The 98,616-nt window shown below is 65.4% G+C and carries 99 protein-coding genes and 2 tRNA genes; 41 read left to right on the forward strand and 60 right to left on the reverse strand.

Annotated features, from left to right (window positions below; translation table 11 throughout):
- Nucleotides 1-212: 212 nt before the first annotated feature.
- Entirely contained in the window at nt 213-1,022 is an 810-nt protein-coding gene (locus L2A60_RS08885; RefSeq protein ID WP_235704024.1) for a hypothetical protein, read from the reverse strand.
- Nucleotides 1,023-1,617: 595 nt separating this feature from the next.
- Between L2A60_RS08885 and L2A60_RS08890 the strand changes: the two genes are divergently transcribed.
- Nucleotides 1,618-2,250: a hypothetical protein gene (locus L2A60_RS08890; protein ID WP_235704025.1), complete on the forward strand. Its 633-nt coding sequence runs from the start codon at nt 1,618-1,620 to the stop codon at nt 2,248-2,250.
- A gap of 76 nt (nt 2,251-2,326) precedes the next feature.
- Here the strand turns inward: L2A60_RS08890 and phoB are convergent, their stop codons facing one another.
- From phoB to L2A60_RS08970, 16 genes are all read right to left on the reverse strand, one after another.
- Complete coding sequence (gene phoB / locus L2A60_RS08895; protein ID WP_235704026.1) at nt 2,327-3,043, reverse strand: phosphate regulon transcriptional regulator PhoB; 717 nt, start codon at nt 3,041-3,043, stop codon at nt 2,327-2,329.
- Nucleotides 3,044-3,054: 11 nt separating this feature from the next.
- Nucleotides 3,055-3,774 carry a phosphate signaling complex protein PhoU gene (phoU, locus tag L2A60_RS08900; RefSeq protein ID WP_235704027.1) on the reverse strand — a complete coding sequence of 240 codons (720 nt, stop codon included), beginning with the start codon at nt 3,772-3,774 and terminating at the stop codon, nt 3,055-3,057.
- A gap of 11 nt (nt 3,775-3,785) precedes the next feature.
- Entirely contained in the window at nt 3,786-4,589 is an 804-nt protein-coding gene (pstB, locus tag L2A60_RS08905) for a phosphate ABC transporter ATP-binding protein PstB (RefSeq protein ID WP_235704116.1), read from the reverse strand.
- 139 nt (nt 4,590-4,728) lie between these two features.
- Nucleotides 4,729-5,376 carry a peroxiredoxin gene (locus L2A60_RS08910; protein ID WP_235704028.1) on the reverse strand — a complete coding sequence of 216 codons (648 nt, stop codon included), beginning with the start codon at nt 5,374-5,376 and terminating at the stop codon, nt 4,729-4,731.
- A 112-nt stretch (nt 5,377-5,488) separates the two neighbouring features.
- A tRNA-Val gene (locus L2A60_RS08915) sits at nt 5,489-5,563 on the reverse strand.
- A gap of 53 nt (nt 5,564-5,616) precedes the next feature.
- The gene (locus L2A60_RS08920) at nt 5,617-6,801 is read right to left on the reverse strand and encodes an acetyl-CoA C-acyltransferase (RefSeq protein WP_235704029.1); all 1,185 of its coding nucleotides are present in this window, start codon (nt 6,799-6,801) and stop codon (nt 5,617-5,619) included.
- Nucleotides 6,802-6,813: 12 nt separating this feature from the next.
- Complete coding sequence (locus tag L2A60_RS08925; RefSeq protein ID WP_235704030.1) at nt 6,814-7,581, reverse strand: SDR family NAD(P)-dependent oxidoreductase; 768 nt, start codon at nt 7,579-7,581, stop codon at nt 6,814-6,816.
- Nucleotides 7,578-9,302: an AMP-binding protein gene (locus L2A60_RS08930; protein WP_235704031.1), complete on the reverse strand. Its 1,725-nt coding sequence runs from the start codon at nt 9,300-9,302 to the stop codon at nt 7,578-7,580. Before L2A60_RS08930 ends, L2A60_RS08925 begins: the two co-directional genes overlap by 4 nt.
- A complete protein-coding gene (gene mmsB / locus L2A60_RS08935; protein WP_235704032.1) occupies nt 9,299-10,195 on the reverse strand; it encodes a 3-hydroxyisobutyrate dehydrogenase in 897 nt (298 codons plus the stop codon). Before mmsB ends, L2A60_RS08930 begins: the two co-directional genes overlap by 4 nt.
- An 11-nt stretch (nt 10,196-10,206) precedes the next feature.
- Nucleotides 10,207-11,271: an enoyl-CoA hydratase/isomerase family protein gene (locus tag L2A60_RS08940; RefSeq protein ID WP_235704033.1), complete on the reverse strand. Its 1,065-nt coding sequence runs from the start codon at nt 11,269-11,271 to the stop codon at nt 10,207-10,209.
- Complete coding sequence (locus L2A60_RS08945; RefSeq protein ID WP_235704034.1) at nt 11,268-12,443, reverse strand: isobutyryl-CoA dehydrogenase; 1,176 nt, start codon at nt 12,441-12,443, stop codon at nt 11,268-11,270. The genes L2A60_RS08940 and L2A60_RS08945 overlap by 4 nt, the downstream gene beginning before the upstream one ends.
- Before the next feature lie 10 nt (nt 12,444-12,453).
- Nucleotides 12,454-13,953: a CoA-acylating methylmalonate-semialdehyde dehydrogenase gene (locus L2A60_RS08950; protein ID WP_235704035.1), complete on the reverse strand. Its 1,500-nt coding sequence runs from the start codon at nt 13,951-13,953 to the stop codon at nt 12,454-12,456.
- Between the two features lie 44 nt (nt 13,954-13,997).
- The gene (gene prpB, locus L2A60_RS08955) at nt 13,998-14,918 is read right to left on the reverse strand and encodes a methylisocitrate lyase (RefSeq protein WP_235704036.1); all 921 of its coding nucleotides are present in this window, start codon (nt 14,916-14,918) and stop codon (nt 13,998-14,000) included.
- A 10-nt stretch (nt 14,919-14,928) separates the two neighbouring features.
- The gene (gene prpC / locus L2A60_RS08960) at nt 14,929-16,077 is read right to left on the reverse strand and encodes a bifunctional 2-methylcitrate synthase/citrate synthase (protein WP_235704037.1); all 1,149 of its coding nucleotides are present in this window, start codon (nt 16,075-16,077) and stop codon (nt 14,929-14,931) included.
- A gap of 27 nt (nt 16,078-16,104) precedes the next feature.
- Nucleotides 16,105-17,604 carry an MmgE/PrpD family protein gene (locus L2A60_RS08965; RefSeq protein ID WP_235704038.1) on the reverse strand — a complete coding sequence of 500 codons (1,500 nt, stop codon included), beginning with the start codon at nt 17,602-17,604 and terminating at the stop codon, nt 16,105-16,107.
- 205 nt (nt 17,605-17,809) lie between these two features.
- Nucleotides 17,810-19,456 (reverse strand): fatty acid--CoA ligase, encoded by a 1,647-nt coding sequence (locus L2A60_RS08970; RefSeq protein ID WP_235704039.1) that lies wholly within the window; start codon nt 19,454-19,456, stop codon nt 17,810-17,812.
- Between the two features lie 118 nt (nt 19,457-19,574).
- On the opposite strand from L2A60_RS08970, the gene L2A60_RS08975 reads away from it, so the two are divergent.
- The 5 genes from L2A60_RS08975 to L2A60_RS08995 are packed head-to-tail and all read left to right on the forward strand — an operon-like array spanning nt 19,575 to nt 23,133.
- Nucleotides 19,575-20,354: an SDR family oxidoreductase gene (locus tag L2A60_RS08975; protein WP_235704040.1), complete on the forward strand. Its 780-nt coding sequence runs from the start codon at nt 19,575-19,577 to the stop codon at nt 20,352-20,354.
- A gap of 6 nt (nt 20,355-20,360) precedes the next feature.
- Complete coding sequence (locus L2A60_RS08980) at nt 20,361-20,870, forward strand: AAA family ATPase (RefSeq protein ID WP_235704041.1); 510 nt, start codon at nt 20,361-20,363, stop codon at nt 20,868-20,870.
- 45 nt (nt 20,871-20,915) lie between these two features.
- Nucleotides 20,916-22,115, forward strand: a complete 1,200-nt coding sequence (locus L2A60_RS08985; protein ID WP_235704042.1) for a pyridoxal phosphate-dependent aminotransferase — start codon at nt 20,916-20,918, stop codon at nt 22,113-22,115.
- Nucleotides 22,112-22,654 (forward strand): GNAT family N-acetyltransferase, encoded by a 543-nt coding sequence (locus L2A60_RS08990; RefSeq protein WP_235704043.1) that lies wholly within the window; start codon nt 22,112-22,114, stop codon nt 22,652-22,654. Before L2A60_RS08985 ends, L2A60_RS08990 begins: the two co-directional genes overlap by 4 nt.
- Entirely contained in the window at nt 22,651-23,133 is a 483-nt protein-coding gene (locus L2A60_RS08995) for a nuclear transport factor 2 family protein (RefSeq protein WP_235704044.1), read from the forward strand. The genes L2A60_RS08990 and L2A60_RS08995 overlap by 4 nt, the downstream gene beginning before the upstream one ends.
- Here the strand turns inward: L2A60_RS08995 and L2A60_RS09000 are convergent.
- The gene (locus tag L2A60_RS09000) at nt 23,122-23,856 is read right to left on the reverse strand and encodes an LrgB family protein (RefSeq protein WP_235704045.1); all 735 of its coding nucleotides are present in this window, start codon (nt 23,854-23,856) and stop codon (nt 23,122-23,124) included. The two genes, L2A60_RS08995 and L2A60_RS09000, sit on opposite strands and share 12 nt — an antisense overlap.
- A complete protein-coding gene (locus L2A60_RS09005) occupies nt 23,856-24,197 on the reverse strand; it encodes a CidA/LrgA family protein (protein WP_235704046.1) in 342 nt (113 codons plus the stop codon). Before L2A60_RS09005 ends, L2A60_RS09000 begins: the two co-directional genes overlap by 1 nt.
- A 55-nt stretch (nt 24,198-24,252) precedes the next feature.
- Between L2A60_RS09005 and L2A60_RS09010 the strand changes: the two genes are divergently transcribed.
- Nucleotides 24,253-25,110 carry a PaaX family transcriptional regulator gene (locus L2A60_RS09010; RefSeq protein WP_235704047.1) on the forward strand — a complete coding sequence of 286 codons (858 nt, stop codon included), beginning with the start codon at nt 24,253-24,255 and terminating at the stop codon, nt 25,108-25,110.
- Here the strand turns inward: L2A60_RS09010 and L2A60_RS09015 are convergent.
- Nucleotides 25,084-25,722, reverse strand: a complete 639-nt coding sequence (locus L2A60_RS09015) for a TetR/AcrR family transcriptional regulator (protein ID WP_235704048.1) — start codon at nt 25,720-25,722, stop codon at nt 25,084-25,086. The two genes, L2A60_RS09010 and L2A60_RS09015, sit on opposite strands and share 27 nt — an antisense overlap.
- 91 nt (nt 25,723-25,813) lie before the next feature.
- Nucleotides 25,814-25,957 carry a hypothetical protein gene (locus tag L2A60_RS09020; RefSeq protein WP_235704049.1) on the reverse strand — a complete coding sequence of 48 codons (144 nt, stop codon included), beginning with the start codon at nt 25,955-25,957 and terminating at the stop codon, nt 25,814-25,816.
- A gap of 38 nt (nt 25,958-25,995) precedes the next feature.
- On the opposite strand from L2A60_RS09020, the gene L2A60_RS09025 reads away from it, so the two are divergent.
- Genes L2A60_RS09025 through L2A60_RS09035 form a run of 3 tightly spaced genes read left to right on the forward strand, consistent with a single transcriptional unit; the run spans nt 25,996 to nt 31,831 of the window.
- The gene (locus L2A60_RS09025; protein ID WP_235704050.1) at nt 25,996-27,537 is read left to right on the forward strand and encodes an efflux transporter outer membrane subunit; all 1,542 of its coding nucleotides are present in this window, start codon (nt 25,996-25,998) and stop codon (nt 27,535-27,537) included.
- Entirely contained in the window at nt 27,534-28,775 is a 1,242-nt protein-coding gene (locus tag L2A60_RS09030; RefSeq protein WP_235704051.1) for an efflux RND transporter periplasmic adaptor subunit, read from the forward strand. Before L2A60_RS09025 ends, L2A60_RS09030 begins: the two co-directional genes overlap by 4 nt.
- Nucleotides 28,776-28,783: 8 nt before the next feature.
- On the forward strand, nt 28,784-31,831 hold the full coding sequence (locus L2A60_RS09035) for an efflux RND transporter permease subunit (RefSeq protein WP_235704052.1): 3,048 nt from the start codon (nt 28,784-28,786) through the stop codon (nt 31,829-31,831).
- Between the two features lie 28 nt (nt 31,832-31,859).
- On the opposite strand, the gene L2A60_RS09040 is transcribed toward L2A60_RS09035, so the two are convergent.
- Complete coding sequence (locus L2A60_RS09040) at nt 31,860-32,069, reverse strand: heavy-metal-associated domain-containing protein (RefSeq protein WP_235704053.1); 210 nt, start codon at nt 32,067-32,069, stop codon at nt 31,860-31,862.
- Between the two features lie 121 nt (nt 32,070-32,190).
- Here L2A60_RS09040 and L2A60_RS09045 point away from each other — a divergent pair, with 121 nt between their 5' ends.
- Together L2A60_RS09045 and cueR are read left to right on the forward strand one after the other, a co-directional pair.
- Nucleotides 32,191-34,368, forward strand: a complete 2,178-nt coding sequence (locus L2A60_RS09045; RefSeq protein WP_235704054.1) for a heavy metal translocating P-type ATPase — start codon at nt 32,191-32,193, stop codon at nt 34,366-34,368.
- Entirely contained in the window at nt 34,365-34,790 is a 426-nt protein-coding gene (cueR, locus tag L2A60_RS09050; protein WP_235704055.1) for a Cu(I)-responsive transcriptional regulator, read from the forward strand. Before L2A60_RS09045 ends, cueR begins: the two co-directional genes overlap by 4 nt.
- Here the strand turns inward: cueR and L2A60_RS09055 are convergent.
- The 3 genes from L2A60_RS09055 to L2A60_RS09065 are packed head-to-tail and all read right to left on the reverse strand — an operon-like array spanning nt 34,763 to nt 39,311.
- On the reverse strand, nt 34,763-36,967 hold the full coding sequence (locus tag L2A60_RS09055) for an arginine/lysine/ornithine decarboxylase (RefSeq protein WP_235704056.1): 2,205 nt from the start codon (nt 36,965-36,967) through the stop codon (nt 34,763-34,765). The genes cueR and L2A60_RS09055 overlap by 28 nt on opposite strands.
- Before the next feature lie 14 nt (nt 36,968-36,981).
- The gene (locus L2A60_RS09060) at nt 36,982-38,364 is read right to left on the reverse strand and encodes a sensor histidine kinase (protein ID WP_235704057.1); all 1,383 of its coding nucleotides are present in this window, start codon (nt 38,362-38,364) and stop codon (nt 36,982-36,984) included.
- A 17-nt stretch (nt 38,365-38,381) separates the two neighbouring features.
- Entirely contained in the window at nt 38,382-39,311 is a 930-nt protein-coding gene (locus L2A60_RS09065) for a patatin-like phospholipase family protein (protein ID WP_235704058.1), read from the reverse strand.
- A gap of 198 nt (nt 39,312-39,509) precedes the next feature.
- Here L2A60_RS09065 and rpmH point away from each other — a divergent pair, with 198 nt between their 5' ends.
- The 7 genes from rpmH to L2A60_RS09100 all read left to right on the forward strand — a co-directional run bounded on the left by rpmH (nt 39,510) and on the right by L2A60_RS09100 (nt 44,695).
- Complete coding sequence (gene rpmH, locus L2A60_RS09070) at nt 39,510-39,644, forward strand: 50S ribosomal protein L34 (protein ID WP_076454639.1); 135 nt, start codon at nt 39,510-39,512, stop codon at nt 39,642-39,644.
- 47 nt (nt 39,645-39,691) lie between these two features.
- Complete coding sequence (gene rnpA / locus L2A60_RS09075; protein ID WP_235704059.1) at nt 39,692-40,075, forward strand: ribonuclease P protein component; 384 nt, start codon at nt 39,692-39,694, stop codon at nt 40,073-40,075.
- Nucleotides 40,072-40,332 (forward strand): membrane protein insertion efficiency factor YidD, encoded by a 261-nt coding sequence (gene yidD / locus L2A60_RS09080; protein WP_235704060.1) that lies wholly within the window; start codon nt 40,072-40,074, stop codon nt 40,330-40,332. Before rnpA ends, yidD begins: the two co-directional genes overlap by 4 nt.
- Nucleotides 40,325-42,082, forward strand: a complete 1,758-nt coding sequence (yidC, locus tag L2A60_RS09085) for a membrane protein insertase YidC (RefSeq protein ID WP_235704061.1) — start codon at nt 40,325-40,327, stop codon at nt 42,080-42,082. The genes yidD and yidC overlap by 8 nt, the downstream gene beginning before the upstream one ends.
- A 9-nt stretch (nt 42,083-42,091) precedes the next feature.
- On the forward strand, nt 42,092-42,721 hold the full coding sequence (yihA, locus tag L2A60_RS09090) for a ribosome biogenesis GTP-binding protein YihA/YsxC (RefSeq protein ID WP_235704062.1): 630 nt from the start codon (nt 42,092-42,094) through the stop codon (nt 42,719-42,721).
- Between the two features lie 62 nt (nt 42,722-42,783).
- Nucleotides 42,784-43,683 (forward strand): acetylglutamate kinase, encoded by a 900-nt coding sequence (argB, locus tag L2A60_RS09095; protein ID WP_235704063.1) that lies wholly within the window; start codon nt 42,784-42,786, stop codon nt 43,681-43,683.
- Nucleotides 43,684-44,089: 406 nt separating this feature from the next.
- Nucleotides 44,090-44,695 (forward strand): carbonic anhydrase, encoded by a 606-nt coding sequence (locus tag L2A60_RS09100; protein ID WP_235704064.1) that lies wholly within the window; start codon nt 44,090-44,092, stop codon nt 44,693-44,695.
- Between the two features lie 73 nt (nt 44,696-44,768).
- On the opposite strand, the gene L2A60_RS09105 is transcribed toward L2A60_RS09100, so the two are convergent.
- Together L2A60_RS09105 and radC are read right to left on the reverse strand one after the other, a co-directional pair.
- Complete coding sequence (locus L2A60_RS09105; protein WP_235704065.1) at nt 44,769-46,310, reverse strand: YifB family Mg chelatase-like AAA ATPase; 1,542 nt, start codon at nt 46,308-46,310, stop codon at nt 44,769-44,771.
- Nucleotides 46,307-47,125, reverse strand: coding sequence for a RadC family protein (gene radC, locus L2A60_RS09110; protein ID WP_235704066.1), 819 nt, complete (start codon nt 47,123-47,125; stop codon nt 46,307-46,309). Before radC ends, L2A60_RS09105 begins: the two co-directional genes overlap by 4 nt.
- Nucleotides 47,126-47,270: 145 nt before the next feature.
- Between radC and L2A60_RS09115 the strand changes: the two genes are divergently transcribed.
- Together L2A60_RS09115 and L2A60_RS09120 are read left to right on the forward strand one after the other, a co-directional pair.
- Complete coding sequence (locus L2A60_RS09115) at nt 47,271-47,621, forward strand: RidA family protein (protein ID WP_235704067.1); 351 nt, start codon at nt 47,271-47,273, stop codon at nt 47,619-47,621.
- A 308-nt stretch (nt 47,622-47,929) separates the two neighbouring features.
- Nucleotides 47,930-48,700: a CHAP domain-containing protein gene (locus L2A60_RS09120; RefSeq protein ID WP_235704068.1), complete on the forward strand. Its 771-nt coding sequence runs from the start codon at nt 47,930-47,932 to the stop codon at nt 48,698-48,700.
- Between the two features lie 6 nt (nt 48,701-48,706).
- Here L2A60_RS09120 and rsmA read toward each other — a convergent pair whose 3' ends face one another.
- From rsmA to L2A60_RS09165, 9 genes are all read right to left on the reverse strand, one after another.
- Nucleotides 48,707-49,519: a 16S rRNA (adenine(1518)-N(6)/adenine(1519)-N(6))-dimethyltransferase RsmA gene (rsmA, locus tag L2A60_RS09125; protein ID WP_235704069.1), complete on the reverse strand. Its 813-nt coding sequence runs from the start codon at nt 49,517-49,519 to the stop codon at nt 48,707-48,709.
- Between the two features lie 5 nt (nt 49,520-49,524).
- Nucleotides 49,525-50,808: a peptidylprolyl isomerase gene (locus L2A60_RS09130; RefSeq protein ID WP_235704070.1), complete on the reverse strand. Its 1,284-nt coding sequence runs from the start codon at nt 50,806-50,808 to the stop codon at nt 49,525-49,527.
- Entirely contained in the window at nt 50,805-53,036 is a 2,232-nt protein-coding gene (locus L2A60_RS09135; RefSeq protein ID WP_235704071.1) for an LPS-assembly protein LptD, read from the reverse strand. The genes L2A60_RS09130 and L2A60_RS09135 overlap by 4 nt, the downstream gene beginning before the upstream one ends.
- Nucleotides 53,037-53,039: 3 nt before the next feature.
- A complete protein-coding gene (lptG, locus tag L2A60_RS09140; RefSeq protein ID WP_235704072.1) occupies nt 53,040-54,170 on the reverse strand; it encodes an LPS export ABC transporter permease LptG in 1,131 nt (376 codons plus the stop codon).
- Nucleotides 54,167-55,312 (reverse strand): LPS export ABC transporter permease LptF, encoded by a 1,146-nt coding sequence (gene lptF, locus L2A60_RS09145; protein ID WP_235704073.1) that lies wholly within the window; start codon nt 55,310-55,312, stop codon nt 54,167-54,169. Before lptF ends, lptG begins: the two co-directional genes overlap by 4 nt.
- A 13-nt stretch (nt 55,313-55,325) precedes the next feature.
- Nucleotides 55,326-56,048, reverse strand: a complete 723-nt coding sequence (locus L2A60_RS09150; protein ID WP_235704074.1) for a pyridoxine 5'-phosphate synthase — start codon at nt 56,046-56,048, stop codon at nt 55,326-55,328.
- On the reverse strand, nt 56,045-57,076 hold the full coding sequence (gene pdxA / locus L2A60_RS09155) for a 4-hydroxythreonine-4-phosphate dehydrogenase PdxA (protein ID WP_407932534.1): 1,032 nt from the start codon (nt 57,074-57,076) through the stop codon (nt 56,045-56,047). The genes L2A60_RS09150 and pdxA overlap by 4 nt, the downstream gene beginning before the upstream one ends.
- Nucleotides 57,054-57,686 (reverse strand): flavin reductase family protein, encoded by a 633-nt coding sequence (locus L2A60_RS09160; RefSeq protein ID WP_235704075.1) that lies wholly within the window; start codon nt 57,684-57,686, stop codon nt 57,054-57,056. Before L2A60_RS09160 ends, pdxA begins: the two co-directional genes overlap by 23 nt.
- 64 nt (nt 57,687-57,750) lie before the next feature.
- Nucleotides 57,751-58,443, reverse strand: a complete 693-nt coding sequence (locus L2A60_RS09165; RefSeq protein WP_235704118.1) for a CarD family transcriptional regulator — start codon at nt 58,441-58,443, stop codon at nt 57,751-57,753.
- Here L2A60_RS09165 and L2A60_RS20590 point away from each other — a divergent pair.
- Nucleotides 58,442-58,822, forward strand: coding sequence for a hypothetical protein (locus tag L2A60_RS20590; RefSeq protein ID WP_268920198.1), 381 nt, complete (start codon nt 58,442-58,444; stop codon nt 58,820-58,822). The two genes, L2A60_RS09165 and L2A60_RS20590, sit on opposite strands and share 2 nt — an antisense overlap.
- A gap of 161 nt (nt 58,823-58,983) precedes the next feature.
- On the opposite strand, the gene fdxA is transcribed toward L2A60_RS20590, so the two are convergent.
- From fdxA to L2A60_RS09185, 3 genes are all read right to left on the reverse strand, one after another.
- Nucleotides 58,984-59,316 (reverse strand): ferredoxin FdxA, encoded by a 333-nt coding sequence (fdxA, locus tag L2A60_RS09175; RefSeq protein WP_235704076.1) that lies wholly within the window; start codon nt 59,314-59,316, stop codon nt 58,984-58,986.
- A gap of 343 nt (nt 59,317-59,659) precedes the next feature.
- On the reverse strand, nt 59,660-59,959 hold the full coding sequence (locus L2A60_RS09180; protein ID WP_235704077.1) for an RNA-binding S4 domain-containing protein: 300 nt from the start codon (nt 59,957-59,959) through the stop codon (nt 59,660-59,662).
- Nucleotides 59,946-62,450, reverse strand: coding sequence for a helicase-related protein (locus L2A60_RS09185; RefSeq protein ID WP_235704078.1), 2,505 nt, complete (start codon nt 62,448-62,450; stop codon nt 59,946-59,948). Before L2A60_RS09185 ends, L2A60_RS09180 begins: the two co-directional genes overlap by 14 nt.
- Before the next feature lie 91 nt (nt 62,451-62,541).
- On the opposite strand from L2A60_RS09185, the gene htpG reads away from it, so the two are divergent.
- Complete coding sequence (gene htpG / locus L2A60_RS09190) at nt 62,542-64,359, forward strand: molecular chaperone HtpG (RefSeq protein ID WP_235704079.1); 1,818 nt, start codon at nt 62,542-62,544, stop codon at nt 64,357-64,359.
- Between the two features lie 4 nt (nt 64,360-64,363).
- On the opposite strand, the gene L2A60_RS09195 is transcribed toward htpG, so the two are convergent.
- From L2A60_RS09195 to L2A60_RS09205, 3 genes are all read right to left on the reverse strand, one after another.
- Nucleotides 64,364-65,362 (reverse strand): dipeptidase, encoded by a 999-nt coding sequence (locus L2A60_RS09195; RefSeq protein ID WP_235704080.1) that lies wholly within the window; start codon nt 65,360-65,362, stop codon nt 64,364-64,366.
- Between the two features lie 19 nt (nt 65,363-65,381).
- A complete protein-coding gene (locus tag L2A60_RS09200; protein WP_235704081.1) occupies nt 65,382-65,867 on the reverse strand; it encodes a zinc-ribbon domain-containing protein in 486 nt (161 codons plus the stop codon).
- Between the two features lie 76 nt (nt 65,868-65,943).
- Nucleotides 65,944-66,672: an aspartate/glutamate racemase family protein gene (locus L2A60_RS09205; protein WP_235704082.1), complete on the reverse strand. Its 729-nt coding sequence runs from the start codon at nt 66,670-66,672 to the stop codon at nt 65,944-65,946.
- A 100-nt stretch (nt 66,673-66,772) separates the two neighbouring features.
- Between L2A60_RS09205 and ftsE the strand changes: the two genes are divergently transcribed.
- From ftsE to L2A60_RS09225, 4 genes are read left to right on the forward strand one after another with little or no spacing between them, the layout of a single operon-like run.
- A complete protein-coding gene (gene ftsE / locus L2A60_RS09210; RefSeq protein WP_235704083.1) occupies nt 66,773-67,468 on the forward strand; it encodes a cell division ATP-binding protein FtsE in 696 nt (231 codons plus the stop codon).
- Nucleotides 67,461-68,390, forward strand: coding sequence for a cell division protein FtsX (locus L2A60_RS09215; protein WP_235704084.1), 930 nt, complete (start codon nt 67,461-67,463; stop codon nt 68,388-68,390). The genes ftsE and L2A60_RS09215 overlap by 8 nt, the downstream gene beginning before the upstream one ends.
- Nucleotides 68,387-69,028 carry a YdcF family protein gene (locus L2A60_RS09220; protein WP_235704085.1) on the forward strand — a complete coding sequence of 214 codons (642 nt, stop codon included), beginning with the start codon at nt 68,387-68,389 and terminating at the stop codon, nt 69,026-69,028. Before L2A60_RS09215 ends, L2A60_RS09220 begins: the two co-directional genes overlap by 4 nt.
- Nucleotides 69,029-69,038: 10 nt before the next feature.
- The gene (locus L2A60_RS09225) at nt 69,039-69,737 is read left to right on the forward strand and encodes a lysophospholipid acyltransferase family protein (protein ID WP_235704086.1); all 699 of its coding nucleotides are present in this window, start codon (nt 69,039-69,041) and stop codon (nt 69,735-69,737) included.
- 125 nt (nt 69,738-69,862) lie between these two features.
- On the opposite strand, the gene L2A60_RS09230 is transcribed toward L2A60_RS09225, so the two are convergent.
- A complete protein-coding gene (locus L2A60_RS09230) occupies nt 69,863-71,119 on the reverse strand; it encodes an SLC13 family permease (RefSeq protein WP_235704087.1) in 1,257 nt (418 codons plus the stop codon).
- Between the two features lie 65 nt (nt 71,120-71,184).
- Between L2A60_RS09230 and L2A60_RS09235 the strand changes: the two genes are divergently transcribed.
- From L2A60_RS09235 to L2A60_RS09245, 3 genes are read left to right on the forward strand one after another with little or no spacing between them, the layout of a single operon-like run.
- On the forward strand, nt 71,185-71,778 hold the full coding sequence (locus L2A60_RS09235; protein WP_235704088.1) for a DedA family protein: 594 nt from the start codon (nt 71,185-71,187) through the stop codon (nt 71,776-71,778).
- On the forward strand, nt 71,775-72,887 hold the full coding sequence (locus L2A60_RS09240; RefSeq protein ID WP_235704089.1) for a D-alanine--D-alanine ligase: 1,113 nt from the start codon (nt 71,775-71,777) through the stop codon (nt 72,885-72,887). The genes L2A60_RS09235 and L2A60_RS09240 overlap by 4 nt, the downstream gene beginning before the upstream one ends.
- A 14-nt stretch (nt 72,888-72,901) precedes the next feature.
- Nucleotides 72,902-74,701 carry a tetratricopeptide repeat-containing sulfotransferase family protein gene (locus L2A60_RS09245; protein ID WP_235704119.1) on the forward strand — a complete coding sequence of 600 codons (1,800 nt, stop codon included), beginning with the start codon at nt 72,902-72,904 and terminating at the stop codon, nt 74,699-74,701.
- A 44-nt stretch (nt 74,702-74,745) separates the two neighbouring features.
- Here L2A60_RS09245 and L2A60_RS09250 read toward each other — a convergent pair whose 3' ends face one another.
- The 7 genes from L2A60_RS09250 to folK all read right to left on the reverse strand — a co-directional run bounded on the left by L2A60_RS09250 (nt 74,746) and on the right by folK (nt 80,545).
- Complete coding sequence (locus tag L2A60_RS09250) at nt 74,746-75,303, reverse strand: CGNR zinc finger domain-containing protein (RefSeq protein WP_235704090.1); 558 nt, start codon at nt 75,301-75,303, stop codon at nt 74,746-74,748.
- Nucleotides 75,300-75,590 (reverse strand): antibiotic biosynthesis monooxygenase family protein, encoded by a 291-nt coding sequence (locus L2A60_RS09255; RefSeq protein ID WP_235704091.1) that lies wholly within the window; start codon nt 75,588-75,590, stop codon nt 75,300-75,302. The genes L2A60_RS09250 and L2A60_RS09255 overlap by 4 nt, the downstream gene beginning before the upstream one ends.
- 125 nt (nt 75,591-75,715) lie before the next feature.
- Nucleotides 75,716-76,804: a class I SAM-dependent RNA methyltransferase gene (locus L2A60_RS09260; RefSeq protein WP_235704092.1), complete on the reverse strand. Its 1,089-nt coding sequence runs from the start codon at nt 76,802-76,804 to the stop codon at nt 75,716-75,718.
- 4 nt (nt 76,805-76,808) lie between these two features.
- Nucleotides 76,809-77,213 carry a holo-ACP synthase gene (acpS, locus tag L2A60_RS09265; protein WP_235704093.1) on the reverse strand — a complete coding sequence of 135 codons (405 nt, stop codon included), beginning with the start codon at nt 77,211-77,213 and terminating at the stop codon, nt 76,809-76,811.
- A gap of 10 nt (nt 77,214-77,223) precedes the next feature.
- A complete protein-coding gene (locus L2A60_RS09270) occupies nt 77,224-79,467 on the reverse strand; it encodes a RelA/SpoT family protein (RefSeq protein ID WP_235704120.1) in 2,244 nt (747 codons plus the stop codon).
- 36 nt (nt 79,468-79,503) lie between these two features.
- The gene (gene rpoZ / locus L2A60_RS09275) at nt 79,504-79,914 is read right to left on the reverse strand and encodes a DNA-directed RNA polymerase subunit omega (RefSeq protein ID WP_235704094.1); all 411 of its coding nucleotides are present in this window, start codon (nt 79,912-79,914) and stop codon (nt 79,504-79,506) included.
- 115 nt (nt 79,915-80,029) lie between these two features.
- The gene (gene folK / locus L2A60_RS09280) at nt 80,030-80,545 is read right to left on the reverse strand and encodes a 2-amino-4-hydroxy-6-hydroxymethyldihydropteridine diphosphokinase (RefSeq protein WP_235704095.1); all 516 of its coding nucleotides are present in this window, start codon (nt 80,543-80,545) and stop codon (nt 80,030-80,032) included.
- A 105-nt stretch (nt 80,546-80,650) separates the two neighbouring features.
- Between folK and L2A60_RS09285 the strand changes: the two genes are divergently transcribed.
- Both L2A60_RS09285 and L2A60_RS09290 read left to right on the forward strand, forming a co-directional pair.
- On the forward strand, nt 80,651-81,223 hold the full coding sequence (locus L2A60_RS09285; protein ID WP_235704096.1) for a LabA-like NYN domain-containing protein: 573 nt from the start codon (nt 80,651-80,653) through the stop codon (nt 81,221-81,223).
- A gap of 2 nt (nt 81,224-81,225) precedes the next feature.
- Nucleotides 81,226-81,900, forward strand: a complete 675-nt coding sequence (locus L2A60_RS09290; RefSeq protein ID WP_235704097.1) for a uracil-DNA glycosylase — start codon at nt 81,226-81,228, stop codon at nt 81,898-81,900.
- Here the strand turns inward: L2A60_RS09290 and L2A60_RS09295 are convergent.
- On the reverse strand, nt 81,872-82,222 hold the full coding sequence (locus L2A60_RS09295) for an MmcQ/YjbR family DNA-binding protein (protein ID WP_235704098.1): 351 nt from the start codon (nt 82,220-82,222) through the stop codon (nt 81,872-81,874). The genes L2A60_RS09290 and L2A60_RS09295 overlap by 29 nt on opposite strands.
- A gap of 71 nt (nt 82,223-82,293) precedes the next feature.
- Here L2A60_RS09295 and L2A60_RS09300 point away from each other — a divergent pair, with 71 nt between their 5' ends.
- Nucleotides 82,294-83,022 (forward strand): class I SAM-dependent methyltransferase, encoded by a 729-nt coding sequence (locus L2A60_RS09300; protein WP_235704099.1) that lies wholly within the window; start codon nt 82,294-82,296, stop codon nt 83,020-83,022.
- A gap of 58 nt (nt 83,023-83,080) precedes the next feature.
- On the opposite strand, the gene L2A60_RS09305 is transcribed toward L2A60_RS09300, so the two are convergent.
- From L2A60_RS09305 to dapA, 3 genes are read right to left on the reverse strand one after another with little or no spacing between them, the layout of a single operon-like run.
- The gene (locus L2A60_RS09305) at nt 83,081-83,755 is read right to left on the reverse strand and encodes a sulfite oxidase-like oxidoreductase (protein ID WP_235704100.1); all 675 of its coding nucleotides are present in this window, start codon (nt 83,753-83,755) and stop codon (nt 83,081-83,083) included.
- A gap of 13 nt (nt 83,756-83,768) precedes the next feature.
- Nucleotides 83,769-84,248: an SsrA-binding protein SmpB gene (smpB, locus tag L2A60_RS09310; RefSeq protein ID WP_235704101.1), complete on the reverse strand. Its 480-nt coding sequence runs from the start codon at nt 84,246-84,248 to the stop codon at nt 83,769-83,771.
- Nucleotides 84,248-85,126: a 4-hydroxy-tetrahydrodipicolinate synthase gene (gene dapA / locus L2A60_RS09315; RefSeq protein ID WP_235704102.1), complete on the reverse strand. Its 879-nt coding sequence runs from the start codon at nt 85,124-85,126 to the stop codon at nt 84,248-84,250. The genes smpB and dapA overlap by 1 nt, the downstream gene beginning before the upstream one ends.
- Nucleotides 85,127-85,216: 90 nt before the next feature.
- On the opposite strand from dapA, the gene L2A60_RS09320 reads away from it, so the two are divergent.
- The 3 genes from L2A60_RS09320 to L2A60_RS09330 are packed head-to-tail and all read left to right on the forward strand — an operon-like array spanning nt 85,217 to nt 88,127.
- Entirely contained in the window at nt 85,217-87,208 is a 1,992-nt protein-coding gene (locus tag L2A60_RS09320) for a lytic transglycosylase domain-containing protein (protein ID WP_235704103.1), read from the forward strand.
- Nucleotides 87,205-87,660: a phosphatidylglycerophosphatase A family protein gene (locus L2A60_RS09325; protein WP_235704104.1), complete on the forward strand. Its 456-nt coding sequence runs from the start codon at nt 87,205-87,207 to the stop codon at nt 87,658-87,660. Before L2A60_RS09320 ends, L2A60_RS09325 begins: the two co-directional genes overlap by 4 nt.
- On the forward strand, nt 87,657-88,127 hold the full coding sequence (locus L2A60_RS09330; RefSeq protein WP_235704105.1) for a CinA family protein: 471 nt from the start codon (nt 87,657-87,659) through the stop codon (nt 88,125-88,127). Before L2A60_RS09325 ends, L2A60_RS09330 begins: the two co-directional genes overlap by 4 nt.
- A gap of 163 nt (nt 88,128-88,290) precedes the next feature.
- Here the strand turns inward: L2A60_RS09330 and L2A60_RS09335 are convergent, their stop codons facing one another.
- Both L2A60_RS09335 and L2A60_RS09340 read right to left on the reverse strand, forming a co-directional pair.
- Complete coding sequence (locus tag L2A60_RS09335) at nt 88,291-88,806, reverse strand: chromate transporter (protein WP_235704106.1); 516 nt, start codon at nt 88,804-88,806, stop codon at nt 88,291-88,293.
- Nucleotides 88,803-89,348 carry a chromate transporter gene (locus tag L2A60_RS09340; RefSeq protein ID WP_235704107.1) on the reverse strand — a complete coding sequence of 182 codons (546 nt, stop codon included), beginning with the start codon at nt 89,346-89,348 and terminating at the stop codon, nt 88,803-88,805. The genes L2A60_RS09335 and L2A60_RS09340 overlap by 4 nt, the downstream gene beginning before the upstream one ends.
- A gap of 64 nt (nt 89,349-89,412) precedes the next feature.
- On the opposite strand from L2A60_RS09340, the gene L2A60_RS09345 reads away from it, so the two are divergent.
- The 4 genes from L2A60_RS09345 (at nt 89,413) to pstA (ending at nt 92,985) form a co-directional block, all read left to right on the forward strand.
- A complete protein-coding gene (locus L2A60_RS09345; RefSeq protein WP_235704108.1) occupies nt 89,413-89,904 on the forward strand; it encodes a hypothetical protein in 492 nt (163 codons plus the stop codon).
- Between the two features lie 127 nt (nt 89,905-90,031).
- Entirely contained in the window at nt 90,032-91,105 is a 1,074-nt protein-coding gene (pstS, locus tag L2A60_RS09350; RefSeq protein ID WP_235704109.1) for a phosphate ABC transporter substrate-binding protein PstS, read from the forward strand.
- Nucleotides 91,106-91,160: 55 nt separating this feature from the next.
- Nucleotides 91,161-92,135, forward strand: a complete 975-nt coding sequence (gene pstC, locus L2A60_RS09355; RefSeq protein WP_235704110.1) for a phosphate ABC transporter permease subunit PstC — start codon at nt 91,161-91,163, stop codon at nt 92,133-92,135.
- Nucleotides 92,119-92,985, forward strand: coding sequence for a phosphate ABC transporter permease PstA (pstA, locus tag L2A60_RS09360; protein WP_235704111.1), 867 nt, complete (start codon nt 92,119-92,121; stop codon nt 92,983-92,985). Before pstC ends, pstA begins: the two co-directional genes overlap by 17 nt.
- A 7-nt stretch (nt 92,986-92,992) precedes the next feature.
- Here pstA and L2A60_RS09365 read toward each other — a convergent pair whose 3' ends face one another.
- The 4 genes from L2A60_RS09365 to L2A60_RS09380 form a co-directional block, all read right to left on the reverse strand.
- Complete coding sequence (locus L2A60_RS09365; protein WP_235704112.1) at nt 92,993-93,469, reverse strand: YbaK/EbsC family protein; 477 nt, start codon at nt 93,467-93,469, stop codon at nt 92,993-92,995.
- A complete protein-coding gene (locus L2A60_RS09370) occupies nt 93,469-95,130 on the reverse strand; it encodes a M3 family oligoendopeptidase (protein WP_235704113.1) in 1,662 nt (553 codons plus the stop codon). The genes L2A60_RS09365 and L2A60_RS09370 overlap by 1 nt, the downstream gene beginning before the upstream one ends.
- An 11-nt stretch (nt 95,131-95,141) precedes the next feature.
- On the reverse strand, nt 95,142-96,908 hold the full coding sequence (locus tag L2A60_RS09375) for an ABC transporter ATP-binding protein (protein ID WP_235704114.1): 1,767 nt from the start codon (nt 96,906-96,908) through the stop codon (nt 95,142-95,144).
- Between the two features lie 309 nt (nt 96,909-97,217).
- Nucleotides 97,218-98,198, reverse strand: coding sequence for an aldo/keto reductase (locus tag L2A60_RS09380; protein ID WP_235704115.1), 981 nt, complete (start codon nt 98,196-98,198; stop codon nt 97,218-97,220).
- Nucleotides 98,199-98,283: 85 nt separating this feature from the next.
- Here L2A60_RS09380 and L2A60_RS09385 point away from each other — a divergent pair.
- A tRNA-Ser gene (locus tag L2A60_RS09385) sits at nt 98,284-98,373 on the forward strand.
- Nucleotides 98,374-98,616: the final 243 nt, after the last annotated feature.

Here is a 98,616-nt window from a genome sequence, read left to right on the forward strand (position 1 = left end):
CTCCCATTGGTCAGCCCTCAGCCCATAACGCCCCATCAATCAGCCTTTCGGAATGCTGATCTGCTATGAATCAGGAAAACGGTCGCGCCGGAATCCCCCCGGTCAAATGACGACACACCCTAGTTAGTTCAGCCCCACGTGAAGCCGAGGAAGGGCGAGGTCGTCATTATCGATGATCGCGTCGCAGCGGACCCCAGGCTCGCAGAGCGGGTTTATGGTGGCCACGTGTCGAAACGCATCAGTAACAGCCGCGTCGTCAGGAGGACAAGGTGCCGACGGAACGTGCTATCATCCTCGTCTGACAATCCTGGGTGGGGGCCCTGCGGATGCAAGCGCTTCCAAAGCCCGTTGATAAAATTCTTGCCCCCATTTCCCCACTCGTTCAATTGCTCGTCGAGAAATCCTTTGCTGGCGAGCATTTCTCGCCGATTCTCACTGCTCGCGAGATGCTCAGCTCCTGGGTCCAGCTTTATGGCAATCTCGTCAAGGAGGCTTTCAAAGAATACACGAAGCTGAGCATTAGCTGAAGCCCAATTGCCTCTGGCATGTGCGTCGAGAGCCTGGTCAAAATGTCCCTTAGACGTAGCGAAATTGTGGGCATCCAGCAGGCGGATGACTTGATCCTGAGCCTGTGGAAGTTTGAGCTCTTCAGGTAACGTCCGTTGGATATTCCTTTCCTTAACCTCGAAACCATCAAGTCGTAGCATCCGCAATAAAGTCTGCTGAACTTCGGAATATTCGGGCGTCTCAGAAGATTCGAATACCGGCAACAGCAAAACACCCTTTTCGACTATTGCATCCTGCAAAAAACCACCGTCATCAGTTTTGTGTTCAGGGTCGGCATCATAGAATGATATGAGGTGATTAAAACGACGTGACAGGGAGCCGGCATTGCAATTTTGGTTCAATGCAGATCCGAATTTCAAAAGGACGCGCGTTAGTTCTTCGTGCGTCTGGAAGGTGCCTTCCATGACCTCCACCGCCGCGATCACTGTTTGGCGTGAAAATCGAAGTGCCCACATGCCCAGCAGCCTCCTACTATTCGACTCACCCCCGTTTTATATCTGACAAAGGCGGATCAGGCAGCATGATCGTCTCTCCTAGAAGGCGCATTATGGAAAGCGGGGGGAGCGGGAAGTCGAAGCCAAGTCCCCAGCGCAGGGGCGTGCAGGCGGTAGAGTAGACACCGCGCAGGGACCGGTCAAAACCTTTCTGCAGGGCCGTGCCAAGCCAGCACGCATACTTGGAAGAGAGGATAGGAGCGGTGGGCGCGAAACCAGGTTTCACGCCGCGCTCGACATAGGATGTGCCGAATACGTTTGATCCCCGAGGCCGGCAAGGAGGCCCGCGATGGAGATATCCTCGTCGGGGCCATCCCAACGCAAGCCGCGCGGGCTGATCTTAGAGCAATATGGCTTTAAGTGGAATCGCGCAGCGATCCACAAAGCCATGAAATTGCTCGCCCAAACAAAGAGTAGAGCGCCATCTTCGGCCGATATCGCGGTTCGGGACAAATCGGAACCGTCATTGCGAGCGGAGCGAAGCAATCCACAAGCTTCATCCGCCCCCGCACAAGCCCCTTGCCCACCCCCCGCCATTTATGTTCTTGTTTCGTTCGTGAACCTGAACACCCCCTCGGCCCGCTTCGCCGGCATCATCGAGTATCTCTGCCAGGCCGTCGCCGCCAGGGGCGTCAAGGGTGCGTTCGCATCCCCGCTGCTGACCCTCCTGCTCTGGAACCGCCTGCGCTTCATCGCCGCCCGCTTCAAGGCCATCGCCAGCGCGCCCCGCTACGCGACCCCGCCCCGGCGCCGCGCGCGGACACGCCCTCCGGCACCGCCGCGCGAACCCGAACCTGCACCCGCACCGTCCGAGCCCGCATCGCCGGAACCCGAAGCGCTCCGCCTGCCGCGCCGCTTCGCCTGGCTTCTCGCTCCGTTGCCGGAATCCAGGACGGCCGCCTCGCAGCTTCGCTTTTTCCTCGGCGATCCCAAGGTCGCCGCCATGATCGAAGCCGATCCCCGCTTCGGCCGCCTGCTCCGTCCCCTGTGCCACAGCCTCGGCCTCCGCCCGCCGCCCTGCCTGCGGATCGTGAAATCATCCGAACCCGCGGCACCCGAGCCGCGGACAAACACCGCCCCCGAAACACCATCGATGCGGCACATCCCGTTCCATGTTCAGGTGCCGCCCCAGCCCGGCCGCGCCATCCAGCCCGTCCTTTGCCGCGCCATCGCGCGCGCGCCGCCCTGACCGCGCACCGGCTCATCCGCCCGCCCAACCTTGCCCGATCAGCGATCAGGCAGGGCGATCGGCGTTGCGGACATCCTCAGGCGGCCACGGCGGCGACATCCACATCCAGCGCATAGCCGGCGGCGCGCACCGTGCGCACCAGGTCGAGTTCGCCCGGCGCGTTGATCGCCTTGCGCAGCCGGCGGATATGCACATCGACCGTGCGCGGCTCGACATGAATATCCCTGCCCCATACCGCGTTCAGCACGTCCTCGCGCGAAAACACCCGGCGGGGATGGCGCATGAAAAATTCGAGCAGGCGAAACTCGGTCGGGCCCAGATGCAGCAGCTTCGACCCTCTCGTCACCCGGTGGGTCGCGGGGTCGAGCTCGATATCGTGGAAAATGAGCGGCGACTTGGCCGGCCCGGTGCCGGACCGGCGCAGCAGGGCGCGGATGCGCGCGATCAGCGCCTCCGGCGAAAACGGCTTGGTGATGTAGTCGTCGGCGCCGGTTTCCAGGCCGCGCACCGCGTCCTGATCCTCGGCGCGGGCGGTCAGCATGATCACCGGCAGGCCGCGCATCGCCGGCCGGCGGCGGATCTGGCGGCACAGCTCGATGCCGGACAAAGTGGGCAGCATCCAGTCGAGCAGCAAAAGATCGGGCGGCGATTCGGTGATCTTGGTCAGGGCTTCGGTGCCGTCGCCCGCCTCGTCCACCCGGAATCCCTGTTTTTCGAGGTTGTAGCGCAGCAGCGTGACCAGCGGGGCCTCGTCCTCGACGACCAGGATCAGGGGTTTCGCGCTCCCGCTCATCGGCACCTCCTTCATTGGTTCGACTGTCGTGCGTAGGCGGCGAGCAGATCGCCCTTGGGCCTTGTATCCGGCAGGGTTTCGCCGGTGGCGGCGTAATAGGTGAGTTCGGCGACGTTGGTGGCGTGATCGCCGATCCGCTCCAGGTTCTTCGCGATGAACAGAAGATGCGTGCAGGCCGAAATATTGCGCGCATCCTCCATCATGTAGGTGATCAGTTCGCGGAAGATGGTGGTGTAGAGATCGTCGATCATCTGATCGGCGCGCCAGACCGATACGGCTTTCTGGGGATCGGCCTCGGCGATCGCGTCGATCGTGGTCTTGAGGTTCTCCTGCACCAGCCGCGACATCTGGGCGAGGCTCGCGAGCGGATAGGAAGGTGCGGCCTCGTTCAGGATCAGCGTGCGCTTCGCGACATTCGCCGCGTAATCGCCGATGCGTTCGAGATCGGTGGTGACTTTCAGCGCCGCGACCACCTGGCGCAGATCGTCCGCCACCGGCTGGCGCAAGGCGAGCACGCGGATCGCGAACTGCTCGATCGCACGCTCCTCGGCATCGACCCTGGTATCGAACTCCACCACCCGCGCGGCGAGCGCCGCATCGCGGGTGAGCAAAGCCGTCACCGCATCGGCGAGTTCGGTCTCGACCAGACCGCCCATCGCCGCGATCATGTCGCGCAGCCGGCCGAGATCGGCCTCGAAGCTGCTCAAAATATGTTTGGAGTCTTCCGGCATCGTCGCGTTCCTCAGCCAAACCGGCCGGTGATGTATTCCTGGGTGCGCCGTTCGCGCGGTGCTGTGAACATCTGCATCGCGTCGGCAACCTCGACCAGCTCGCCGAGATAGAAGAACGCCACGCGGTCGGCGCAGCGGCCCGCCTGCTGCATGTTGTGGGTGACGATGAGGATGGTGAAGTCGCGCTTCAGCTCGTCGATCAGCTGCTCGATCTTGAGCGTGGAGATCGGGTCGAGCGCGCTGGTCGGCTCGTCGAGCAGGATCACCTGCGGCCGCACCGCGATGGTGCGCGCGATGCAGAGGCGCTGCTGCTGTCCGCCGGACAGCGCCAATGCCGAGGCGTGCAGCTTGTCCTTCACCTCGTCCCACAGCGCGGCGCGCGCGAGCGAGGATTCCACCCGCTCGTCCATCGCCGCGCGCGACAGCTTCTCGTGCAGCCGCACGCCGAAAGCGACGTTCTCGTAAATGCTCTTGGGGAAGGGCGTCGGTTTCTGGAACACCATGCCGACCCGGCGGCGCAGCCGGTTGATATCGGTCCCCGGATCGATGATGTTTTCATCATCCAGCAGCACCTCGCCCTCGGCGCGCTGGCCGGGATACAGGTCGTACATCCGGTTGAGCACGCGCAGCAGGGTGGATTTGCCGCAGCCGGAGGGGCCGATCATCGCCGTGGTCTGCCGGTCGGGGAAGTCGATCGACACCGATTTCAGCGCATGAGTCGCGCCATAATAGAAATCGAGGTCGCGGACCGCGATTCGCGGCGCGGCGGACGCGGTTCGTGATATCGGCTCCATCCGAGCCGCGGCATCCGGCATGATTACCTTCTGTCTTTCGGCAACATCGTTCATCGGCACAGGCTGCCTGGCGGGGTGGTCGTCACGACGCCGCTGCATAGACCTCTATCATGCCACGGTTATGACAGTTCGATGAAGCTTTTATGACAGATGACCGAAATCACGCCCGATGCGGCAGTTTCGGCTGCTTCACCATGCGCAGATAGGGTCTCAGCGTCTTGAACCCATCCGGGAAACGCTGCTTCGCCTCTTCATCGGACAAAGACGGGATGATGATCACGTCCCGCCCGTCGCGCCAGTTCACCGGGGTCGCGACCTTGTGCGCGTCGGTAAGCTGGAGCGCGTCGATCACCCGCAATATCTCGTCGAAATTGCGGCCGGTCGCCGGCGGATAGGTCAGGGTCAGGCGGATCTTCTTCTGCGGATCGATGACGAACACCGACCGGACCGTGACATTCGGGTCCGCCTCGGGATGGATCATCTCGTAGAGGTCGCTGACCTTGCGGTCATGATCGGCAAGCACCGGGAAATTGAGCTTCTGGCCCTGGGTTTCCTCGATATCGACCGCCCAGCCCTGGTGATTTTCCCCGGTATCGACCGAAAGCCCGATCGGCTTCACGCCGCGCCTGTCCCATTCCGGCTTGAGCCGGGCCACCTCGGCGAGTTCGGTGGTGCAGACCGGAGTGAAATCCTTCGGATGGCTGAACAGGATGCCCCAGGACTCCCCGAGATAGTCATGGAACCTGATCCGGCCTTCGGAACTGGCCTGCTCGAAATCCGGCGCGGTCTGGCCAAGCTGGAGTGACATTCTCAGCATCTTCCTCGTAGTGCGATGCGCCACCAATGGCGCTCAACATGCGGCCATGCAATAGGGCAACCCAGGTTTTGGGGAATCGGCCGGCCATGAATTGCGAAAATCGTGGTGGGCGCGACAGGGATTGAACCTGTGACCCCCGCCATGTCAAGGCGATGCTCTCCCGCTGAGCTACGCGCCCACGATCCGCGACACCGGGCTTCTAGCCGCGCCGAACCGTGCTGGCAAGCCAGTTCACGCCATCCGTTCCAGGGCCATCGCGGTCGCCTCGCCGCCGCCGATGCACAAAGCCGCGACGCCGCGTTTCAGCCCGCGCCGTTCCAGGGCGGCAAGGAGCGTGACGATGATGCGCGCGCCCGATGCGCCGATCGGGTGGCCCAGCGCGCAGGCCCCGCCATGGACGTTCACCTTCTCATGCGGCAGCGACAGATCGCGCATCGCCGCCATGGCGACCACGGCGAACGCCTCGTTGATCTCGAACAGATCGACCCGATCCGTGGTCCAGCCGGTGCGGTCCATCAGCCGGCGGATCGCGCCGATCGGTGCCGTGGTGAACAGGCTCGGCGCCTGCGCATGGGTGGCGTGGCCGACGATGATGGCGAGCGGCGTCACGCCGAGCCGTTCGGCCTCGGAGCGGCGCATCAGCACCAGAGCCGCTGCGCCATCGGAAATCGAGCTTGAATTCGCCGCCGTAACCGTGCCGCCGTCGCGGAAAGCCGGCTTGAGCGTGGGGATTTTTTCCGGCTTCGCTTTGGGCGGCTGCTCATCCTCGGTCACCGAAGCCGTCCCTTTGCCGGGCGGCTGGATCGCGACAATCTCGCCGGCAAACGCGCCATCGGCCATCGCGGCACGGGCACGCCGGAGCGATTCGAGGGCGAAATCGTCCTGCGCCGCGCGGGTGAACTGGTAAGCTTCGGCGCATTCCTCGGCGAAGCTGCCCATCAGGCGGCCTTTATCGTAGGCATCCTCCAGCCCGTCCAGGAACATATGGTCGAGGGTGCGGCCATGGCCCATCCGGTAGCCGCCGCGCGCGCGATCCAGCAGATAGGGCGCGTTGGACATGCTCTCCATGCCGCCGGCAACCACGATATTCGCACTCCTGGCGGCGATCGCGTCATGCGCGAGCATCGCCGCCTTCATGCCGGAGCCGCACATCTTGTTCACCGTGGTCGCCCCGGTTCCGAGCGGCAAGCCGGCCCCCAGAGCCGCCTGACGTGCCGGCGCCTGGCCCTGTCCGGCCGGCAGAACGCAGCCGAAAATCACCTCATCGACCGAATCGGGGGCAATTCCCACCCGCTCGATCGCGCTCCCGATCGCCGCAGTACCCAAGGCTGGAGCAGAACTATCCTTCAGGGCGCCGAGAAACCCGCCCATCGGCGTGCGGGCGGCGGAGGCGATGACAATCGGGTCTTGGTCCATGGTGGAATTCCTTCAGCGCGGCGCCATCCGTAAGGCGCCGTCGAGGCGGATGGTCTCGCCGTTGAGCATCACGTTTTCGCAGATGTGGCGCACCAGGGCCGCGAATTCATCGGGGCGGCCGAGGCGCGGCGGGAACGGCACCGACGCGCCCAGCGCATCCTGGACGGTCTGTGGCAGCCCATCCATCATCGGCGTGGCGAAAATTCCTGGCGCGATGGTCACGACGCGGATGCCCGAGCGGGCCAGTTCGCGTGCGATCGGCAAGGTCATGCCCGCGACGCCGGCCTTCGAGGCGGCATAGGCGGCCTGACCGATCTGACCGTCGAATGCGGCGATCGAGGCGGTGTTGACGATCACCCCGCGTTCGCCCGTATCGTTCGGCGTATTGCCCGCCATAGAAGCAGCGGCAAGCCTGATCATGTTGAACGTGCCGATCAGATTGACGGTAATCGCGCGGGTGAAACGGGCGAGATCGTGCGGACCGTCCCGCCCGAGAACCTTCTCGCCAGGCGCGATGCCCGCGCAATTGACCAGCCCATGCAGCGCACCGAAGGCACTAACGGCCTGCTCCACCGCCGCCTTGCCGTCCGCTTCCTGCGTGACATCGGTGCGGACGAAGCGCGCCCGTTCACCGAGCCGTGCGGCGCAGGCCGCGCCCTGCGCCTCGTTGATATCGGCGATCACCACGCGTCCACCCGCCCCGGCCAGGTTTTTAGCGGTCGCGGCGCCGAGACCGGAGCCGCCGCCGGCAACCAAAAAAACCGAATCTGCAATCTTCATGACAGGGCGGCTTTCTTTGTGATTTCATCCGCGACAAGCTCGGGAAACATGGCCTCGGTGAAGCGGACGTCTTCCGTTACGCCCTGTTCCGCCTCGGCGCGGCGCAACTGCACGCGGCGGATCTTGCCCGAGATTGTCTTCGGCAGATCCGTCACGAACACCAATTCACGGATGCGCTTGAATGGCGCCAGCCGTGCGCGCGTGTGGCGGAAGATCGACAATGCCGTCTCGCGATCGGGTATAACCCCGGCGACGAGTGCCACATGCGCGACCGGAACCGCAAGCCGCACCGCATCCGGCTTCGGCACCACGGCGGCCTCGGCGACCGAAGGATGCTCGATCAACACGCTTTCGAGCTCGAACGGGCTGATCCGGTAGTCGGACGATTTGAAAACATCGTCGGCACGGCCAATGAAAGTGAGATAGCCGTCGGCGTCGATCGCGGCAACGTCGCCGGTGCGATAGACATCGCCATCGGTGCCGCGCAACGCGCCGCTTTCGGCATCGACATAGCCGCGCATCAGCCCGGCAGGCGCATCGGCGCCGCAGGGCAACGCCACTTCGCCGTCGCCCGATGCGGAATCGGCGCGATCGAGCAGCAGAACCCGATAACCCGGCAAAGGCCGGCCCATCGCGCCCGGCTTCACCGTCTGGCCCGGCGTATTGCCGATCTGCGCGGTGGTTTCGGTCTGACCGTAACCGTCGCGAATGGTCAGCCCCCAGGCCGCTTGCACGTGCTCGATAATCTCGGGGTTCAGCGGTTCGCCCGCGCAGGCGATTTCGCGAAGCCCGGTTTTCCAGCGGGCGAGATCGTGCTGCACCAGATGCCGCCACACCGTTGGCGGCGCGCAAAGCGTGGTGACGCCGCAGCGGACAATGGTATCGAGCAGCGGAACCGGTTCGAAGCGCGGCTGATTGACGATGAACACGCAAGCTCCGGCATTCCACGGCGCGAACACGCTGCTCCAGGCGTGTTTCGCCCAGCCGGGCGAGGAAATGTTCAAATGGATGTCGCCCGGCTGCAGGCCGATCCAGTACATCGTCGAAAGACTGCCTGCCGGGTAGGATCGATGGCTGTGCAGCACGAGCTTGGGTTTCGCCGTAGTGCCAGAAGTAAAATACAATAACAGATCGTCATCTGCCTTGGTGACGCCGTCAGGCGAGAACTCGGTCGGCTCATCCTCCGGCGCATAGGCGTGCCATCCCGGTGGCGCCGCGCCGCCGACCGTGATTTTCGGGATGTTCGCTGCCAGTTCGGCAAATTTCGCCACCTGATCCGCCGAGGTCACGATGCAGCCAGCATGGCCACGTTCGATCCGGTCGGCCAATTCCGCTTCGGTCAGCAGCGTGGTCGCCGGCATCACCACGGCGCCGAGTTTCATCGCCGCGAGCATGATTTCCCAAAGCGGCACGACATTGCCGAGTGCGAGCAGGATGCGATTGCCGCGCCCGATGCCGAGGCCGCGCAGGAAATTCGCCGCCTGGTTGGAGCGCCGAGACAGCTCGGCGAAACTCAGTTTTGTCTCGCCTTCGCCGACGGCATCGACGATCCAGAGCGCCTGGGTGTCACGAAATTCCGGGCTGTGCGCAAGGAATTTATCGAACCAGTCGAACGCCCAGTTGAAGTCCGGCTCGTCCGGCCAGCGAAACCCGCCATAGGCGGCAGCGTAATCGGTGCGGTGCCGGAGCAGAAAATCCCGCGCTTCCGCAAAGCCGGTCATTGCACGCCTCCCGCCGCGATCGCCCGGAAAATCGCCGAGAAATCCTCGCCCTCATGGCCGGAGGCGGCGAATTTCTCGTAGAGTCGCGTCGCGTGTTCGCCAAGCTCGGTCGCAGCGCCGGTTTCCCGCGCCGCCTCCTGCGACAGGCGCAAATCCTTGAGCATCAGGGCGGCGGCAAATCCAGGTTTATAGCCGTTATTCGCGGGACTCACCGGCACCGGACCGGGCACCGGACAATAGGAGGTCAGCGACCAGCACTGGCCCGAAGCGGTCGATGCCACGTCGAACAAAGCCTGGCGCGACAGGCCGAGCCGGTCGGCGAGCGCGAAGGCTTCGCTCACCGCGATCATCGAAATGCCGAGGATCATATTGTTGCAGATTTTCGCCGCCTGCCCCGCGCCGGCATCACCGCAATGCACAATTTTCTTGCCCATCGCCGCAAGAATCGGCTGCGCGCGCGCGAATGCAGCCTGGCTTCCGCCGGCCATGAAGGTGAGGGTCGCCGCCACCGCCCCGCCGACACCGCCGGAGACCGGCGCGTCCACCGAGTCCATGCCTGCCGCATGCGCCAGTTCGTGCGCCGCCCGCGCGGAAGCGACATCGATGGTCGAGCATTCGACGAACAGCGTGCCAGGTGCTGTCGATTGCAGAATGCCCCCAGGCTCTTCGTAGATCGCGCGCACGATCTGCCCCGATGGCAGCATGGTGATCACCGCTTCGGTGCCGCGCGCGGCATCGGCGGCACTTACCGCGATTGCGACGCCTTTTGCCGCTGCCGCTTCCCGCGCCGCCGCGACCATATCGTAGCCGATCACTCGATGGCCGGCCTTCACCAGATTCGCGGCCATCGGGCCGCCCATATTGCCCAAGCCGACGAAGCCGATGCGTGCCATCCGATCCTCCGTTATGCGTTGACTGGCGTGAGCCCAAGTTCCATCTCGCCGAGCGACGCGAAATAGGCATCGATCGAAGCGTCGTCGACATCCGCCAGAGTCGCCGGCGACCAGCGCGGATTGCGGTCCTTATCGACAAGTTGCGCGCGCACGCCTTCAATGAAGTCGTTATCCCCAGCCCGTCTGACACCCACGCGATATTCGCGGTCGAGCGCCGGTTCAAGCCGGAAATCCTGCCGCGCCTTTCGCACAAGTTGCAGTGTGATCTTCACGGAACCCGGCGAGACACGGCCGATCGCGACGGCAGCTTCGCGCGCTGCCTCGGATTCGTGCGACGCCAGTGCCGCGACGATCTCTTCCGCGGTCGGTTTCGAATAACATTCGTCGATCCAGCTCTGCGCGGCGTCGAGTGCCGATACTGGCGGCGATGAGGCGAATGTCTTGATCCGGGCCGCGACCTTCTCATGCCCGTGAGCGCCGGCAAGCGCGTCGGCAAGTTCCGGCAGTCGCGTGCTCTCGACATAGTAATCGGCGACTCCGCCGAAAATCGCGTCGGCCCCGCTCATCCGATAGGCCGCGATCGCCACGTGCAACCCCGTCTCGCCCGGCATATGACCGAGCAGAAAGCTCCCGCCGATATCCGGGATGAAGCCGATGCCGACTTCCGGCATCGCGAGCATCGTCTGCTCGGTGACGATCCGGTGCGACCCGTGCGCGGAAATCCCGACACCGCCTCCCATCACGATGCCGTCCATGAAGGCGACATAGGGTTTGGGATAGTTGGCGATTCGCGCGTTCATCCGATATTCGTCGGCGAAATATGCGGCAGCGAGCGTCGTCTTCCCGACCCGCGCCGCCTCATACAGATCACGAATATCGCCGCCCGCGCAGAATCCCCGCTCGCCGCGACCATCGACCAGCACGAGCCCGACCTCGGGATCACTGGCCCAGCGCACGAGTGCCGCATCGATCTCGACTTCCATAGCATGAGTCAGCGCGTTCAGCGCGCGCGGCCGGTTCAGCGTGATCCGCCCGATCCCCCGCGTGACCCGGATCTCGACATCAGCCCCGTTCATGCATTCCGCCCGATCATGCCGCGCGCGACGATCAGGCGCATGATTTCGTTCGTGCCTTCGAGAATCTGATGCACCCTCAGATCCCGCACGATTTTTTCGATGCCGTATTCGGCGAGATAGCCATAGCCGCCGTGAAGCTGCAGCGCCTGATTGGCGACGTCGAACCCCGTATCGGTCGCGATCCGCTTGGCCATGGCGCAAAGGCGCGTCGCATCCGGCGCCGAGCGATCCAAGGCAGCAGCCGCGTGCCAGAGAAACACCCGCGCGGCTTCCAGTCCCGTCGCCATATCGGCAAGCCGGAACTGCAACGCCTGAAACTCGTTGAGCGGCTTGCCGAACGCCTGGCGCTCGCCGAGATAGGCAATGCTCGCTTCCAGCGCTTTCTGGGCACCGCCCAGCGAACAGGCGCCGATATTGAGTCGCCCGCCATCGAGCCCGCTCATCGCGATCCTGAACCCGTCGCCCTCGGCACCGAGACGATTCGCCGCCGGCACGCGCGCGCCCTCCAGGATCACCTGCCTTGTCGGCTGCGCGTTCCAGCCCATCTTGCGTTCGATGGTGCCGAACGAAACGCCCCCGGTATCCGCCGGCACGATGAAGGTGGAAATTCCTTTCGGCCCGGCGCCGCCGGTGCGCGCCATCACGATATAGATATCCGACGCACCGGCGCCCGAAATGAATTGCTTGGTGCCGTCGAGTACGTAGCCATCGCCATCGCGTGCGGCGCGGGTTTTCAGCGCCGCCGCGTCCGATCCTGAACCGGGCTCGGTCAGGCAATAGGCGCCAAGCCAGTCCATCGCGCAGAGTTTCGGCAGAAACCGCGCGCGCTGTGCAGCGTCGCCGAACCGGTCGATCATCCAGGCGACCATGTTATGGATCGAGATATACGCCGAAATCGAGGGGCAGCCGGTCGCCAGAGCCTCGAAAATCAGCGCCGCGTCGAGCCGCGACAATCCGCTGCCGCCGCTCGCCTCGCGCACGTAAATCCCGCCCATCCCGAGCGTCGCCGTCTCGCGGATGACATCGACGGGAAAGTGCTTGCGCTCGTCCCAATCCAGCGCGTGCGGGGCCAGACGTTCATCGGCGAAATTGCGCGCCATCTCGGAAATGGCGCGCTGCGCCTCGGTCAAGGCGAATTGCGTCGTCTCGGCGTCAGCAGGTTGCGCGTCCATGGCAGGTTCCTCAGCTCATCGTCGGAATGACGAAACTCGCTCCTTCCTTGATGCCGGAAGGCCAACGGGAGGTGACGGTCTTGGTCCGCGTGTAGAAGCGGATCGAATCCGGCCCGTGCTGATTGAGATCGCCGAAACCCGAGCGCTTCCAGCCGCCGAACGTGTGATAGGCGATCGGCACCGGGATCGGCACATTCACGCCGACCATACCGACCTTCACGCGCTGAGCGAAATCGCGTGCGGCGTCGCCGTCGCGGGTGAAGATCGCGACTCCATTGCCGTATTCATGCGCGCTCGGCAAATGGAGCGCCGCTTCATAATTCGGGGCACGCACGATCGACAGCACCGGGCCGAAAATTTCCTCCTTATAGATGCGCATGTTCGGCGTGACATGGTCGAACAGCGAGCCGCCCATGAAAAATCCGCTTTCATAGCCTTGCAGTTTGAAATCCCGGCCGTCGAGCACGAGCGATGCGCCCTCCTTTACCCCGAGGTCGATATAGTCGCGCACCCGCCCCGCCGCCGCGCTTGTGATCAGCGGCCCGAAATCCGCATCGGGATCGTTCGAAGGCCCGACCTTCAACTGACGGATGCGCGGGATCAGTTTGTCCAACAGCGCCTCGGTCGTGCCCTTACCCACCGGCACGGCGACCGAGATCGCCATGCAGCGTTCCCCCGCCGAGCCGTAGGCCGCGCCGGTCAGCGCATCAGCCGCCTGGTCCATATCCGCATCCGGCATGACGACCATGTGGTTCTTCGCGCCGCCGAAACACTGCACGCGCTTGCCGTGCGCCGCCGCCGTCGAATAGATGTATTCGGCGATGGTGCTGGACCCGACGAATCCGATCGCCATGACGCGGGGATCGGTCAGCAGCGCATCGACCGCTTCCTTGTCGCCGTTGACGACGTTGAAAATGCCCGCCGGCAATCCGGCTTCGAGGAAAAGTTCGGCGAGGCGCAGTGGCACCGAAGGGTCGCGCTCGGAGGGTTTGAGGATGAAGGCATTGCCGCAGGCGATCGCCGGTGCTGCTTTCCACAGCGGAATCATCGCCGGGAAGTTGAACGGCGTGATACCGGCGACCACGCCGAGTGGCTGGCGCATGGAATAGACATCGATGCCGCGCCCGGCCTGATCGGAATACTCGCCCTTGAGAAGATGCGGGATGCCGACAGCGAATTCGACGACTTCCAGGCCGCGCTGGATATCGCCCTTGGAATCCGCGACGGTCTTGCCGTGCTCGGACGAGAGCAGCCGCGCCAGCGGTTCCATGTCGCGCTGCACGAGGCGCAAAAACTCCATCATCACCCGCGCGCGGCGCTGTGGGTTCTGTGCAGCCCATTCGACTTGCGCAACCTCGGCGTTCGCGATCGCGGCTTCGACCTCGGCCTTCGATGCCAGCGGCACGCGCGACTGCACCGAACCCGTGTTCGGGTCGAACACGTCGGCAAACCGGCCGGACTGCCCGGCGATGTGCTTGCCGCCAACGTAATGGCTCAGTTCCTTGGTCATTGGTGCTTCCTCTCGAAATGGGTTGCCGGCCGATGCCGGCCCGTTCAGATTTGCGGCATACCTTTGGGAACGATGGTTTTCACGATCGTTGCATCCAGCGCCTCGAATCCCGCATAATCGATCGTGTCGTAAAGTTCGGCGCGCGTCTGCATCGCGTCGACGCAATTCTGCGCGCCACCGTCGCGCCTTATCGCCGCATAGAGCGTTTCCACCGCCTTGGCCGAGACGCGCAGGCTGGTGACCGGCCAGATCACCATGCGATAGCCCATAGCCTCGAATTCGCTCGCGGTGAAAAACGGCGTCCTGCCGAATTCGGTCATGTTGGCGAGCAGCGGAATGTCCGGCATCCGCGCCGCGAATTCACGAAACATTTCGGCATTGTGCAGGGCTTCTGGAAAAATCGCGTCCGCCCCAGCCTCGACATAGAGTTTCGCACGTGCCACGGCACCGTCGATCCCCTCGCTCGCAGCAGCATCGGTGCGGGCGATGACGAACAGATGCCGCCGCGCGTGGGAAGCCGCCGCGACCTTCGCCGCCATGTCGTGCGCATCGGCGAGTTTCTTGTCGTTCAGATGGCCGCATTTCTTGGGCAGCACCTGATCTTCGATATGCACGGCGGCAGCACCGGCATCCTCGAAGCTGCGCACCATGTGCATGACGTTGAGCGCCTCGCCATAGCCGGTATCGCCATCGACCAGCACCGGCAGGCCCGAAGCGCGCGCGACCTGACGGATGAAGAAACATACCTCGTCCACGGTGATGATGCCGAGGTCCGGCAGTCCCATCGATGCGGTCATCGCAGCACCCGACAAATAGCACGAATCGAATCCGGCGCGCTTCGCCTGCTGCGCGGCAAGCCCGTTATGCGCACCTGGAATTTGTAGAATTCTTGGTCGTTCCAACAGGCTTCGAAATCGCTCGCCGGCGGACCGCATCGGAATGTCCTGAGCGCGCAGATAGGTCATCGCTCTCTCCTCAGCTTCGCTGTCCGATCGGCACGAATTTCAGATCTTCCGGCCCCACGTAATTCGCCGACGGCCGAATGATCTTGTTGTCGATTCGCTGTTCGATCACATGGGCACTCCAGCCCGAGGTGCGCGCGATCACGAACAAAGGCGTGAACATCGCGGTCGGCACGCCCATCATGTGATAGGACACCGCGCTGAACCAATCGAGATTGGCGAACATCTTCTTGGTATCGTGCATCACGCTCTCGATCCGCTCGGCGATCGAAAACATCTTCGTCGCACCAGCCTTCTCGGACAATGCGCGCGCCACCCGCTTGATCACCACGTTGCGCGGATCGGCGATGGTATAAACCGGGTGGCCGAACCCGATGATCACTTCGCGCGCTTCGATGCGCCGACGGATATCCGCCTCGGCCTCGTCGGGCGTCGCGTAGCGTTTCTGCACCTCGAAGGCGAATTCGTTGGCTCCGCCATGCTTCGGCCCGCGCAAGGCGCCGATCCCGCCGGTGATCGCGGAATAGATGTCCGATCCGGTGCCGGCGATGACCCGAGCCGCAAAGGTCGATGCGTTGAATTCGTGCTCGGCATAGAGAATAAGCGAGGTGTGCATCGCGCGCACCCAATCGCCATCCGGTTCGCGCCCATGCAGAAGATGCAGGAAATGGCCGCCGATCGAGGCATCGTCGGTTTCGACATCGATGCGCTTGCCGTTAGCACTGAAATGATGCCAGTAGAGCAGCATCGAGCCGAACGAGGCCATCAGCCGGTCGGCGATGTCGCGCGCGCGCGCCGGATTGTGGTCGTGCTCCTCGGGCAGGACGCATCCGAGCGCTGAGGCAGCCGTGCGCATCACGTCCATCGGATGCGCCGCAGCGGGAATCGCTTCGAGCACCCGCTTCACCGCGGCGGGAATTCCTCGCAAGACGCGCAGTTTGGCCTGATACGCCGCGAGTTCCGCCGCGTTCGGCAGAAAGCCGTGAACCAGCAGATGGGCAATTTCCTCGAAGGTGCAGCTTTCGGCGACATCGAGAATGTCATAGCCGCGATAATGTAGATCGTTGCCGGTTCGTCCGACACTGCATAACGCGGTGTTGCCAGCCGCGACCCCCGAGAGGGCAACCGATTTCTTGGGTTTCGGAGCCGTCGTTTCGCTCATGCTGCGTTTCCTTCGATCGTGTTATTTCTAGAAAATTCCAGGCTTGCCTTCCAGCAGCGCGCCATTGGGCAGGGCGACGTTCAACCGGTCGAGCTCGCCGGCCGGCAAATGCGGCAATTCCTGCACCGCTTCGATGAATCGCGCCGATTCACGCGCGGAAATGATGCCGTCGGTCAGCGTCTCGAACTTGCGGATATAGTCCGCGCGTTCGAACGGCCGCGCCCCCAGGGAATGCGCGTTCGCGACGGCCAACTCGTCGGTCAGCGTCGAGCCGTCCTTGAACGTGATCTCGATGCGTCCGCCGAACGCCTTCTGGTTCGGATCGGTCGCGTGATAGCGCCGCGTCCATTCCGGGTCCTCGCGCGTCTCGATTTTGTGCCACAGCCGTACCGTGTCCGGCCGCTGTGCGCGCTTCGGCGCGTAGCTGCCGACGTGATGCCAGGCGCCGTCCTGCAGCGCGACCGCGACGATATACATGATCGAATGGTCGAGCGTTTCGCGTGACGCCTTGGGGTCCATTTTCTGCGGGTCGTTCGCCCCGGTTCCGATCACGTAATGGGTATGATGCGACGTGTGGATGACGATTTTTTCGATCGCCTCGAAATCCTCGATCTGCTGGCGCATGCGGAACGCAAGGTCGATCAGCGCCTGGCTCTGATATTCCGCCGAGTGCTCCTTGGTATAGCTGTCCAGAATCGCGCGCTTGGCCTCGCCCTTTTCGGGCAGCGGCACGTGATAGATAGCGTCCTTGCCGCCCAGCATCCAGGCGATCACGCTGTCCTCGCCCTCATAGATCGGGCTCGGCGCGCCCTCGCCGCGCATCGCGCGGTCCACCGCCTCGATCGCGAGCTTGCCGGCATGGGCAGGCGCGAACGCTTTCCACGAGCTGATCTCGCCTTTGCGCGACTGACGGGTCGTGAAACTGACATGCACCGCCTGCTGCACCGCCTGAAAGATCACATCCTGCTTGAGGCCGAGCAGGGCTCCGATTCCGGCGGTCTGCGCCGGGGCGAGATGGGCGATATGGTCCTTTTTCCATTCATGCAGGCAGATCGCGCGCACCAGGTCGATCTGGATTTCGTAGCCGGTGACGATACCACGGATCAGGTCGCGGCCGGTGCGTTCCAAGCTTTGCGCGACCGCCAGAATCGGCGGAATATTGTCGCCCGGATGGGAATAATCGGCGGCCAGAAACGTGTCGTGATAATCGAGCTCGCGCACCGCCGTGCCGTTGGCCCAGGCCGCCCATTCGGGGCTCACGGTCTTGCGGGCCGGCAGGCCGAACACGGTTGCTCCGCCGCGCCGCGCATGGCCCAGCGCCATGTCGCGCGCCGCCACCACCGGCTTGCGATTCACCGAGGCGATGGCCACTGCGGCATTGTCGATCATCCGATTGATGATCATCTCGGTCACATCGCGCGGCACGGCCACTTTGTCGGCGGCAACGCCGGCAATCTTCCAGGCAAGCTGATCCTCGCGCGCGAGCAGCGATTTCGACGGATGGACGCGGACCTCATGCAGCTTCATGGATATTGGACACTTTCGTTTCTATATCATTTTATGGAATCCGGCTGCGCTGGAGATTCGGCGCCTTGCGCACAAAACGCAACCCTCGCGGACGGATCGGAGGGTTGTGCTTGATGGAGCGGTTCTGAAATTCCCCAGCATTCGCGGTCGTGTTCGTGGAAATTCCAAAACCATGAACCACATTGGAATCATGTGCTTTCCGGCATCAGGCGACGGCGTGCGGTGAGGTTTCGGTCGCGCGGATGCGCATCGTCTTCTTGTCGAGCTTGCCGACCGAGGTCTTGTCCAGCGCCTCGACGATGACGATCCGGTCCGGTACCGCGTAGCGGGAGATTTCGCCGAGATCGGCACGGGCACGGACATGCGACCGGATGGCCTCTTCATCTTGCGCGGCATTCTGTTTGAGCACCACGAAGGCGACCGGGCGCTCGCCCCAGCGTTCGTCGGGCACGCCCACCACGGCGGCCTCGGCAACGCCAGGATGTGTCAGGATGATGTCTTCGATCCCGATCGAGGAAATCCATTCGCCGCCGGTCTTGATGACATCCTTCACCCGATCGACGATGCGCAGATAGCCGTCCGCGTCCAGCGTGCCGATATCGCCCGTGTGCAGCCAGCCGCCGCGCCAGAGCGCGTCCGACGCCTCCGGGTTGCCGGCATAACCGGGCGTGAGGAAGGGCGAGCGCGCCACCACCTCGCCCACCGATTTCCCGTCGCGCGGCACGTCGTTCATCGCGTCGTCCACCACGCGCAATTCGACCAGGGTTGCCGGCAGGCCGGCGGAGATGCGAATCGCGACCTCGGCCTCGTTCCGATTTTCCGCCGCATCCAGAATATCGCCGCGCAACTGCGTCATGGTCAGGATCGGGCAGGTTTCCGACATGCCGTAGGCGGCGTAGATGTCGAGCCCGCGCGCAAGACCCGCCTCGCACAGCGCGCGCGGCAGCGCCGAGCCGCCGATGATCACGCGCCAGCCGGTGAGATCGATATCCTTCGCCGCCGGCGCGGTCAGGATCATGTGCATGATGGTCGGCACGCAATGCGAGACGGTGACCCGCTCGGTGCGCAGCAACCGGCAAACCACGTCCGGCAGGAACCGCCCGACATAGACCTGCTGCATCCCCATCATCGTCGCCGCATAGGGAAATCCCCAGGCATGAACGTGAAACATCGGCGTCAGCGGCATATACACGTCTTCGCGGGAGATGCGCCCGTTCAGCCCGGCCATCGCCATCGTCGCCATGATCACCATGGTGTGCAGAACGAGCTGCCGGTGGCTGAACATCACCCCCTTGGGCAGGCCGGTGGTGCCCGTGGTGTAGAAGGTGGTCGCCTGGGTATTCTCATCGAAATCGGGGAAATCGTGTTCCGCCGGCACCTGCGCGAGCAGCGCCTCGTATTCGCCGGCAAAGCCTTCGGGAAGGTCCGGCGGCGATGCCTCGTCAGTCATCAGCACGATCGCCCGCAGTCGCGGCAACCGGTCGCGGATCGCGCTCAGCACCGGCAGGAAATCGCTGTTGACGAACAGGATTTCCGCCCCGGAATGGTCGATCGTATAAGCGATCTGGTCAGGGCTGAGGCGAATATTCACCATCATCAGCACCGCACCCGACATCGGCACCGCGAAATAGGCTTCGAGATAGCGGTGGCTGTCCCAGTCCATCACGGCAATCCTGCTGCCCATGGCGGCACCGAGCCCGGCCAGCACCCCGCCGAGCCGGTTCACCCGCTCGACGAATTGCGGATAGGTGAAGCGCCGGTCGCCGCGATAGACGATCTCGCGCCGGCTCGCCTGGGCGATCGGCATTTTCAGGATGTGCTTGATCAGCAACGAATAGGGCTGCGCGCTCATGGAAAATTCCTCCACCTCTGCGCCCCGTATCGGGCCGGGGCTTGTCCTCCATTGGATAGGAGCGTATCGCGCCCGTCAATCCCGCTCACCCAGGCGTGGCCCCCCAACAGGAGACGTCATGACCGCGTTGAAATCCCTGTTCGATCTCACCGGCAAGCGCGCCCTGATCACCGGCGGCTCGCGCGGGCTGGGGCTGCAGATCGCCGAAGCGCTGGGCGAATACGGCGCGAAAATCGCCATCTCCGCACGCAAGGCGGACGAGCTGGACGAGGCGGTGCGCCATCTCGCCGGGCTGGGTATCGCGGCGACCGCGCATGTCGCCGATCTCGGCAGGCCCGAGGGCCCGAAGGCGCTGGCCGATGCGGTGCTCACGCTGCACGGCGAGATCGATATTCTGGTGAACAACGCGGGTGCTACCTGGGGTGCCCCGGCAACCGATGTCACCGCCGAGGCCTGGGCGCGGGTGATGAACCTGAATGTTAACAATCTGTTCTTTCTGACCCAGGACATCGCCCGGCGTTCGATGCTCCCGCGCCGGGCCGGCAAGGTGCTGAACATCGCCTCGATCGCCGGGCTGCGCGGCCACCACCCGGACATCACCGGAACCATCCCCTACAATGCCTCGAAAGGCGCGGTAGTGAACCTGACCCGCGCGCTGGCCGCCGAATGGGGGCCGCATAACGTCACGGTGAATGCGATCGCACCGGGGTTTTTTCCGTCGAAAATGACCAAGGGCATTCTCGGCCAGTTCGACAAGCAGGTGCTGCATCACACGCCGCTTGGCAAGCTCGGCAATGACGATGACCTGAAGGGTGCGGCGCTGCTGTTCTGCTCCGCAGCCTCCGGTCATATCACCGGGCAGATCCTCGCGGTCGATGGCGGCACGATGGTCATCTGAGCCGTCATGCTCATCGTGGTTGCCGGACTGCCCGGCACCGGAAAAAGCACTCTCGCGAAGGCGATCGCGCGCGAGCGGGAAGCGGTCTATCTGCGGATCGACACGATCGAGCAGGCGATCCGCGACGCGAACGGCGTCATGGGCGATGTCGGACCGGCCGGCTATGTCGCGGCCTATGCGCTGGCTTTGGACAATCTGCGCCTTGGCCGCATCGTCGTTGCCGATTCGACCAACCGGCTGATGATAACCCGCAAGGCTTTCCGCGCGACCGCATTGGCGGCGGCGGCATCGTTGATCGAAATCGAATTGATCTGCTCCGATCAGGCGGAACACCGGCGCCGCGTCGAAACAAGGTCCATCGACATCCCCGGTCTGTCGGCACCCGACTGGGCAGGCGTAGGCAGGCAAGCCGCCGAAACCGAACCCTGGGACCGCCCGCCGATCAGGCTCGACACCGCCGGCCGCACGATTGCCGAGTCGATCGCCGAATTGTCGGCTCTCATCGACCGGCATTAGACTATCCGGCTTGATCGAGCGCGCCCGTTATGGTCCTGCTCGCGCATGACCCGCTTCACCGCCCGTATCGCCCGCACCAAGCCCGCCGCCACATTCGCCATGGCCGCCCGTGCCCGCGCCCTGCGTGCCGCCGGGCGGGACGTGATCTCGCTGTCGATCGGCGAGCCGGATCTGCCGACACCGCCGCATGTGATCGAGGCGGCGTATCGCGCGTCGCTGGACGGCCAGACCCGCTATCCGCCGATCGCCGGCACCGAGACCCTGCGCGAGGCGGTCGCCCGCAAATTCACCCGCGACCAGAAGCTGCCGGTCGGGCCGAAAAACGTGCTGATCACCAATGGCGGCAAGCAGGCGATTTTCGACGCGGTGATGGCGGTGGTCGAGCCGGACGACGAGGTGGTGATCCCCGCGCCGTGCTGGGCCGGCTATATCCAGGTGGTCGAATTCGCCGGCGGCGCGCCGGTGTTCGTGCCCTGCCCCGTCGCGTCCGGCTTCCGACTCGACGCGACGGCGCTGGAAGCGGTGATCACGCCGCGCACCAAACTGTTGCTGCTGAATTATCCAAACAATCCTTCCGGTGCGGTGGCCGATGCGGCGATGCTGGACGCCATCGCCGGCGTGCTGCGGCGGCATCCCGATATCGTGGTGATTTCCGACGATATCTACGAGCATCTGATCTTCGACGGCGATTACCGCACCCTCGCCGCCGCGGTACCCGACCTCGCGGACCGGGTGCTGACCATGAGCGGGGTGTCAAAATCCTACGCGATGACCGGCTGGCGGCTCGGCTTCTGCACCGGGCCGGCCGACTGGCTGGCCGCGATGACACTGGTGCAGGGCACCGCGACGGCCGGGGTTTCGACGATCAGCCAGGCCGCCGCCGTGGCGGCGCTCGACGGGAATCAGGATCTGCTGGCCGAGCGGCGCGACATTTATCGGCGCCGGCGCGATCTGGTGCTGGCGGCGCTGAGCGGGACACCCGGCCTCGACTGCCCGAAACCCGAAGGCGCGTTCTATGCGTTTCCCTCGATCGCCGGCCTGATCGGCCGGACCACGCCCACCGGCCGGCATCTCGCGACCGACGACGATGTCGCCGAGGCGCTGCTGGAAGAAGCCCTGGTCGCGACCGTGCCCGGCTCCGCCTTCGCGATGCCGGGCCATATCCGCCTGTCCACCGCCGCCGCCGACGCGGCGCTCGCCGAGGCCTGCGCGCGGATCGTAAAATTCTGCAGAGCCATTCGATGAACGCCCCGGCATTCCTTATCGAGCGGCTGACCGCGCCGGGCATCGCCGGCCGGCGGGAGGCTTTGGCGAATTTGTTGATCGCCTGCGTGGCGGATGGTGGCTCGCTCGGGTATCGCGCGCCGCTCGCACTGGCTCGCGCCCGCACCGTTTTCGACGAGCTTGCCGACGTGGAACGGAATGGACAGGCCCTGGTTTTCACCGCATCCGTCGAAGGCGAGATCGCCGGCTGTGTCGCGATCTTCGCGGAAAAGCGTGAGACGGAGCCGCATATCGCCGAACTCGGCAAGCTGATGGTGCATTCAAGGTTTCGTCGTCATGGTATCGGTGGCGCTTTGGTCGCCGCCGCCGAACGCGCCGCTTTCGAATGGGGCAAAACGCGGCTCTATCTGTTCACATCCGATGACGGCATAGCGCCGGCGTTCTACGATCGGGCAGATTACCAACGCGCCGGACGTATCCCGGAAGGCGGCGGCCTGCCCGATGGAACATTGGTCGATGCCTTGATCTTCACCAAGAAACTTGCAGGACACGCCGTATGACCGAAACACGACCGCCCGTCCCGCCCTTCGATCGCGAAGCGGCGCTGAAAAAAGTCCGCGCCGCGGAGGATGCCTGGAACAGCCGCGACCCGGTTCGCGTCGCCGGCGCCTATACCAAGGACAGCGCCTGGCGCAACCGGTGCGAATTCTTCACCGGTCGCGCGGCGATCGTCGAGTTCCTCGCCCGCAAATGGGCGCGCGAGCTGGATTATCGTTTGATCAAGAGCCTTTGGGCGTTCCACGAAAACCGTATCGCCGTGCGCTTTCAGTATGAATATCACGACGACAGCGGTACCTGGTTCCGCGCCTATGGCAACGAGCAATGGGAGTTCGACGCGAACGGACTGATGCGGCGGCGCGAGGCGAGCATCAACGACAAGCCGATCCGCGAGGCGGAGCGGCGGTTCCGCTGGCCGGCAGGGCCGCGTCCCGCCGATCATCCGGGGATCGAGGATATCGGCTTCGGCTCAGAACCCTAGAAATCTCACCAACAGAGGTGCGAGGATCGCGGTGATCAGCCCGTTGAGCCCGATCGCCAGCGCGCCGAACGCGCCCGCTGTTTCGCTCTCCAGCAGCAGCCGCGCGGTGGCCAGCCCATGCGCGCCGGTGCCGCCGGCAAGACCCTGAGCGCGACGATCTCCGATCCGAAGCAGCCGGAAAAACGGCAGACAGACCAGCCCGCCGAACACGCCGGTCAGCAGCACGAAAATCGCGGTCAGCGACGGAATCCCGCCCAGATCCTGGGAAATTCCCATCGCGATCGGTGTGGTCACGGATTTCGGCGCCATCGAGATCACCACCGCGCGCGGCGCGCCGAGCCAATGGGTGATGACCATGGCGGACACCGAGGCGGTGACCGATCCGGCGATCAGAGCGACCAGAATCGGCAGCAGGTTGCGCCGCATCGTCACGAAATTCGCATACATCGGCACCGCGAGCGCGACCGTGGCCGGACCGAGCAGGAACTGGACATACTGCCCGCCACGGAAATAGGCGCGATACGAGGTGCCGGTGATCAGCAGCAGCACCGCCAGCACCGCGATCGAAACCATGATCGGGTTGGACCACGCCGCATGGCCGGTGCGCCGGTCGAGCGAGGTCGCCCCCTGCCAGACCAGCAGCGTCGCGACCAGGCCGAGCTGCGGGCCGCTCTGCAGATAGACCCAGACATGATAGAGATCGCCTCCGGCGAACGCGTGCATCAGCGATCCCCGCGCGCCAGAAGTTGCATCACCGTGCCGGTGACGCCAAGCGCCAGCAAGGTGGACACCGGGATCGCGACGGCGATCGCCAGTGCGTCGGTGCGCAGCACGTGCAGCTCGTTGACGATGCCGACGCCGGCCGGAACGAAGAGCAACCCGAGCTGTTTCAGCAACCCCTGCGCGGTGTCGTGCACCGGCGGCGGCGGCCCGCCGCGCCGGATCAGCAGCCCGAGAAGCAGGACCAGCCCCAGCACCGGGCCCGGAATCGGCCAGCCCGCCGCATGGGCGACGATGGTGCCAATCAACTGGCAGACGAGCAGCAGGGACAGGGCTCCGATCATCTTCGGTCTCCGATGGCGGCTGGCGTGGGGCGATGGATTGCGCTGTTATCGGCGCATGAACGCTCATGTCGCCGCCATCCTCGCCCGATTGCAAGAGCAGCCCTCACATACCGGCTCGCTGATCGTCACTCTGTTCGGCGATGCCATCCTGCCGCGCGGCGGCGCGGTCGCTCTGTCGACCATCATCGAACTGTGCGCGGCGATCGGGATCGGCTCAGGTGTGGTGCGCACGGCGGTGTCGCGCCTCGCCGCCGATGGCTGGCTGGTCGCGACAAGACAGAGCCGCGCCAGTTTCTACCGGATCGGCCCCGCGCGCAGCGGCGAATTCATCCGGGCGGCACGGCATATTTTCGGCCCGGCGCGCCGACAGGGTGTTCACCGGCTTACCATCGTTCTGTCCGAGCCGGGCGAAGCGCGCGAGGCTGCGCGCGACCGCCTCGCGAAGCTCGGCTTCGTCGCATGGCAGGGCGTCATGCTCGCACCCGAACGGCCGCTTCCGCCGTCACTCGCGGCAGGCGTGACCGCGTTGACCGCGACCGCCACGCCCGAGGCTCTGCAACGTCTCGCCGCCAAGGCCTGGCGGCTCGAGGTGCTCGGCGAACGCTACCAATCGTTCATCGAAGCGTTCGAATCTCTCGCCCGGCAGACGAGGCGATTGGATGCGCGCGACGCACTGATCGCGCGCACGCTGCTGATTCACGACTATCGCCGCATCATTTTGCGCGATCCGCGCCTGCCCGGCGCATTCCTGCCGGAACAATGGCAAGGCCATGCGGCGCGCGGACTCTGCGGCGCGCTCTATGCTGACCTGCTCGCCCCGGCGGAGAACTGGCTCGATCGCAACGCGCGCACCGAGACCGGCGATCTCCCGCCGCCCGATCCCAGCCTATGGAAGCGTTTCGCGAATGGCTGAGCGGCCGCAACCTCCGGCGTGACGCGGCAAGGTTCCGCGCAGAAACAGGCAGATCGCGCGCCGGATTCGCGCTTCGAGCTCAACCCTGCTTGGCGTCTTGCCGATGCCGAGCAGCATCTGCATATGGATTTTACCGATCGCCATTCCGTAGAGCATCTGGGCCGCCTCTTCCGGGTCGCGGACATCGAGCGTGCCGGCCGCCGCACAACCGGCAAGAAAGCCCTGAAGAACATCCTTGCATGGCTTGGCGCTCTCGCGGTCGAGCAGGCGCGACAGGGTCCTGCCGTGGATGTATTCAGCCATGATCAGCCTGAGCAGCGAAACCGTCGACGGACTCAGCACGTGATGCGCCCAGCGGGCCAGCACATCGAACAGCACATCCTCGGGCGTCCGCCCTTCGGTATGGATCGAGAAGTCGAAGGGTTCGTTGTGCCGCGCGAGAAGCGCCGTGAAGAGCTCTTCCTTCGACTGCACGAGCTGATAGAGCGTGCGCTTCGACATCCCGGCGGCACCGGCGACATCGTCCATCGTCGCCGCATGGTAGCCATGCCTGAGAAAAACCCGCTCGGCAGCCTTGATCAAGACGCAGCGCCGCAGCTCGGCGTCGTTCATGCCCTCGCGGGAATTTCGACGCGACGCCGCCGGCTTGCATCGCAACCGGCCTGAAAGAACAATCGAATCAGAATCAGCCATATCCGAACAATCATATGCCAAAAATGAGATCGCAGAGAACCTGCCGGATTTCAAGAAGAAATCGCCTCTTGACGCGGATCACGAAAACTCGATAGTTTCCACCCGGCACATGAGGAGGCTTCAGCGCGCTGCTGCCGGCAGCATCGATCAGCATGCCGGGGTTCGTAGGCGCGAAAAGTATCAAGCGAGATGATGATCCATAACACGTCACGGCTGCTCCGGCCTTTCCGGCCGGTGGGGCTTGCCTGCGCCGCCTTGCTGAGCGGCTGTGCGGTCGGTCCCAACTATCATCCCCCCAAGGCGCCGCAGGTCTCCTCCTATACGGAGCAGCGCCTGCCCGCACGCACGGTATCCGCCCCCGGCGTCGGCGGTGCTTCGCAAACCCTGGTGCTCGGGAAAAAGATCGGCGGCGAATGGTGGTCTCTGTTCCACTCGCCTTCGCTCGACTTATTGATCAAGACGGCGCTTGCCAACAACCCGAGCCTGCTCGCGGCGCAGAACGCGCTGCTCGCGGCGCAGGATACGGTGCGCGCGCAGGAAGGCTCGTTCTTCCCGTCGCTCAGCGGCAGTTTCAATGCAACGCGGGAGCGCAGCCCGTTCGGGGTTTCGGGCAGTGGCGGGGCGGGAGCGGCCGGCGCGGCATCGTCGGGGGCTTCGCCGTTTTCCTTGCTGAATGCGAGCGTTTCGGTCTCCTATGCGCCGGATATTTTCGGCGGCGTGCGCCGGCAGGTCGAAAACCTGCGCGCTCAGGCCCAGAATCAGCGTTTCGCGCTGGAAGCGACCTATCTCGCGCTGACCGCGAATATCGTCACCGCCGCGGTGACCGATGCGTCGCTGAAGGCGCAGATCGAGGCGACCGATCAAATCATCGCCGCCGAGGAACGCGAATTGCGCATCTTGCGCCGTCAGGTGGCACTGGGCGGAATTCCGGCGGCGAATGCGCTGACCCAGGAAGCCCAGCTCGCCCAGACCCGCGCGACGCTGCCGCCGCTGCAAAGCCAGCTCGCCCAGGAGCGCAACCAGCTCGCCGCCTATGAAGGCGTGATGCCGGACCAGTTCCACCTGCCCGATCTCGATCTTGCCGACATCGTTTTGCCGCGGCACCTGCCGGTCAGCTTACCCTCCGACCTGGTCCGCCAGCGGCCGGATATCCGCGAAGCAGCGGCGACGCTGCATGAAGAAACCGCCCTGGTAGGGGTGGCGACCGCGAACATGCTGCCGCAGATCACGCTGTCGGCCGGGGTCGGGCACGAAGCGCTGTCGGCGGCGGCGCTGTTCACGCCGCAAACGCTCTTGTGGAACCTCGCGGCGGGGGTGACCCAGCCGCTTTTCGAAGGCGGCACGCTGCTTTATAAGCGTCGCGCGGCAATCGCGACGATGCGGGAAGCGGCGGCGAATTATCAGAACACCGTGGTACTGGCGTTCCAGAACGTGTCTGACACGCTGCTCGCCTTGCAATACGATGCGTCGACCCTCGCCGCCGACACCACGGCGGAAGCCTCGGCCAAGGCCAGCCTCGCGGTCATCGAACGTCAGTACCGCCTCGGCGGCGTTCCCTACACCGCGGTTCTGACCGCCGAGCAAACCTATCAGACCGCCGTGATCGCCCGGATCAAGGCGAGTGCGCAGCGCTACGCCGACACCGCCGCCCTGTTCCAGGCGCTCGGCGGCGGCTGGTGGAATCGCCAGGATATCGCGCACGATGTACGAACCTGCTGTGGAGTTTTGCCATGACGGCACAAGCGATGAATGACCCCGGCAACGGCGCCGGTCCCGACCGGATCAAGGTGAAGCGCCCCTCGACGGTGAGGCGAATGGTCGTCATGCTGATTCTCGTCGGCATCGTGCTGTTCCTGATCTTCGGCTTCGGCGCGTTCCGTACCATCATGATCGGCAAGTTCCTCGCCACGCTGAAGAACCCGCCGCAGACGGTCGCGACCATGGTGGCGGCGAAAACCTCGTTCCAGCCCGAAATGAAAGCGACCGGCAGCCTGATCGCCGAGCAGGGGGCCAATCTGTCCGCCGAGGTGAGCGGCATCGTCGACACGATCCGGTTCCGCTCCGGCCAGGACGTCAAGCAAGGCCAGGTGCTCCTCACGCTGCGGCCGAACAACGACAAGGCCCTGCTCGCCCAGTTGCAGGCGACGGCGGCGCTCGATCGCACCACCTATCAGCGCGATCTCGCTCAGTTCCACGCGCAGGCGGTGAGCATGCAGACCGTCGATATCGACCGGACCAACCTTGCCAGTGCCGAAGCGCAGGTGAAAAGCCAGTTGGCACTGATGGCGGAAAAACATGTCCGCGCGCCGTTCTCGGGACGCATCGGTATCCGTCAGGTCGATCTCGGGCAATATCTCGCCGCCGGAACCACCATCGCCTCGCTGCAGGAACTCAACCCGATCGATATCGATTTCTACCTGCCGCAATCCACCCTGCGGACAATTCGCCTTGGAATGCCGGTAAAGGTGACCGTCAACGCCTTCGGTGGCACCGGCTTTCCCGGCAAGATCATCGCGATCGATTCGGCGGTGAGCACGACGACGCGGATGATCCAGGTGCGCGCGAGCCTGACCAATCCGCATGAAGAGCTGCGGCCGGGCATGTTCGCCCGTGTCGCGATCGATGTCGGTGCGCCGGAGGAACTCGTCACCCTGCCGCAGACCGCGATCGCCTATAATCCTTATGGCGACACGGTGTTTCTGGCGGTTCCCGACAAGGGCAGCGCCGCCGACCCGGTCAAGCCCGGCGCCCAGGCCAAAAGTGGCAAGGCCCAGCCCTCGCTTCACGCACAGCAGGTTTTCGTGACCCTCGGGCAGACGCGCGGCGATCAGGTCGCGATCACCAAGGGCATCGCGGCCGGCGATCAGGTCGTCGTCGCCGGCCAGGTGAAATTGCGCAACGGCACGCCGGTCACGATCAACAACAAGACCCTGCCTCCGAACAATCCTGCCCCGACCGTTCCGAACCACTGAACCGCACCATGAAGAATTTCACCTCCCTGTTCATCAGGCGGCCGGTTCTGGCGATCGTCGTCAGCGCGGTCATCCTCGTGCTCGGATTGAAGGCCGTCGGCGCGCTGCCGGTTCTCGAATATCCGAAGACCGAGAACGCGACCATCACCATCACCACGACCTATCCGGGCGCCGATCCGAACACCATGGCCGGGTTCGTCACCACGCCGATCGAGCACGCCGTCGCCCAGGTCAACGGCATCGACTACATGACCTCGGCGAGCCAGGCCAGCACCAGCACGATCACCATCTATCTCGTGCTGAACTACAACCCGGACCAGGCGCTCACCGAAATTCAGGCACAAGTCCAGTCGGTGCTGAACCAGTTGCCGAGCGGCACCCAGCAGCCACAGCTCAAGCTGCAGGTCGGCCAGCAGCTCGATGCGATGTATATCGGTTTCAAGAGCAAGGTGCTGTCGCCCAACCAGATCACCGACTATCTGACCAGGGTGGTGCAGCCGCAACTGCAATCGGTGCAGGGCGTGCAGACCGCGGAAATTCTCGGCGCGCAGAACTTCGCGATGCGCGTCTGGATGGATCCGGCCAAGCTCGCCGCCTACGGACTGTCCGCGAGCGATGTCTATAACGCGCTCGCCGGCAACGACTTCATCAGCGCGCTCGGCAATTCCAAAGGCACGATGACGCAGACCTCGCTGACCGCCTCGACCAGCCTGCACAGCGCAGCCGCGTTCCGCAACCTGATTATCAAACAGTCGAATGGCGCGATCGTCCGCCTCGGCGACGTCGCGCATGTGACACTCGGCTCGGATACCTATGATGCCGAGGTCGCGTTCGACGGCAAGCCTGGCGTCTATATCGGCATCCAGGTTGCACCGGGGGCGAATCTGATCTCGGTCGTTCACGGCGTGGAGCAGCGGTTTCCGCAGATCCAGGCGCAATTGCCCTCCGGCCTGGACGGCTCGATCGTCTATAATTCGGCAAGCTTCGTGAATGCGTCGATCCATGACGTGATCGCGGCGCTAATCGAGGCCCTGCTCATCGTCGTCGTCGTCGTCTTCGCGTTTCTCGGCACGCCGCGCTCGGTGATCATTCCGGTGGTCGCGATTCCGCTATCGCTGATCGGCACCTTCGCGGCAATGCTGATGCTCGGCTTCACCATCAACCTGCTCACGCTGCTGGCCCTGGTACTCGCGATCGGGCTGGTGGTGGACGACGCCATCATCATCGTCGAAAACGTCAACCGGCATCTCGACAATGGCGAACCACGCATGCAGGCAGCGATGGCGGCGGCAGCCGAACTCGCCAACCCGATCATCGCGATGACGGTGGTGCTTGCCGCCGTCTATGTGCCGATCGGCTTCCAGGGCGGCCTCACCGGGGCGCTGTTCACCGAATTCGCCTTCACCCTGGTCTCGGCGGTGACGATTTCGGCGATCATCGCATTGACGTTGTCGCCGATGCTGTCCTCGCGGATGCTGCGCCATATTTCGCGCGAAGACCGATCCTGGGAAGGCAGGCTGGTGCATTTCATCGACCGGCGGTTCGACGAGGTTCACCGGCTCTATATGCGATTGCTGCGCGGCAGCCTTGCGACCATCCCGGTGACGCTGACTTTCGGTGCAATCATTCTGGCGAGTATCTACTTTCTCGCCTCGGGTGCGAAAAGCGAACTGGCGCCACAGGAAGATCAAGGCGTCGTCATCCTGTCCTCCACCTCCGCCCCGAACGCGACCCTGGCGCAGAAAGTGGTCTGGGGCCAGGAAGTCAACCAGATAATGATGAGCCACAAATCGGTGGCGCACACATTCCAGTTCGAAACCCCCACTTTGTCGATCGGTGGCGCGGTGCTCAAGCCATGGGACCAGCGCGCGAAATCCGCCACGGTGTTGCAGACGGCGATCCAGAATCAGGTGGCCTCTGGAATCTCCGGCCAGCAGGTGGTCGCGTTCCAGCCGCCATCGCTGCCCGGTTCGCAGGGCATGCCCGTGCAGTTCGTGCTGAAGACCACCAATTCGTTCGGTGTGCTGAACGGGGTCGCGCAGAAAGTCCTGGCCGCCGCATTGAAATCGGGAAAATTCATCTTCCTGCAGAGCGACCTCAAAATCGACCAGCCGCAATCAACGGTGGCGATCGACCGTGCAAAGGCCGCCAATCTCGGCCTGACCATGAGCCAGGTGGGCGCCGCCCTGTCGCAGGCGCTCGGCGGACTCTATGTGAATTACTTCAGCCTCGACGATCGTTCCTATAAGGTCATTCCCCAGGTTTCGCAGATCAACCGGCTGAACGTCGTGCAATTGCTCGACTATCCGATCACCTCGATCAACGGCGTGCCGATTCCTCTCGGCTCCGTCGCCAAGATCACCAACCAGGTGATCCCGGAATCGGTCAATCACTTTCAGCAGTTGAACTCGGCGACGATCGAAGGTGTCGCGGCACCGGGCGTGTCGACGGGCGAAGCGGTCAAGGTGCTCGACGCCATCGCGAAGCAAACTCTCCCCTCGGGCTACGAAATCGATTACGGCGGCCCGATGCGCCAGTTCATCCAGGAGCGCAGCGGGTTTCTCGCAACCTTCGGCTTCGCGGTAATCGTGATCTTCCTCGCTCTCGCGGCACTGTTCAACTCGTTCCGCGATCCGCTGATCATCCTGGTCTCGGTACCGATGTCGATCGCCGGCGCCTTGATCTTCATCTATCTCGGCTTCGGGCTGAGCCTGAACATCTATACCGAGGTCGGCCTGGTCACCCTGATGGGCTTGATCAGCAAACACGGCATCCTGATCGTCGAGGTGGCAAACGAGGCGCAGTTGGCCGGCATGACCAAGCGGCAGGCGATCGAACACGCGGTGGGCATCCGGCTGCGCCCGATCCTGATGACCACGGCAGCGATGGTGCTGGGCGTGGCGCCGCTGATCATCGCGACCGGGGCCGGCGCCGCCGCGCGCTACAATATGGGCATGGTGATCGCAAGCGGCCTCGCGATCGGCACGCTGTTCACCTTGTTCGTGCTGCCGGCGGTGTATCTCGTGGTCGCCCAGCAGCACCAGGCCACCGAGTAGATCGCGATCGGTACATGCCGATCACGATCTACTCATATTTTGGCGATCGACCGACGGTAAATCCCGCCGCCTCGATCGCGGCGCGTAGCATCTGCGGCGTCGCGGTCGAGGCGATGGCGACTTCGCGTCCCGCGAGATCGGCAGCGACATCGGCTTTCGCATCGATCTTCTGTACCGCCTTCGTAATGGACGCGACGCAGGCATTGCATTCCATATCCGGGACTTTGAAACGTGTCATGGCACACTCCTGATGGTGATTCCGGTTATGCCTGAACCATAAGGCTTCCCATTATCGGAAGGTCAAGCTTGACCTTCCCATGATTGGAAACTTATATAAGGGTGGGACAGGAGACCATCCCATGGCCGATATCGCCACCGACTATCATCCCCCAGCCACAAAAATGGTCCACGACCTCGCCATCGAGGGCATGACCTGTGCGAGTTGCGTCGCACGAGTCGAGAAATCGCTGAAACGGATCGAGGGCGTCGCCTCGGTCGCGGTCAATCTCGCGACCGAATCCGCGCGGATCGAGGCAGCCGCCGGCGTGACGGACGTTGCCCTGATCGCGGCGGTGGCCAAGGCCGGCTACGGCGCGCGGCCGCGCACCGCCGCCGAACCCCAGGCCGAGACAAAAGAGATTTCGCGCGACGCTGCCATGCTCGGCATCGCCGCCCTCGCCTCTGCTCCATTGTTGCTGCCGATGCTGAGCGGCGGCGCCATCGCCCTGCCCGGCGGCCTGATGCTGGCGCTCGCCAGCATCGTGCAGTTCGGCCCCGGCCTGCGCTTCTACGTCGCCGGCTGGAAAAGCCTGCGCGCCGGCACCGGCTCGATGGATGTGCTGGTGGCGATCGGCACGTCGGCGGCCTATGGGCTGTCGGTCTTCGATTTCGCGGCGCAGCGCGGTCCGCTCTATTTCGAAGCCTCCGCCGTGGTGATCACGCTGATCCGCCTCGGCAAATATCTGGAACATCGGGCAAAGCGCAGCGCCGCCCGCTCGGTTGGCGCCCTCGCCTCACTCCGGCCGGACATCGCGCATCGCGTCACCCGCGATGGCGTCGCGGACCTGGCCGTCGCCGCACTCTCTCCCGGCGATGTCATCGAAGTCCGGCCCGGCGAGCGGGTGCCGGCCGATGCGCGGATCAACGACGGTGCCGGGCTGTTCGACGAACAGCACATCACCGGCGAGGCGCTGCCGGTGCTGCGCGAAGCCGGCGCCACGGTCATGGCCGGCGCATTGGCACAGGATACCGCGCTGCGCCTGACCGTGGTGGCCGAGCCGGGGCAGTCGATGATCGACCGGATGGCCCGGCTGATCGAGGACGCGCAGGCGTCGAAACCGCCGATCCAGCGCCTGGCGGACACTATCGCCGCATGGTTCGTCCCGGTCATTCTGCTGATCGCGTTGGCCACGCTCGCGGGCTGGCTGCTGGCGGGTGCCGCGACCTCGACCGCGGTGATCGCCGCCGTGTCCGTGCTTGTGATCGCCTGCCCCTGTGCGCTGGGCCTCGCCACCCCGGCGGCGATCGTCACCGGCACCGGGGTCGCGGCTAGGCACGGCATCCTGATCCGCGACGCGGTGGTGCTGGAGGCGGCGCATCGCGTCGATACCGTGGTGTTCGACAAGACCGGTACGCTGACCGAAGGCAAGCCGGAACTCGTCGCGGTACAACCGATGCCAGGCATCGCCGAATCCTGGATCCGCGCGCTGGCATCGGCATTGTCGGCGACCGGAACCCATCCGCTCGCCCGCGCGTTGCGGGACGCGTTGCCCGATGCGGCACCAGCCGAACAGGTCTCGGTCATCGCCGGGCGCGGCGTCCGCGGCACGGTCGAGGGTGAGATTCTGCTCCTCGGCAATGCCCGACTCGCTACCGAAACCGGAGCGGACACCGCCGCGCTGGCGGCACTTACGGCAAAAATCGAGCGCGACGGCACAACGCTTTCGTTCCTGCTGCGCGAGAACGGCACCTTGCTCGGCGTCCTCGTCTTCGCGGACACGGCGCGGCTGCACGCGCGCGACGCTGTCGTCGCGGTGCGCGCGCTCGGCTGCACGGTGATGCTGCTGACCGGCGACAACCAGGGCGCCGCCCGCGCGCTCGCCCGCGATCTCGGCCTCGATGACGTGATCGCGGAGGCCGATCCGATCCGCAAGCGCGCCGAAATCAAGGCACTGCGCGATCGGGGGCGGGTGGTGGCCATGGTCGGCGACGGCATCAACGACGCGGCGGCCCTGGCCGAAGCCGATCTCGGCATCGCCATCGGCAGCGGCGTCGATACCGCGCTGGATGCCGCACCGATCGTTCTGCTGCGCGACGATCCGCGTTTGGTCGCCGATGCGCTGGCGCTCGCGCGGCGGGTACGGCGCACATTGTGGCAGGGGCTGTTCTGGGCGTTCATCTACAATGTGATCGGGATTCCGCTCGCCGCGTTCGGCCTGCTCAACCCGATGGTTTCGGGCGCCGCGATGGCCGCCTCCTCGGTCTCGGTGCTCGGCAACGCACTTCTGTTGCGGCGCTGGCGAGGGCAAGCGTCATGAAATCCGTCGTCACCATTCGCGAAGCCGCCGCGCGCAGCGGCGTTTCGGCGAAAATGATCCGCCATTACGAGTCGATCGGGCTGATCGCGCCGCCCATCAGGGCCGAGAACAATTACCGGTTTTACGATCCGCGGCTGATCCACGAGCTTGGCTTCATCCATCGCGCCCGCGAACTCGGCTTCTCGATCGCCGATATCGGCGCATTGCTCGCCCTCTGGCGCGACCGCAACCGTCCATCCGCCGAGGTGAAGGCGATCGCGCTGTCGCAGATCGCGGTGCTGGAGGCGAAGGCGGACGCCCTGCGCGCAATGAGCGCGACGCTGCGCCACCTCGCCGCGCATTGCCATGGCGACGACCGGCCGGACTGCCCGATCCTCGAAAATCTGGCGGGCGATCAATCCATTACACAATCGAGGAAATAGTCGCCGTTTTCGTCCTTGCGCACACCATGGATATCGGTCTCGAAGCCGGGAAACTGGCGATCCCAGGCGGCGGCGAAGCGCAGATACTCGACGATCAGCGGCGATGACACGCGCTCGCCCGGCACGATGAGCGGAATCCCCGGCGGATAGGGCACCACCATGCGCGCGAGCACCCTGCCTTCGAGCGCATCGAGCGGCACCTGCTCCACGCGCCCGCCGGCAAGCGCGGCGTGCGCCTGCTGCGGCGTCATCGCCGGTTCCGGGAGTTCGGCAAACATCGCGTTCTGGATCGCGAGCACCCTGCCCGCGCGATACACCACATGCTGGGCGGCGCAGAGATCGCGCAGCCCCATCCGCTCATAGGCGTGTGAGGAGCGCACCAGTTCGGGCATCACGTCGGCAAGCGGCGTGTTAGCCTCGTAATGGGCGCGGAAGGCGAGCAGCTCGGTGACCAGATTGCTCCATTTGCCACGCGAGACGCCGAGAGTGAACAGGATCAGGAAGTGGTAGGTGCCGATCTTTTCCACCACGATGCCGCGCGACCAGAGAAATTTTGCCACGATCGGCGCCGGAATCCCGGTCCCGGCGTCGATACCGGGACAAAGGATCGTCACCTTCATCGGATCGAGGAGCGTAAAACCGTCGGTAATATCCTCGAAGCCGTGCCACGACTCGCCCGGCTTCAGCGTCCAGCCATCCTGATCGAGCCCGGCACCGTCCGGTTCCCACAGCTTGAACCACCAGTCGCCGCGCGCCGCGAACGCTTCGCCGAGCGATGCAACGCTGCGGCGGAACGCGGCAGCCTCGCGCAGGGTTTCATCGACCAGGGTGCGGCCGGCGGCCCCGCGCATCATCCGGGCCGCGACATCGCACGAGGCGATGATGCCATACCAGGGGGAGGTGCTGGAATGCATCATGAAGGCTTCGTTGAACCGATCGGGGTCGAGCCGGAGCTTGGTGCCTTCCTTGAGATGCACCATCGACGCCTGGGAAAACGCGGCGAGCACCTTATGGGTCGACTGGGTGGAGAACACCAGCGGTTCCACCGGCCCCGCGCCGTCGCTCATCGCGAAGAAGTTCCGGTAGAATTCGTGGAACCGCGCCTGGGCAAGCCACGCTTCGTCGAAATGGATCGCATCGGTGATCGGCGCCAACGCGGTTTTCACCACATCGGCGTTGACGCACAGCCCGTCATAGGTCGAGTTGGTGACGGTGGCGAGCCGGATGCGCCCGCCGGCGCGCTCGCGCAGCGCCGCCACATCGAACTGCCGGCGCGGGATCGGGCCGATGATGCCGTACTCGTTGCGGCTAGGCAGCAGATAGATCGGCCGCGCCCCGGTCATGATCAGCGCATGGACGATCGATTTGTGGCAGTTGCGATCGACCAGGACGGTATCGCCCGCCCCCACCAGCCCGCTCCAGACGATCTTGTTCGCGCTCGACGTGCCGTTGGTCACGAAAAAGGTCGAATCCGCGCCGAAACTCTGCGCCGCCTCGCGCTCCGCCTCGCGCACCGGACCGGCATGATCGAGCAACGACCCAAGTTCCGGCACCGAAACGGACAAATCCGCGCGCAAGGCCGTCTCGCCGAAAAACCGATGGAACGCCTGGCCGACCGGCGAGCGCATGAACGCGACTCCGCCGCCATGGCCCGGCGTGTGCCAGGAATATTTCGCGGCATCGGTATAGCGCGCCAGCGCCTTGAAGAAGGGCGGCAGCATCGCGTCGAGATAGCGATGGATCGCGCTCGACACATAGCCCGCCATGAAACCGGGCGTGTCCTCGTGCAGATAGAGATAGCCGTCGATCCGCTCCATCAGCTCGACCGGCGGATCGTCCGGCATGCGGCGTTCGCCATACAGAAACACCGGCAGGTCCGGCGCCCGCGCCAAGGCCAGCGAAACGATCCGGTCCAACGCCTCGATCAGCGCATCGCGATCGGCAAAACCGTCGATCGAAACCAGCACGGCGGACAGGCCAGTATAGAGCACCCGTCCCGCCCGCGCGTCATCGACACCGAGGCCCGCGAGCACCCGGTGGCCGCGCGCCTCGAAGGCGGCAACCAAGGCGCGGATGACCCGCGCCCCGGCGGTGGAGGCGCCGTAATCGTCGTCGATCACGGCAATCGGATAATCGTCCAGTTCTCTCATCGCGCCGGCATAGACAAGAACAGGCAACCAAGCCAGAGGCCTCAGCTACCCTCGTTCGGCACGGTGATGCGAAACAGCGTGCCGGTCGCCCCCGTGCCGATCAGATCGAGTTCGCCGCCATGGGCGCGGATCAGGTCGCGCGCGATGGCAAGCCCGAGCCCGGTACCGCCGCGCCGCGCCGAGCCGGTGAACGGCCGGAACAGATTGGCGCGCGCCTGTTCCGGCAATCCGGGTCCATCATCCTCGATGTCGATGATCAGCAGAGCGGCCTCGCAGCGCGCCCGGACCGAAAGCCGCTGCGCCCCCGCCTCGGCGGCGTTGCGCATCAGATTGAACAGCGCCCGGTAGATTTGGGCGCGATCCAGCTTCGGCGCCAGATCGCCCGGAATAACGTTTTCCACCGCGAGCCCGCCGGCCAGCGGGCGGATCTGCTCCGCCAGTTCCTCCACCAGCGCGGCGAGCGGGAACGACGCGCGCAGCAGCGCCGGCGGTCCCTCCCGCGCGAAAGTCAGCGTCCTGGTGACCAGCTCGGTCGCACGCTCCACCGCGCCGAGCAGGGTCGCCGCCGCGCGCCGCGTCGCCGGATCGGTACTGCCGGAGAGCCGGTCGGCCACCAGCAGGGCAGAGGACAGGATGTTGCGCAGATCGTGGCTGATCTTGGCGACGGCGGTGCCGAGTGCCGCGAGCCGCGCATTGCGCCAGAGGGCGGCGCGCAGCTCGGTCTGCATCGCCGCGAGTTCCCGCGCCGCCAGCGCGATCTCATCATCGCCGTGCCGTCTCTCGGACGGCACGGCCAGGGGTGCGGCGTGCTCGGGATCGGCCCGGAAGGTCGCGATGCTGTCGGTCAGGCGGCGCATCGGCAAAACAAGCACCCGGTCGAGCATCAGATACACCATCAGCCCGGTCAGCAGCGCGATCGCCAGGGACAATGCCGCGATATGCGCGGCATAGCGGCGCAGATGGCGCGCGAGCATGGCGTTGCGGACCACGATCTGCACGATCACGCCTTTTTGCAGCGGGCTCGGCGCCGAAACCAGGATGTCGCGCGGCTCCAGCCCCAGAAGCACCCCGACCGCACGCATCATCGAACCGATCAGCGTCTCATCCGCGATGTCGATCGCGGCACCCGGCCGCACCGTGCCGCGCGGCGGCAGCACCATGATGCTCCGCCCGTCCTCGATCAGCCGGATCGCCTCGGTGCCCGACAGGCGCAGCAATTCGTTGCGGGTGGACAGATCGACCACGCCGTGCGGCGCGGTCGAGACGGTGAGCGCGGCAAGATGCGCCTCGGTGATACGGTTGGTCAGCCACTCGGTCCGTTCCCGTCCGAGGCTGGGCAACAGGATCATCACCTCGACGATCAGGGTCACCGCCACAGTCAGCCAGAGCAGCCGCGCCGAGAGGCCGTAGCGAAGCCGGCCCATCGTGCGGAGCGGGGCGATCAGACCGTCTCCACGGTCTGGCCGGCGGCGCGTCCCGCCGCGAACAGCCGGTCGAGAAAGGCACGGTCGGCATTGAACCGCGATTCCGGCGCCAGCCCGACAAGTGCCTGATCGGCCGTATATTCGACGAAATCGAGCCCCGGCGGCAGGCAGGCGCATTCCGCCTCGATCGCGGTCTGAAAGGCGATTTCCTGTATCCGATTGAGGATGTCCGCGGGCTGGCTCGGCACCCCGGCGCGCGTCCGGCTCTGCGCGCGGATCAGCACGAGCAGGTCGGGATCGAGCGCAAGCAGCGGCGCCAGCGGCGGATTTCCGGAATAGGCGCCATCCCAATAAGCCACACCGTCGATCGTCACCGCGGGAAAGACCGCCGGGAGGCAGGACGAGGCAAGCAGCGCCTCCACGGTGATCTCCCGGTTGGTGAAAATCCGCGCCCGTCCGGTTTCCACCGCCGTCGCGGCGACGAACAGGCGCGGTGCCGCCGGATCGGCCAAGGCTTCGCGGTCGAGCAGATCGGTCAGGATCGGCCGCAGCGGATTCTGCCCGAGCGGATTGAACGGCGCCGCGCCGAACAGGTTGAGCGCCGCCGCCATGCCCTGCATCGCCAGGGTATTGCCGAAGTCGCGGCCGATCCCGAAACCGGGCACCCAGCGGTCGAGCTGGTCGGAGAGCGGCGCGAACACGTTGGCCGCACCCACCCGCTCCCAGAATTGCGCCATCGCCGTGCGTGCCCCGTCCGCTCCGCCGCACACCAGCCCCTGCACCGCCATGGCCGCGAGAAGCGCGCCGGACGAGACGCCGCAGACCGCGTCGAAACGGAAACCGGCCTCGATCAGCGCATCCAGCACGCCCCAGGCGAAGGCGCCATGCGCGCCGCCGCCCTGCAGGGCAAGCACGGTGCGGTCCCGGTCGAAACGCTTTATCGCCATCACGGCAGTTTGCACGGCCGGCGGGCGTTTGAGCAAGCCGTGTTTGGTCCGCGCTTCATTGACGCGGCACGCGTCACTGCCTATGAGGGCGTCTCTTGATGAAGCCGCTCCTGCCGGATCGCGGCTTCGTCTTCGTTTGTCCATTCGCCTGCCCGCATTAACCGATCGACTATCTCGAGAATCCTTGGAGTAGAGACCGTGAAGCGCACCTATCAACCCTCCAAACTCGTCCGCAAGCGCCGCCATGGTTTTCGCTCGCGGATGGAAACCGTCGGCGGCCGCAAGGTTCTGGCCAACCGCCGCGCGAAGGGCCGCAAGCGCCTGTCGGCCTGACCGGCTGGCGGACGTGCCACGCCTCCGAACCGACCCGGCCCACGCCCATGCCGCGCGCGACGCATGACGCCCTGCCGAAACGCGCCGATTTCCTGCGCGCCGCCGCGCGTGGGCGCAAGATCGCCCGCCCCGGCTTCGTGATTCAGGTGCTGCGGACCGAACCGGACGCCACCCCGCGCATCGGCTTCACCGCGAGCCGCAAAGTGGGCAACGCGGTGCAGCGCAACCGTGCCCGGCGCCGCCTCCGCGCGATGGTCCGCCTCGAACTCGCCGAACGCGCGATGGCGGGCCGCGCGATTGCCGGCGCCGATCTCGTTCTGATCGCGCGCAAGGACACCGCCGGCATCGATTTCGCCGCGCTGTGCAGCGCATTCGGCGCGGTGCTGGACCAGTCCTTCGCCGGAGACCACGGCACGGGAGCATCCTCGTGACCCCCGCCGCCCGCACGCTTCGCGGCTTCGTGCGCGCCTATCAACTGGCTCTTTCGCCGGTTCTTGGCGGTCAGTGCCGGTTTTACCCGTCCTGCAGCGCCTACGCGATGGATGCGCTCGCCACCCATGGCGCCGTGCGCGGCGCGGCGCTCGCCGCGCGGCGGATTCTGCGCTGTCACCCCTGGAACGACGGCGGTCACGACCCGGTGCCGCCCGCGACCACCATGTCCCGAGACGAAATGACCCGCAATGGATAACCGACGCCTGCTCTACGCGATCTCGATCTCGCTTGCGATCCTGGTGATCTTCCAGGTCCTGGGCGGGTATTTCCTGCCCAAGCCGCCGCCGCGCCCGGCGGTTCACGCGATCACGAACCAGACTTCGGCACCGCCCAGCGCGGCACCGGGCGCTCCCGCCGAAGCCGGCGCGGCCGCCAGCGCCAAGACGGCGGCGGCACCGCGCCTTGTGATCGACGCGCCCTCGGTCAAGGGCTCGATGAGCCTGCTCGGCGCCCGGCTCGACGATCTGGTCCTCACGCATTACCACAAAACCGTCGCGAAAACCTCGCCCCTGGTGCGGCTGCTGTCGCGTTCGTCGGGCACGAAACCCTATTACGTGCAATTCGGCTGGGATGCGGCACCCGGCTCGAACCTCGCCGTGCCGGGGCCGAAAACCTTGTGGACTAGCTCGGGCGGCGTGCTGGCGCCCGGTCACGACGTCACCTTGTCCTGGGACAACGGCGCCGGCGTGACCTTCCAACTGCTGATGGCCATCGATTCGGACTACATGTTCACCGTGCAGCAGCGCGTGGTGAACCAGACCGGCGCCAAGATCGAGGTATTCCCCTGGTCGCGCATCCGCCGCGACTATCTGCCGTCCATCGAGGGCACCTACATCCTCCATAAAGGCCCGATCGGCACGTTCAAGGGCACGCTGCACGAGATGAGCTATGTGGATGTCCGCTCGAACGCGAAGCGGCGGGCGGGAACCGCGTTCCAGGACACTGATATCGGCGGCTGGGCCGGCATCACCGGCAAATACTGGCTGACCGCGCTGATCCCGAGCCAGGGTACCGAGATGACCGGCGCCTATCGCTATCTGCCGCGCCCCGGTCATCCGAAGGATGCCGCGTATCAGGTCGATTACATGACGGCGAAGCCGGTCGATGCCGCGCCGGGTGCGGCCGCGCAAACCACGCTGCACGTCTTCGCCGGCGCGAAAGTGCTGCATATCCTGAACGCGTATCAGCACAAATACCGGATACCGCTGTTCGAGAAGGCGATCGATTTCGGCTGGTTCTTTTTCCTGACCAAGCCGATCTTCCTCGCCCTCGATTATTTCGCCAAAGTGTTCGGCAATTTCGGCGTGTCCATCATCGTGTTCACCGTGCTGCTCAAGGTGGTGCTGTTCCCGCTGGTGCGCACCTCCTATCGCTCGATGGGCAAGATGCGCGCGGTGACGCCGAAGGTGCAGGCGCTGCGCGAACGGTTCAAGGACGATCAGGTCCAGCAGCAGAAGGAGATCATGGCGCTCTACAAGGCCGAGGGCGTCAATCCGGCGGCCGGCTGCCTGCCGATGCTGCTGCAGATCCCGATCTTCTTCTCGCTCTATAAGGTGATCTTCATTTCCATCGGCATGCGCCATGCCCCGTTCATCCTGTGGATTCACGACCTGTCGGCGGAAGATCCGACCAACATCTTCAACCTGTTCGGGCTGATTCCATTCCATCCGGGCACGATCTCGCCGTTCCTGCATCTCGGCGTGCTGCCGATCATCATGGGCCTGACCATGTGGGGTCAGCAGCGGCTCAACCCGCCGCCGCCCGATCCCACCCAGGCCAAGATGATGCAGTTCATGCCGGTGATCTTCACCTTCATGCTCGGCCGGTTCTCGGCGGGGCTGGTGCTGTACTACTGCGTCAACAACACGCTCACGCTGATCCAGCAATGGCTCATCATGCGCAATTTCCAGCATCATCCGCGCCACCCCGCCGACGCCAAGGTCTGAGACGCCGGGATGGACGAGGCGGAACTGCTCGAAGCCGGTCGGCTCCTGTTCGCGCGCGGCACTCGGTTCGTCCATGCGGCGCAGACGGTGGAGGGGCTGCTCGACGCGACCGGAATCGAGATCGCGCTTGCCGGACGGTCGAATGTCGGCAAATCGACCCTTATCAACGCCTTGACCGGGCAGGTTGCCCTCGCCCGCGTCGCCCAGGCGCCGGGGCGGACGCGGCAGCTCAATTTTTTCCAGGTGGGCGAAGGCCGGCTCTCGATCGTCGATATGCCCGGCTATGGCTATGCCGAAGCGCCCAAGGCGGTGAAGCGCGACTGGCAGGGGCTGATGTTCCGCTATCTGCGCGGCCGGCCCAATCTGCGCCGGGTGCTTCTGCTGATGGACGCGCGGATCGAGGACAAGCCCGCCGATCACGCGGTGATGGGCATTCTGGACAAGGCCGCCGTCGCCTTCCAGATCGTGCTGACCAAGTCCGACAAGATGAAACCCGAGGCTCTGGCGCGCAAGCTCGACACGATAAAGGCGATTGCCCGCAAGCATCCGGCCGCGCTCAACGACGTGATCGTGACATCGAGCGAAACCGGCGCCGGGATCGCGGAGCTGCGTGCCACGATCGCCGCACTGGTCGCTTGACCCCGGCGTAGCGGGGCCATAGACGGCGGCTCGAGGTTTTCACGGACGGAGTGCGCCGACCCATGACCGATCAGGACCGTCACGCCGACGCGGCGGAACAGGCGCGCATCGTCGCCCTCGCTCTGCCTTATCTGCGCCGCTACGCCGGAGCGACCATCGTGGTGAAATATGGCGGCCACGCCATGGGCGAGGATACCCTGGCCGACGAATTCGGCCGCGACATCGCGCTGCTCAAGCAGGTCGGCATCAACCCCGTGGTGGTCCATGGCGGCGGCCCGCAGATCAATTCGATGCTCCAGCGCCTCGCGATCCAGTCCACCTTCGTCGATGGCCTGCGCGTCACCGACGCCGCGATGGTCGAGGTCGTCGAAATGGTCCTGGCCGGCACGGTCAACAAAATGGTCGCCGGGCTGATCAACCGCGCCGGCGCGCTGGCGGTCGGCATCTGCGGCAAGGATGGCGGGCTGATCCGCGCGCGCAAGCTCACCCGCACAAGGCGCGACCCGCAAAGTGCCATCGAACAGGCGCTCGATCTCGGTTATGTCGGCGAGCCCGAGCATGTCGATGTCCGGGTGATCCATGCGCTGACCGGCGCCGGGCTGATCCCGGTGATCGCCCCGGTGGGCGTGGGGGCGGACGGTGCCACCTACAACATCAATGCCGATACCGTGGCCGGCGCGATCGCGGGGGCTTTGGGAGCGAACCGCCTGCTGATGCTGACCGACGTGCCGGGCGTGCTGGACCGCGACGGCCAGTTGATCCCCGAACTCACGGTTGCCGAGATCGACGCGATGCGCGCCGACGGCACGATCTCCGGCGGCATGATCCCGAAGGTCGAAACCTGCCTCGCCGCGGTGCGCCAGGGCGTGAAGGGTGCGACCATCGTTGATGGCCGGGTCCACCATGCCTGTCTGCTGGAATTGTTCACCGAAGGCGGCATCGGCACCCTGATCCACGCGTGACGGCTTGAAATGATTTTGATAACCGGCGGAGTAATACCCGGAAGTCCGAAGGGCTTCCGGGTATCGACTCGCCCAAGCAACGGCCGCGGCGCGGGCGGGCGGGCGGGCGGATGAAAATGCGTGGACCTTTACTCAAACTTAAGGCGTAGATTAGACTTCATTGATAGCAGGTCCAACGGAGGAATGATCCGTGACGACACCATCATTGAAGAAAAACCCCGAAACCGACCTTGATTCGGACAGGGCCGCATGGTTGCCGCTAACCCATGAACCGGCCTGTCGCTGCCGTGAGCGGTCCGAAATCGACGTAGAGAATGGACACCAGGTGTCGCGCCGGCGCCTTCTTGCGATGCCAATGGGAGCCGGCACCCTCGCCGCCCTCGGTGCGGCCGCAACGGAGGCTGCGATGATGCCATCGGCGTCCGCCGCGGAGCCTGTGCCTCAAACGCCCGAAGCCGCGCTTGCGGCGCTTATGGCCGGGAACCAGCGCTATGTCGGCGCTCGGCTCGGCGTCTGCTCGGAAAATCTGCCCAAGGCCCTGCGCGAGACGGAAACCAAGCAAGCGCCGTTTGCCGCGGTGCTTTCCTGTGCGGATTCGCGGGTGCCCGTCGAGCTTGTCTTCGATCAAGGCGTTGGTCAGGTTTTCGTCGCACGGGTCGCAGGCAACATCGCGGCGCCGGAGATGATCGCGAGCCTTGAATACGGCGTTGCAGTGCTGGGAACGCGGGTGATCGTGGTGCTCGGTCACGGCAATTGCGGGGCGGTGTCGGCGACGATGGCGCGGAAGGCCGCGCCGGGGCAGATTTCAAGCCTCTATGCCTTCATCCGGCCGGCGGCGGACCGCGCCGGCGGAGACGTCGACAAGGCGATCCGTATCAATGCCGAGTTGCAGGCGCATCTTCTTGCCCAATCCTCCCCGGTCCTTGCCGGGGCAATCGCGGCGAAGCGCCTGGCGATCGCGCCCGCATATTACGATGTCCGCTCGGGCAAAGTGACGCTGCTCGTGGCCTGATACCAGCGGCATCCGGCGCGGGCCACAAGCTACTGTACGCAACCACACAACGCGCGTTGTCAGCAAACTCAACCTACCCCGCCCCAACGCGCTGCAACGCCACCGGCGCCATCGGGTTGCGACCGGGAACCCGATGCCGATACGCCAGCGCCTCGGCGATATCGGCCCGGCGCACCGATGCCGTGCCCGCGAGGTCGGCGATGGTCCGCGCGACCCGCAGAATCCGGGTGAAGCCGCGCGCCGACAGCCGCAGTTTTTCCGCCGCCTGCTCGGCGAAAGCCTTGGCCTCCGCCATCAGGTCGATCGTGTCGCCCGGCGCCTCGGCATTGGTTGCGGGTCCGCCCTCGCCGGAGCGCAGCCGCTGTGTCTCGCGCGTCGTGCGTACCCGCGCCGCCACGTCGATGCTCGCCTCGCCGGGCGGGGCGCGCAACAGTTCGGCCGGCGTCACCGGGCTGATCTCGACCACGAGGTCGATCCGGTCCAGCAGCGGTCCGCTGATCTTGCCCTGATACTCCTCGCCACAGCGCGGTGCCCGGCCGCAGGCGCGCGCGGCATCGAACAGATGGCCGCATCGGCACGGATTCATCGCCGCGATCAACTGAAACCGCGCCGGATAGGTCACATGTGCCGCCGCCCGCGCCACCGTGGTGCGCCCGGTCTCCAGCGGCTGGCGCAGCGCCTCCAGCGCGGCACGCGGAAACTCGGGAAATTCATCGAGGAACAGCACGCCCCGATGGGCCAGCGATATCTCGCCCGGCCTGGCCCGATTGCCGCCGCCCGCGATCGCCGCCGGACTCGCGGAAAAATGCGGGTCGCGGAACGGCGGGCGCGTCACCAGCCTGCCATCGGCCAGCATCCCGGCGACGCTATGCACCATACTGACTTCCAGCGCCTCGCGCGGCGTCAGATCCGGCAGCAGGCCGGGTATCCGCGCCGCCAGCATCGATTTGCCGCCACCCGGCGGGCCAATCATCAGCAGATTGTGCCCGCCCGCCGCGGCGATTTCCACCGCGCGCCGCGCCGATGCCATGCCGCGCACATCCGCCAGATCCGGCTCCTCGCCCGCCGGCCCGATAACGCCCCGTGGCGGCGTGGGCAGCAACGCCTCTCCTTTGAAATGATTGATCAGCGACAGCAGATCCGGCGGCGCCAGCACGCCGATTTCACCGGCCCAGCCCGCCTCCGCCCCTTGCGCCTCGGGGCAGATCAACCCGAGATCGCGCGCACCCGCCGCGATCGCCGCGGGCAGCACGCCGGAAACCGATGCCAGCCGCCCGTCGAGCGACAATTCACCCAGCGCGGCGAACCGCGCCATCTCCTCGGCCGGGAGAATATCCATCGCGGTCAGCACCCCGAGCGCGATCGGCAGATCGAAATGGCTGCCCTCCTTCAGCACGTCGGCCGGCGCGAGATTGACCAGGATGCGCTTCGGGGGGAGCGACAACCCCATGGCGGTCAGCGCCGCGCGCACCCGCTCGCGCGCCTCGCCCACCGCCTTGTCGGCCAGCCCGACCACCAGAAACACCGGCAATCCCGGCGCGATCTGCACCTGCACCTCGACCGGCAGCGCCTCGATCCCCGAGAACGCGAAGGTCTGCACCCGCGCGATGCTCACGCCGAACCGCCCCGCAGCAGCCCCTCGCGCCGGAAACTCAGCCAGCGCCCCTTGCCGATGATCACGTGGTCGTGCAGCGTCACGTCCAGCAGGGCGATCGCCCGCTGCACCTCGCGCGTCATTTCGATATCGTCGTGCGACGGCGATGGATCGCCGCTCGGGTGGTTATGCACCAGGATCAAGGCGGTCGCGTGGGTCTGCATTGCCCGCGTCACCAATTCCCGCACATAGACCTGGGTATGGTTCACCGTCCCGCGCGAGGCGATTTCGTCGGCGATCAGCCGGTTGCGATTGTCGAGATACAGCACGCGGAACTGCTCCACGCTCTCGCGCGCCATCGCCATGGTCAGATAGTCGATCAGTCTGTCCCAGTTGTTCAGCACCGGCGCGTCGGCCAGCTCCGCCCGCGCGAGCCGGATCGCCGAAGCCTGCACCAGCTTGATCGCCGCAACGCTGTGAATGCCGACCCCCGGATACGCGAACAGCGTGTCCGGCGGCGCCGACAGCACCCCGGCATAGGAGCCGAACTGGTTGATCAGCGCCTTGGCGAGCGGCTTGGTGTCGCCCTTCTTGAACGCGAGGAACAGCAGCATTTCGAGCAATTCGTAATCCGCCAGCGCGTCCGGCCCACGATCGATGAGCTTTTCGCGCATCCGCCCGCGATGGCCTTGCGGACCCGTGCTGGAAAATGGCGCACTTGCCTGAGGATCGAAATTCGCCCGCTCGGCAAAGCCCTTCGCCGCAAGCCGCTCGGGCGCTTCCGGGAAATCCCCTTCCGGCACCTTGCGGATGCCGCGCAGCAATCTCTCCCACAATCGCGCCAGTTCCTTGCTGAAAATATCGCGTCAAAGTTGTAGATTATGGACGATATAGCATCCTGTCCAGTCCGCTTCGCAGTCGCGCCTTGCACACCGCCCGGCCCCGCCGATACAAGGCCCGAACCTGAAGGGGAGCCGCATCATGAGCCGCATCATCCGCACCGAACCCAACAAAATTCTCGCCAAGGTCGTCGAATATCACGGCTTCGTTTTCACCCAGGGCGTGGTCGCGGGCGATTCCGCCGGCGACATCAAGGCCCAGACCAGGGACGTGCTCGACCAGATCGACGCACTGCTCGAACAGCATGGTACCGACAAGACCCGCCTGCTCCAGGCCCAGATCTGGCTGAAATCGATCGGGGATCGCGCCGCGATGAACGAAATCTGGTCCGCCTGGCTGCCCGAGGACGGCGCGCCCGCCCGAGCCTGCGTCGAAGCGAAGCTCGCCGATCCACGTTATCTCGTCGAAATCATGGTCACCGCCTGCCGATAAGCGCGTCCTCCGAAAACGATCGGCCCGATTAATAAAAAGTTAGGAAATTCGTCTTAAATCGGCATGTCAAAGCGGGCTGGAAATAAAAATTTTCTGGCCCGTGACATTTTTGCCAGGTTTGAGGGTTGCAGAATCTGCAATGCGCCCGTAACAGCAACGCACACAGGGGGCAAAGCCAAAGTCGAGTCGCGTTGAACGCGATGCGGCATTGGCTGAATAAAAACCGGAACGTTCCGGTATAGTAGCTTGATTGATTTATGTTTTACTGCGTAAGCAGGCGGTCTTGAGCATCTGGGGACGAACAGGATATGCGACAGGGCAGGACGGGCATTCAGGCTGTTTTACAGGTGCTCGGCTGCATTACCGCTGTTTTAGGATTTTCGCAGACCAGCCACGCGGCTCCGACGCATAAGATCAGCCACCCGGTTCGACGCCGGATCATTCACAAGCCGATCATCCGCCACGTCGTCCTCCATCACCCGATCGCCCGCCGCAAAATCATCCGCCGCCCCGAGATCCGTCATGCCGTCTATCGGCGCCGCTTCGTCAGACGGCTGAATTACCGCCATCCCGCTCTCATTCATCGCTATATCCACCGCGCCGCCTATCTCTGGTGCGTGCCCTATGCGCGGGACGTGTCGCATATCGACCTCAAAGGCGATGCGTTCCTCTGGTGGGCCGAGGCCGCCGGGCGCTACGCGCGCGGCTCCCGCCCCATCGTGGGCTCGGTGCTCAATTTCCGCTCCAGTCCGCGCATCCCGCTCGGCCATGTCGCCGTGGTGGAAAAAGTCGTCAACAGCCGGGAAATCCTGGTCGATCAGGCGAACTGGGTGCCCGACACCGTGAGCCGCGACGTTCCGGTGATCGACGTTTCGCGCAACAACAACTGGTCCGCGGTCCAGGTTTCGATCGGAGGTGGCCGGTTCGGCATGACCTACCCGACCTATGGCTTCATCTACGACCAGACACCGGGTGGCATGGTCTACGCCGATAATAGGAATTCCGGCACAACCGAGGTCGCCGAGGCGCCGGCGCTCCACAAGATCCGCCTCGTCGCCCCGAACCGTACGCTGCGATAACCCCGCCTACAACGCTTCAGCCAGCCTGACATAATCCTCCGGCGCCAGCGTTTCGGCTCGAAGCACGGGGTCGATTCCAACCCGCTCGAGTAGCGCCGTGCCGCCGAGTCCGCGCAGCGATCCGCGAAGCATCTTGCGTCGCTGGCCGAACGCCGCCGCGGTCACCCGGCCGACGCGGTCCAGCAAATCGCCCGGCAATTGCCGCGCGTGGGGCACCAGCCCGACCACGGCGGATTCCACCTTGGGCGGTGGCGAGAAGGCGGAGGCCGGAACGATCATCACGATCGCCCGATCGACGGTCAAGGCGGCCAGCACGGCGAGCCGCCCGTAATGCGGCGAGCCCGGCATCGCCACGATGCGCTCGGCCACCTCGCGCTGGAACATCAGCGTCATCGACCGGAACTCCGCGGCCCGGTGCAGCCAGTTCACCAGCATCGGCGTGCCCGCGTTATAGGGCAGGTTCGCCACGATCGCGCGCGGTGCCGGCACCAAAGCGGCCAGATCCATATCCAGCGCATCGCCCTCGATCACCCGCAACCGCGCCGGGTGCGCCGCCAGAAGCTCCGATGTTGCGGCGATCGCGCGCCGGTCGATCTCGATCGCGGTCACGCTCGCCGCATCGCCGTCAAGCAAGGCGCGGGTCAGGCCGCCGGGTCCGGGCCCGACCTCGATCACGTTCACCCCCGCGAGCGGACCCGCCGCACGCACCAGCCGTGCCAGCAGATTGGGGTCGAGCAGAAAATGCTGGCCCAGCGACTTGCGCGCGGCGAGCCCGTGCCGGGCGATGACGGCACGCAGCGCCTCGCGCGCCTCGGCCATCGCCGCTACCCGGCCGGATAGCGCTGAATGATCGCCTGACGATGCAGCGCATCCATCAATTGCTGCGACTCGAGCGAAACCCGGCGCTGCACCAGCAGATTGGCGATTTCCGGCACGCTCGGCAGACCCATCTTGCTGGTCTCGCGGCTGCACACCATCACCAGCGCGACGCCGCGATGCGATACCAGCGGCTGGCTGATCTGGCCGATCGGCAAACCGCCGAGCAGGCTCTGGAACGCCGCCGGCTGCACGGTGGCGAGATTGATCGGGCCGGGATCGGCCTTGCGCACATTGCCCGCCGCCGCATTCGCCGCCGACACCGCGGAACAATCGTGCAGCGTGCCGCGCAGCGCATTGGCATGGCTCAGCACCGCAAGCTGTCCGGCAGTCGGCTGGCCGCCTTCGAATGGCGCCGGAAACGGCAGGAAAGCCTGCCGGATATGGAGCAGCGTCTCGCTCTGCTCGCCGAATTTGCGCGTGCCGAGCAGTTGCACGATCTCGTAGCCGCCGGCGACCCGTACCGGATCGCTGATCGCCCCGGCCGGCATCCGCTCGACGATCGACCGCACCGCCGGATCGAGCAGATCGGGTTCGACCCAGCCGCGATCGCCGCCGGTCAAGGCGCTCTGGCTCTGACTGAACTGCGCCGCGACCACCGGGAACGGCGCACCGTTGCGCAACTGCTTGATCACGGTGTCGGCGAAATGCTTGGCATTCGCTTCTTGCGACGGCCGTTCGATCGGAATGAAGATTTCCGCGATATGATATTGCGTCTGGCCGATCTCGCGCTTCATCGCACGCTGTTCGGCCAGAATGTCCTGGCGGGTCGGCCGCAGGCCTTCACCGAGCTGCTTCTTCAGAACGCTAGTCCAGCCGAGTTCGATGCGGAACTGATTGACCAGGGTGGAATACGGAATCCCCGCCGCGCGCAATTTCGCCTCCAGCCCGCCGGCCGGCAATCCGTTCGCCTTGTTGATCCGCGCCAGCGCGGCGGCGATGCGCGCCTGCGGCACCACCACCTTGTGTTTCTCGATCGCCTGTAATTGCAGGGTCTGATCGATCAGCTCGCTGGTGATCTGCGGCTTCAGCCGCGCGAGGATCGCCGGGTCCTGCGGCAGCCCGGCGGACAGGGCGAACAGCCGGGCGCGGGCATCGACATCCTGGTTGGTGATGACCGAGCCGTTCACCACGGCGGCGATCTGGGCGCTCTGCGCCTGGGCATTTGGCACCGGGCCGACCGCCGCGGCAGCCAGGGCGAGCGCGAGCGAACAAACGAGCGAGAATTTCATATGGCGCTGAATCCGAAGTTGCCGAGTGTCTTGAGGGTGATGTTGATCAGCAGCGTGGTATTGCCGTGATCGTAGTTGAACGAGGTGAAGGTCCGGTAGAAGCTGATATTCACCGCGGTGCACTCGTTCTGCCAGGTTGCCGACAGAGCCGCATTGTCGAATGTCCCGGTCGCGAGATTGCGCTGGGTGGCACCGGAAAACGTCCAATGTGGGATCAGCGAGGTCGAGGCGCCGAGGGTGAACTCGCGGCGCGGAACGAAATAGGCCGGCGGCGGCTCGCCCGCCTGGGTGAACAGATAATACGGGTTGGTGTTGCTGTAGAGATAGCCGCCGGTAAAGCGCAGCGCGCTGTTGCCGAAGGTGGCGTAGGTATCGATCAGCCGCGCGCCGAGATCCTTGTGCGACAGCCGCGTCCGATAGGTCAGGCTGAACCAGGATACCGGCGCGACCGTCGCCCGCGCCACGATGTCCGAGACGTTGTCGTTCAGTCCGCTGCCCGGCGGATAGAGCAGGCTTTTGTGAAACGCGTAGGACTGGCCGACGATGCCGGTCGCATAGGCGCCACCCGGCAGATACCACGCCCCCTGCAGCGCGTAATCGACCCGCGAACCGCCGGCGAAACGATCGATCCCGCCGAACCGCTGCAGGCTGAACAGATTGGCGTCGGTGAACTGAAGATCGAGACTGTCCTCGTTCGGAATCACCTGGGTCTGGCGCAATCCGTAGCTGGGTGCGGCGACCAGTTGCACGCGCGGCTCGATCATCTGCTCGCCCCAGCTCCCGGCCGAGCGCACCATCGGCCAGCGCATCGATACCGCCCCGATCGGAATCGCACGCGCGGTGGTCGCGCTGGTTTCGCTCGAAAAATTCGGCTGCTCGTTCAGCTTGCTGGCGGAATATCCAGCGGTGATCAGCCGCACCCGCGCGTCGAACAGCGTGCCCATCGGCCCGTCGAACGGCAGTTCGTAGTTCGAAACCACGGCGACCCGCCGGCTGTCGGTGCCGTCATGGCGAAAAATATTGAACGCGCTCGCCGCCATCGAGAATCGGCCGCCCCACGCGTCCGGCGCACCGAAATAGGCGTAGCGCGCATAGGGAGCGACGATCGGCAGCTTGTCCTGCGAAATCGTCGCGACCAGCCCCTGATAGGTCTGCGCGTCGATTTTCGCGTAGGATCCCTGGCCGAATCCTTCGAGATAGGCGTTGGAGGCGAGGAACGCCGCGTTCGGCAAATAGCGGAAATCGTTGAGGTACTGGACGGTGGAGGTCCGGTTGTAGGCGAAACCGGCACGCCACGTATCGTTCAGGTCGAACGTGCCGTTCGCAAAGATCGCATCCGAGAACCCCCCCGCATTGGCATAGCGGTCGCGGCCACCGGAGATGTTGATGTTCAGCTTGCCGAAATTGAGCGCCCGGCGATATTTCACGTCGAGCACCGGGCCGGCCTTGGTCGCGAGGATCGGTACGATCGTCGCGTCCTGGCTCTTGCCGATGTCCCAGAAATATGGAATCGCGAAAAACTCGCCGATATGGGTCGAACTGCCGAATGCCGGGATCAACAGGCCGCTCTGGCGCTTCACCGACGGATCGGGCTGCGAGATATAGGGCAGGTAGAACACCGGAAAGCCGTAAATCTGCAACTCGGCGTCGTGATACTCGATCACCTTGTGCTGCAGATCCTCGACGGCGCTCCGCGCCTTGATCTGCCATAACGGCGCCGCGGTCGGATCGTGCTTGCACAGATTGCAGGTGGAATAGACCGGCTTCGACAATTCGTTGATCACGCCGCCGTAGCGCCGCGCGCCGTTGGCGACCATCCGGCCGTTCTGGGCGAGGATGGTGGCGACGTCATGCATCACCACGTTCTTCATGCCCTGCGAGAGATCCGCCCGCTTGGCGAACGTCACCTGGCCGGAGGGCTCCATCAGCACGACATGGCCGATCGCCGTCGCGGTATTATGCGCCTGGTCGATCACCACCTTGTCGGCATAAAGGATATGGCCGTTCTGCCAGGCCTGCACCTCGCCGGTCGCGGTGACGATTCCGGTCTTGTGGTCGTAGGAAACCCGGTCGGCCAGGAAAGTGACCGGCTTCGATTTCGAAATCGGCCGCTCCGGCCCGGCGATCAACCCGGCCATCTGCGCGCGGGAAGCCGTGGGCACCGCGCCGATCGCGCAAGCCATGAGGCCGAGACCGGCAAGCCGCCGCCAGCGTTGAGCTCCCTGCATCGGTCAGCCATCCTCCAGATGGAGCAGCAACGCAAGCGCGAGCATCAGCCCGGCTGCGGCAGGCGCCCAGGCCGCGAGAATCACCGGCAGCGCGCCCGATTTGCCGAACTGCGCCGCGACTTCCGAGAGCATGAACAGCGCGAAGCCGCAGCCGATGCCGGCGCCGAGCATCTGCGCGACGCCGCCGCGCCGCGCCGGGCGCATCGAGAACCCGGCCGCCACCAGCGCCATGGTCGCGCAGAGCAGCGGCAGGGCGAGCAGACTCTGAAACGCAAGTTCGTGCCGGGTCGGCGAAAATCCCGAGCGCTCGAGCAGGCGGATGAATCCCGGCAGCGCCCAGAACGACAATGCGCTCGGGCTCGCGAAACTTTCCTGCACCCGGCCCACTGTCAGGTCGGTGGGAAAATGCATGCCCGGAAGGGTTTTGGGCGGTGCATCCGGGGCCAGAACGGCGACACGATCCAATGTCCAGCCGCCCGGCTCAAGCTGGCCGCCCGCCGCCTCGATCCGGTCGCGCAGTGTGGTGTGGGGGCCGAGACGCAGCACCGTCATATGGCCGGTGGTGAGAATTTTGCCCTTGAGATGCACGTTGTCGGCGTGGAGAATCGCGATTCCGCCCGGCCCGGCGGCGGGATCGGTCTGGCGCAGCCAGAGCTGGCCGCCCTGCAGCGACAGTGGACCAGAGCCGATCTCCAGATATGTCGAGTAGAGCGTTTCGGCGCGGGCGAACATGACCGCCGAAACCGGGCTGATCGCCGCCGTCGTGAAAACCCCGATCAGCGCGGCGCAGAGAACCGGCATGGCGAGAAACTGCCACGCCGAGACCCCGGTGGCACGCGCCACCACGAGTTCGGACGACCGGGTCAGCCGCCAGAAGGCGAAAATCCCGCCGAGCAGCACGGCGAAAGGCAGAATCTGCATCCCGAGCCAGGGGATGCGCAGAATCTCCATCACCAGCACCCGGCCGAAAGTCGCTTTCGGCTTGTCGGAGGCCTGGCGCAGCAGGTCGAGAAAATCAAACAGCGACCCGATCGCGGTCAGCCCGGCCTGCATCCCGATCACCGCGAGCAGGAATCGCCTGCCGACATAAATCGAGAGAGTCAGCGGCGGCAGCAGCGGGCGCAACCTCTTCATGCCGGCACGATCCGGGCGCGCCGGCCGGCGCGCAGCAGCAGGACGGCGCCCGCGATCGCCGGGCCGGCCGAGACCACGAAAATCAGCGGGATCAGGCCGTTCTGCCGTGCCGCAAGGCTATCCACCCCGATCCCGAGCGCCACCAGAAACGTGATCCCGAAAGTCGCTCCCGCCAGTGCGATCGTCCCGCCATGCCGGCGGAACGGGCTGCGCAGCACCGCCAGCAGCGCGATCAGCGTATAGGACAGCACGGCGAAGGGTGTCGCCAGCCGACGCCATGCCTCGGCGTGCCATTTCTTGCGCGTCGCCGGCGGAATTTGTGCCGGGTTCGGATGAAACAGCTGCCAGATCGTCGCTTCGGAGGTCTTGGGCGCGGCGGTCAACTTGGTCGTGCTGGATTGCGCGAGATCGATCAGGTTCCGCTTGAAGCTCAGAATATTGAGCCGCCCGGTCTTGGCATCGACCTGCTCGCGCGACCCGTCGCGCAGCAGAACTTCCGGCCCCGCCGGCCCGGCGACCAGCCGCCCGGTACGCGCGAGAATCGTCGCCGGCACGCCCTTCTGCCGGGAATCCTCGATCAGAATGCCATGCAGCACGTCATTCGCGTCGCGCCGCTGGATATAGACGGTGATATGGCCGGGAATCGGGGTGAACACGCCCGGTTCCAGCAGAAAGGCGGCGACCTTGTTGCGGATCTCGAACTCGAACTTGCGAAAGCTCGAAAGACTCGTCGGCACCAGCCAGATATTCAGCACCCAGCACAGGATCATGGTCACCCCCGCCAGCGCCAGCGCCGGCCGCGCGATCGCCGCGTCCGACAGGCCGGAGGCGCGCATCACGGTCAGCTCGCGATCGGAAGAGAGCCTCGTATAGACGAACAACGTCACGATAAAGCAGGTGATCGGCAGGATCACCGCGAAGAAGCTCGGCAGCAGCAGCCCGGTGAGATGGATGAACACGAACGGCGACAGGCCGCGCTGTATGATGAGCTGAATGAACCGCAGCGATTGGGTGAGCCAGATCAGCGCGACCAGCCCGAGCGTCGCCGCGACCAGCCCGATCGCGAGCTGGCCGAAAATATAGCGGTCGAGCCGCGAGGGTCGTCGGGCCAGATACATCGCCGGTCTTTTGAAGGCGGCCACTGCTAATGGCAAGTTATGCGATGTGGCGGCGCGCGGCATCCATCAGCGCGCGCATCCGCCGGATCGACTCCGCCAGCCCGATGAACACCGCCTCGCCCACCAGGAAATGGCCGATATTGAGTTCGCGCAGCTCGGGAATCGCGGCGACCGGCCCAACATTGGTGAAACTCAGCCCATGCCCGGCATGAACCTCCAGCCCGAGCGATGCCCCCAGCCGTGCCCCCTCGACCAGCCGCTCAAGCTCGCCCGGTTTTTGCTCCGCATAGGCGCCGGTATGCAACTCGACGACCGGTGCGCCGAGTGCCGCCGCCGCTTCGAGCTGGGGTGGTTCGGGATCGACGAACAGCGACACCCGAATCCCGGCCTCGCGCAGCCGGGCGATCGCCGGGCCGAGCGAACCGGCGTTCCCCGCCACGTCCAGCCCGCCCTCGGTGGTGATCTCGGCGCGCCGCTCCGGCACCAGACAGCACGCGTGCGGCCGGAGTCCGCAGGCGATCCCGACCATTTCATCGGTCGCCGCCATTTCCATGTTGAGCGGTATCGGAAGGGCGCGGGCGCGACGAATATCGTCATCGCGGATATGCCGCCTATCCTCGCGCAGATGCAGCGTGATGCCGTCCGCCCCCGCCTCGATCGCCAGATGCGCCGCCCGGATCGGGTCGGGATAGTCGGCACCGCGCGCGTTGCGCAGGGTCGCCACGTGATCGAGATTGACCCCGAGCCGCAGCGCGGTCATCGGAGGACCCCCGCTGCCACGTTGGCAGCCATCGCGGATGCGAGGCGTAGCGCCGCGATCAGGCTCGCCGGCCGGGCGATGCCCTTGCCCGCGATGTCGAAGGCGGTGCCGTGATCGGGCGAGGTGCGGATGATCGGCAATCCGAGGGTGACGTTCACGCCATTCTCCATGTCGATGGTCTTGAGCGGGATCAGAGCCTGGTCATGATACATGCAGAGCGCCGCGTCATAAGTATGGCGGGCGGCTTGGGTGAACATGGTGTCGGGCGGCAGCGGCCCGAACGCGGCAATTCCCTCCGCCCGCAGCGCGGCGATCGCCGGAGCGATAATCCGCGCTTCCTCATCGCCCATCGCCCCGCCCTCGCTCGCATGGGGATTGAGCCCGGCGACGGCGAGGCGCGGCGAGGCGATGCCGAAATCGCGAATCAGCGCGACATGGGTAATTCGTCCGGCAGTGATGATCGCCTCGGTGGTCAACGTCTCGATCGCGCGGCGGAGCGACACATGAACCGTCACCGGCACCACGCGCAGGCCGGGTGAGACGAGCATCATGACCGGATGCGCCGCCCCGGTCAGCACACCGAGGAATTCGGTATGACCGGGATGGGCGAAACCGGCGGCGTAGAGCACCGATTTGGCGATCGGATTGGTAACGACGCCCGAAACAAGCCCGTCCATCGCCAGCCGCACCGCGATTTCGATCGACCGGATCACCGCGGGAGCGTTGCGCGGATCGGGGCTGCCGGGAATCGCCGTCGCCGCAAGCCGCACCGGCAGCACCGGCAGCGCGCGCGGAAACACCAAGGCGGTTTCGGCGGGATCGGCGATCACTTCGACCGGAACGCCGAAGCCCTCCGCCCAGTCCGGGTCGCCGACCAGAAAATAGGGCACGATGTTCACCCTATGTTTCACGTGAAACATAGGGAACGATCCGGCCATAATTTCCCCGCCGATGCCGGCGGGATCGCCCATGGTCAGCGCGAGCGGGGCCGGTCTCACAGGCTCGCTATTCGACCGAATGCCACTCATCCACCAGAATACGCGGCATGTCGAACCGCTCGGTGGTGCGCGAATACCACCCGGCGCCGTGCATTCTTCCGATCAGATCGAGCTTCGGCGTGTCGATATGGCAGCGTTCGGCATCGAGCACCGCATCGTCGCGCACATGCATGGCGACCACCCGACCGACCACCAAGGCCCGGTCCGGCCCGAATTCGATCATGGAATGGCGCACGCATTCCATCGCGACCGGGCTTTCCGCTATGCGCGGCGGCTTGATTTTCGCCGAAGGCAGCGTGGTCAGCTTCGCCTCGGCCAGTTCGTCGATCTCGGGTCCGAATTCGATCGCGGTGACGTTCATCGCCTCGGCATTGTCATGTGCGACCAAGTTTACCACGAATTCGCCGGTCAGCCGGATATTCTCGCCGGTATCCTTGCAGTCGCCCGGCCGGCGCGCGCCGATGCCGATACACAAAATCGGCGGCCCGGAGCCAAACACATTGAAGAACGAGAAAGGGGCGGCGTTCAGCCTGCCCTCAGCGTCGAGCGTGACGACCCAGGCGATCGGCCGGGGCACCACGGTCGAGGCCAGCAGTTTGTATTGATCGAGCGGTTTCAGGGCGGTGAGATCGAACAGCATGCGCCATCATCGCCGGTCCGGCGCAGACTGTCCATGCGGACAATCCCGCCGTCGCCAACGCTTTTCACTCGGCCTTGAGAAACACCAGCAGCTTGTCGATCGCCGCCTGCTTGTCGAGTCCTTCCAGCGCGCCGTATTCGGCGGCAAGCCGTTCCAGCGCCGCCTCGAAAATCTGCCGCTCGGAAAAGCTCTGATCGGGCTGGCCGGCATTGCGGTGCAGATCGCGCACCACCTCGGCGATCGCCATCGGGTCGCCGGAATTGATTTTCGCCTCGTATTCCTGTGCCCGGCGCGACCACATGGTGCGCTTGATCCGCGCCCTGCCCTTCAGCGCGGCGAGCACCTCGTCGAACTGCTTGCGGCCGGAGAGCTTGCGCAGCCCCGCCGTGCGCGCCTTGTTTACCGGCACCCGCAGGGTCATCCGGTTCTCGTCGAAGGTGATGTGGATCAGATCGAGCTTCTGCCCGGCGATTTCCTCGGTCGCGATGCGTTCGACCTTGCCGACGCCATGGGTCGGGTAGATCACGTGATCGCCCGCCTTGAATATCTCGGCCTTGGCGATGGCGCGCTGCGGCAGCACCGGGCGCGGGCCGGGCGGCGGCATCGCGTCGCGTTCGGCCACGGTGGGAGGCACGGCCTGCGCCGGAGCCGCTTCCTTCGCGGCGCGCGGCGTCTCCACCGGCCTGGGTTCGCCGGTGTCTTTGCCGGTATCCTTGAGAGGCTTGTCCTTCAGAACGGCTTGTGCGCTAACAGTCATGTCGGTGGGGGAGCCTTTTTGTGGTGCGGCCGGCCGCTTGACCGGATCCGCTTGTTTCGTTGGTCGGGGTCGGGGCTGGGCCGGCGGCGCCGGCTTCGCCACGACCGCAGGTTTGGCCGGTCTTTGCGTCGATTTCGTGGCCGCCGGCTTGGGTGCGATCTTCACCGTCGCTTGCTTGGCCTTGACTTCGGCTTTCGGCTTGGGAGCCGCTTTTTTCGGCGCGGCCGGTTTGACGACGGGTTTCGGTTTGACGGCGGGCTTCGGCTTCGCACCTGCTGTTTTGGCCTTGGATTTCGCGGCGCTCGCCGGCGCTGGCGCCGTCTTGGCGGGGGCTGCGGGTTTGCGAGGCTGCGGTTTTGCGGCTGCGACGATCGCTTGACGCGGCGATCCGGCATTTTTCATGATGAACCCCATCGAGAGGAGTCGTATCCGCCGCCGCGATGATCGGCTGCGGGCGAAGACCCGAGGAAACTCAGTCACGATAACAGAAAATCGTCGATTCGGAAACGGCGCGGCCTGCCCCGACTCGACGCCCCGCTCTCAGGCGACTCCCGGTTCGGCGGAAAACAGCTCGGCCTTGCCCGGCTTGTCCTTCCACGCATCCGCATCGTCGGGCGGCGCGCCCTTGCGGGTGATGTTCGGCCAGAGCGACGCGAAATCGCGGTTCTTTTCCAGCCACGCGACTGCCTTGTCGTCCGAATCCGGCACGATCGCCTCGGCCGGGCATTCCGGCTCGCACACGCCGCAATCGATGCATTCGTCGGGGTGAATCACCAGCATGTTCTCACCGACATAGAAGCAGTCCACCGGACAGACTTCCACGCAATCCATGTACTTGCATTTGATGCAGTTTTCGGTGACCACGTAGGTCATCGCGCACTCCTAAGACTAGGGTGTGTACCCAATGGCGGCGTGAGCCGCGCTGGGAGCGCAAATCGCGGCTGAGCAGGCGGACGGCGCAGGCCGATGTGGGGCATCGGCCAAGCCGGACAACGCCCTCAGCCGCGATTTGCGCCCCAGCCCGAAGGGATCGGGGGCTTTTGGCCGCCGGCTATGTCGTTCGTCGTTCATGATCGGCAAGATCACTTCACTCCTCTCTCCTGGCCAGCGGCCAAAATCCCTCCGGTCGCGGCCACATCGCCATTGGGTACACACCCCAGAACTCTCTTGAGCCGCGATATGCCCCCAAGCGCCCGCACGTGCAAGATTAGCGCGCTCATGGCGGCTGTTCCGCGATTTCCTCATACAGCAGCCGCGCCTCGGTCGACGGGCCGCGCCGCTTCCCGATCGCGCGCACCCGCACGACGCGCACGCCCATCGGCAGCGCCAGCGTCAGCACGTCGCCCTGCCGCAGCCGCGCATGCGGCTTTTCGGTGACCTGTCGGTTGATCCGCACGCTCCCCGCCGCGATCAGCCGGCCGGCAAGACCACGGGTTTTCACGAATCGCGCATGGAACAGGAATTTGTCGAGCCGCTGCCACGCGGCATCCTCGTCCGCGCCGTCAGGAAGCGGCACGGTGGAACCCGGCCAGAGCCGCGAAAGGATGGTCGGGATTCACCGGAACCGGCGGCGCTTCCGGCGCCTTGACCGCGAGTCGGCGCGCCGGCGCGATCGCGATCCGCGCCGGCATCGGTGGCCCGAACACGCCCTCTGCCGGCGCTTCCTCGGGGATGACCCGGAAACCGAGGCCGCGCAGCACTGCGGTCAGATCCTCCTGCGCAACCCCCAGCCGCGAGGCGAGGCTGGGCGGCAGCGGTGCCGGCCGCCGCCGCGCGGCGTGGCGCAATTCGCCTGCGATGCGTTCGGCGATATCGAGCCGGATCGCGCGCGTGCCGCAGACCAGCCAGCCGAGAAACGCCGCAAGCCCGTCCGGCCAATCCGGTGCCGCGACCGATACCAGACCCGGCGCCGGCAGAGCGGGCAAATTCCGCTTGCGCCATGCCGCCCACAGGGTCGCGCGCAAGGCCGCCGGGCGCGGCTTGAGCAAGGCGGGCAAATAGAGCGCGAAAGCCCCGGCGCGCACCCCCATCCGCCGCAATCTGGGCCGCAGCGCCGCATCGATCGGCGAGGTCGGCAAGATGCCCGCCTGCTCGGCGAGCCGGTGCATCACCCCGCGCAGTTCCGGCTCCGCCTCGGCGGCGCGGCAGGCTGCGAACAGCGGCATCAGGTCATGGGCGATCTTCGCCTCGATGAACCGGGCGAAGCGCATGCGCACCGTCTCGCGCAAGGCGCCGTCGAGAAATTCGCTCTCGATCACCTCAATCGCCGGCGCGAGCACCGCGCTGCCCTGGCGCAGCCGGGCGATCCCCGCATTCTGCCAGACGATCGTGCCGTCCGCGCGGAGCGAAAACGCGGTGTCCGGTGCCGCGTCCAGCCTGGCCACCCGGCGCGGCATCTCGCCGCCCAGCGCACGGCGCGCGGCGCGCAGCACGAGGCGCTTATCGGCACCCCCTACCGTTGCATCGGGTTCGAATCTGAACCCGTCGATCCGGCCCACCGGATGGCCCTCGACCACCACGTCGCCCGCCCGCGTCACCGCCGACAGCAGGCCGGCGGTTTCGGCTTCATCCAGCCTGCGGGTGAGTTTCGCGGCGCGCCGGTCGACGAAGCGCGCCATCAGCTTCTCGTGCAGAGCGTCCGACAGCAGATCCTCCGCCTCGCGCGCCCGGCCCTGCCAGACCAGCGCGTTGCGCACCCAGTCCGCCCGTGCCGCGATATAGGCCCAGATTCGCACATCGGCGAGGCGCTGCATCAGCGTGTCGATATCGCCGTCGATGCGGCCCAGCGTGCCAATCTGTGCGGCCACCCAATCCTCCGGCAGCGCTCCGTCATCCAGCAGATGCCGGAACACGCGGGCGCAGAGCCTGGTGTGATTATCGGTCGCGAGCTTGCGGAAATCCGGGATCTGGCATGCCTCCCACAACAGCCGTACCGCGCGCGGCGAACCCGCCCGGTCGCGGATCGCGGCATCGCCGGCAAGGGCGGCGAGGATCAGCAAATCGGACGCGTCGTTGCCGCGTACCAGGCCGGGGCGGTCCGGTGCGGCGAGCAGGCTGGCGAGCAGCGCGTCGATCGAGGCGAAATCGAGCGTGGAATTGCGCCACGCCAGCTGTTCCAGCGGCTCGAAGGCGTGGGATTCGACGGCGCTGATCAGTTCATCAGTCAGCAGCGGGCAGCGCCCGGTGGTGCCGAACGTGCCATCGCGCATGCCGCGCCCGGCGCGACCGGCGATTTGCGCGATTTCGGCGGCTTCCAGCAGGCGCGGCCGGTGGCCGTCGAACTTCGACAGGCCGGCGAAGGCGACATGATCGACATCCATATTGAGGCCCATGCCGATCGCATCGGTCGCGACCAGGAAATCGACCTCCTTGTCCTGATACAGCGCCACCTGAGCGTTGCGGGTACGCGGCGAAAGCCGGCCCATCACCACGGCGCAGCCGCCGCGCCGCGAGCGCACCGCCTCGGCGATCGCATAGACCTCGGCGGCCGAGAACGCGACGATCGCCGAGCGCGGCGGCAGGCGCGACAGCTTCGCCGGCCCGGCATAGGTCAGTCGCGACAGGCGCGGCCGGGTTTCGATCTCGGCCTCGGGCACCAGCCGCCTGAGCAGCTTGCGGATGGTCTCCGCGCCGAGAAACATGGTTTCCACCATGCCGCGCGCATGCAGCAGCCGGTCGGTGAACACATGGCCGCGATCGGGATCGGCGCAGAGCTGAATTTCGTCGACCGCAAGGAATTCGACCTTCCGGTCGAGCGGCATCGCCTCCACCGTGCAGGAGAAATACCGCGCATCGGGCGGGACGATCTTTTCCTCGCCAGTGATCAGCGCGACATGCCGCGCGCCCTTCACCGCGACCATGCGATCGTAATTCTCGCGCGCCAGCAGCCGCAACGGAAACCCGATAATACCGGAGGCATGGCCGAGCAGCCGCTCGATGGCGAGATGCGTTTTGCCCGTATTGGTCGGGCCGAGCACCGCTTTCACGCGCGGAGCGAATCCAGACATGATTCGAGTTTGGCGTTTTTGCTCCCGATTGCAAGAGCGCCATCGCTCGCCTATCTGGCCCCCTGCGTTTCATCTCTCGACGGGGATTGCAATGAGCACGACGACCGAACCCGAAACCACCCGCCCCTTCGATGCCGAGGTCGGGCGCCTGCTCGATCTGGTGGTCCATTCGCTCTATTCCGAGCGCGAGATTTTCCTGCGCGAGCTGGTCGCCAACGCCGCCGACGCGATCGACCGGCGCCGGTTCCTCGCTTTGTCCGACGAAAGCCTCGCTTTGCCCGAGGACGCCGCGATCCGTATTTCGATCGACAAGGGTGCGCGGACCATCACCATCACCGATGACGGCATCGGCATGACGGCGGAGGATCTGGCCAGCCATCTCGGCACCATCGCGCGCTCCGGCACCCGCGCCTTCGCCGAAACCCTGAGCCAGGCCAAGGAAGCCGACCGACCGAGCCTGATCGGCCAGTTCGGCGTGGGTTTCTACTCCGCCTTCATGGTGGCGGATGAGGTCGAGGTGATTTCCCGCCGCGCCGGCGCCGAGGCGGCGCATCGCTGGGTGTCGGATGGTCGCGGCGGCTACCGGATCCGCCCCGCGACGCGCGAGACCGCCGGGTCCGACGTGATCCTGCACGTCAAATCCGACGCCGACGAGTATCTGGAGCCGGTCCGGCTGGAGACCATCCTGCGCAAATGGGCCGACCACATCAGCGTGCCGATCCAGCTCGAACGCGACGGCAAGTTCCTGGCCGCGAACGAGGGCACCGCGCTCTGGCGCAAGCGCAAATCCGACATTTCCGAAGCCGATTACGCCGAGTTCTACCGCCATCTCGGCCATATGTTCGACGAACCCTGGGCGACCATCCATTGGACCGCCGAGGGCGCGCTTGAGTTCTCGGCGCTGCTGTTCATCCCCGGCCATGCGCCGTTCGCCGTCACCGAGGACGACCGCGAAAGCCATGTCCGCCTTCACGTGCGGCGCATGTTCATCACCGACGACGCCAGATTGCTGCCCGGCTGGCTGCGCTTCGTCGCCGGCGTGGTCGATACCGAGGATCTGCCGCTCAATGTTTCGCGCGAAATGCTGCAGGCGACCCCGATTCTCGCGCGCATCCGCAAAGCCCTGGTCAACCGCGTGCTGACCGAGCTGAAAACCCGCGCCAAGGACGAGGATGCCTATCGCCCGTTCATCGAACAGTTCGGCGCGGTGCTGAAGGAGGGCATTTACGACGACAACGATCACCGCGCCGACATCGCGTCCCTCGCCCGGTTCCGCTCGACCGCCAACGACGCCCTGACCTCGCTCGATGCCTATGTCGCGCGGATGAAACCCGAGCAGACCGATATCTATTACCTCACCGGCGAGGATGCCGAACGGCTGAAAACCTCGCCGCAGCTCGAAGGGCTGCGCGCCAAGGGATTCGAGGTGCTTCTGCTGGCCGATCAGATCGATTTTTTCTGGCCCGAGCGGCTGGCCACCTATGCCGACAAGAAACTCGTCCATGCCGGCGCCGCGCGGGATATTTTTTCTCCCGCCGAAACCTCCGACGCGCTCGCCGTACTGGCGAAATCCCTGCAAGCGGCGCTCGGCGACCAGGTCTCCGAGGTGCGCGCCTCGTCGCGCCTGACCGACAGCCCGGCGGCGCTCGCGGCGGGCGGCGCGCAGGCCGATCTCGCGCTGCAGCGGCTGATGCGCCGGGCCGGACGGCCGAGCTTCGCGCCGAAACCCGCGCTCGACATCAACCCGTCCCACCGGCTGATCGAAGCGCTCGTTCCGCGCGCCGAGGCCGGCGAGGACATGACGGACTGGGCCGCGCTGCTGCTCGATCTCGCGCGCATCCAGGATGGCGAGGCGCCGGTCGATCCGGCCCGCTTCGCCCGGCTGGTGGCGGCGAAACTCGGCGAATAAAGCGCTATTTCCGTGCGGCTTCGGCCGCACGGAGCACGCGCAGGAAATTGCCGCCCCAAATTTTGCCGAGTGCCGCGCCGTCGTAACCCCGGCTCACCAGTTCGGCGGTCAGCGCCGGGGTCTGGCCGGCATGCATATAGCCATCGACGCCGCCGCCACCGTCGAAATCGGTGCCGATGCCGACATGGTCGATGCCGATTCGCTCTGCAACGTAATCGACGTGGTCGGCGACGGTGAACACGCCGACATCGGATGGTTTCGCGCCGGGCTTGAGAAACGCCGAGACCATGGTGATCTGGATCACCCCGCCGGTGTCGCGCAGTGCAATTAACTGTTCGTCATCGAGATTGCGCGGATGGTCGCACAAAGCGCGCGCGCAGGAATGGGTGGCGACGATCGGTGTGCGCGACAGAACTGCCGCCTGCATCATGGTCGATTTCGCCGCGTGGCTGACATCGGCCAGAATGCCCAGATCGTTCATCCGCCCGATCGCCGCGCGCCCGAGCGCCGACAACCCGCCATGCTCAGCCTCGGCATCGCCGAGGTCGCGGCGTGGAATCGCCGAATCGGCCAGCGCGTTATGGCCGTTATGGGTCAGCGTCATGTAGCGCACGCCGCGCGCCGCGAAATCGTCCAGCGATGCGAGATCGCCCCCGAGCGCCGTACCGTTCTCGACCGCCGGAATCACCGCGATCCTGCCCGCAAGATGCGCCTGCTCGATCGCGTCGGCATCGCGCGCGAGCACCGTCCCCTCCTCGGCACCCATGTGCGCAATCGTGTCCAACATGCCGAGCGCCCGCGCCCGCGCCTCCGCGTCGCCCGAAGCATCGCGCTTGCCCTGCGGCACATAGGCGGCGAAACACACCGCCCCCACCCCGCCGCGTCTCAGCTTCGGCAAATCGACGCAGCGCGGCCCGTCGGTAAGAAAATCGGCACCGTTCGGCCAGGGAATATCGACATGGGTGTCGATGACCAGAAGCGAATGATGGACCCGTTCGGTCATGACATATCCTGAATACGGTTCAGCGGGCGAGGCCGAGCGCGCGGTACAGCCGCAGGCTCGGCGGCCAAGCATGGATGATCGCACCGCGAAAGCCAATCGCGAGCGCGATCAGAACGACGAGAACGCCGATCGAGGCGAGCCAGAGCAGTCGCACCGTCTCCGGCGCGGGAGCGACGGCGATGCGCCGCGCCGAAACCGGCGAGGCGGGCGATATCGGTTCGGGCGGAACCGCCGCGACGGCGACAGGCGGCGTGCCGATGGCGGGAGATGGCGGGATGCCGACGACTCCGGCAGGCATGAGGCCGACAGCCGGCTCGGCTGCAGGTTCGGGTGCGTTTTCGGGCACGGTTTCGGCCGGAACCGCTGGTTCCGGCGGCTGGATCGCCGGCGCGTCCTGATGCCATTCCGCGCCGCAGCGCGCGCAGCGCAGCCGCGCCGGCAGGCGCGCCGCCAGATCCGGCGGAATCTCGTAGCGCGCAGCGCAATCCGGGCAGGTCATCCGCATCGCCCGTCGAATGACATTTTCACCCGCACCGCGCAACCGAGGCCAGCGTGAGCCCGAGATATCGCCGAGAGTCCGTCTATCCCGGCAGCGCCCGGCGCAGCGCCGCAAGCGCGAGCAGGCGGGTGGAATCGAGCGTCGGCAGCGGAGAATTCGAGTCGTTCACGATCAGCGGAATTTCGGTGCAGCCGAGTACGACCGCGTCGCAGCCGGCATCTTTGAGCCGTCCGATGACACGCTGAAAACAAGCAATCGCTTCGGTGGTGAAGACGCCGCAAACCAGTTCATCCATGACGATACGGTTGATATCCTCGCGTTCGGCAAGGCTGGGCCGAACATATCCCAGCCCGCGCGCCGCGAGCTTTTCCGGATAGACCGCGCTCTCGACGAGCCAGCGCGTTCCGGTCAGGCCAAGCCGCTCGAATCCGCGCCCGGCGGCTTCAGCAGCCACGATTTCGGCGATATGCAGCCAAGGCAGCTTCGATCGGGACTCGACGTAAGGAAACGCCTGGTGGATCGTATTGTCGGGACAGATCAGGAAATCGGCACCGGCTTTCGCAAGCTTGTCCGCGGAGGCGAGCATCAGTTCCGCCACGCCCTGCCAATCGCCGCGATCGAGACAGGCGACATAGTCGGCAAGCGAGTGCGTATGCATCGAAATTTCGGGATGCGCATGGCCGCCGAGCAGCCGCGCACCCGCCGCGCAGATGGTCCGATAGCAAAGCGCAGCACCTTCGGCGGAACAGGCGACGATACCGATATGCTCCCGGACGCGGCCGAGGCGATCCTTGTGCGTGGCGATGGGCATTGGTTCGGAGTATTGCCGCGTCGTGCGGAAATTTCCAGGGCGATGCAAAGATGCCGACAACCGCTTGCCCTGACCCGCCGGATCGCGGCAGAGGAGAACAATGATCCGCTTCTCGCATGTCGGGCTGAACTACCGGCGCACCGCGCAGGCCGGCGGGATCGTATCGCGCCACGCCGATGCCACGGCGCTCGACGACATCGATTTCGACATCCCCGAAGGCGGGTTCCGCTGGCTCACCGGCCCGTCCGGCGCGGGCAAGACCAGCCTGCTCAAGCTGATGTATCTGGCGATCCACCCCACCAACGGGCGCATCGACCTGCTCGGCACCGACACCGCCAAACTCGACCGGCGCGGTACCGCGCTGCTGCGCCGCCGGATCGGCGTGGTCTACCAAGATTTCCGCCTGCTCCGGCATCTCACCGCTTACGACAATGTCGCCCTGCCGATGCGGCTGGCGCGCCGCAAGGAAGCCCATGTCCGCGCCGATGTGACCGAGTTGCTGCGCTGGGTCGGGCTCGCCGGGCGGCTCGATCACCGGCCCGACGAATTGTCCGGCGGCGAACAGCAGCGCGTCGCCATCGCGCGCGCGGTGATCACCCGGCCTTCGCTGCTTCTGGCCGACGAGCCCACCGGCAATCTCGACGACGACCAGGCGGAACGGCTGATGCACCTGATCACCTCGCTCAACCGGCTGGGCACCACCGTCATCGTCGCGACCCATAATCTCGGCCTGGTCGCACGCCACCCCGCGCCGGTGATGGAACTCGAAGCGGGGCGGATGGTCCGGCATGGCTAAGCGGGCCGCGTCTCGGGCCGACCGGATCGGCCTGCGCGCCGCGATGGCGGACCGGCTGCTGCCGTTCATGGTGGCGGCCATGAGCTTTCTCGCGGCCCTCGCCCTCGCCGGCAGCATCGCCGCCTCGGCACTCGCGACCCATTGGCTGAGCGGCGCACAGGGGCTGATCACCATCGAGGTGCCGAATCCCGGCCAGCCGGTGGCGGCGAACGGACCGCGCCGGGCCGACGCGGTGCTGACCCTGTTGCAGGCGACCCCCGGACTCGCCGATGCGCATGTCCTGTCGCGGCAATCGCTCGCGACCCTGCTGAAACCCTGGCTCGGCGCCGCCGCATCGGACGGCACGCTGCCGATCGCCCTACCTGCCGTGATCGTCGCCCATAGCCGCACCGCCACGCCCGATCCTGCTACGTTGGACGCCAAACTTGCCGGTATCGCACCGGGAACCCTGGTCGAATCGGGCGCGAGCTGGGCGGCAAGGCTGGAAGCGCTTACCGATAGCCTGCGCGCCTCGGCCGCCGCCGTCCTGGTGATCGTGGCGCTGGTCGCCGCCTCGGTGGTCGCGGTCGCGGTGCGCGCGGGGCTCGCCCAGCGACGCGAGGCGATCGAGATCATTCACGGGCTTGGCGCACTCGATTCGGACATCGCCAACCAGTTCGCCCGGCGCGCCATGCGCCTCGCCGCGACCGGCGGGCTGATCGGCGCGCTGGTCGCGCTGCCGGTGCTGGTCTGGCTCGGCCGTCTTTCCGCGAGCTTCGTCGCCAGCGCCCCCAGCATTAACACGAATCCTGCATCGGCGCTGGCATCGGCGCTACCGCCGCTACTCTGGGCCTCGCCGGTCCTGTTCACCGTGGCCACCGCGCTGATCGGCTGGGTCGCCGCCCAGGCGACCGTGCGTGGCTGGCTCAAGCAGCTCACATGAGCGGATCGGGCCGCAAGCCGCTGCGCCTGCGCCGACGCGGGCGCTGGGTACGCTGGCTCGTCCGGCTGGTTCTGCTGATCGTCATGCTCTGGCTGATCGGGTTCGGCTGGTTCCTCGCGAAAATCGCCGCCGAACGACCCATTGTTCCAATGCCCCATGCCGGGGGCATCGTTGTGCTGACGGGCGGCGCGGACCGGGTGAAGGCCGGGCTCGAACTGCTGATGGCCGGCGCCGCGCCGCGCCTGCTGATTTCCGGCGCGGGAACCGGCACCTATCTCGGCGATTTCACCCCGCGCGACGGCATCAACGCGACCGCCAAGGCCACGCGCATCAGCCTCGGCCACCGGGCGGCGACCACGCGCGGCAACGCCCGCGAGGCGGCGCGCTGGGCGATGCGCCACGGCATCACGTCGCTCATCGTGGTCACCGCCGATTATCACATGCCGCGCGCCCTGATCGAATTGCACCGGCAAATGCCCGGCATCGCCCTGCTGCCCGAGCCGGTGCGGCCGCCCGCGCTGGAACGGCTCGACGACTGGCGCACCCTGAAGCTGCTCGCCGCCGAGTTCACCAAATACGTGCTGGTGCGGTTTCGGCTCGGCGGCTTCGCCGCGCACCACATCGAAGCCCATCTCTGATGGTTGTCCGATGTTTCTGATCGGTTCAGGGATCTTCAACCTGATCATATTCGGCACTGGCGCGATCGGTGGCCTGTGGGGCCATGTGCTGCGTCTCACCGCACCCGCCCGGTTACTTCCCTTTGGCCAGGGCTGGGCGCGGCTGGTGCTCGGCGCGTTGCGCGTCTTCTGCGGCATCGATTTCGTCGTCGAAGGCATGGAATTCCTGCCGCCGGGCGGGGTGATCCTCGCCGCCCAGCATCAATCCGCGTTCGACACGCTGGTCTGGCTCACCCTGCTTGAAAAACCCACCTACATCCTGAAGCAAGAACTGACGAAACTGCCGATTTTCGGGCCTTTGCTCGTCCCCGCCGGCCAGATCGCCCTCGACCGCACGGGCGGAGCGAAAGCGTTGCGCGGCCTGACCGAGCAGGTCAAGCGCGCCGGCGATGCGGGACGGCAGATCGTGATCTTCCCGGAAGGCACGCGGGTCGCTCCAGGTCGGCGCGTCGCCCTGCAGCCGGGAATCGTGGCGCTGGCGCGCGCCGCGCATCTTCCGGTCGTTCCGGTCGCGACCGATTCCGGGCGCTGCTGGGGCCGCAACGCATTCCGCAAGCGGCCTGGGACGATTCGCATCCGCGTCTTCCCGGCCCTGCCGGACGGGCTCGATCGCGCAGCACTTCTCGCCGCGCTGGAGGATGCGTTCTATGAGCGCGGGGTCTGTGGATAAAATTGTGGGAAATTGCCGAGAATCGTTCAGCCGTGAGGCAAATGATTTTCGATAACCAACTGATAAAAATAACATTTACCGATAGAATTCTGTGGATGACCGGGGTTTGGCCGTGATGGGGATAATTATCCGGCGTAAATGAGCCAGAGCGTACCGAAAACCAGGCTTATCAACGTGATCGGAATCCCCGCGCACAGAAAATCGCTGAATGTCAGCGGAATCCCGCGCGCCCGCGCGCGCTCCGCGACGATCAGATTGGCGACCGAGCCGAGCAGGGTGAAATTGCCGGCGAAGGTCGCGGCCATCGCCACCATCAGCCAGGCGCGCTTCGGGTCGGCCAGGGCCGCGATGAAGGGTTTCAGCACCAGCACCGCCGGCACGTTGCTCACGATGTTGGACAGCACCGCCGTCACCGGCACCAGAACCGCCGGCCGGCCGGGATGCAGCGCCGCGATCCGCTGCACCAGCGCGGGTGTGATCACCTCGCGCTGCAACCCCGCGACCACCACGAACAGCCCGGCGAACATCAGCAGCAGCGACCAGTCCACCCCGGCGAGCAGGGTTTCGCTTTTCAGCCCCGGCGTAAGCAGAAGCAGCGCCGCGGCGATCAGCGCCGCCTCGGCCGGGACCATGCCGGCGAGGCAGGCCGCCACGAAAAACCCGAGCAATACCAGAGCCTTGACGATCAGCCTGGGATGCACCGGCATTTCCGCGAGTTCCTGGCCTTGCGCCGCGCCATCGCGCAGGCGGCCGCGCCAGACCAGCGCCACCACCGCCACGACGAGCACGAGCCCGGCCAGCGCCACCGGCACCAGGGCGCTGGAAAACCGCGCATAGGAAATGCCCGAAAAGCTGCCGATGATGATATTCTGCGGATTGCCGGTGATCGTCGCGACCGAGCCGATATTCGACGACGCCGCCAGCGCGATCAGATAAGGCATCGGCGCGGCACCGGCGGCGATCACGATGTCGAGCACCAGCGGAGTCAGCACCACGCAGATCGTGTCGTTCACCAGCACCGCCGAGAGCACGCCCGACACCACGACCACCGAAGCGAGCAGGGCGAGCGGATGCGCCGCGCGCTTCAGGGCAAAGTTCGTCACCAGGTAAAAAAACCCCGCCCGGCGCAAGGCGGCGGCCAGGATCATCATGCCGAGCAGCAACGCGATTGTGTTGAAATCGATCCCGCCGATCGCCTGCCGGATCGTCAGCGCGCCGCACGCGACCATCAGCACCCCGCCGACGAAGGCCACCCCGGTGCGATCCAGCCGAAAGAGCGGCAGCCTGCCCATCGCGACCCCGAGATAGGTCAGCAGGAAAATCCCGATCGCCAGCACACGGACAAGTTCGGGCGTGAACCCATGGGACAGCGGACCGATCATCGCCCGGCTATCGCATGGACGATGCGGATTGGTAAATTCCACGGTTTCGCCTATGTGAACAATTCATGTGGTTAACCGAATTCAGCACGCTCCTGGGCTCTGCCGCCGGTAGTCCGCCCCTTGAGATAACGACGATCATTCTCGGCACCTTCGTGCTGGAGGATGCCGCGACCCTCCTCGCCGCCATGCAGGTCGCCGCCGGCGCGGTCTCGCTGCCACTGGCCCTCGGCTCGCTCTATGCCGGGATCGTGCTGGGCGATCTCGGGCTCTACGGGCTCGGCCGGCTCTCGGTCGAGCACCCGTGGGCCCAGCGCATGGTGCCGGCGCGGCGTCGCGATATCGGGCGCGACTGGGTCGCGGAACGGCTGATTCCGGTGGTTCTGGTCAGCCGGTTCGTCCCCGGCCTGCGCCTGCCGACCTACACCACCTGCGGCTTCCTCAAGGCGCCGTTCCTCGGCTTCGCCGCCGCCGCGATCCTGGCCACTCTCGCCTGGACCAGCCTGCTGTTTTTCCTCTGCCTGAAGCTCGGCGCGCTGATGCTGCATTATCTCGGCCCCTACCGCTGGGTTGGACTTGCGGTTTTCGTCGTTCTTCTCGTAGTGGTGGGACGCATGGCCACGCGCTGGCAGGCGGAACGGATCGGAAAGGACGGTTCATGAGCGATATCTCGCTCGCTTCACGACTGCAGGCGGCCATCGCGCGCCGTACCCAGGCCAAGCCGGTTTCCTTCTTCGAGTTCTGGCCGGGCGCCGTGTTCTACGCCCCGGTCGCACTGTTCTGGATCGCCCAGGCGCTGCGCCATCGCAGCCTGACCCTGCCCGCCCTGGCCAACCCGCGGATCGAAGCCGGTGGCATCTGCGGCGAATCGAAGAACGACATTCTCGATCTCGCCGGGGCCGAGGCGCGGCGCTGGATCGCGCCCTATATCGGCATCACCACCCAGGGTCTCGCCACCGACGCCGATCTTGCGATGGCCGAGGCGGCGATGGCCGAAGCGGGCCTCGCCTATCCGGTCGTCGCCAAGCCGGACATGAGCTGCAACGGCGCCGGCGTCCGACTGGTGGAAACCAGTGCCGATCTCGCCCGCTACCTCGCCGAATTTCCCCGCGCCACCCGCCTGCAGTTGCAGGCGCTGGTGCCGCACGAGGGTGAGGCCGGGATTTTCTACATCCGCCACCCGGACGAGACGCGCGGGCGGATCACCTCGGTCACCCTGAAATACGCCCCGATGGTGACGGGAGACGGGCGCTCGCGCATTCGTGACCTGATCGCCGCCGATGCGCGGCTCAACTCGGTGTCGCATCTGCTGCTGCCCAAGCTCGGCGCCCAGGCGGCGCGTATCCCGGCGCAGGGCGAGCGGGCCCGGCTGGTATTCGTCGGCAATCATTGCCGGGGCTCGACCTTCAAGGACGGGCGGCATCTGATCACCCAGGCGCTGACCGACCGGATCGACGCGATCGCCCGCGACATTCCCGAGTTCCATTTCGGCCGGTTCGATCTGCGCTTTGCATCGCCCAACGCGTTGCGCCGGGGCGAGGATTTCAGCATCATCGAGGTCAACGGCGCGGGATCGGAAGCGACCCATATCTGGGACCCGGAAACCTCGATCGTCGAAGCTTACCGCACCCAGTTCTTCCACTACGGCACCGCGTTCCGGATCGGCGCCGCGATGCGCAAGCGCGGCACCCCGCGCTACGGCGCCTGGCGCCTGTTCGGCATATGGCAACGCCAGAAGGCGCTGATGGCGCAATACCCCACGAACGACTGAACGCGGTGGATACGATGCCCTGCCCATGCGGTTCGGGATTGCGGCGTCAGCGCTGCTGCAGCCTCGACCTCGCGACGCTGAGCCCGCCGGATGCGACGGCGCCGGTCAAACCCCTGCTCGAACAGGCCGAAGCGGCGCTCGCCGACAACGACGCGGCCAGGGCGGAACAGGCTCTGCTCGCCGCGCTCGAACTCGCGCCGGGGCGGGAGGACGCTCTGTTCGCCCTGCACCGGCTGCTGCGCCAGCAAGGCAAGCTCGGCGCTGCCGAGACGCTGCTGCGCCGCATGGTCGCGATCAACCCGAATAACTTCATCCCGACCAACGAGCTTACCCTGATGCTACTCGCCCGCGGCGCGCTGGCCGAGGCCGAGATCCATGCCCGCAACGCCGTGCGCATCGCGCCGCGCAGCGCCCAGGCGCACAACCTGATGGGCCTGGTGATGACCGAGGCGAACCGGCCGCTGATCGGCGAATACCATTACCGCGAAGTGCTGCGCCTGCTGGAGCGCGACGATGCGGTCACCCTCGCCAATCTCGCCTGGAACCTGAAAACCCAGGGCCGGATCGCGGAGGCCCGCACGCTCTATGTCAAATCGGTCAAGCTCAATCCCGGCGTGCTGCAAACCACTTTGGGCTGGGCGCGCACCGAAGAAGCCGACCGTAAATTCGACCGAGCGCTGAAACTGATCGACGGCGCCGAGGCGCTGGCCCCGAACAATCCCGGCGTGTCGCTCACCAGGGCGACGATTCTCGCCCGCAAGGGCGAGACCGAGGCGGCACTGGCGAAACTCGACGCGCTCGGCCAGGGCGGCACGCTCGGTCCCGCCGAGCTTTCGGAAAAAGGCCGGCTGCTCGACCGGCTCGGCCGCTACGACGAGGCTTTCGCCGCCTTCGACGCTGGCAAGAAACGCGCCATCGAACTCGGCGCCCGCCGCTATCTGGACGATGCGGCCGCCGATCTCGCGAACCGGCTGCGCGCCTTCTTCACCGAACGGCGCCTGACCACCCTGCCGCGCGCCGCCATCCGCACCGATATGCCGCAGCCGATTTTCATCGTCGGCTTTCCCCGCTCGGGCACCACGCTGATCGAGCAGACGCTCTCGGTGCATCCGCGCATCGCCGCCGGCGACGAACTACCCACCATCAACGACTCGACACAACTGATCCCGCGCCTGTTCGCGAGCCCGCTGGTCTATCCCGACGCGCTTGCCGAGCTTTGGATGGGCGACCAGCGCGAAGGGCTCGACCTGCTGCGCGACCATTACCTCGCGCGCGTCCGTCAGGCCGGCATCCTGCGCGACGGTGCGACCTGGTTCACCGACAAGATGCCGCTGAACGAAACCCATCTCGGCCTGATCCATCTGATGTTCCCGCAGGCGCCGATCATCCACCTGCTGCGCCACCCGTTCGATGTCGTTCTCTCGGTCTATTCCAACCATCTGACCCACGGGTTCTTCTGCGCCGCCGAACTGGAGACCGCCGCGAAACACTACGCGCTCACCGCCGGGCTGATCGCGCATTATCGCGAGAATATTCCTGCACTCCGCTACCGCGCGGTGCGCTACGAGGACGTGGTCGATCACCAGGAACACGAAATCCGGGGATTGCTCGATTTCATCGGCGAGGAATTCGACCCGGCCTGCCTGCAATTCGAGAAGAACCAGCGCTACGCCCGCACCGCGAGCTATGCCCAGGTCACTGAAAAACTCTACGACCGCTCGCGCTACCGCTATCGCAACTATCGCGGTCATCTCGAACCCATCGTGCCGATCCTTGCGCCGATCATCGAACGCCTGGGCTACACCATCGAGTGATACGACATCGCGCAAGTCAAAACTTTTCGCACACCTGTCATTTTTCACACAGGCCGGTCTTGATTCCGTCTCTCACCACGGCTCCGCCATCCGCACGGATCTTCGGCATGCCAACGGGCGCTACGGTTGCGGGTTTTGTCATAGAAAAACAACCCGCACTCGCGCCGCAAGCATCTCTTGAGGCGTGTCGGATCACATGCCTCCAATTCATCGAGACACATGCCGACAAGTAATTCTACAAAGCTATCGCAAACAGCGGTCTCGATCGTCAACTCCGCCGAGATGCGCCGTATGCTCAGGGCACGTTCAGCCTCCTGATTGACAACCGCGAGCGCGGCTGACGATGCCGTTCCATTGATGAAAGCCGTCAGAATTTCAAACAAAGCATCACGCCAGCACACCATTCGCGCCAGATCGCCCTGTGAGACGGTCACTTTCTCGGCGGCCAGCCAGACGGAGGCAAATCTGATGAATGCCTCGATATCACGAAAAGGATCGTCCAGCCGCCTCTCGCGTGAGCCTGCCGGTTTGCGCGCAATCGCCGAGTTCGCGATCGTCAGTGTCAGGGTTGGAGTGTTGCCGATCAGCTTGGGTGGGCTCATGGAAGTTCGGAGAGGACTATCCGCATGCGAGCCTCGGCCAGCAATGGTGCGAGTTGCCGGACCGGCTCCGCATCCGCGTACAAATCTCGCACGCGATCGGCTTCCTCTCGGCTAACCCAGTCGCTGACCACGACATAATGCCCGCAATGATCGATGTCCTCGAACAGGCGATGCCCGGCGTAGCCGGCAAACATGGTGCGCATATCCATCCAGATCTTACGGATGATCGCCAAGCCTTCGTCTGCCGCCTCTGGCGTCACGCGCATGTCCCAAATCACGGTAACCATACATGAGCTCCTACCATTCAACACGGTCTATTTTAGAATAGTCCGTGTTGAATGCAAGCCCGTCACACGCATCCGTGAACAGACGACGAGATGCTCGCGGCAACCGCTCCATTCGTCTGGCTATTTTATTTCCCGAACACAACCACGCTTTCCAGATGCGCGGAGGCGGGAAACTGGTCGATCGGCGCCGCAGCAACCACCCGATACCCCGCCTGCCGGAGCAATTTCGCTTCGCGCGCCAGGACGTCAGGATTGCAACTGACATAGATCGCGCGCGGAACCTTCGACTCCAGGATGGCTCCGATCTGCGATCCCGCTCCGTCGAACGGCGGATCGAGCACCACGCAGGCCGCGCCCGCCAACTCCTTCACGGTCACCGGCCGGCGCGCCAGATCGCGCGCCTCGACGGTGATGCGCCCGGCAAGCCCGTCCTGGCGCACCCCGGCTTCGAGCGCGGCGCAGGCGGCCTTGTTCCCTTCGACCGCATGAACCCGCGCATGGCCGGCAAGCGCGCCCGTTAGCGTTCCAACCCCCGCATAAAGTTCGACGATCCATGATTTGCGGGTGAGTTTCCCCGGCAACCCGGCCACCACGGCGGCGCGGATCGCCGCCTCGCCCGCGACGGTCGGCTGCAGAAACCCGCCCGGCGGCGGAATGACGGTCAACCCACCGAGATCGAGCGTGGGTTCGCGCAGCACCAGAACCGGCTCGTCGCCCAGGCTGATGCGCAGGAGCGCATGGTCGCGCGCGAAGGCGATCAGCCAGGATCGATCCGCCGCACTCGCGGCACCATCCAGCGCCAGCGACACGTCCAGCCCGTGATCCAGCGCATTGATCAAAACGCTGCCCGATTTGCGAAACCCAGAGAGTTTCGCGACCAGTTCACGCAAAGGTGCGATCAGCGCCGCGATCGCCGGCAGGGCGAGCGGGCATTCGGCGATATCGACCACGTCGCGCGATTTCGCCGCGTGCAACCCGAGCCGGACCGCCCCGCCCTGGCGCAGCAGCGCGAAATCGACCCGTCTTCGCGTGCCCATCGGGATCGCGATCATCTCAGCGACCGGCGCATCGGCAAATCCAGCCCGCGCCAACGCCTCGATCAACCGCTCCCGCTTCGCCGCATGATAGATCTGCTCCGGCACGTCCTGCTCGGTGCAGCCGCCGCATATGCCGAAATGCCGGCAGACCGCCGGCACCGTTCCAGTTGATGACATGGCGTCAGATATTCTCCCGCGCCTCGATGATCACATGCGCGTAGGCATATGGATATTCGTCGGTCAGCGACACATGGATGAACGGCACGCGGCCTTCGGGAACCAGCGTCGCGAGATGCAGCGCCGCCTCGCCGGTCAACGCCATGGTCGGCTGGCCGGAGGGCAGATTGACCACGCCGAGATCGGCGAAAAACACGCCGCGCCGGAACCCGGTACCCAAAGCCTTCGCGCACGCCTCCTTCGCCGCGAACCGCTTGGCGTAGCTCGACGCACGCTGATGCGCCCGGCGCTCCGCGCGAAACCGCTCGGTCTCGGTAAAGATGCGCGCGGTGAACCGCTCGCCGAACTTCGCGAGCGTCGCCTCGATGCGCCTGATGTCGCACAGATCCGAGCCGATACCGACGATCATGAAACGGCGATCACGTCCTGGCGCGATCGACCTGGGCGACCCCGCCGGCCGCGCGCAACCCCGCGATCACCTGCGACAGATGCCGCAAATCCCGCACCTCGATATCCATCAGGCATTCGAAAAAATCCTGCTGGCGATGGACGATTTTCAGATTGGCGATGGCGCCGTCCTGCTTGGCCACCGCATTGGCCAGATTGGCCAGCGTGCTCTGCGCGTTCGACGCGATCACGCTGATCCGCCCGGTGAACGGCCGGTCTCGTCCCGCGCCATCCTTGCCGGCGTCCTTGCCCTGGCCGAGCTGGGCATAGTCCCAATCTACATCGATGAACCGCTCCGGCGTATTGGCGAAGGTTTCCAGCGTCATGCAATCGCGGGTATGGATCGTCACCCCTTTGCCGGTGGTGATGATGCCGACGATCTTGTCGCCCGGCAGCGGGTGGCAGCACCCAGCATAATGCACTTCCATCCCCGAAATCAACCCGGTGATCGGCAGGCTGTTCGGCCGCGCGGGGCTGCGCGCCGGCCGCGCCAGCATCCCCGGCACCATGCGCGGCGCATGGGACTCGCGCAGCTCGGGATAGGCGGCGTGAACCACGTCCCGCGCCCCGATATTGCCGGTGCCGACCGCGATATAGAGATCGTCCAGGCTCGGCTGCTTCAGCGACTTCAAAGCCGCGTCCAGCACTTTTTCCGATCCGTCCACGCCTTCCTGGCGGAACGCGCGGGCAAGCGTCGCCTTGCCCTGGTCGCGGTTCTGCACCCGGAGCTGCCCGGCGAGGAACCGGCGGATGCGCGCGCGCGCCTTGCCGGTGACGACGAACCGCTCCCACGACGGCGACGGCGTGCCGCCGCGTGCGGTCAGAATCTCCACCTGATCGCCGTTCTGCAGCTCGTAGCGCAGCGGCATCAGCCGTCCGTTGATCCGCGCCCCCACACAGGTATCGCCGATCTGCGAATGCACCGCATAAGCGAAATCCACCGCCGTCGCCCCACGCGGCAACTGGATCAGCTGGCCCTTGGGGGTGAAGCAGAAAACCTGATCCTGATACAGCTCCAGCTTGGTGTTCTCGAGAAATTCGTCGGCGGTGGAGTTCTCCAGGATCTCCAGCAGATCCTGCACCCAACGGAACTGCTTGAGATCGGAAGGCGAAGCATCGTTCTGCTTGTACAGCCAGTGCGCCGCGACCCCGTTTTCCGCGATCGCGTGCATTTCCGGCGTGCGGATCTGCAACTCGATTTTCTGGTTGCGCGGATGGCGCAGCGTGACACCGGTGTGCAGCGACTGATAGCCGTTGGCCTTCGGCGTCGAGATATAGTCCTTGAACCGCCCAGCGGTGACCGGAAATGCGGCATGGATCGCCCCCAGCGCGACATAGCATTGCTCGCGGGTCGGAACGACGATGCGGAACGCCATGATGTCGGACAACTGCTCGAACGCCACGTTGCGCCGCTGCATCTTCTCCCAGATGGAAAAGATCGACTTCTCCCGGCCGGATATATCGACGATGTCCACACCAGCGGCGGCGAGAATGCGCAACAGCTCACCGCGCACCTCGTCGATCACGTCGGCACCCTGGCCGCGCAAAAAATTCAGCCGCGCCTGAATCGATTCATAGGCCTCCGGATCGAGCACCGCGAAGGCGCGGTTCTGCAGCTCGGTCTTGACCCGGTCCATGCCGATCCGCTCGGCGAGCGGCGCATAGATCTCCATCGTCTCGCGGGCGATGCGCGCGCGCCGCTCCGGCTCGTGGACGAAATGGATCGTGCGCATATTGTGCAGCCGGTCCGCGAGTTTCACCAGCAGGACGCGGATGTCCTTGCTCATCGCCAGCACCAGCTTGCGGAAATTCTCCGCCTGCTTGGTCCGGTCCGATTGCAGTTCGAGGCGGGTGAGCTTGGTCACGCCATCGACCAGCCCGGCGATCTCGGCGCCGAAACGCGATTGCAGCACGGGCAGGGTGACCCGCGTATCCTCGATCACGTCGTGCAGCAGGGCGGTGACGATGCTGCCGCCGTCCAGCCGGTAATCGGCGAGGATGTCGGCCACCGCGAGCGGATGGGTGATATAGGGCTCGCCGTTCTCGCGCGTCTGCGCGGCATGGGCCTCGGCGGCGAGGCTATAGGCGTCGTCGATGACGGCGGGGTCGATCTTCGGATCGTAGCTGCCAAGCCGGGTCAGCAGCGGCGCCAGCGCCTCGTGCCCGATAGAGGCCGCACTTCCCTCCGGCGCGAACAAGGGATGGATCGTCGGCATCCCCGCGCGCCGGTCAGGCATGGCCGCCTGCCCTGATCAGCGGCGCGGGCGGCCACCGCCGAGCTCCGCCTCGATCGCCGCGGCGATATCCTCGGAGGTCATTTCCTCGGACTCGGCGGCGAGCGCGGCTGCTTCCTCCTCGGCGGAGACATCCTGCAGACCGAAAATATTCTGGTCGGTCGGGATGAGGTCCTGAACTTCCTCGTCCGCCGGCTCGGGATCGGGCACGCGGGAGAGCGATTTGACCAGATCCTGCTCGATCGCGCCGAAATCGATGGTTTCGTCGGCAATCTCGCGCAGGGCGACGACCGGGTTCTTGTCGTTGTCGCGATCGATGGTGATCGAAGCGCCGCGGGCAAGGTTGCGCGCGCGCTGGGCGGCGAGCAGAACCAGCTCGAATCGGTTGGGGATCTTCTCGATGCAGTCTTCGACGGTGACGCGTGCCATCCGGCCAACTCCAAACTATGCGCCCAATGCTGCGCGCGGTACGACAATCGAAATTGGAATATAGCGTAACCCCCGCTGCGGCGCAACCAATCGGGTTGCACCGGCAACGCAGCCATCACCATCGGCCGATCGGAGCATCCGAACCGCCCGGCACCGTGTCCAGCAGCGACATCCCCGCCGCGCCGGAGCGAGGATGCACCCAATCGGGCGCGACATCAAGCAGCGGGCGCAGCACGAATGCGCGCAGATGCGCACGCGGGTGCGGCAGGATCGGCGGCGGCGCGTCGCGCACCAGGCCGTTCAGGTCGATCAGGTCAAGGTCGAGGGTGCGGGCAGCATTCGGCACCGACCGCTCACGGCCGAATTCCGCCTCGATCCGGTGCAGCGCCGCCAGAAGCGCCTCGGGTTCGGCAACGCCGGCAAACCGCGCCACGTCGAACCGCGCCACGCCGTTGCAAAAATCGGGCTGGCTCGCATCGCGCGGCACCGGCGTCGTGCGATACCAGGGCGAGACGGCGCGAAATTCGAGCCCCGGCAATGCCCGCACCGCTTCGAGCGCGCGGATGCAGGTATCGCGCGGGCTCGCCCCATCCGGCCCCGGCAGGTTGGCGCCGATCGCGATCAGGATCATGACGTCCACCCTATACGTTCGTGACGGTTTCGCGTAATCTGAATGTCATTCGTCTATATTCGATTTGAATATTTCAAGACGAGAAGCATTCGAAAGGTTTTGGTCATGCGCCTTCTGCCCAATGAAAAAACCGCGCTGTTCATCGACGGCGCCAATCTCTACGCGGCGTCCCGCGCGGTCGGGTTCGATGTCGATTACCGGCGGCTTCTGGAATTTTTCGGCGGGGTCAACCTGATCCGCGCCTATTACTATTCCGCACTGCTCGATACCGAGGAATATTCGCCGCTAAAACCGCTGACCGACTGGCTCGCCTATAACGGCTACACGCTGGTCACCAAGCCCGCCAAGGAATTCACCGACGGCTCCGGGCGCCGCCGCGTGAAAGGCAACATGGATATCGAACTGGCGATCGACATGCTGGAAATGGCTCCGCATATCGACCATGCGATCCTGTTCTCCGGCGATTCCGATTTCCGCCGCCTGGTGGAGGCCACTCAGCGCAAGGGCGTGCGGGTGACGGTGGTTTCGACCATCAAGACCACGCCGCCGATGATCGCCGACGAATTGCGCCGCCAGGCCGACCAGTTCGTCGATCTGTCGGATATCGCCGGCGAATTCACCCGCCGCCAGACCGAGCAGCGCCAGCGCGCCCAGCGCGTCGAGGCCGATCAGGAATAGGCGTGCCTCCAACGCCGGAAACGCCGCCGCGGGATTGCCCGCTCTGCCCGCGTCTTGCCGGGTTCCGGGCGGATAACCGCGCGAAATTCCCCGATTGGCACAATGCCCCGGTGCGCTGCTTCGGCGAGCTGGACGGACGGCTGCTCATCGTCGGCCTCGCTCCCGGCCTGCGCGGGGCCAACCGCACCGGCCGCCCATTCACCGGCGACTATGCGGGACGACTGCTCTACGACTCCCTGCTGGCATTCGGCTTCGCCATCGGGCGCTATGAGGAACGCCCGGATGACGGGCTTTCGCTCCGCGATTGCCGCATCGTCAACGCGGTGCGCTGCGTGCCGCCAGAGAACAAGCCGCTGCCCGCCGAAATCGCTACCTGCAACCAGTTCCTCGCCTCGGAAATCGCCGCAATGCACAATCTGCGCGCGATCCTCGCCCTCGGCGTCGTCGCGCATCAGGCCGTGCTGCGCGCCCATGGCCTGAAGCAGGGTTTCGCCAAATTCGCTCACGGCGCCACCCATCGCCTGCCGAACGACATCGTGCTTGCCGACAGCTTCCATGTCTCGCGCTACAACACCAGCACAAGGCGGCTGACGCCCGCGATGTTCGAGGCGGTGGTGGCGTTCCTGAAACACCACCTGACAAGTGCCGTCAGCCCAGCCCCAGACTTTTCCGCGTGAGCTTGGGAAGGCTGCCCGCGACGATCCGATAGGATTGCTCGAAATAGCCGGCGAGATCATCGTCCGGCAGCGCATCGGGATCGCCGATTTTCACCCAGAAGCCGCGCGGCAGATAGGGCGCGCGGGTCGCGAGTCCCTGGTCCAGCAGCATTTCATAGGCGATCGGCGTCGTCTTGAAGACGTAATACGGCACGCCGGCGTCACGATTGCCCAAGGCGAACATCTTGCCGCCCACCTTGTAGACGCGGCTACCGCCCCATTGAATCGCAAGCGCCGCACCGGGAAAGCGTTGGCAGACGGTGTCGAATTGGGCAAGGTTCATGGCTCGTGCCGCTCCACAAGATGAATAGTATCGGACATCATTCTTAAAGATTCGATAATGGCGGACGGACCATGACACAAAACATCTATGATAACCCTACGTTCTTCGAGGGCTACAGCCGACTGAACCGTTCGGTCGAAGGGCTGGCCGGCGCACCGGAATGGCCTGCGCTGCGGGTTTTGCTCCCGGATCTCCGTGGCCGCAAAGTCGTGGATTTCGGCTGCGGCTTCGGCTGGTTCTGCCGCTGGGCGCGCCAACAAGGAGCGGCACGGGTTCTCGGCATCGACGTGTCGGAAAAGATGCTGGCGCGGGCCAAAGCCGCGACATCGGATGCCGCGATCACCTACACCAGGACCGATCTCGAACATCTCGATTTGCCCGATGCGTCGTTCGATCTCGCCTATAGCGCGCTCGCTTTGCATTATATCGAGAATCTGTCGGGACTGTTAGCGACGATACACCGCGCGCTCGTGCCGGGGGCACATCTGATCTTCTCGGCGGAGCACCCGATCTACACGGCACCGACGCATCCTGGCTGGTCAGTCGATGTACAGGGCCGCAAGACATGGCCCATCGATGCCTATCAGATCGAAGGCCCCCGCACGACGGACTGGCTCGCCAGGGGTATCATCAAACAGCATCGCACCATCGGCACCTATCTCAATCTGCTGATCCGTATCGGGTTCACGATCGCCCATGTCGAGGAATGGGGGCCGACCGACGAACAGATCGCGGCACAGCCCGAATTGGCCGAGGAACGCGAGCGGCCGATGTTCCTGCTCATCGCGGCACGGCGCTGAAGTCTGCCGGCTGCAGGACTAACATCTATGATAATTTGACGAAATTCCTGATCCCAGCTCAGCTATACCGCTCCTCCAGCCACGGATCGGCGTTGTTGTTGTAGCCCCTGGTTTCCCAGAATCCCTGGCGGTCGGCTTCGGCGAAGCTGATCCGCCGCACCCATTTCGCCGATTTCCACAGATAATAGCGCGGCACCAGAACCCGCAGCGGGCCGCCATGCTGGCGCGGAATCGGCTTGCCCTCCCAGGTGTGGACCAGAAAGCAATCCTCGGCGGCGAATTGTTCGAGCCTCAGATTGGTCGTGTAATCGTCGTAGGATTCGAACAGCACATGGGTGACGGTAGGCTTCGGCCGCACCAGATCGACGATCGTGCGGATCGACACGCCCTGCCAGTGATTGTCGAAGCGCGACCATTGCGTCACGCAATGCATGTCCAACACGCTGTCCTGCTGCGGCAGCGCCATCAGCGCGTCCCAGTCGAGCGTGACCGGGTTCTCCACTGCGCCGTCGATGGCGAGGCGCCAGGCGCTGCGCGGCACCTCGGGCTGAATGCCGAGATCGAGCACCGGCCAGTCCGTCACCTCGCGCTGGCCGGGCGGCAGGCGCTGCGCCGGGTTCGCGGCGGCGCCCGTCAGCAGCCTGCCCTCGCGCGCCCAGTCCTGCTTGCGGCCGATCAGTTTTTCCTTGATCTGGCCGAGGATGCTGATCCGGTCCTTGTCGGTCTCGTCCATCACGGTCTCCTGTTCAGCGATTGCGCAAAAGCCGCGCCTTGTCGCGCTCCCAGTCGCGCTTGGCGATCGCCGCGCGCTTGTCGTGCAGCTTGCGCCCCTCGGCGATGCCCAGGGTCACCTTCGCCATGCCGCGCGGATTGAAATGCACGTCGAGCGGCACGACGGTCGAGCCCTGGCGCGCGATCGCGCCCATCAGCGTGTTGATCTCCTTGCGCTTCAGCAGCAGCTTGCGCGGCCCCTTGGTGTCGAAGCGCGACAGCACGCCGCCCTGATATTCCGGGATATACATGTTGAACAGGAACATCTCGCCGTCGCGTTCGCCGGCGAAGGCTTCGCTCAGCGTGGCCCGGCCCATGCGCAGCGATTTCACTTCGGCGCCGCGCAACACGATCCCCGCCTCCACGGTGCTGAGGATCGTATAGTTGAACCGCGCCTTGCGGTTCTGCGCGGCAATCCCGTGCGAGATCAGGCCGGGTTTTCGGGGCTCCGCCATCAGGGGATCAATCCGGCGCTCGCCATCGCCGCGCGTACCTGCGCGCGCACCGCTTCGCTCAGCGGGGCGAGCGGCAGACGGCAATGATCGGTACCGTAGCCGAGCAGCGATGCCGCGAATTTCACCGGTGCGGGACTGGTTTCGGCGAACATCGCATCATGCAGCGGCACCAGACGCTGCTGGATCGCCATTGCCCCGCCGATATCGCCGCGCCGCCAGGAGGCGTGCATTTCGGCGCATAGCCTTGGCGCGACATTGGCGGTGACCGAAATGCAGCCCTGGCCGCCCGCCGCGAGAAACGCCAGCGCGGTGTGGTCCTCGCCGGACAACTGGCAGAATTGTTCGCCGCACGCGGCACGCGTGTGCAGCGGGCGAGTGAGATTCGCCGTCGCATCCTTCACGCCCACGATGTTGCGGTGCTTCGCCAGCCTGGCCATGGTCGCCACGCTCATGTCGATCACCGAGCGGGACGGGATGTTGTAGATGATGACCGGAATCTCGATCGCATCGGCGATCGCCGTGTAATGCAAAAACAGCCCGTCCTGGGTCGGCTTGTTGTAATACGGGGTGACCACCAGAACGCCGTCGGCACCGACCGTCTGCGCATGGCGGGCGAGCCCGATCGCCTCGGCGGTGGAATTGGAACCGGCCCCGGCGATCACCGGCACGCGCTTGCGGGCGACCGTCACGGTCAACTCCACCACGCGCTTGTGCTCGTCATGGGTCAGCGTCGGCGATTCGCCAGTGGTGCCGACCGGGACCAGACCGTTGGTGCCTTCCGCGATCTGCCATTCGATGAAACGTTCCAGCGCTGCCTCGTCGATGCCGCCATCCGCGCGCATCGGGGTGATCAACGCGACCAGTGAACCATGAACCATCTGTATCTCCGCTATTGCGCGTAACCTATTCTCCGCGCCGATCCTGAACAAGGGATACGCGCGCGCCCGCAAGCCTGCTATTGCGGGGGTATGAGGAGATTCGCGATACGGCTCGCCGCCGCTTTCGGCCTGACCGCGATCGGCGCGGCCCGCGCGCTTGCCGCCATGGCCGCCCCGCCGGCGCCGAATCCCGCCCTCGTTCAGATCATGAACGACGTGCGGTCGAACGACTGGACTGACGCGCAAAGCCTCGCCCTCGCGCAGCCGGACAAGCTGGTGAGCAAGCTCGTCACCTATTTCCGCCTGCTCGATCCCGGTGCGGCGAGCGAGGTGGAAATCGGCATTTTCATGGCGCGCAACCCGGACTGGCCGGAACAATCGATCCTTGCCCGGCGCTGGAGCGAGGCGCTCGCCGCCGACCCGGACGATGCCGTTGTGCGCGAGCAATGTGCCCGGCGCCTGCCGGTCACCGCCGCCGCCGATGCGCGCTGTGCTGCCGCTTTCGCCGCGACCGACCCGGCAAAAGCGCCGAAATTCGCCCGCCGCGCCTGGATCGACGGCTACGCCAACCAAGCCGATGCTTCGAATTTCCTCGCCCAGTATGGTTCGATGCTGACGTCCCATGCGAACTGGGCGCGATTCCAGCACCTCGCTCTGGCCGGGAATGTTGTCGCCGCCACCACGACGCTTCCGCTCCTGCCGCCTGCCGATCAGGCAACCGGCGCGGCCTGGCTCGCCCTGGCGCGCGGGGCGGCGAACGCCGATGCGCTGATCGCGTCCCTGACTCCGCATCAGCAGGCGGCGCCGTTCCTGTTCCTGGCACAGCTCGCTGCCGCGCCCGATTCCGCGCCGAAACTCGCGCTCTGGCAGAACGACGGTGCTGCGGCCGAGCAGCAGGCGCACGGCCTCGCCCGCGCGCTGTTCTGGCCCAGGCGCGAAGCCCTCGCGCACGATCTTCTGAAATCGGCCGATGCCCGTGATGCCTATGCGCTGATCGCCGCCGCCCGTCCGGACAGTAACGTGAAGAAAGCCAGCCGGGATTTCCTCGCCGGCTTCATCGCGCTCCGGTTCCTCAACGATCCTGCCCTCGCGCGACCCTGGTTTCTCGCCCTGAGCCGCGATTCCACCGCCGTCATCACCAAGGCGCGCGCCTTCTACTGGCTGGCCCAGACCGAGACCGGACCGGCGGCGACCGCCGATCTCGCCCGCGCGAGCGCCTTCCCCGACACATTCTACGGCCAGCTCGCCGCTCTGCAGATGGGTGAGACGCCGGCCGCGCTCGGCAACCGAATCCGTGCCATCGGCATTCCGAAACCGACCATGGCGCAGGAAGTCGGCTTCGCCGAGCGCGAATTGCCGCAAGCCGCCGTGCTGCTGACCGAAATGGGCGCACCGCGCCGCGCCCGCGCCTTCCTGCTTCGCATGGCCGAAATCTCGCCCGCCTTGGACGATCGGTATCTCGATGCCCGCCTCGCCGACGGGCTCGGCCAGACGCCGAGCGCCGTCGCGGTCGCGCGCCTCGCCGGGATGGCGGGCGACATGCTGGTGCAACTGGGCTGGCCGGTCCCGCCCGGACTTGCGGTCGATCCGCCAGGTGTCGCAGTGGGGCCGGATGTCGTGCTCTCGCTGATTCGCCAGGAAAGCAGCTTCGATCCGGGCGCGATGAGCCCGTCCGGCGCGGAGGGGCTGATGCAGCTCATGCCCGGCACCGCACGGATGATCGCGATGCAATCCGGCCTTGGCCTCCCTGAAGCCGGGCTGATGGCCGATCCCGAGCAGAATATCGCGCTCGGCTCGGCCTATTTCGCGATGCTGATGAACCGTTTCGGCGACTGCCTGCCGCTCGCGATCGCCGCCTATAATGCCGGGCCGCACAATGTCGCCAAATGGCTCGCGTCCTATGGCGATCCGCGCCTGCCCGCGAGCGGCGGCGGGGCGAACATGATCACCTGGATCGAGGAAATCCCGTTTGCCGAAACCCGCAACTACGTCGAGCGGGTCACCGAAGGCATCGTGGTCTATCGCGCCCTGAGCGGCAAGCCCGCGCGCGATCCGATCGGCAAATGGCTGCATAAGCAGTGAAAATAAGCACCGTGCTCGCCTCCGGCCTCGGCACCGGCTATGCGCCGCGCGCGCCGGGCACCGCCGGATCGCTGCTCGGCCTGCTGATCGGCTGCGCTTTGCTCGATCGCGGTCACTGGCCGCTGATCGCGGGCGCGATCGTCGTCAGCGTCGTCGGCCTGCTCGCGATCCCGCGCACCGGAGCGGGATCGCGCGATCCAGGCTGGATCGTGATCGACGAAATCGCCGGGCAGATGATCGCCCTGCTCGGCCTGCCCTATCTGACCGGCTCGGGCGTGCTGCTCGCCTTCCTGCTGTTCCGCGTGTTCGACATCCGCAAGCCTTGGCCGATCAGTCTCGCGGATGCGCGCGCCGACGCGCCCGGCATCATGGCCGATGACTGGCTGGCCGGCGGCTTCGCCGCCATCATTCTCCTGATCCTGCGGCTGATCTGGCCGGGGACGGGGCTGTGAATCCTCGCGCGAAAACCTTGCTCGACCGCGCGATCGCGCGCGGCCTTACCATCGCGACCGCCGAGAGCTGCACCGGCGGGATGATCGCCGCCGCGATCACCGATATCGCGGGATCCTCCGCCGTCTTCGGCTTCGGCTTCGTCACCTATGCCAACGACGCGAAAACCGCGCTGCTCGGCGTCGATCCCTTGTTGATCGCGTTCCATGGCGCGGTCAGCGCCGAAGTCGCCGCCGCCATGGCCGAAGGCGCGCTTGCCCGGTCGCACGCCGATCGCGCCATCGCGGTGACGGGAATCGCGGGACCCGACGGCGGTTCGTTGGAAAAGCCCGTAGGCACAGTCTGGTTCGGTCTTGCCGCGCGGAGCCGAACCACGATCACCGAATGCCGCGTCTTCCCCGGCGACCGCGCCGCCATCCGCGCGGCCACGGTCGATCACGCGCTGGATATGCTCGTCGAGAGTCTTTGATGGCCCTCAGACGCCGGGCGCGCGCATCCGCGCGCTTGGCTCCGCGCCATAAGGCGCGCGCCGCATTCGCGGCGGAGTGACCAAAGGTTCCGGCAATCCGAAGGATTGCTGGAATGGTCACGGAGGTGGCAGCAAAACGAGCTGACGCTACGTTTTGCTGATTTTAAGCATAGCCAAGAACGCCGATCAGGGCGCCGCCGGCGAGCAGCAGCAGCGGATGGACGCGGCTTTTCAGCGTGAACAGCGCGACCACCAAGGTGATCGCCGCCGCGCGCCAGTCGTGATCGGCAGCACGGATCAGGAAACTCGCCGCCGCCAGAAGCAGGCCCCCGGTGATCGGGGTGATCGCCGCCTGCACCACTCGCCGCCAGTGCGCAGCGCGAAACCGCTCCCACAGGCCGGAGACCAGAACCGTCAGCGTGCTCGACGGCGCGATCATCGCCGCCGAAGCGGCCAGCGCGCCGGAAATTCCGGCGACATGCAGCCCGATCAGCGTCGCGATCAGCATGTTCGGCCCAGGGCTCGACTGCGCCACACCGAACAAAGCGGCGAATTGCGGCGCGGTCAGCCAGTGCCGCGCCACCACCGCGCGCGCCATCGCCGGCAAGGTGCTCGCAACCCCGCCGATCGCGAGCAGCGACATCTCGGCGAACAGCAGAACAAGTGCCAACAGGATCATTTCACCCGGAACACGGCAAGGCCCAGCGAAACCGGCAGCGCAATCGCGATCACCAGCGGCAAGGGCAGGCGCAGCACCGCGAACAGGACGAATGCGAAAACGACGATGCCGAGCGTCGCCGGATGGCGCAGTGACGGTCCGGCGATCTTGAGCGCGGTGCCGAGAATCAGGCCGGACGCCGCGGCGGCGAGCCCGCCCAGCCCGTGATGCACCACCGGCAGCGTGCCGAACCGCTCATAGAGGGTGCCCAGGATCAGCACGATGACGATCGGTGCCGCGAGCAGCCCCACCGTCGCCGTCAGAGCACCGGAGATCCCGCGATGCCGCGCCCCGAAGGCGGCGGCGAAATTGACGATGTTCGGCCCCGGCAGGAACTGGCACAGGCTGAACAGATCGGCGAATTCCGCCTCGGTCAGCCATTTCCTGCGCTCGACGACGATTCGCCGGGCAAACGGCAGCACGCCGCCAAACCCGGACAGTCCGGCGATGAAAAACCCCCGGAACATCTCGGCATGGGTCAGACGCTGCGACTCGACCGGCATGCCGCCAAGCTACAGGCACCCGGTCGCAATCGACAATCTTTGGCAAACTTGGCAGGTTTGCGCGATGGTCGATGCTCCCTCCGAACTGCCGCTCCGCGCCGGGCCGCCGCCCACCTCGCCGCCGCTGCCGATCGCGCTGATGATCGCTTCCCTCGGCATCATCGGGCCGATCCTGTTCGTCCGCGTCGCGGTGCCGAGCCCGTTCCTGTCGATCGCGGCACTGCTCCTGCCGATCGCCGGTATCATCGCCTTGTTCGGCTCGGTCGAATCGCTGCGCCGGCGCCATGCCGACCGGACCGTGCGCACCCGCGCGGTGATCGGGAAGGAGGGCATTCTGCTGCTGTCCCGGCCGGGCGAATCCGAACACCATCCCTGGAGCGGGATCGCTGCCGCACACGCGACGAAATCTTCCCTGACGCTCCACCTCAAAGGCGAAACCGGCAAGCGCACCCGTCGCGCGATCCGCTATGGCGGGCTGGAAACCCCGGTCGATCTCATCGAATCCCGCATCCGTGCCGGGCTCGCATCGTCTCGCGAGACCGTGATGGAATCTTGAATGTCATAAAAGCTTCACCAAAACCCCGTCGCCTTGTCATGACGGATCGCTTAGACGCCGCCGCAGGGGTTGTTACGACCCCGCAGGTTTATCCGACGATCATCGCAACCGACATGGGAGATCAACCGTGCGATCCGATTTCAAACTGCGGCGCTCCACTCTGCTGCGCGCCGGCGCTGCCGCGCTGCTGGTCACCGGGCTCGGGGCCGGCGTCGCCCAGGCGGCGAACGTCACCCTGGTCGAGACCGGCTCGACCCTGCTCTACCCGCTGTTCAACATCTGGGTGCCGCATTTCGAGAAGGCGCATCCGGGCATCAGGGTCACCACCCAGGGCACCGGCTCGGGCACCGGCATCGCCGAGGCGATTTCCGGCGTCGTGCAGGTCGGCGCGTCGGACGCCTATATGTCGGACCCGCAGATCAAGCAGAACCCCGACATCCTGAACATTCCGCTGGCGATCTCGGCCCAGGCGATCAACTACAACCTGCCCGGCCTGAACAACAGGCATCTCAAGCTGTCCGGCCCGGTGCTCGCCGGCATCTATGATGGCAAGATCGGCAAGTGGAACGCCCTGGCGATCGAGAAGCTCAACCCCGGCCTGAAGTTGCCTGACCACAAGATCATCCCGGTGCACCGCACCGACGGTTCGGGCGACACCTTCATTTTCAGCCAGTATCTCAGCTTCTCCACGCCCTCGTGGAACAGCTCGGTCGGCTACGGCACCACGGTTTCCTGGCCGGCGGTGCCGGGCGGGCTGGGTGCCGAGGGCAATCCCGGCATGGTCGAGGCGCTCAAGCAGAACCCCTATTCCATCGCCTATATCGGCGTATCGTTCCATCAGCAGGTGAAGCAGGCGAAGCTCGGCAAGGCGATGCTGCTGAACAAGGCGGGCAAGTTCGTGCTGCCGACCGCGAAAACGATCAGCGCCGCCGCCGACCAGCTCGTCGGCAAGACGCCGAAGGATGAGCGCATCAGCCTGGTCTTCGCCCCCGGCGCGGACAGCTACCCGATCATCAACTACGAATACGCGATCGTGAACGCGAAGCAGCACAACGCCGCGACGGCGAAGGCAGTGAAGGCCCTGCTCACCTGGGCGAGCACCAAGGGCAACGCTCCGCATTTCCTCAAGCAGGTCGAGTTCAAGGCGCTGCCGCCGGCGGTGAGCAAGCTCTCCGCCGCGCAGATCGCCAAGATCCACTGACCATCGTGCGCCCTTCCGGCTTTGCCGGAGGGGCGTTCTCGATTAAAGGGCGCGCATGAAACGATCCGGCCCGTTCCGCCTTTGCCTCGCCGCCATCGCGATGGTCATCCCGGCGGCCCTGATCTTCATCGTCCTGTTTCTCGCTCAATATGCCTGGCAGGCTATCTTCTATAACGGTGTGCGCTTCGTCGGCACGATCAACTGGAGCCTCGGCAATCTGTATGCCAATCCGGTGGTCAGTCGCGGCTACCACGTGCCGATCGGCGCCGATTACGGCATTCTCGCCTTCATCGTCGGCACGCTGTTTTCCTCGTTCCTGGCGATCCTGTTCGCCCTGCCGGTCGCGGTCGGCACCGCGATTTTCCTCGCCGAAGCGGTTCCCGCCCGGCTGCGCCCAGGCTTGTCCATGCTGGTCGAGCTGGTCGCGGTGGTGCCGAGCGTGGTGTTCGGCCTGTGGGGCATCTATGTCCTGGCCCCGCTGATCTCGCATGATATCGGCCCCGGCATCACCGCGATTCTCGGCTTCATCCCGTTTTTCAACATCAACAACAGCACCGGCAGCGGCTTCGGCCTGCTCACCGCCTCGATCGTGCTCGCGCTGATGATCACCCCAATCATCGCCACCACATTATACGACGCGCTGCTTCAGGTGCCGCGCGAACTGCGCGAATCAGCGGTCGCCCTCGGCGCCACGCGGTTCGAGGTCGTCACCAAGACGATGCTGCCCACCGTGCGCGTCACCCTGATCGGCGGCGTGGTGCTTGGGTTGGGCCGCGCGCTGGGCGAGACCATGGCGGTCCTCATGGTCTCCGGCGGGGCCTTGAACTACCTGCCGGGAACCATTTTCACCCCGATCAGCACCATGGCGTCGTTCATTCTCTCGCAGCTCGACAGCGCCTTGCAGGACCCTACCAACATGGCGGTGAAGTCGCTGGCGGAAATCGCGCTCGTCTTGTTCGTCATCACCCTCGCGGTCAACGCCGCCGCGCGGGTTCTGGTGCGGGGAGCAACCTTTGTCCGCAACCTTTGATACCAAGGGAAAGCGCTCCGCGCTGGAAACCCGCCGCCGGGCGCTCAGTGCCGCCGGCTGGGTTCTGTGCGGTTTCGCCTTTCTCCTGATCGCCGTCCCTCTGCTCGATCTCGTGCTCACCATCGCGATCAAGGGCGCGTCGGCCTTCTCGATCAAGCTGTTCACCACGTCGAGCAACGGCGTGAAGGGTGGGCTGCTGGCCGCGATCGTCGGCACCGCCGTGCTCTCGCTCGGCGCCCTGATCTTCGCGGTGCCGATCGGCGTCGGCGCCGGGATGTACCTCTCGGAATACGGCCAGAACCGGCTCGGCTCGGTGATCCGCTTCCTGTCCGATACGCTGACCGGCGTGCCATCCATCGTGCTCGGCTATTTCTCCTACATCACCCTGGTGATCGGGCTCGGCTGGCAATTCTCGGCGTTGGCCGGGTCGATCACGCTCGCGATCATGATCGTGCCCTATCTCGCGCGGATCACCGAACTCTCGCTCCGGCGCGTGCCGATCACCATGCGCGAAGCCGCCTATGCGCTGGGGGCGAAGGATCGCACCGTCGCCTTCAAGATCGTTCTCTCGGCCGGGCTCCCCGGCGTGATCACCGGAGCGCTGCTCGCCCTCGCCATCTCGGTCGGCGAAACCGCACCTTTGATCCAGACCGCCGGCTGGTCGAACTATCTCTGGACCGGCAAGCTGACCCACGAGCCGATCGGCTACCTCACCTACGTGATCTGGACCTTCATCAACCAGCCCTACAAATCCGCCCACGCCCTCGCTTTCGCCGCCGCCCTTCTGGTCATGCTGGTGGTTCTCGCGATCAATATCGGCGTGCGCATCGTGCTGCGTCGGCGGATCTAACGCGCCGTTATTCCTGCCTTATATCGGCCACCACGCCGCCGGTCAGCTCGGCCAGCGCCGCCGGCGCGATCGGAAACACGTGATGTGGCGATCCCGCCGCCGCCCAGATCACCGGGAACATCATCAAATCACGGTCGATGAATATCGTCACCGACTCGCGATGGCCGAGCGGCGAAACCCCGCCGGCGGCGAATCCGGTCGCCGCCAGAACGAAATCCGGCCCGGCCGGTTCGAGTTTTGCCCCTGCCAGTCCAGCGAGTTTCGCCTTGGATACACGGTTCGCCCCCGAGGCGATGGCGAGCACCGGCACCTCGCCCGCCCGGAACACGATCGACTTGGCGATTTCCGCCACGCCGCAGCCGATCGCCGCCGCGGCACCGGCAGCGGTGCGGGTGCCCTCGGGAAATTCGCTGATGGCATCGGCCAGACCGGCTGAGCGCAGTGCGGCGCGCACCCGCTCGACCGGATGATCCAGCGCCGTCATCACACCGCGAGCGTCGCTTCGGCGGTCCTGACCACCGCTTGCAACGCACCCGGCTCGAACGGCGATGTCAGCTTCGCCGCTTCGACCAGCTTGCCGAACGGCGCCGACCCGCCAAGCCCGCACAAATCGACATAGGTGTCGAAACTCGCCCGGTAATCCTTCTGCGATTTGACCCAGAACTGCAACGCGCAGCACTGCGCCAGCGTGTAGTCGATATAGTAGAACGGCGCGCCGTAGATGTGCATCTGACCCTGCCAGCGTCCGCCCTTGGCCGGATAGGCGAGATCGCCCCAGTTGCGCCACGGCAGATATATCTGCTCCAGCTTGCGCCACATCGCATGGCGCTCGGCGGGTGTCGCGTCGGGAGCAGCATAGACCTCGTGCTGGAAATGATCGACGCAGACGCCATAGGGCAGGAATTCCAGCGCACCGATCAGGTGCATCCGCCGGTAACGTTCGGTCTGCTCGCCGAACATCGGCTCGATATGCGGATAGGCGAGGAATTCCAGGCTCATCGAATGGATTTCCGCCGATTCCGAGGTCGGCCAGAGATAATCCATCGAAGGCTGCGCGCGGCTCTGATAGTTCTGAAAGGCGTGGCCCATTTCATGGGTGAACACATCGACATCGTGATGCGTGCCGTTGAAATTGGCAAAAATATACGGCATCCCGAACGCCGGAAACGAGGTGCAGAACCCGCCGCCCGCCTTGGTCGGCCGGTTCTTCAAATCCATGAACCCGCCTTCGTTCATCTGGCGATAGAACCCGGCGAGGCGCGCATCCATCGCCTCGAACATCTCATTAGCCTTGGTCACCAACGCATCATGATCGCCATCCGGCTTCGGATTGCCCTTCGGATCGACCAGCGCCTCGTCCCAGGCATAGAGCGTATCCAGCCCGTTATCCTGCCTGCGCCGCTCGACCAGTTTCGCCACCAGCGGCACCACATGCGCCAGCACCTCGCGCCGATAGGTCGCGACGCCCTCCGGCCCGTAATCGAGCCGCCCCATGCGCCGGTAGCCGAGTGCGATGAAATTCGCATCGCCCAGCGTCGTCGCCATCTTGTGGCGCAGCTTCACGAGCCTGTCGTAAATCTCGTCGAGTTCCGCACCGTGTTCGGCAAAAAACGCCCAGCGCGCAGCGGCGGCGCGATGCCTTGTGTCGCGATCCAGACTCTCCACATAGGGCGTCAGCCCGGCGAGATTGAGTGTCTTGCCGTCGAACTCGATCTTCGCCGAAGCGAGCAATTCGGTATAGCGCGCATCGAGCTTGGCTTCGTCCTCGAGATCCTTCGCGATCGCCGGATCGAACGTCGTCACGTCGTTGCGCCAGATATCCAGCGCGTGCCGGCCGTATTGCGCCTCAATCGGCGCGGCATCGAGCGAGAGCAGCCGGTTCTTGATCCTGGTATCGTGCTCGGTGATCACCGGACCCAATTCATCGGCATATTCGCGCTCGGCCTTGTAGTCCGCATTCGCGGTATCCTGCGAAAAGCGCAGATAGACCAGCGAGGACCAGGTTCCGGTCACGCGCCGCAGCGCGTCCCACGCCGCCAGCGCCTCGCGCACCGCGCCCCGGTCGAGCATTGCGTGCAAGTCGTCATACGCCGCCCGCAGACTGTCGCGGCTCGGTTTCGCTGCGGTGATGTCGTCGAATGTCATCGATGTTTCCCTCATTGTTCCGTCATCAGCCCCAACGCCTGACGCTCGAACAGCCGGCGGTAAATCCCGCCCTGCCGCGCCGTCAGCGCCTCGTGGGTTCCCTCTTCCACGACCGATCCATGATCGAAAACCAGGATGCGGTCCAGCGCGCGCACAGTCGAGAGCCGGTGAGCGACCACGATCACCGTGCGCCCGGTCATCAGCCGCTCGACCGCCTGCTGGATCAGCGCCTCGGATTCCGAATCGAGGCTCGCGGTCGCTTCGTCGAGAATCAGGATCGGCGCATCGGCCAGGAACGCCCGCGCGATCGCCACGCGCTGCCGCTCGCCGCCCGACAGTTTCACCCCGCGCTCGCCGACCAGCGTGCGATAGCCGTTCGGCAAACCCACGATGAAATCATGGGCATTCGCCAGCATCGCCGCGTTCTCGATTTCCGCTGCCGTCGCATCCGGCCTGCCATAGGCGATGTTCTCCGCGAGCGAACGATGGAACAAAATCGGCTCCTGCGCGACGATCGCGATTTCGGCGCGCAAACTCGCCTGGGTCAGCATCGCGATATCCTGCCCGTCGATCAGGATTCGTCCGTCTGTCACATCGTGCAGGCGCTGGATCAGCTTGACGAACGTCGTCTTGCCCGATCCCGAATGCCCAACCAGCCCGACCCGCTCGCCCGATGCGATCACCACCGACAAATCGCGGAACAGCGGCGCGACATGGTCGCCATAGCGGAACCCCACGCGGTCGAACACGATCTCGCCGCGCAATATATGCGCGTCGATCGCCCCCGGCCGGTCGGCGATGCCGAAGTGCTGCGCTTCCAGCCGGACCATATCTTCCATCTCGTTGACCGAGCGCTGCAGATTGGCGATGTGGTAGCCGATATCGCGCAAATAGCCGAGCACGATCAGATACGCGGTGATCACCGTCGCCACGTCACCCGGACTCGCGCGCCGCATCCACCAGAGATACAGCGCCAGCCCGATGATCGCGCAGCGCAGCACCATCAGCCCGGCACTCTGCCCGGTACCGACATTGGTGCCGCGCATCCAGGATCGCCGTGTGCGGCGCCGCCATTTGCCGATCACCCGTGCGAGCGTCGCATCCTCGCGCGATTCGGCGGCGAAGCCCTTGACCACCGCATTGCACGAAATCGCGTCGGCCAAAGCGGCACCCATCGCGGTATCGTAGCGATTCGACAGTTGCGCCGCCGGCGACACATAGCGCAGCGACAGGATCGCGGTGACGCCGATATAGAATACCGCGCCAATCGCGATCAGCCCGCCCATGCTCGGCCAGTGCAGTCCGAGCACCGCCGAGGTGCCGACAAGCACCGCGAGCGCCGGCAGCAGGGCGATCAGGATCGTGTCGTTCAGCAGGTCGACCGCCCAGATGCCACGGGTGATCTTGCGCACGATCGCACCGGCGAAATTATTGCCGTGCCAGTCGGACGCGAAGCGCTGCACCCGGAAGAACGCTTCGCTGGCCATCGCGCTCATCATCGCGAGCGTCAGGGCGACCACCGCGCGAAACGCCAGGTAACGCAGCACCGTCTGCGCCGCCGCCAGCAGCGCGATCGTCGCCAGAGCCCCGAGTGCCGCACGCAGCGAGACGGCACTGCGCACCGCCACCGCATTGACCAGATCGCCGGCATAGAGCGGCATGAACACGTCGGTCAGAGTCGCAAGCACCATGGCGAGCGCGGTCGCAACGAACAACCAGCGCTGACGCGCCCAGCGGTGCGCAACGAAGCCGAATACCGCCCGAAACGGCGAATCCATATTTTTATCGATCGAAGGCATCGTTCAACACGATCCCGCGAACGCGGAATCACCTCTGAAAAGCAGCCAGGAAAACCCAGGGAATTGGACCGCGCCCGGCGGGGCGCGAGGCTGGACGACCTAACGGGCGCTCAATGGTCGCGCGGTGAGGTATCCGCCAAGGGACATTTTAATTGCGATATCCATCAATGCCCCCTTGGTTGAGTGTTGAACAGGGATAACAAGATAGCGCGCCGGCAGCGCCGTGTCCAGTGTCCCGATTCGGAGGTCGATGGGGTGATTGGGGTCCCACCCCTCGACGCTCCAGCTTCAGTGCCCGAGCACCGGATGCGGCCGGTAGGGCTCCGCAAGCCGGGCGATTTCCGCATCGGTCAGTTTCACGCCGAGCGCGGCGATCGCGTCGTCCAGGTGATGCGGCTTGGACGCGCCGATGATCGGCGCGGTCACGCCGGGCTGCGCCAGAACCCAGGCGAGCGCGACCTGCGCGTTGGACACGCCGCGCGCCGTCGCGATCTCGCTCACCCGGTCGACCACCGCGAAATCGCCCTCGTCGTAATAGAGCGTGTGGGCGAATTCATCGCTTTTGGCTCGCGTCGTTTCGCCTTTGTCCGTCTTGCTGCGATTGCCGGCGAGGAAGCCGCGCGCGAGCGGGCTCCAGGGGATCAGCCCAATCCCCTCGTCGCGGCAGAACGGGATCATTTCGCGCTCCTCCTCGCGATAGACCAGATTGTAGTGGTTCTGCATGGTCGCGAAGCGCGCGAGGCCGCGCCGGTCCGACGCGTTGAGCATTTTCGCGAAGCGCCACGCATCCATCGACGAGGCGCCGATATGCAGCGCCTTGCCGGCGCGCACCACGGCGTCGAGCGCCTCCAGCGTCTCCTCAATCGGGGTGGATTTGTCGAAGCGGTGGATCTGGTAGAGATCGACATAATCCAGCTCCAGCCGCTTCAGACTCGCGTCGATCGCGTGCATGATGTGCTTGCGCGACAATCCGCGTTCGTTGGGTGTCTCGCCCATCGGGTTGAATACCTTGGTCGCGACGACCACCTGCTCGCGCGGCACCGCCATCTCGCGCAGCGCGCGGCCGAGCACGATCTCGCTCGCGCCCTTGGAATACATGTCGGCGGTGTCGAAGAAATTGATCCCGGCTTCCCAGGCGCGGCGGATGAACGGCTTGGCGTCCGCCTCATCCAGAACCCAGTCCCGCCAGGCCGACGTGCCGTAGGTCATGCAGCCCAGGCAGATGCGCGACACTTTGAGGCCGGTGCTGCCGAGATTGACATAATCCATCGAAATCCCTCTGATCTGAACCACTCCAATTAGGCACGAAGGCGGTTTACGACCAGCCTCAAAGCACTCTAAAAAGCCGAACGACGGATGGGTGGCCGAGTGGTTTAAGGCAGCGGTCTTGAAAACCGCCATGCGTTTACGCGCATCGTGGGTTCGAATCCCACCCCATCCGCCACCCCCCTGAATTTACAGATATTTTAACGTATGAAAACCGGCTGATTCCCGCCGGTTTTTGGCGTTTTGCTGTTGCACCCCGACTCATCCTGTTGCATGGTATCCCACGCGTCATGTGGTAACTAGTACCCTCCGTCATTGATTTTGCGGCGGACCTTCGATTCGATGACTCCGCAACGACGGAGATGGTTCGTGACCGCGAAACAAAGTGCCGTAAAGAAGTATGTGGTGAAGCTCAGCCTCG

This window comes from Acidiphilium iwatense, assembly GCF_021556475.1.
GTDB classification, from domain to species: Bacteria; Pseudomonadota; Alphaproteobacteria; order Acetobacterales; family Acetobacteraceae; genus Acidiphilium; species Acidiphilium iwatense.

What these genes read in the sequence shown, in the direction of transcription:
- L2A60_RS08885 (WP_235704024.1), bottom strand. Translation starts at nt 1,022, where the DNA reads ATGTGGGCACTTCGATTTTCACGCCAAACAGTGATCGCGGCGGTGGAG.
- phoB (WP_235704026.1), bottom strand. Translation starts at nt 3,043, where the DNA reads ATGAGCGGGAGCGCGAAACCCCTGATCCTGGTCGTCGAGGACGAGGCC.
- phoU (WP_235704027.1), bottom strand. Translation starts at nt 3,774, where the DNA reads ATGCCGGAAGACTCCAAACATATTTTGAGCAGCTTCGAGGCCGATCTC.
- pstB (WP_235704116.1), bottom strand. Translation starts at nt 4,589, where the DNA reads ATGCCGGATGCCGCGGCTCGGATGGAGCCGATATCACGAACCGCGTCC.
- L2A60_RS08910 (WP_235704028.1), bottom strand. Translation starts at nt 5,376, where the DNA reads ATGTCACTCCAGCTTGGCCAGACCGCGCCGGATTTCGAGCAGGCCAGT.
- L2A60_RS08920 (WP_235704029.1), bottom strand. Translation starts at nt 6,801, where the DNA reads ATGGACCAAGACCCGATTGTCATCGCCTCCGCCGCCCGCACGCCGATG.
- L2A60_RS08925 (WP_235704030.1), bottom strand. Translation starts at nt 7,581, where the DNA reads ATGAAGATTGCAGATTCGGTTTTTTTGGTTGCCGGCGGCGGCTCCGGT.
- L2A60_RS08930 (WP_235704031.1), bottom strand. Translation starts at nt 9,302, where the DNA reads ATGACCGGCTTTGCGGAAGCGCGGGATTTTCTGCTCCGGCACCGCACC.
- mmsB (WP_235704032.1), bottom strand. Translation starts at nt 10,195, where the DNA reads ATGGCACGCATCGGCTTCGTCGGCTTGGGCAATATGGGCGGCCCGATG.
- L2A60_RS08940 (WP_235704033.1), bottom strand. Translation starts at nt 11,271, where the DNA reads ATGAACGGGGCTGATGTCGAGATCCGGGTCACGCGGGGGATCGGGCGG.
- L2A60_RS08945 (WP_235704034.1), bottom strand. Translation starts at nt 12,443, where the DNA reads ATGGACGCGCAACCTGCTGACGCCGAGACGACGCAATTCGCCTTGACC.
- L2A60_RS08950 (WP_235704035.1), bottom strand. Translation starts at nt 13,953, where the DNA reads ATGACCAAGGAACTGAGCCATTACGTTGGCGGCAAGCACATCGCCGGG.
- prpB (WP_235704036.1), bottom strand. Translation starts at nt 14,918, where the DNA reads ATGACCTATCTGCGCGCTCAGGACATTCCGATGCGGTCCGCCGGCGAG.
- prpC (WP_235704037.1), bottom strand. Translation starts at nt 16,077, where the DNA reads ATGAGCGAAACGACGGCTCCGAAACCCAAGAAATCGGTTGCCCTCTCG.
- L2A60_RS08965 (WP_235704038.1), bottom strand. Translation starts at nt 17,604, where the DNA reads ATGAAGCTGCATGAGGTCCGCGTCCATCCGTCGAAATCGCTGCTCGCG.
- L2A60_RS08970 (WP_235704039.1), bottom strand. Translation starts at nt 19,456, where the DNA reads ATGAGCGCGCAGCCCTATTCGTTGCTGATCAAGCACATCCTGAAAATG.
- L2A60_RS08975 (WP_235704040.1), top strand. Translation starts at nt 19,575, where the DNA reads ATGACCGCGTTGAAATCCCTGTTCGATCTCACCGGCAAGCGCGCCCTG.
- L2A60_RS08980 (WP_235704041.1), top strand. Translation starts at nt 20,361, where the DNA reads ATGCTCATCGTGGTTGCCGGACTGCCCGGCACCGGAAAAAGCACTCTC.
- L2A60_RS08985 (WP_235704042.1), top strand. Translation starts at nt 20,916, where the DNA reads ATGACCCGCTTCACCGCCCGTATCGCCCGCACCAAGCCCGCCGCCACA.
- L2A60_RS08990 (WP_235704043.1), top strand. Translation starts at nt 22,112, where the DNA reads ATGAACGCCCCGGCATTCCTTATCGAGCGGCTGACCGCGCCGGGCATC.
- L2A60_RS08995 (WP_235704044.1), top strand. Translation starts at nt 22,651, where the DNA reads ATGACCGAAACACGACCGCCCGTCCCGCCCTTCGATCGCGAAGCGGCG.
- L2A60_RS09000 (WP_235704045.1), bottom strand. Translation starts at nt 23,856, where the DNA reads ATGCACGCGTTCGCCGGAGGCGATCTCTATCATGTCTGGGTCTATCTG.
- L2A60_RS09005 (WP_235704046.1), bottom strand. Translation starts at nt 24,197, where the DNA reads ATGATCGGAGCCCTGTCCCTGCTGCTCGTCTGCCAGTTGATTGGCACC.
- L2A60_RS09010 (WP_235704047.1), top strand. Translation starts at nt 24,253, where the DNA reads ATGAACGCTCATGTCGCCGCCATCCTCGCCCGATTGCAAGAGCAGCCC.
- L2A60_RS09015 (WP_235704048.1), bottom strand. Translation starts at nt 25,722, where the DNA reads ATGAACGACGCCGAGCTGCGGCGCTGCGTCTTGATCAAGGCTGCCGAG.
- L2A60_RS09020 (WP_235704049.1), bottom strand. Translation starts at nt 25,957, where the DNA reads ATGCTGATCGATGCTGCCGGCAGCAGCGCGCTGAAGCCTCCTCATGTG.
- L2A60_RS09025 (WP_235704050.1), top strand. Translation starts at nt 25,996, where the DNA reads ATGATCCATAACACGTCACGGCTGCTCCGGCCTTTCCGGCCGGTGGGG.
- L2A60_RS09030 (WP_235704051.1), top strand. Translation starts at nt 27,534, where the DNA reads ATGACGGCACAAGCGATGAATGACCCCGGCAACGGCGCCGGTCCCGAC.
- L2A60_RS09035 (WP_235704052.1), top strand. Translation starts at nt 28,784, where the DNA reads ATGAAGAATTTCACCTCCCTGTTCATCAGGCGGCCGGTTCTGGCGATC.
- L2A60_RS09040 (WP_235704053.1), bottom strand. Translation starts at nt 32,069, where the DNA reads ATGACACGTTTCAAAGTCCCGGATATGGAATGCAATGCCTGCGTCGCG.
- L2A60_RS09045 (WP_235704054.1), top strand. Translation starts at nt 32,191, where the DNA reads ATGGCCGATATCGCCACCGACTATCATCCCCCAGCCACAAAAATGGTC.
- cueR (WP_235704055.1), top strand. Translation starts at nt 34,365, where the DNA reads ATGAAATCCGTCGTCACCATTCGCGAAGCCGCCGCGCGCAGCGGCGTT.
- L2A60_RS09060 (WP_235704057.1), bottom strand. Translation starts at nt 38,364, where the DNA reads ATGGGCCGGCTTCGCTACGGCCTCTCGGCGCGGCTGCTCTGGCTGACT.
- L2A60_RS09065 (WP_235704058.1), bottom strand. Translation starts at nt 39,311, where the DNA reads ATGGCGATAAAGCGTTTCGACCGGGACCGCACCGTGCTTGCCCTGCAG.
- rnpA (WP_235704059.1), top strand. Translation starts at nt 39,692, where the DNA reads ATGCCGCGCGCGACGCATGACGCCCTGCCGAAACGCGCCGATTTCCTG.
- yidC (WP_235704061.1), top strand. Translation starts at nt 40,325, where the DNA reads ATGGATAACCGACGCCTGCTCTACGCGATCTCGATCTCGCTTGCGATC.
- yihA (WP_235704062.1), top strand. Translation starts at nt 42,092, where the DNA reads ATGGACGAGGCGGAACTGCTCGAAGCCGGTCGGCTCCTGTTCGCGCGC.
- argB (WP_235704063.1), top strand. Translation starts at nt 42,784, where the DNA reads ATGACCGATCAGGACCGTCACGCCGACGCGGCGGAACAGGCGCGCATC.
- L2A60_RS09100 (WP_235704064.1), top strand. Translation starts at nt 44,090, where the DNA reads ATGATGCCATCGGCGTCCGCCGCGGAGCCTGTGCCTCAAACGCCCGAA.
- L2A60_RS09115 (WP_235704067.1), top strand. Translation starts at nt 47,271, where the DNA reads ATGAGCCGCATCATCCGCACCGAACCCAACAAAATTCTCGCCAAGGTC.
- L2A60_RS09120 (WP_235704068.1), top strand. Translation starts at nt 47,930, where the DNA reads ATGCGACAGGGCAGGACGGGCATTCAGGCTGTTTTACAGGTGCTCGGC.
- rsmA (WP_235704069.1), bottom strand. Translation starts at nt 49,519, where the DNA reads ATGGCCGAGGCGCGCGAGGCGCTGCGTGCCGTCATCGCCCGGCACGGG.
- L2A60_RS09130 (WP_235704070.1), bottom strand. Translation starts at nt 50,808, where the DNA reads ATGAAATTCTCGCTCGTTTGTTCGCTCGCGCTCGCCCTGGCTGCCGCG.
- L2A60_RS09135 (WP_235704071.1), bottom strand. Translation starts at nt 53,036, where the DNA reads ATGCAGGGAGCTCAACGCTGGCGGCGGCTTGCCGGTCTCGGCCTCATG.
- lptG (WP_235704072.1), bottom strand. Translation starts at nt 54,170, where the DNA reads ATGAAGAGGTTGCGCCCGCTGCTGCCGCCGCTGACTCTCTCGATTTAT.
- L2A60_RS09150 (WP_235704074.1), bottom strand. Translation starts at nt 56,048, where the DNA reads ATGACCGCGCTGCGGCTCGGGGTCAATCTCGATCACGTGGCGACCCTG.
- pdxA (WP_407932534.1), bottom strand. Translation starts at nt 57,076, where the DNA reads ATGAGTGGCATTCGGTCGAATAGCGAGCCTGTGAGACCGGCCCCGCTC.
- L2A60_RS09160 (WP_235704075.1), bottom strand. Translation starts at nt 57,686, where the DNA reads ATGCTGTTCGATCTCACCGCCCTGAAACCGCTCGATCAATACAAACTG.
- L2A60_RS20590 (WP_268920198.1), top strand. Translation starts at nt 58,442, where the DNA reads ATGTCGGTGGGGGAGCCTTTTTGTGGTGCGGCCGGCCGCTTGACCGGA.
- L2A60_RS09165 (WP_235704118.1), bottom strand. Translation starts at nt 58,443, where the DNA reads ATGACTGTTAGCGCACAAGCCGTTCTGAAGGACAAGCCTCTCAAGGAT.
- fdxA (WP_235704076.1), bottom strand. Translation starts at nt 59,316, where the DNA reads ATGACCTACGTGGTCACCGAAAACTGCATCAAATGCAAGTACATGGAT.
- L2A60_RS09185 (WP_235704078.1), bottom strand. Translation starts at nt 62,450, where the DNA reads ATGTCTGGATTCGCTCCGCGCGTGAAAGCGGTGCTCGGCCCGACCAAT.
- htpG (WP_235704079.1), top strand. Translation starts at nt 62,542, where the DNA reads ATGAGCACGACGACCGAACCCGAAACCACCCGCCCCTTCGATGCCGAG.
- L2A60_RS09195 (WP_235704080.1), bottom strand. Translation starts at nt 65,362, where the DNA reads ATGACCGAACGGGTCCATCATTCGCTTCTGGTCATCGACACCCATGTC.
- L2A60_RS09200 (WP_235704081.1), bottom strand. Translation starts at nt 65,867, where the DNA reads ATGCGGATGACCTGCCCGGATTGCGCTGCGCGCTACGAGATTCCGCCG.
- L2A60_RS09205 (WP_235704082.1), bottom strand. Translation starts at nt 66,672, where the DNA reads ATGCCCATCGCCACGCACAAGGATCGCCTCGGCCGCGTCCGGGAGCAT.
- ftsE (WP_235704083.1), top strand. Translation starts at nt 66,773, where the DNA reads ATGATCCGCTTCTCGCATGTCGGGCTGAACTACCGGCGCACCGCGCAG.
- L2A60_RS09215 (WP_235704084.1), top strand. Translation starts at nt 67,461, where the DNA reads ATGGCTAAGCGGGCCGCGTCTCGGGCCGACCGGATCGGCCTGCGCGCC.
- L2A60_RS09220 (WP_235704085.1), top strand. Translation starts at nt 68,387, where the DNA reads ATGAGCGGATCGGGCCGCAAGCCGCTGCGCCTGCGCCGACGCGGGCGC.
- L2A60_RS09225 (WP_235704086.1), top strand. Translation starts at nt 69,039, where the DNA reads ATGTTTCTGATCGGTTCAGGGATCTTCAACCTGATCATATTCGGCACT.
- L2A60_RS09230 (WP_235704087.1), bottom strand. Translation starts at nt 71,119, where the DNA reads ATGATCGGTCCGCTGTCCCATGGGTTCACGCCCGAACTTGTCCGTGTG.
- L2A60_RS09235 (WP_235704088.1), top strand. Translation starts at nt 71,185, where the DNA reads ATGTGGTTAACCGAATTCAGCACGCTCCTGGGCTCTGCCGCCGGTAGT.
- L2A60_RS09240 (WP_235704089.1), top strand. Translation starts at nt 71,775, where the DNA reads ATGAGCGATATCTCGCTCGCTTCACGACTGCAGGCGGCCATCGCGCGC.
- L2A60_RS09245 (WP_235704119.1), top strand. Translation starts at nt 72,902, where the DNA reads ATGCCCTGCCCATGCGGTTCGGGATTGCGGCGTCAGCGCTGCTGCAGC.
- L2A60_RS09250 (WP_235704090.1), bottom strand. Translation starts at nt 75,303, where the DNA reads ATGAGCCCACCCAAGCTGATCGGCAACACTCCAACCCTGACACTGACG.
- L2A60_RS09255 (WP_235704091.1), bottom strand. Translation starts at nt 75,590, where the DNA reads ATGGTTACCGTGATTTGGGACATGCGCGTGACGCCAGAGGCGGCAGAC.
- L2A60_RS09260 (WP_235704092.1), bottom strand. Translation starts at nt 76,804, where the DNA reads ATGTCATCAACTGGAACGGTGCCGGCGGTCTGCCGGCATTTCGGCATA.
- acpS (WP_235704093.1), bottom strand. Translation starts at nt 77,213, where the DNA reads ATGATCGTCGGTATCGGCTCGGATCTGTGCGACATCAGGCGCATCGAG.
- L2A60_RS09270 (WP_235704120.1), bottom strand. Translation starts at nt 79,467, where the DNA reads ATGCCGACGATCCATCCCTTGTTCGCGCCGGAGGGAAGTGCGGCCTCT.
- rpoZ (WP_235704094.1), bottom strand. Translation starts at nt 79,914, where the DNA reads ATGGCACGCGTCACCGTCGAAGACTGCATCGAGAAGATCCCCAACCGA.
- folK (WP_235704095.1), bottom strand. Translation starts at nt 80,545, where the DNA reads ATGATCCTGATCGCGATCGGCGCCAACCTGCCGGGGCCGGATGGGGCG.
- L2A60_RS09285 (WP_235704096.1), top strand. Translation starts at nt 80,651, where the DNA reads ATGCGCCTTCTGCCCAATGAAAAAACCGCGCTGTTCATCGACGGCGCC.
- L2A60_RS09295 (WP_235704098.1), bottom strand. Translation starts at nt 82,222, where the DNA reads ATGAACCTTGCCCAATTCGACACCGTCTGCCAACGCTTTCCCGGTGCG.
- L2A60_RS09300 (WP_235704099.1), top strand. Translation starts at nt 82,294, where the DNA reads ATGACACAAAACATCTATGATAACCCTACGTTCTTCGAGGGCTACAGC.
- L2A60_RS09305 (WP_235704100.1), bottom strand. Translation starts at nt 83,755, where the DNA reads ATGGACGAGACCGACAAGGACCGGATCAGCATCCTCGGCCAGATCAAG.
- smpB (WP_235704101.1), bottom strand. Translation starts at nt 84,248, where the DNA reads ATGGCGGAGCCCCGAAAACCCGGCCTGATCTCGCACGGGATTGCCGCG.
- dapA (WP_235704102.1), bottom strand. Translation starts at nt 85,126, where the DNA reads ATGGTTCATGGTTCACTGGTCGCGTTGATCACCCCGATGCGCGCGGAT.
- L2A60_RS09320 (WP_235704103.1), top strand. Translation starts at nt 85,217, where the DNA reads ATGAGGAGATTCGCGATACGGCTCGCCGCCGCTTTCGGCCTGACCGCG.
- L2A60_RS09335 (WP_235704106.1), bottom strand. Translation starts at nt 88,806, where the DNA reads ATGATCCTGTTGGCACTTGTTCTGCTGTTCGCCGAGATGTCGCTGCTC.
- L2A60_RS09340 (WP_235704107.1), bottom strand. Translation starts at nt 89,348, where the DNA reads ATGCCGGTCGAGTCGCAGCGTCTGACCCATGCCGAGATGTTCCGGGGG.
- L2A60_RS09345 (WP_235704108.1), top strand. Translation starts at nt 89,413, where the DNA reads ATGGTCGATGCTCCCTCCGAACTGCCGCTCCGCGCCGGGCCGCCGCCC.
- pstC (WP_235704110.1), top strand. Translation starts at nt 91,161, where the DNA reads ATGAAACGATCCGGCCCGTTCCGCCTTTGCCTCGCCGCCATCGCGATG.
- L2A60_RS09365 (WP_235704112.1), bottom strand. Translation starts at nt 93,469, where the DNA reads ATGACGGCGCTGGATCATCCGGTCGAGCGGGTGCGCGCCGCACTGCGC.
- L2A60_RS09370 (WP_235704113.1), bottom strand. Translation starts at nt 95,130, where the DNA reads ATGACATTCGACGACATCACCGCAGCGAAACCGAGCCGCGACAGTCTG.
- L2A60_RS09375 (WP_235704114.1), bottom strand. Translation starts at nt 96,908, where the DNA reads ATGGATTCGCCGTTTCGGGCGGTATTCGGCTTCGTTGCGCACCGCTGG.
- L2A60_RS09380 (WP_235704115.1), bottom strand. Translation starts at nt 98,198, where the DNA reads ATGGATTATGTCAATCTCGGCAGCACCGGCCTCAAAGTGTCGCGCATC.